General features: G+C 73.5%; 98 protein-coding genes. 48 read left to right on the top strand and 50 right to left on the bottom strand.

The window, feature by feature from the left end; translation table 11 throughout:
* Positions 1 to 42: 42 nt before the first annotated feature.
* The gene (locus ABTY56_RS19190) at positions 43 to 543 is read left to right on the top strand and encodes an NUDIX domain-containing protein (RefSeq protein WP_350630106.1); all 501 of its coding nucleotides are present in this window, start codon (positions 43 to 45) and stop codon (positions 541 to 543) included.
* A 7-nt stretch (positions 544 to 550) separates the two neighbouring features.
* On the opposite strand, the gene ABTY56_RS19195 is transcribed toward ABTY56_RS19190, so the two are convergent.
* The 3 genes from ABTY56_RS19195 to ABTY56_RS19205 form a co-directional block, all read right to left on the bottom strand.
* A complete protein-coding gene (locus tag ABTY56_RS19195) occupies positions 551 to 1201 on the bottom strand; it encodes a vitamin K epoxide reductase family protein (RefSeq protein WP_350630107.1) in 651 nt (216 codons plus the stop codon).
* A 91-nt stretch (positions 1202 to 1292) separates the two neighbouring features.
* A complete protein-coding gene (locus tag ABTY56_RS19200) occupies positions 1293 to 2108 on the bottom strand; it encodes a DsbA family protein (protein ID WP_350630108.1) in 816 nt (271 codons plus the stop codon).
* 173 nt (positions 2109 to 2281) lie between these two features.
* Positions 2282 to 2956 carry a hypothetical protein gene (locus ABTY56_RS19205; RefSeq protein WP_350630109.1) on the bottom strand — a complete coding sequence of 225 codons (675 nt, stop codon included), beginning with the start codon at positions 2954 to 2956 and terminating at the stop codon, positions 2282 to 2284.
* 175 nt (positions 2957 to 3131) lie between these two features.
* On the opposite strand from ABTY56_RS19205, the gene ABTY56_RS19210 reads away from it, so the two are divergent.
* Positions 3132 to 4010 carry a CHAD domain-containing protein gene (locus ABTY56_RS19210; RefSeq protein WP_350630110.1) on the top strand — a complete coding sequence of 293 codons (879 nt, stop codon included), beginning with the start codon at positions 3132 to 3134 and terminating at the stop codon, positions 4008 to 4010.
* Positions 4011 to 4053: 43 nt separating this feature from the next.
* On the opposite strand, the gene ABTY56_RS19215 is transcribed toward ABTY56_RS19210, so the two are convergent.
* Positions 4054 to 4842 (bottom strand): uracil-DNA glycosylase, encoded by a 789-nt coding sequence (locus ABTY56_RS19215; RefSeq protein ID WP_350630111.1) that lies wholly within the window; start codon positions 4840 to 4842, stop codon positions 4054 to 4056.
* A gap of 279 nt (positions 4843 to 5121) precedes the next feature.
* Between ABTY56_RS19215 and ABTY56_RS19220 the strand changes: the two genes are divergently transcribed.
* Together ABTY56_RS19220 and ABTY56_RS19225 are read left to right on the top strand one after the other, a co-directional pair.
* Entirely contained in the window at positions 5122 to 6114 is a 993-nt protein-coding gene (locus tag ABTY56_RS19220; RefSeq protein WP_350630112.1) for a slipin family protein, read from the top strand.
* 75 nt (positions 6115 to 6189) lie between these two features.
* Positions 6190 to 6639, top strand: coding sequence for a CBS domain-containing protein (locus tag ABTY56_RS19225; RefSeq protein ID WP_350630113.1), 450 nt, complete (start codon positions 6190 to 6192; stop codon positions 6637 to 6639).
* Between the two features lie 103 nt (positions 6640 to 6742).
* Here ABTY56_RS19225 and ABTY56_RS19230 read toward each other — a convergent pair whose 3' ends face one another.
* From ABTY56_RS19230 to ABTY56_RS19240, 3 genes are all read right to left on the bottom strand, one after another.
* Positions 6743 to 7579 (bottom strand): SDR family NAD(P)-dependent oxidoreductase, encoded by an 837-nt coding sequence (locus tag ABTY56_RS19230; protein WP_350630114.1) that lies wholly within the window; start codon positions 7577 to 7579, stop codon positions 6743 to 6745.
* Positions 7580 to 7658: 79 nt separating this feature from the next.
* Complete coding sequence (locus tag ABTY56_RS19235) at positions 7659 to 8069, bottom strand: PaaI family thioesterase (protein WP_350630115.1); 411 nt, start codon at positions 8067 to 8069, stop codon at positions 7659 to 7661.
* A 64-nt stretch (positions 8070 to 8133) separates the two neighbouring features.
* Positions 8134 to 8760, bottom strand: a complete 627-nt coding sequence (locus ABTY56_RS19240; RefSeq protein ID WP_350630116.1) for a TetR/AcrR family transcriptional regulator — start codon at positions 8758 to 8760, stop codon at positions 8134 to 8136.
* Between the two features lie 73 nt (positions 8761 to 8833).
* On the opposite strand from ABTY56_RS19240, the gene ABTY56_RS19245 reads away from it, so the two are divergent.
* Together ABTY56_RS19245 and ABTY56_RS19250 are read left to right on the top strand one after the other, a co-directional pair.
* Positions 8834 to 9322, top strand: coding sequence for a DUF1453 domain-containing protein (locus ABTY56_RS19245; RefSeq protein WP_350630117.1), 489 nt, complete (start codon positions 8834 to 8836; stop codon positions 9320 to 9322).
* A gap of 81 nt (positions 9323 to 9403) precedes the next feature.
* Positions 9404 to 9913 (top strand): hypothetical protein, encoded by a 510-nt coding sequence (locus ABTY56_RS19250; protein ID WP_350630118.1) that lies wholly within the window; start codon positions 9404 to 9406, stop codon positions 9911 to 9913.
* Here ABTY56_RS19250 and ABTY56_RS19255 read toward each other — a convergent pair.
* Complete coding sequence (locus ABTY56_RS19255; RefSeq protein ID WP_350630119.1) at positions 9905 to 12826, bottom strand: FAD-binding and (Fe-S)-binding domain-containing protein; 2922 nt, start codon at positions 12824 to 12826, stop codon at positions 9905 to 9907. The genes ABTY56_RS19250 and ABTY56_RS19255 overlap by 9 nt on opposite strands.
* A 122-nt stretch (positions 12827 to 12948) precedes the next feature.
* Between ABTY56_RS19255 and ABTY56_RS19260 the strand changes: the two genes are divergently transcribed.
* Positions 12949 to 13308, top strand: coding sequence for a hypothetical protein (locus tag ABTY56_RS19260; RefSeq protein WP_350630120.1), 360 nt, complete (start codon positions 12949 to 12951; stop codon positions 13306 to 13308).
* Here ABTY56_RS19260 and ABTY56_RS19265 read toward each other — a convergent pair.
* The 3 genes from ABTY56_RS19265 to ABTY56_RS19275 all read right to left on the bottom strand — a co-directional run bounded on the left by ABTY56_RS19265 (position 13292) and on the right by ABTY56_RS19275 (position 16577).
* Positions 13292 to 14296, bottom strand: a complete 1005-nt coding sequence (locus tag ABTY56_RS19265; RefSeq protein WP_350630121.1) for a glycosyltransferase family 2 protein — start codon at positions 14294 to 14296, stop codon at positions 13292 to 13294. The genes ABTY56_RS19260 and ABTY56_RS19265 overlap by 17 nt on opposite strands.
* A 246-nt stretch (positions 14297 to 14542) precedes the next feature.
* Positions 14543 to 15205 (bottom strand): aggregation-promoting factor C-terminal-like domain-containing protein, encoded by a 663-nt coding sequence (locus ABTY56_RS19270; RefSeq protein WP_350630122.1) that lies wholly within the window; start codon positions 15203 to 15205, stop codon positions 14543 to 14545.
* A 541-nt stretch (positions 15206 to 15746) separates the two neighbouring features.
* Positions 15747 to 16577 carry an EI24 domain-containing protein gene (locus ABTY56_RS19275; protein WP_350630123.1) on the bottom strand — a complete coding sequence of 277 codons (831 nt, stop codon included), beginning with the start codon at positions 16575 to 16577 and terminating at the stop codon, positions 15747 to 15749.
* Between the two features lie 163 nt (positions 16578 to 16740).
* Between ABTY56_RS19275 and ABTY56_RS19280 the strand changes: the two genes are divergently transcribed.
* Positions 16741 to 17529 (top strand): S1 family peptidase, encoded by a 789-nt coding sequence (locus tag ABTY56_RS19280; protein ID WP_350630124.1) that lies wholly within the window; start codon positions 16741 to 16743, stop codon positions 17527 to 17529.
* Between the two features lie 209 nt (positions 17530 to 17738).
* On the opposite strand, the gene ABTY56_RS19285 is transcribed toward ABTY56_RS19280, so the two are convergent.
* The 3 genes from ABTY56_RS19285 to ABTY56_RS19295 all read right to left on the bottom strand — a co-directional run bounded on the left by ABTY56_RS19285 (position 17739) and on the right by ABTY56_RS19295 (position 21111).
* Positions 17739 to 18962, bottom strand: coding sequence for an NsdA family TPR-like regulatory protein (locus ABTY56_RS19285; RefSeq protein WP_350630125.1), 1224 nt, complete (start codon positions 18960 to 18962; stop codon positions 17739 to 17741).
* A gap of 201 nt (positions 18963 to 19163) precedes the next feature.
* Entirely contained in the window at positions 19164 to 20603 is a 1440-nt protein-coding gene (locus tag ABTY56_RS19290; RefSeq protein WP_350630126.1) for an amino acid permease, read from the bottom strand.
* Positions 20604 to 20835: 232 nt separating this feature from the next.
* Positions 20836 to 21111 (bottom strand): hypothetical protein, encoded by a 276-nt coding sequence (locus ABTY56_RS19295; RefSeq protein ID WP_350630127.1) that lies wholly within the window; start codon positions 21109 to 21111, stop codon positions 20836 to 20838.
* A 147-nt stretch (positions 21112 to 21258) separates the two neighbouring features.
* Between ABTY56_RS19295 and ku the strand changes: the two genes are divergently transcribed.
* Entirely contained in the window at positions 21259 to 22311 is a 1053-nt protein-coding gene (gene ku / locus ABTY56_RS19300) for a non-homologous end joining protein Ku (protein ID WP_350630128.1), read from the top strand.
* 49 nt (positions 22312 to 22360) lie between these two features.
* The gene (locus tag ABTY56_RS19305; RefSeq protein WP_350630129.1) at positions 22361 to 22642 is read left to right on the top strand and encodes a hypothetical protein; all 282 of its coding nucleotides are present in this window, start codon (positions 22361 to 22363) and stop codon (positions 22640 to 22642) included.
* A gap of 31 nt (positions 22643 to 22673) precedes the next feature.
* On the opposite strand, the gene ABTY56_RS19310 is transcribed toward ABTY56_RS19305, so the two are convergent.
* Both ABTY56_RS19310 and ABTY56_RS19315 read right to left on the bottom strand, forming a co-directional pair.
* Positions 22674 to 24062, bottom strand: a complete 1389-nt coding sequence (locus ABTY56_RS19310) for an NADP-dependent succinic semialdehyde dehydrogenase (protein WP_350630130.1) — start codon at positions 24060 to 24062, stop codon at positions 22674 to 22676.
* Between the two features lie 121 nt (positions 24063 to 24183).
* A complete protein-coding gene (locus ABTY56_RS19315; RefSeq protein ID WP_350630131.1) occupies positions 24184 to 24465 on the bottom strand; it encodes a DUF6158 family protein in 282 nt (93 codons plus the stop codon).
* A gap of 159 nt (positions 24466 to 24624) precedes the next feature.
* Here ABTY56_RS19315 and ABTY56_RS19320 point away from each other — a divergent pair, with 159 nt between their 5' ends.
* From ABTY56_RS19320 to ABTY56_RS19330, 3 genes are read left to right on the top strand one after another with little or no spacing between them, the layout of a single operon-like run.
* The gene (locus ABTY56_RS19320; protein WP_350630132.1) at positions 24625 to 25218 is read left to right on the top strand and encodes an ArsR/SmtB family transcription factor; all 594 of its coding nucleotides are present in this window, start codon (positions 24625 to 24627) and stop codon (positions 25216 to 25218) included.
* Complete coding sequence (locus ABTY56_RS19325; RefSeq protein WP_350630133.1) at positions 25215 to 26522, top strand: MFS transporter; 1308 nt, start codon at positions 25215 to 25217, stop codon at positions 26520 to 26522. Before ABTY56_RS19320 ends, ABTY56_RS19325 begins: the two co-directional genes overlap by 4 nt.
* Positions 26523 to 26577: 55 nt before the next feature.
* On the top strand, positions 26578 to 27561 hold the full coding sequence (locus tag ABTY56_RS19330) for an adenosine deaminase (protein WP_350630134.1): 984 nt from the start codon (positions 26578 to 26580) through the stop codon (positions 27559 to 27561).
* A 31-nt stretch (positions 27562 to 27592) separates the two neighbouring features.
* Here ABTY56_RS19330 and ABTY56_RS19335 read toward each other — a convergent pair whose 3' ends face one another.
* From ABTY56_RS19335 to ABTY56_RS19355, 5 genes are all read right to left on the bottom strand, one after another.
* On the bottom strand, positions 27593 to 28177 hold the full coding sequence (locus ABTY56_RS19335) for a dihydrofolate reductase family protein (protein WP_350630135.1): 585 nt from the start codon (positions 28175 to 28177) through the stop codon (positions 27593 to 27595).
* Positions 28178 to 28255: 78 nt separating this feature from the next.
* Complete coding sequence (locus tag ABTY56_RS19340; RefSeq protein ID WP_350630136.1) at positions 28256 to 28891, bottom strand: vitamin K epoxide reductase family protein; 636 nt, start codon at positions 28889 to 28891, stop codon at positions 28256 to 28258.
* Positions 28888 to 29682, bottom strand: coding sequence for a DsbA family protein (locus tag ABTY56_RS19345; RefSeq protein ID WP_350630137.1), 795 nt, complete (start codon positions 29680 to 29682; stop codon positions 28888 to 28890). Before ABTY56_RS19345 ends, ABTY56_RS19340 begins: the two co-directional genes overlap by 4 nt.
* Positions 29683 to 29848: 166 nt before the next feature.
* Positions 29849 to 30508: a hypothetical protein gene (locus tag ABTY56_RS19350; RefSeq protein ID WP_350630138.1), complete on the bottom strand. Its 660-nt coding sequence runs from the start codon at positions 30506 to 30508 to the stop codon at positions 29849 to 29851.
* 98 nt (positions 30509 to 30606) lie between these two features.
* Positions 30607 to 31068, bottom strand: a complete 462-nt coding sequence (locus tag ABTY56_RS19355) for an SRPBCC family protein (RefSeq protein WP_350630139.1) — start codon at positions 31066 to 31068, stop codon at positions 30607 to 30609.
* Between the two features lie 122 nt (positions 31069 to 31190).
* Between ABTY56_RS19355 and ABTY56_RS19360 the strand changes: the two genes are divergently transcribed.
* The gene (locus ABTY56_RS19360; RefSeq protein ID WP_350630140.1) at positions 31191 to 32060 is read left to right on the top strand and encodes an Fpg/Nei family DNA glycosylase; all 870 of its coding nucleotides are present in this window, start codon (positions 31191 to 31193) and stop codon (positions 32058 to 32060) included.
* Positions 32061 to 32144: 84 nt separating this feature from the next.
* Here ABTY56_RS19360 and ABTY56_RS19365 read toward each other — a convergent pair whose 3' ends face one another.
* Positions 32145 to 33002, bottom strand: a complete 858-nt coding sequence (locus ABTY56_RS19365; RefSeq protein ID WP_350630141.1) for an SAM-dependent methyltransferase — start codon at positions 33000 to 33002, stop codon at positions 32145 to 32147.
* A gap of 209 nt (positions 33003 to 33211) precedes the next feature.
* Here ABTY56_RS19365 and ABTY56_RS19370 point away from each other — a divergent pair, with 209 nt between their 5' ends.
* The 5 genes from ABTY56_RS19370 to ABTY56_RS19390 all read left to right on the top strand — a co-directional run bounded on the left by ABTY56_RS19370 (position 33212) and on the right by ABTY56_RS19390 (position 38671).
* The gene (locus ABTY56_RS19370) at positions 33212 to 34096 is read left to right on the top strand and encodes a polysaccharide deacetylase family protein (RefSeq protein WP_350630142.1); all 885 of its coding nucleotides are present in this window, start codon (positions 33212 to 33214) and stop codon (positions 34094 to 34096) included.
* 153 nt (positions 34097 to 34249) lie between these two features.
* Positions 34250 to 34576 carry a hypothetical protein gene (locus tag ABTY56_RS19375; protein WP_350630143.1) on the top strand — a complete coding sequence of 109 codons (327 nt, stop codon included), beginning with the start codon at positions 34250 to 34252 and terminating at the stop codon, positions 34574 to 34576.
* 168 nt (positions 34577 to 34744) lie between these two features.
* On the top strand, positions 34745 to 35827 hold the full coding sequence (locus ABTY56_RS19380; protein WP_350630144.1) for a class I SAM-dependent methyltransferase: 1083 nt from the start codon (positions 34745 to 34747) through the stop codon (positions 35825 to 35827).
* 238 nt (positions 35828 to 36065) lie between these two features.
* Positions 36066 to 36938 (top strand): sulfurtransferase, encoded by an 873-nt coding sequence (locus ABTY56_RS19385; RefSeq protein ID WP_350630145.1) that lies wholly within the window; start codon positions 36066 to 36068, stop codon positions 36936 to 36938.
* 200 nt (positions 36939 to 37138) lie between these two features.
* Positions 37139 to 38671 carry a M1 family metallopeptidase gene (locus tag ABTY56_RS19390; protein WP_350630146.1) on the top strand — a complete coding sequence of 511 codons (1533 nt, stop codon included), beginning with the start codon at positions 37139 to 37141 and terminating at the stop codon, positions 38669 to 38671.
* 261 nt (positions 38672 to 38932) lie between these two features.
* On the opposite strand, the gene ABTY56_RS19395 is transcribed toward ABTY56_RS19390, so the two are convergent.
* The 3 genes from ABTY56_RS19395 to ABTY56_RS19405 are packed head-to-tail and all read right to left on the bottom strand — an operon-like array spanning position 38933 to position 42567.
* Positions 38933 to 39901, bottom strand: coding sequence for an NAD-dependent epimerase/dehydratase family protein (locus ABTY56_RS19395; RefSeq protein WP_350630147.1), 969 nt, complete (start codon positions 39899 to 39901; stop codon positions 38933 to 38935).
* Between the two features lie 49 nt (positions 39902 to 39950).
* A complete protein-coding gene (locus tag ABTY56_RS19400; RefSeq protein ID WP_350630148.1) occupies positions 39951 to 41078 on the bottom strand; it encodes an alkene reductase in 1128 nt (375 codons plus the stop codon).
* 34 nt (positions 41079 to 41112) lie between these two features.
* Positions 41113 to 42567 carry a condensation domain-containing protein gene (locus tag ABTY56_RS19405; protein ID WP_350630149.1) on the bottom strand — a complete coding sequence of 485 codons (1455 nt, stop codon included), beginning with the start codon at positions 42565 to 42567 and terminating at the stop codon, positions 41113 to 41115.
* 215 nt (positions 42568 to 42782) lie between these two features.
* Between ABTY56_RS19405 and ABTY56_RS19410 the strand changes: the two genes are divergently transcribed.
* Entirely contained in the window at positions 42783 to 44093 is a 1311-nt protein-coding gene (locus tag ABTY56_RS19410; protein ID WP_350630150.1) for an MFS transporter, read from the top strand.
* 22 nt (positions 44094 to 44115) lie between these two features.
* Here ABTY56_RS19410 and ABTY56_RS19415 read toward each other — a convergent pair whose 3' ends face one another.
* Positions 44116 to 46032 (bottom strand): FtsX-like permease family protein, encoded by a 1917-nt coding sequence (locus tag ABTY56_RS19415; protein WP_350630151.1) that lies wholly within the window; start codon positions 46030 to 46032, stop codon positions 44116 to 44118.
* Positions 46033 to 46324: 292 nt separating this feature from the next.
* On the opposite strand from ABTY56_RS19415, the gene ABTY56_RS19420 reads away from it, so the two are divergent.
* The 3 genes from ABTY56_RS19420 to ABTY56_RS19430 all read left to right on the top strand — a co-directional run bounded on the left by ABTY56_RS19420 (position 46325) and on the right by ABTY56_RS19430 (position 48954).
* Positions 46325 to 47626 (top strand): sensor histidine kinase, encoded by a 1302-nt coding sequence (locus ABTY56_RS19420; RefSeq protein WP_350630152.1) that lies wholly within the window; start codon positions 46325 to 46327, stop codon positions 47624 to 47626.
* A gap of 50 nt (positions 47627 to 47676) precedes the next feature.
* Positions 47677 to 48309, top strand: a complete 633-nt coding sequence (locus ABTY56_RS19425; protein WP_350630202.1) for a response regulator — start codon at positions 47677 to 47679, stop codon at positions 48307 to 48309.
* 225 nt (positions 48310 to 48534) lie between these two features.
* The gene (locus ABTY56_RS19430; protein WP_350630153.1) at positions 48535 to 48954 is read left to right on the top strand and encodes a TOBE domain-containing protein; all 420 of its coding nucleotides are present in this window, start codon (positions 48535 to 48537) and stop codon (positions 48952 to 48954) included.
* Between the two features lie 144 nt (positions 48955 to 49098).
* Here ABTY56_RS19430 and ABTY56_RS19435 read toward each other — a convergent pair whose 3' ends face one another.
* Entirely contained in the window at positions 49099 to 51873 is a 2775-nt protein-coding gene (locus tag ABTY56_RS19435; RefSeq protein WP_350630154.1) for an AfsR/SARP family transcriptional regulator, read from the bottom strand.
* Between the two features lie 328 nt (positions 51874 to 52201).
* On the opposite strand from ABTY56_RS19435, the gene ABTY56_RS19440 reads away from it, so the two are divergent.
* From ABTY56_RS19440 to ABTY56_RS19450, 3 genes are all read left to right on the top strand, one after another.
* Positions 52202 to 53599, top strand: coding sequence for a hypothetical protein (locus ABTY56_RS19440; protein WP_350630155.1), 1398 nt, complete (start codon positions 52202 to 52204; stop codon positions 53597 to 53599).
* 165 nt (positions 53600 to 53764) lie between these two features.
* On the top strand, positions 53765 to 55801 hold the full coding sequence (locus ABTY56_RS19445) for a glycoside hydrolase domain-containing protein (RefSeq protein ID WP_350630156.1): 2037 nt from the start codon (positions 53765 to 53767) through the stop codon (positions 55799 to 55801).
* A gap of 29 nt (positions 55802 to 55830) precedes the next feature.
* Positions 55831 to 57033: a transglycosylase family protein gene (locus tag ABTY56_RS19450; RefSeq protein WP_350630157.1), complete on the top strand. Its 1203-nt coding sequence runs from the start codon at positions 55831 to 55833 to the stop codon at positions 57031 to 57033.
* Between the two features lie 66 nt (positions 57034 to 57099).
* Here ABTY56_RS19450 and ABTY56_RS19455 read toward each other — a convergent pair whose 3' ends face one another.
* The 3 genes from ABTY56_RS19455 to ABTY56_RS19465 form a co-directional block, all read right to left on the bottom strand.
* Positions 57100 to 57975, bottom strand: coding sequence for a class I SAM-dependent methyltransferase (locus tag ABTY56_RS19455; protein WP_350630158.1), 876 nt, complete (start codon positions 57973 to 57975; stop codon positions 57100 to 57102).
* Positions 57976 to 58117: 142 nt separating this feature from the next.
* Complete coding sequence (locus ABTY56_RS19460) at positions 58118 to 58996, bottom strand: RNA polymerase sigma-70 factor (protein WP_350630159.1); 879 nt, start codon at positions 58994 to 58996, stop codon at positions 58118 to 58120.
* Positions 58993 to 59565 (bottom strand): carboxymuconolactone decarboxylase family protein, encoded by a 573-nt coding sequence (locus tag ABTY56_RS19465; protein ID WP_350630160.1) that lies wholly within the window; start codon positions 59563 to 59565, stop codon positions 58993 to 58995. Before ABTY56_RS19465 ends, ABTY56_RS19460 begins: the two co-directional genes overlap by 4 nt.
* Positions 59566 to 59791: 226 nt before the next feature.
* Between ABTY56_RS19465 and ABTY56_RS19470 the strand changes: the two genes are divergently transcribed.
* Complete coding sequence (locus tag ABTY56_RS19470) at positions 59792 to 60250, top strand: DinB family protein (protein ID WP_350630203.1); 459 nt, start codon at positions 59792 to 59794, stop codon at positions 60248 to 60250.
* Positions 60251 to 60279: 29 nt separating this feature from the next.
* Here the strand turns inward: ABTY56_RS19470 and ABTY56_RS19475 are convergent, their stop codons facing one another.
* Positions 60280 to 60774, bottom strand: coding sequence for a hypothetical protein (locus ABTY56_RS19475; RefSeq protein WP_350630161.1), 495 nt, complete (start codon positions 60772 to 60774; stop codon positions 60280 to 60282).
* 244 nt (positions 60775 to 61018) lie between these two features.
* Complete coding sequence (locus ABTY56_RS19480; protein ID WP_350630162.1) at positions 61019 to 62605, bottom strand: CehA/McbA family metallohydrolase; 1587 nt, start codon at positions 62603 to 62605, stop codon at positions 61019 to 61021.
* Positions 62606 to 63059: 454 nt separating this feature from the next.
* Here ABTY56_RS19480 and ABTY56_RS19485 point away from each other — a divergent pair, with 454 nt between their 5' ends.
* Positions 63060 to 63800 carry a polysaccharide deacetylase family protein gene (locus ABTY56_RS19485; protein WP_350630163.1) on the top strand — a complete coding sequence of 247 codons (741 nt, stop codon included), beginning with the start codon at positions 63060 to 63062 and terminating at the stop codon, positions 63798 to 63800.
* A gap of 128 nt (positions 63801 to 63928) precedes the next feature.
* On the opposite strand, the gene ABTY56_RS19490 is transcribed toward ABTY56_RS19485, so the two are convergent.
* The 3 genes from ABTY56_RS19490 to ABTY56_RS19500 all read right to left on the bottom strand — a co-directional run bounded on the left by ABTY56_RS19490 (position 63929) and on the right by ABTY56_RS19500 (position 65380).
* Positions 63929 to 64312 carry a barstar family protein gene (locus ABTY56_RS19490; protein ID WP_350630164.1) on the bottom strand — a complete coding sequence of 128 codons (384 nt, stop codon included), beginning with the start codon at positions 64310 to 64312 and terminating at the stop codon, positions 63929 to 63931.
* Positions 64313 to 64393: 81 nt separating this feature from the next.
* Positions 64394 to 65047, bottom strand: a complete 654-nt coding sequence (locus ABTY56_RS19495; RefSeq protein WP_350630165.1) for a 4'-phosphopantetheinyl transferase family protein — start codon at positions 65045 to 65047, stop codon at positions 64394 to 64396.
* A 102-nt stretch (positions 65048 to 65149) separates the two neighbouring features.
* Positions 65150 to 65380, bottom strand: a complete 231-nt coding sequence (locus ABTY56_RS19500; protein ID WP_350630166.1) for a hypothetical protein — start codon at positions 65378 to 65380, stop codon at positions 65150 to 65152.
* 306 nt (positions 65381 to 65686) lie between these two features.
* Between ABTY56_RS19500 and ABTY56_RS19505 the strand changes: the two genes are divergently transcribed.
* The gene (locus tag ABTY56_RS19505) at positions 65687 to 66172 is read left to right on the top strand and encodes a cysteine/serine endopeptidase inhibitor (RefSeq protein ID WP_350630167.1); all 486 of its coding nucleotides are present in this window, start codon (positions 65687 to 65689) and stop codon (positions 66170 to 66172) included.
* A 357-nt stretch (positions 66173 to 66529) separates the two neighbouring features.
* Positions 66530 to 67267 carry a hypothetical protein gene (locus ABTY56_RS19510; protein ID WP_350630168.1) on the top strand — a complete coding sequence of 246 codons (738 nt, stop codon included), beginning with the start codon at positions 66530 to 66532 and terminating at the stop codon, positions 67265 to 67267.
* A 169-nt stretch (positions 67268 to 67436) separates the two neighbouring features.
* Here the strand turns inward: ABTY56_RS19510 and ABTY56_RS19515 are convergent, their stop codons facing one another.
* A complete protein-coding gene (locus ABTY56_RS19515) occupies positions 67437 to 67985 on the bottom strand; it encodes a TIGR03086 family metal-binding protein (RefSeq protein ID WP_350630169.1) in 549 nt (182 codons plus the stop codon).
* A 146-nt stretch (positions 67986 to 68131) separates the two neighbouring features.
* Between ABTY56_RS19515 and ABTY56_RS19520 the strand changes: the two genes are divergently transcribed.
* Positions 68132 to 68503 carry an ArsR/SmtB family transcription factor gene (locus ABTY56_RS19520; protein ID WP_350630170.1) on the top strand — a complete coding sequence of 124 codons (372 nt, stop codon included), beginning with the start codon at positions 68132 to 68134 and terminating at the stop codon, positions 68501 to 68503.
* Positions 68500 to 68940: an SRPBCC family protein gene (locus ABTY56_RS19525; protein WP_350630171.1), complete on the top strand. Its 441-nt coding sequence runs from the start codon at positions 68500 to 68502 to the stop codon at positions 68938 to 68940. The genes ABTY56_RS19520 and ABTY56_RS19525 overlap by 4 nt, the downstream gene beginning before the upstream one ends.
* 73 nt (positions 68941 to 69013) lie before the next feature.
* Here ABTY56_RS19525 and ABTY56_RS19530 read toward each other — a convergent pair whose 3' ends face one another.
* A complete protein-coding gene (locus tag ABTY56_RS19530; RefSeq protein ID WP_350630172.1) occupies positions 69014 to 70222 on the bottom strand; it encodes a GNAT family N-acetyltransferase in 1209 nt (402 codons plus the stop codon).
* Between the two features lie 239 nt (positions 70223 to 70461).
* Between ABTY56_RS19530 and ABTY56_RS19535 the strand changes: the two genes are divergently transcribed.
* Positions 70462 to 72669: an FUSC family protein gene (locus tag ABTY56_RS19535; protein WP_350630173.1), complete on the top strand. Its 2208-nt coding sequence runs from the start codon at positions 70462 to 70464 to the stop codon at positions 72667 to 72669.
* A gap of 126 nt (positions 72670 to 72795) precedes the next feature.
* Here the strand turns inward: ABTY56_RS19535 and ABTY56_RS19540 are convergent, their stop codons facing one another.
* Positions 72796 to 73152 (bottom strand): hypothetical protein, encoded by a 357-nt coding sequence (locus tag ABTY56_RS19540; RefSeq protein WP_350630174.1) that lies wholly within the window; start codon positions 73150 to 73152, stop codon positions 72796 to 72798.
* Positions 73153 to 73291: 139 nt separating this feature from the next.
* A complete protein-coding gene (locus ABTY56_RS19545; protein ID WP_350630175.1) occupies positions 73292 to 73810 on the bottom strand; it encodes an NUDIX domain-containing protein in 519 nt (172 codons plus the stop codon).
* Between the two features lie 369 nt (positions 73811 to 74179).
* Between ABTY56_RS19545 and ABTY56_RS19550 the strand changes: the two genes are divergently transcribed.
* The 7 genes from ABTY56_RS19550 to ABTY56_RS19580 all read left to right on the top strand — a co-directional run bounded on the left by ABTY56_RS19550 (position 74180) and on the right by ABTY56_RS19580 (position 79561).
* Positions 74180 to 74650 carry an ATP-binding protein gene (locus ABTY56_RS19550; protein WP_350630176.1) on the top strand — a complete coding sequence of 157 codons (471 nt, stop codon included), beginning with the start codon at positions 74180 to 74182 and terminating at the stop codon, positions 74648 to 74650.
* Positions 74651 to 74667: 17 nt separating this feature from the next.
* Complete coding sequence (locus ABTY56_RS19555) at positions 74668 to 75159, top strand: flavoprotein (RefSeq protein WP_350630177.1); 492 nt, start codon at positions 74668 to 74670, stop codon at positions 75157 to 75159.
* A gap of 106 nt (positions 75160 to 75265) precedes the next feature.
* A complete protein-coding gene (locus tag ABTY56_RS19560; RefSeq protein ID WP_350630178.1) occupies positions 75266 to 76657 on the top strand; it encodes an NAD(P)/FAD-dependent oxidoreductase in 1392 nt (463 codons plus the stop codon).
* 141 nt (positions 76658 to 76798) lie between these two features.
* Positions 76799 to 77776 carry a DUF6528 family protein gene (locus ABTY56_RS19565; protein ID WP_350630179.1) on the top strand — a complete coding sequence of 326 codons (978 nt, stop codon included), beginning with the start codon at positions 76799 to 76801 and terminating at the stop codon, positions 77774 to 77776.
* A gap of 253 nt (positions 77777 to 78029) precedes the next feature.
* Positions 78030 to 78341, top strand: a complete 312-nt coding sequence (locus tag ABTY56_RS19570; protein ID WP_350630180.1) for a hypothetical protein — start codon at positions 78030 to 78032, stop codon at positions 78339 to 78341.
* On the top strand, positions 78338 to 78889 hold the full coding sequence (locus ABTY56_RS19575) for an acyl-CoA thioesterase (RefSeq protein ID WP_350630181.1): 552 nt from the start codon (positions 78338 to 78340) through the stop codon (positions 78887 to 78889). Before ABTY56_RS19570 ends, ABTY56_RS19575 begins: the two co-directional genes overlap by 4 nt.
* Positions 78890 to 79165: 276 nt before the next feature.
* The gene (locus ABTY56_RS19580; protein ID WP_350630182.1) at positions 79166 to 79561 is read left to right on the top strand and encodes a DUF2267 domain-containing protein; all 396 of its coding nucleotides are present in this window, start codon (positions 79166 to 79168) and stop codon (positions 79559 to 79561) included.
* Positions 79562 to 79619: 58 nt separating this feature from the next.
* Here ABTY56_RS19580 and ABTY56_RS19585 read toward each other — a convergent pair whose 3' ends face one another.
* The 6 genes from ABTY56_RS19585 to ABTY56_RS19610 all read right to left on the bottom strand — a co-directional run bounded on the left by ABTY56_RS19585 (position 79620) and on the right by ABTY56_RS19610 (position 88337).
* Positions 79620 to 80552 carry an ROK family protein gene (locus ABTY56_RS19585; RefSeq protein ID WP_350630183.1) on the bottom strand — a complete coding sequence of 311 codons (933 nt, stop codon included), beginning with the start codon at positions 80550 to 80552 and terminating at the stop codon, positions 79620 to 79622.
* 74 nt (positions 80553 to 80626) lie between these two features.
* A complete protein-coding gene (locus tag ABTY56_RS19590; RefSeq protein WP_350630184.1) occupies positions 80627 to 83668 on the bottom strand; it encodes an alpha-mannosidase in 3042 nt (1013 codons plus the stop codon).
* An 84-nt stretch (positions 83669 to 83752) separates the two neighbouring features.
* Positions 83753 to 85009 (bottom strand): glycoside hydrolase 5 family protein, encoded by a 1257-nt coding sequence (locus ABTY56_RS19595; RefSeq protein WP_350630185.1) that lies wholly within the window; start codon positions 85007 to 85009, stop codon positions 83753 to 83755.
* Between the two features lie 43 nt (positions 85010 to 85052).
* Positions 85053 to 86000 (bottom strand): carbohydrate ABC transporter permease, encoded by a 948-nt coding sequence (locus tag ABTY56_RS19600; RefSeq protein ID WP_350630186.1) that lies wholly within the window; start codon positions 85998 to 86000, stop codon positions 85053 to 85055.
* A gap of 4 nt (positions 86001 to 86004) precedes the next feature.
* The gene (locus tag ABTY56_RS19605) at positions 86005 to 86877 is read right to left on the bottom strand and encodes a carbohydrate ABC transporter permease (protein ID WP_350630187.1); all 873 of its coding nucleotides are present in this window, start codon (positions 86875 to 86877) and stop codon (positions 86005 to 86007) included.
* Between the two features lie 170 nt (positions 86878 to 87047).
* Positions 87048 to 88337: an ABC transporter substrate-binding protein gene (locus tag ABTY56_RS19610; protein ID WP_350630188.1), complete on the bottom strand. Its 1290-nt coding sequence runs from the start codon at positions 88335 to 88337 to the stop codon at positions 87048 to 87050.
* A gap of 157 nt (positions 88338 to 88494) precedes the next feature.
* Between ABTY56_RS19610 and ABTY56_RS19615 the strand changes: the two genes are divergently transcribed.
* From ABTY56_RS19615 to ABTY56_RS19630, 4 genes are all read left to right on the top strand, one after another.
* On the top strand, positions 88495 to 89577 hold the full coding sequence (locus tag ABTY56_RS19615; RefSeq protein WP_350630189.1) for a LacI family DNA-binding transcriptional regulator: 1083 nt from the start codon (positions 88495 to 88497) through the stop codon (positions 89575 to 89577).
* Between the two features lie 228 nt (positions 89578 to 89805).
* Positions 89806 to 92271: an endo-beta-N-acetylglucosaminidase gene (locus ABTY56_RS19620; protein WP_350630190.1), complete on the top strand. Its 2466-nt coding sequence runs from the start codon at positions 89806 to 89808 to the stop codon at positions 92269 to 92271.
* Positions 92272 to 92329: 58 nt separating this feature from the next.
* Positions 92330 to 96592: a glycoside hydrolase family 38 N-terminal domain-containing protein gene (locus tag ABTY56_RS19625; protein ID WP_350630191.1), complete on the top strand. Its 4263-nt coding sequence runs from the start codon at positions 92330 to 92332 to the stop codon at positions 96590 to 96592.
* Positions 96589 to 97284, top strand: coding sequence for a DUF7158 domain-containing protein (locus ABTY56_RS19630; protein WP_350630192.1), 696 nt, complete (start codon positions 96589 to 96591; stop codon positions 97282 to 97284). The genes ABTY56_RS19625 and ABTY56_RS19630 overlap by 4 nt, the downstream gene beginning before the upstream one ends.
* A gap of 107 nt (positions 97285 to 97391) precedes the next feature.
* Here ABTY56_RS19630 and ABTY56_RS19635 read toward each other — a convergent pair whose 3' ends face one another.
* Together ABTY56_RS19635 and ABTY56_RS19640 are read right to left on the bottom strand one after the other, a co-directional pair.
* A complete protein-coding gene (locus ABTY56_RS19635) occupies positions 97392 to 97904 on the bottom strand; it encodes a GNAT family N-acetyltransferase (protein WP_350630193.1) in 513 nt (170 codons plus the stop codon).
* A complete protein-coding gene (locus tag ABTY56_RS19640; RefSeq protein ID WP_350630194.1) occupies positions 97901 to 99154 on the bottom strand; it encodes an NsdA family TPR-like regulatory protein in 1254 nt (417 codons plus the stop codon). The genes ABTY56_RS19635 and ABTY56_RS19640 overlap by 4 nt, the downstream gene beginning before the upstream one ends.
* A gap of 190 nt (positions 99155 to 99344) precedes the next feature.
* Here ABTY56_RS19640 and ABTY56_RS19645 point away from each other — a divergent pair, with 190 nt between their 5' ends.
* Positions 99345 to 99836, top strand: a complete 492-nt coding sequence (locus ABTY56_RS19645; protein ID WP_350630195.1) for an ATP-binding protein — start codon at positions 99345 to 99347, stop codon at positions 99834 to 99836.
* Positions 99837 to 99883: 47 nt separating this feature from the next.
* Here ABTY56_RS19645 and ABTY56_RS19650 read toward each other — a convergent pair whose 3' ends face one another.
* Both ABTY56_RS19650 and ABTY56_RS19655 read right to left on the bottom strand, forming a co-directional pair.
* Positions 99884 to 100408: a DUF6879 family protein gene (locus tag ABTY56_RS19650; RefSeq protein ID WP_350630196.1), complete on the bottom strand. Its 525-nt coding sequence runs from the start codon at positions 100406 to 100408 to the stop codon at positions 99884 to 99886.
* 70 nt (positions 100409 to 100478) lie between these two features.
* A complete protein-coding gene (locus ABTY56_RS19655) occupies positions 100479 to 101120 on the bottom strand; it encodes a DUF6368 family protein (protein WP_350630197.1) in 642 nt (213 codons plus the stop codon).
* Positions 101121 to 101255: 135 nt separating this feature from the next.
* On the opposite strand from ABTY56_RS19655, the gene ABTY56_RS19660 reads away from it, so the two are divergent.
* Both ABTY56_RS19660 and ABTY56_RS19665 read left to right on the top strand, forming a co-directional pair.
* Positions 101256 to 101864: a DJ-1/PfpI family protein gene (locus ABTY56_RS19660; RefSeq protein ID WP_350630198.1), complete on the top strand. Its 609-nt coding sequence runs from the start codon at positions 101256 to 101258 to the stop codon at positions 101862 to 101864.
* Positions 101865 to 101907: 43 nt separating this feature from the next.
* Positions 101908 to 103317, top strand: coding sequence for a tetratricopeptide repeat protein (locus ABTY56_RS19665; protein WP_350630199.1), 1410 nt, complete (start codon positions 101908 to 101910; stop codon positions 103315 to 103317).
* A gap of 59 nt (positions 103318 to 103376) precedes the next feature.
* Here the strand turns inward: ABTY56_RS19665 and ABTY56_RS19670 are convergent, their stop codons facing one another.
* Positions 103377 to 105041, bottom strand: a complete 1665-nt coding sequence (locus ABTY56_RS19670) for an FAD-dependent monooxygenase (protein WP_350630200.1) — start codon at positions 105039 to 105041, stop codon at positions 103377 to 103379.
* Between the two features lie 87 nt (positions 105042 to 105128).
* Between ABTY56_RS19670 and ABTY56_RS19675 the strand changes: the two genes are divergently transcribed.
* Positions 105129 to 105719, top strand: a complete 591-nt coding sequence (locus tag ABTY56_RS19675) for a CGNR zinc finger domain-containing protein (RefSeq protein WP_350630201.1) — start codon at positions 105129 to 105131, stop codon at positions 105717 to 105719.
* The last annotated feature ends 236 nt before the right edge of the window (positions 105720 to 105955 follow it).

Genomic DNA, 105955 nt, shown 5'->3' on the forward strand with positions numbered 1-105955 from the left:
GGCAGATTCTCCCCGAGGACGGCACCCGGCGGAGGAGGCGCGATGACGGACACCTTGGCACTCTCGGAGGAGGAGTGGCTCGCCCGGTTGGTGCGCGCCTACGTCGGGTGCAGCGTGCTGCTCACCGACGTGGCGGGCAGGGTCCTGCTGTTGAAGGCCGGTTACCGCGACCAGTGGCAGTTCCCCGGCGGTGGGATGGATCCGGGGGAGGGGCCCGCCGAGTGCGCGGCACGCGAGTTGCGGGAGGAGACGGGGCTCGCGGCGGGCGACCTGCGGCTGCTCGTGGTGGAGTGGCGCGACGCGATCCCCGAACAGGGCGAACACGCCCACCCCGCCGTGCAGTTCATGTTCGACGGCGGGGCGGTCGAGGTGGGCACGGCGGTCCGGTTGCAGGCCGAGGAGATCGCCGACCACGGCTGGTTCACCCCCGCGCAGGCGGCCGCCCTGCTGCAACCCGGTGCGGCGCGCCGGCTCACCGCGGCCCTGGAGGCCCGGCGGACCGGCGCCGCCGCGCTGCTGCACTCGGCGGGGTACGTGGGGTGACGAACGGTCAGAGCAGCGTGCTCCAGTAGTACCAGAACCGGTTGAGCACCAGCAGTGCGATCACCGCGGCCCACAGCACCGGCAGCGCCCAGTGGTAGCGGGCCGCCTCCCGCACGACCACCCGCAGCCGCGGGCCGACCGGGATCACGCCGGTGCGCAGGTTGTGCAGCGTGGTGTACCAGAACAGCACCACCACCGTCGCCCACACCACCATGCAGTACGGGCACAGCGCGCCGATGTCGTACAGCGCCTGGTCGACCAGCCAGTGCACGAACACCACGCCCAGCGCGGTGCCCGCGTGCAGGCCCAGCCAGAACCAGCGCCGGTACGCGGCACCGGCGAGCAGCCCCGCTCCGATCGCCGCCAGGGCGCCGAAGGCAGCCAGGCCGAGCAGCGGGTTCGGGAAGCCGAACACCTCCGCCTGCGCGGTGCGCATCACCGAGCCGCAGCTGATCACCGGATTGATGTTGCAGCTGGGGACGTAGGAGGGGTTCTCCAGGATGCGGAGCTTGTCGAAGGTCAGGACGGCCGAGGCCGCCAGACCGATCAGCCCGGCGAGGAACAGCAGGATCGCGTAGGCCCGGCCCGCCCCGACCGGGGCCCGGCCGGCGGCATCCGGAGCAGGAGGGGAGGGGTGCACGGTGGTAGCGGCGGACATGGCAGCACACTCCGGTGGCTGGCTGGGAGGAGCCGGCCCGGCCGGGACTTCGGCCGGGCCGGTGGTGCCGTGCGGTGGGGGCGGGGCCGGCCTACTGCAGGCCGGCGGCCTGCTTGACCTGGGCGGTGAACTGCTCCGGCGGGACCACGGCGTTGCCGGCGAACAGGGTCACCGGCTTGCCGTCCACCTTGACGGTCGGAGTGCCGGTCACCCCGCTGTCGTTGAACGCGTCTGCCACCTTCGCCGCCCACGGCGCGTAGGTCCGGTCGGTGACGGCCTTCACGAAGGCGTCCGTCTTCAGCCCGGGCACCTGGCCGGCCAGGTCCAGCAGGTGGTTGACGTCGCCGAAGCCGTCCTCGCGCTCGTCCGGCTGGTTGGCGTACAGCACGTCGTGGAACTGCTTGAACTTGTCCACGCCCTCGTTCAGCGCGGCGCCGGCGGCGGCCAGCGCGGTGCGCGAGCCCTTGCCGCCGAGGTTCTTGTCCAGGAAGGCCGCCAGGTGGAACTCCACCTTGATCCGGCCGTCCTCGGTGAGCTTCTTGACGGTCTCGCCGTTCGCCGCCTCGAAGTGCTTGCAGATCGGGCAGCGGAAGTCCTCGTAGACCTCCATGGTGTGCGGCGCGTCGGCCTTGCCGTAGGTGATCACCGTGCCGTCCGCGCCGCCGGCGTTGGCCGGGACGACCAGCGGGGCGGAGGTGGCGGCCGCGGCGGCCTTGTCGTCCTTCTTCGGGGCCGAGTCGATCGCGACCGCGGCACCGCCCGCGAGGGCGAGCACGGCGACCGCGGAGACGGTCACGACGATCCGCTGACGGCGCTTGGCGGCCTGCTGCTCGCGGCGCTGCGCCTCCTGGATCCGCTCACGGACACTGGTGCGGTTGGCCTGCTGCTTGCTGGGGTCCTGAGCCATGGGAAGTCAACTCCTGTACGCGGCGCGCGGGTGCGCGCGGGGAACCGCACCGGGTGCGGCGGGGTCGGGGGAACGCGGGAGTCGTGCGCACTGCCTGCGGGCGTACCGGGGCGGTCGTCCCGGCCGGGTACGGAAGGTGATCGGCGTACGGGGAGTGCCCGGTACGGAAGCGATCAGCAGGCAGGCGCGAAGGCCGGCGGGCCGCGCCGGGGTGCCGGGCTGAGCACCACGTCCTCGCGGCGCGGCCGCGCGTGGTCCGACACCGGCAGCGGCACCCGCAGCACCGGGCGCGCCGGGGCCGGGAGCAGCAGGACGAGCAGGGCACGCAGCGGCCGGGCCACCGACTGACGCAGCGCGCGCAGCGCCCGGGCCAGGCCCGACAGGGCCGAGTCACCCAGCCGCAGCCAGGCGGCGGCCGCCAGTGCGATCACCAGGTGCACCAACAGGAGCAGCAGTTGGGTCATGACCGGCGCCAACTGCCCGGCGTGGCCCAGCGGGCCCGACAGCAGCGACCCGTCCATCGAACCGCCGCCACAGACCAGCAGGTTCACCCCGTGAGCGGGGGACTGACCGGACAGCACCGGCCCGCAGCCGGTCTGGCCCAGGTTGAACGTGGTGTTGAGCAGCAGCTCGACCGGCACCATCACGGCGGAGATGTGCAGCATCCGCCGCTCCCCGCCGGCCAGCGCGGCCGCGACCAGGAAGACGACGGCGCACGCCGAGGCCACCAGCGAAAGCGGCAGCGGGCGGCCCGTGATGACCACCTGGCCCAACGCGGCCATCGGCACGGCGAGCGCGGTGAACACCGCGGCCCGCAGGGCCCTGGTCGCATGGGTCGAGGTCGTCACGCTCCGGAGTATGCCATGGCGCTCCCACCCGGCACGAGGGCGCATGGACTCTTGCGCTTCCTCCTGACACGCCCTCAACGGGACGCGGGGTCGACAGCAGCCGCGGCCGGACTAGCCTGGAATCGTTCCCGGCGACCCCGACGAGGGACGCACCCCGACGAGGGGATGAAGGCGCATGGCGAAACCCGAGAGCACGGTGGGGCAGGTGCTGCTGGCCCGCGTCGAGGCCCAGGCGGCCGTGCTGGCCGGACTGGACGACGCCGTGCGGGCCGACGAACCGGACGCGGTGCACCGGATGCGGGTCGCCTGCCGACGGCTGCGCAGCGCCCTGCGGACCTTCCGCCGGCTGTTCACCCCCGGCGCGACGGACGAGCTGGTCGCGGAGCTGCGCTGGCTGGGAGCCGCCCTCGGCGGCGCGCGCGACCTCGAGGTGCTGGCCGAACGGCTGGCCGCCCAGGCCCGCGAGCTGCCGGCCGCGTGCGGGCCGGAGCGGGTCGCCGCCGCGCTGGAGCAGTGGGGCGAGAGCGAGTACCCGCGGGTCCGTTCCGCGGTGGTCGCCGCCCTCGACAGCCCCCGCCGCCGCGCCCTCGGCGACGCCCTCGCCACCATCCTCGCCGACCCGCCGCTGCGCCGCCGCGCCGCCCGTCCCGCCCTGCCGGAGCTGTCCCGCATCGCCGCCCGTGAACAGGAACGCACCGCCGACCGCGTCCGGACGGCCCTGGCCGCGGCCGCCGAGGAACGCGACCACGCCCTCCACGAGGCCCGGAAGGCCGCCAAGCGTGCCCGGTACGCCGGTGAGGCCGCCGCCCCGGCGGCCGGCGCGCGGGCGGAGCGCTTCACGGCGCGGATGAAGGCCGTCCAGGAGGTCCTGGGCGAGCACCAGGACGCAGTGGTCGCCGCCGCCACCCTCGCGGCCCGGCCGGTGGCCGCCGCCGAGCCCTTCGGCTACGGCGCCCTGTACGGCCGGCAGCTGGCCGCCGAGGCGGCGGCCCGCGAGCGGCTGCCGGGGGTGTGGAAGCGGGCGGGCAAGCCGAAGCTGACGCGGTTCGGGTGACGGCCACGCGGCCGGCGCGATCCCGGGGCGGGGCCGGGCCGGGCTAGTGCGGGCCGAGCCCCGCCGAGCGGGCCGCGTCGCGCAGCAGGTCCCGGAGCATCGTGGTGGTCAGACGGCCGGTGTTCGTGTTGCGCGGGCTCACGTGGTAGCAGCCGTAGAGCCGCAACGGCGGGCCGCCGTCACGGGCGGGGAGGTCGACCCGGGCGGCGTGGCCGAAGACCGGCCGCGGGCGGGGGACCTGCCACCCGGCGTCCGCGATCACCGGGAACAGGGCCTGCCAGGCGAAGCCGCCGAGGGCGACCACGGTCCGTACGGTCGGGCGCAGCAGCTGCAGTTCGCGGGTGATCCAGGGGCGACAGGTGTCGCGTTCGGCGGTGCTCGGCTTGTTGTCCGGCGGGGCGCAGCGGACCGGGTCGGTGATCCGCACGCCGTACAGCTCCAGGCCGTCGCCGTGGCGGACGGAGTGCGGGCGGTTGGCGAGCCCGAGGTCGTGCAGGGCGGCGTAGAGCAGGTCGCCGGAGGGGTCGCCGGTGAAGATCCGCCCGGTGCGGTTGGCGCCGTGGGCGGCGGGGGCGAGACCGACCAGGACGAGCGGGGCGTCGGGCGGGCCGAAGCCGGGGATCGGGCGGGCCCAGTAGTCCCAGTCCCGGTAGGCGCGGCGCTTGGTACGGGCGGTCTCCTCGCGCCACGAGACCAGGCGCGGGCAGGCCCGGCAGTCGGTGACCACGCGGTCCAGCGCGGCGAGCCCGTCGGCGCGGGCGGCGGCCTCGGCGGGGTGGCGCGGGTCGCCGGGGTCGTCGGCGGGGGACGGCGGCGGGGCCGTGATCGGCATGGCCCCGATCCTAGGGCGGGCTGCGGGCTGCGGGCTCGGGCTCGGGTTCGGGCTGCGGGCTCGGGCTCGGGTTCGGGTTCGGGTTCGGGCTCGGGCTCGGGCTCGGGCTGCGGCCCCCCGACGCTGTCGGGGGTTTGCCCGGTTCCGTCCTGGTCCGTTCCGGTTCGATCAGGCCGTGGCCGGGCACACGTAGCGTGGAAGCAGTTGCTCCGGCGCCGCTGCCGGGCGGGTACGCGGTGGCCGGAGGCGCCGGTGTGCGCAGGCCGCGAGGAGGCCGCCATGATCGTCGATGCGGTGCTGGGGGCCCTCGGGGGGCTGGCCGCCCTGGGGACGATCTGGGCCGGCCTGAGCATCAGGGTGGTGCAGCAGTTCCAGAAGGGCGTGGTGTTCCGCTTCGGGAAGGTGCGCGACGAGGTGCGCGAACCCGGGCTGGTGGCGTTGATGCCGGTCGCCGACCGGCTGCGCCGGGTGAACGTGCAGATCGTGACGATGCCGATCCCCGCGCAGGAGGGCATCACCCGGGACAACGTGACCGTGCGGGTGGACGCGGTGGTCTACTTCCGGGTGGTGGACCCGGTGAAGGCGACGGTCAACGTGCAGGACTACAACTTCGCGATCTCCCAGGTCGCGCAGACCTCGCTGCGCTCGATCATCGGCAAGAGCGAGCTGGACGACCTGCTGGCCAACCGGGAACCGATCAACCAGGGGCTGGAGTTGATGATCGACAGCCCGGCGCTGGGCTGGGGCATCGAGATCGACCGGGTGGAGATCAAGGACGTCGCGCTGCCGGAGTCGATGAAGCGCTCGATCGCCCGCCAGGCCGAGGCCGAGCGGGAGCGGCGCGCGCGGATCATCACGGCGGACGGCGAGTACCAGGCCTCGGAGCGGCTGTCGGAGGCCGCGGCGGTGATGAGCGCCACCCCGACCGCGCTCCAACTGCGGCTGCTGCAGACCGTGGTGGAGGTGGCGGCGGAGAAGAACTCGACGCTCGTGCTGCCCTTCCCGGTGGAGCTGCTGCGCTTCCTGGACAGTGCCACCGAGGTGCAGCAGCGGAACCTGCTGACGGCTGCCGCGGCGGCCGCCGGGGCGAAGGCCGCGGAGGAGGCCGTGGAGAGCGGGGAGGTCTCCGAGGACGAACTCGACCAGGAGCCGTCCCGGCACGAACTCCCGCCGCTCGAAGAAGTGTTGGAGCACTCGCCGCTGGACGACCCGATCTCGCCGGACGGGCTGGCCGAGCACGGCGCCGGCCCGCCGGCGGAACCGGAGCGCTGAGTCGCGCCCGGTGGCGTCGGCCCTGTGCCCGGACCACGATGGACAGGGGGAGGAAGCCAGGTCAGGAGGCGGACCATGACCATAGCCAGCGACATCATGCACCCGGGCGCGGAGTGCATCCGCGAGAACGAGACGCTCGCGGCCGCCGCCCGGATCATGCGGGAACGGCACGTGGGCGCCCTGCCCATCTGCGGCCCGGGCGACAAGCTGCTGGGCATCGTGACCGACCGCGACATCGTGCTGCGCTGCGTCGCCGAGGGCCGTGACCCGGCGACGGTGACGGCGGGCGAGCTGGCGCAGGGGCGGCCCATGACGGTGGAGGCCGACGAGGACTGCGAGCAGGTGCTGCGCGTGATGGAGCAGTACCAGGTGCGCCGGCTGCCGGTGATCAACCACCCGGAGCACAAGCTGGTCGGCATGATCAGTGAGGCGGACATCGCGCGCGGGATGCCGCAGGCGCGGGTGGCCGAGTTCGTGTCGGCGGTCTGCGCGGAGGAGGCGCCGACGAAGGCCGCCCTGGGCTGACACCGCAGTATGCGCGACGCCGCCGTACGCACGCGGGCTGCGGCTCCCGCCCCCGCCGGGGTGGGGGCCGCAGCAGCGGTGGCCGGACCGGTGGCCGGGCGGGTCAGGCCGTCGGCGCCGGGGCGGAGCGGCCGTGGGCCTCCAGGGAGAGGTCCTCCCAGTCCGCCCAGGTCTTGAGCCGGTCGGTGTAGACCTGCCGGAGCATCGGGTTCCCCTGGGTGCCGAAGAACACCCGCAGCGGTGGGTTCTCGGCGTCGACGAGCCTGAGGAGTGCCTGGCCGGCGGCGGCCGGGTCGCCGACGTCGAGCGACTGCGCGTCGGCGGCGAAGGCCGCGCGCAGGCCGTCGTAGAGCGGGTCGGCGTCGGCGCGGACGGCGGAGGCGATCGCGTCGGTGGCGTAGCTGCCGGGCTCGACGACGGTCACCTTGACCCCGAACCCGGCGACCTCCCGGGCGAGCGCCTCGCTCAGGCCCTCCAGCGCCCACTTGGAGGCGCAGTACCCGCCGCCGAGCGGGAACGCGGCGACGCCGGCGACCGAGGAGACCTGGACGATGTGGCCGGAGCCCTGCCTGCGCAGGTGGGGCAGCGCGGCCTGGACGACCCGGAGCGGGCCGAACAGGTTGGTGTCCAGCTGGTCGCGCAGCTGACCCTCGGAGAGCTCCTCGACGGCGCCGGACAGGCCGTATCCGGCGTTGTTCACGATCACGTCGAGCCGGCCGAAATGGGCCTGGGCCTGCCGCACGCAGCGGTGGACGGCGGCCCGGTCGGTGACGTCCAGAGGGAGCGGGAGCACCGCGTCCCCGTGGGCGGCGACCAGGCCGGCGAGATCGTCGGTGTCGCGGGCGGTCGCGGCCACCCGGTCGCCGCGGGACAGTGCCGCCTCGACGAAGGCGCGGCCGAGGCCGCGGGACGATCCGGTGACGAACCAGACCTTGCTCATGTTCGTGCTCCACTTCCGATGACCTGATGTCGGCATCAAGACACCGGTGGGCACGCGGGTGTGACACCCGGGTGGGTGGTCAGCCCAGGGCGTAGACGGCGGTGGCGTGGGCGGCGGGTTCGTCGGCGCCCTCGGCGGTGAGGGTGATGTCGAGGAAGGCGATCCGGCGGCCGAGCTTGGTGATCCGGGCGTGCACCAGGACGTCCCGGTCGACGACCGCGCGCTGGAAACTGGTGGACTGCTGGACGGTGGTCATCGGGCCGAAGCCGCCGTTCGCGGCCGAGATCGCGACCACGCACGCGGTGTCGGCGGCGGCCATCAGTGCCTGGCCGGACAACCCGCCACCCTCGCGGGCGAGCCGGTCGGACCAGGGCAGTCGCAGGACGGCGTGGCGTTCGCCGGTCTCGGCGGTCGACAGGCCGAGGGCCAGCACCCAGGGGGCGAAGTGGTCGGCCAGGAGCTTGTCCGCCTCGGCGGTGGTGAGGGTCATCGCGCCAGTGTGACGGGGGTGCCGGCACGCTGTCAGGAGATCCGCGCGGTTGCCGGCGCGGTCGTCAGGAACTCGGCGCGGCCAGGGTGTCCAGGTGGCGGTGGAGCACCGCATGCAGCTCGTCCGGGCCGACCAGGTCGGGGTGCTGGACGGCCTGCAGGGTGAGGCCGTCCAGCAGCGCGGAGAGGCGGCGGGTCTCGACGTCGAGGTCCAGGTCCGGGGCGAGGCCGCCGGTGCGTTCGGCCTCGACCAGGACGCGTCGGACCAGGGCGTCCAGTCCGGCCTGCATCTCGGCGGCGCGGGGCCGCAGTTCGGGCCGGGTGCGGGCGGCGGTGACGAAGGAGAGCCAGAGCGCGGACTCCTCCCTGCGCCCGGCGTCCAGCGGGAGGATCTCGGCGAGCAGTCGGGCGGTCCGGTCCTGCCGGTCGGTGCCGGGGGCCCCGTCCGGGTCGAGCAGGGCCCGGGCGTGGACGCGGACGCGGGCGTCGATCCGGCGGCCCAGTTCCTGCATCGCGAAGATCATCAGCTCGGAGCCGCCCGCGAAGTAGTGCCGCACCGAGCCGATCGCCAGGCCCGCCTCGTCGGCCACGTTGCGCAGCGAGGCGTGTTCCAGGCCCTCCCGGGCGGCGACGCGCAGGACGGCGTCCGCGACGGCCTGACGGCGTTCCACGGGGTCGACGATCTTCGGCATGTTGCCGTTATAGCACGGGTGAGCTAAATTGCTGATTTAGCACGGTCGAGCTATAAAAATCGGGGAGTGGGACATGGGCAACCGGGTGCATGTGGCGCTGATCGCCGCCGTCGTCGTCGTGGTGGTGGTCCGCCGGCTGCGCGGTGAACCGCTCAATGCCCGCGATCTCTTCGCGCCGCCGGTGGTGCTCACCGGCCTCGGTGCATGGGCGCTGCTGCAGCGGCACGGCCTCGGCGCGGGTGACTACGCCTGGGTGGCGGCGGGCGCCGGGCTCGGCGTCGCCCTCGGGGCGGCCCGTGGCGCCACCGTCCGGGTCTACGAGCGGGAGGGGGTGCTGTGGCAGCGCTACACCGGCCGGACCTTCCTGGTGGCGGCGCTCTCGCTGGCGGTGATGACCGGCTTCGCCGCGCTCGCCGAGCGCGGCGGCCTCGCTCCGGATGCCCGGCCGGTGCAACTGTCGATCGGCGTCGGCTTCCTGGGGGAGGCGCTGGTGGTCGGCTACCGCGGGCTCTCCTCCGGGGTCCCGTTCGCGCCCGAGCGGCGGGCCTTCGGGATCCGGTGAGGTTCGAACCGGTGCGGTTGGGTTGGATTGAGTGGGTAACTTTGGTTGTCAGGAGCGGGAATGGTAACTAATGTTGTCGGCATGAGAATCGTGGAGATCACCCCGGAGGAGCAGGCGGAGCTGGCCAAGGCCCTGCTCGACGCGCTCGACCCCCTCGCCGCCGCCGTGCGCTCGCGCGCGACCGGCCTGCCCGAGGAGCGGATGTGGAACGCGGAGCCGGTCGAGGTCACGCTCTCTGTGCTGTCCGCCTGGAAGCTGGTGGACGTCGAGGTCAAGCGGCTCACCGCGCTCGCGGCCGCCACCGCCGGCTCCTACGGCGCCAGTTACGAGCAACTCGGGGCCGCCTGGGGCATCACCCGCCAGGGTGCCCGCAAGAAGTGGCCGGACGCGGTGGGACGGCCGGTGCCCCGGCCCGGATCGCTCGAACTGTTCGGCGGTGAAGCAGAGTTGGCCGAGGCCACGGACGGCTGGCGCTGGACGGCCACCGGCGCCGACGGTGCGGCGGGGGAGGCGGCCGCCGGCTACCCGACCCGGGAGGAGGCGGCGGCGCATGCCGGGGCCTTCCTCGCCGGGCATCCGGCCTCAGCCTGAGGGCCGTAGCCGCGTGGCGATCAGCTCCGCCAGGTGCAGGGCGCGGCGGCCGTCGGCGAGTTGGGCGATCTGGGTGCGGCAGCTGAAGCCGTCGGCCAGGACCACCGTGTCCGGCCCGGCGGCCCGGAGTTCGGGCAGCAGGACGCGCTCGGCGATCGCCTCGGACACCTCGAAGTGGCCCTTCTCGAAGCCGAAGTTGCCAGCCAGGCCGCAGCAGCCGGAGTCCAGCACCCGGTTGTCCAGGCCGAGTCGGGCCTCCACCCGGCGGTCGGCGGCGCTGCCGAGCACGGCGTGCTGGTGGCAGTGGGTCTGGGTGACGGCCTCCAGCGGGATCCGGGGGAGCGGGGCGTCGGGGGCGTACTCGTCGATGAACTCGGCGAAGGTGCGGATGCGTTCGGCGAGTGGTCGGCCGTCCGCGCCGAGGAGGCGGGGCAGGTCCTCGCGCAGGGTGGCGGTGCAGCTCGGCTCCAGGCCGACCACGGGGGTGTCGGCCGGGAGCCCGTCCGCTGCCAGCGTCCGCAGGCTGCGCCGCAACACCCGGCGTGCGGTGCCCAGTTGGCCGGTTGAGTGCCAGGTGAGGCCGCAGCAGACCGGGCCCGAGGGCAGCCGGACGTCGAAGCCCAGGTGCTCCAGCACCTCGACGGCCGAGCGCGGCACGTTCGGGTGCAGGTGCTCGGAGAAGGTGTCCGGCCACAGCAGCACCGGGCGGGCGCCCGCCGGTGCGGGGTGTGTGGCGCGGTGCCGCCGGTACCAGGCGGTGAAGGTCTCCGGCGGGAACACCGGCAGCACCCGGCGCGGGTCGATCCCGCCGAGCCGCTTGAGCAGCCCGCCGAACGGTGAGCGGGTCAGCGTGTTGGCGGCCCCGGGGGCGAGTGCGACGGCCCGCAGCCACAGCGGCAGCCGGCCCATCGAGTAGTGCGAGCGCGGGCGCGGCCGGTGCCGGTAGTGCTGGTACAGGAACTCGGTCTTGTAGGTCGCCATGTCGACGTGCACCGGGCAGTCGCTCGCGCAGCCCTTGCAGCTCAGGCAGAGGTCCAGCGCCTCCCGGACCTCCTCGGACCGCCAACCGTCGGGGATCGCCCCGTCGGCCCGGCGGCCGGGAGGTGCGCCCAGTCCGCGCAGCATCTCGGCGAGCAGCCGCGCCCGCCCCCGGGTGGAGTGCCGCTCCTCGCCGGTGGCCATGTAGCTCGGGCACATCACCCCGGTGGTCGGGTCCACGCACTTGGCGACGCCCACGCAGCGGTGCACCGCCCTGGCCAGGCTGCCGCCGTCCTGCTCGTACGGCAGGGCCAGCGGCAGCGGGCGGTGCGGCGCGGTGACGAAGCGCAGGTCGGCGTCGAGCGGGCGGGGGTCGACCAGGGCGCCCGGGTTGAGCAGGTTCTCCGGGTCCCAGATCCGCTTGAACTCGCCGAACAGGTCGATGACTTCGGGCGGGTACATGCGCGGCAGCAGCTCGGCGCGGGCCTGCCCGTCGCCGTGCTCGCCGGAGAGCGACCCGCCGTACGAGACCACCAGGTCCGCCGCCTGCTCCAGGAACTCCCGGAAGACCAGCACCCCGTAGGGCTCGTCCAGCGGGAAGTCGATCCGCAGGTGCACGCAGCCCTCGCCGAAGTGCCCGTACGGGACGCCGCGCAGGCTGTGCCGGCGCAGCAGGGCGCGCAGGTCCCGCAGGTAGTCGCCGAGCCGCTCGGGCGGGACGGCGGAGTCCTCCCAGCCCGGCCAGGCCTCCCCGCCGCCGGGCAGCCGGGTGACGATCCCGGCGCCGGCCTCCCGCACGGCCCACAGCCCGCGCTGCTCCGCGGGGTCGGTGACCAGGGCGACGGCGGCCGAGCGCTCGCGGCGCACCGCGTCGGCGAGCCGGCGGGCGGCCTGGTAGGCCTCCAGCGGGGTGGCGCCGCCGGTCTCCAGGAACAGCCAGCACTCGCCGGCGGGCAGCCGGTCCAGCGCGGGCGGGCGCGGGCCGGCCGCGAGCAGCGCGGCGATCAGGTCGGCCGCCATGCCCTCGGCGGTCAGCGGGCCGAACGGCAGCAGCGCGGGGATCGCGTCGGCGGCGGCGCCCTCGTCGGGGTAGCCGGCCACCACCAGGGCGCGGGCGGGCGGGTCCTCGACGAGGCGGACGGTGGCGCCGAGCAGCAGTGCGCAGGTGCCCTCGGTGCCGGTGAGCGCCCGGGCGAGGTCGTGACCGTGCTCGGGCAGCAGCGCGTCCAGCGGGTAGCCGGAGGTGCGGCGCGGCAGCTGCGGCATCCCCTGCCGGATGGTGGCGAGGTTGCGGTCGGTGAACTCCTGGAGCTGCCGGTGGAGTTCGCCGGGCCGCCCGGTCAGGGCACGCAGCGCCGCGCGCTCCCGGGCGCCGAGCCGCCCGCCGACGGTCAGCTCGGTGCCGTCGGCGAGCAGCAGCTCCAGCCGCTCCACGTTGTCGGCGGTGCGCCCCCAGACCAGCGAGTGCGAGCCGCAGGAGTCGTTGCCGATCATGCCGCCGATGGTGCAGCGGCTGTGCGTGGACGGGTCCGGGCCGAAGCGCAGCCCGTACGGCTTGGCGGCGCGCTGGAGGTCGTCCAGCACGGTGCCGGGCCGGACGCGCGCCGTGCGGGCCTGCGGGTCGATCTCCAGCACCTCGCCGAGGTGGCGGCGGAAGTCCAGCACCACCGCGCCCGGGCCGATCGCCTGCCCGCCGATGCTGGTCCCGGCCCCGCGCGCCACCACCGGTACGCGGTACTCGCGGCACAGCGCCAGGGTCGTGCGCACGTCGTCCGGGTCGGCCGGTTTGACCACGCCGAGCGGCAACTGCCGGTAGTTCGAGGCGTCGTGGCCGTAGACGGTCCGCTCGGCGGCACCGAAGCGGACCTCTCCGCGCAGCACGGCGGCCAGCTCACGGGCCAACCCGGCCCCGGGGGCTGCGGACGGACGGCTCACCAGGGACCTCCCGGGCGGTGCGGCGACACGGCTCCGCCGATGATCGCAGCCGGCGCGCCGCCCGGGTACCGGGCACGACGGGGGTACCGCCGACGGGGTGTCATGTGGCACCCTCGGCAGTCATGATCACCGGCTCCGAGGCCGACCCCGCAGCCGGTTCCCCGGCCGGTTCCGCGGCCGGTGGGCACGCCGACGAGCAGGCCAACGACCCGGCCGGCCCCGCCGCCTACCTCGCCGGCCTCCCGATCGGCGAGCCGCTGCCCTTCCCGGCGGACGGCACGCCGGCCCGGGAGATCCTCCCGTGGCTGATCGGGCGGCCGGAGGGGATGCCGCAGCTGCGGGGCTCCACCCTGCCGCTGTGGATGGACGTGCTGCCGCCGCTGCCCGCCGGGGTGACGGCCGAGCGTGCCCGCCGGGTCGCCGCCGCGATGGCCGCGGACGGCGGCACCGCACGGCTGAGGGGGGTCACTTGCGCCCGGTGAGCGTGCCCTTCGCGATGTGGGACAGCTTGGCGACCTCGAACGCCGGGTAGGCGCCGCCGGCCAGCAGCGAGAACTTGATCCCCTCGCGGCCGCCCGGCCGACGGTGGCCCGGCGGCTGGAAGCGGCGGTGGTGCTCGGCGGCCCGGTGGAAGAACTGCGGCCGCTCGGCCCGGGAGACGCAGCCGGCGAGGTCGAAGACGAAGAGGTAGTGCCGGATCATCCGGATGAACAGCGCCTCGCGCACCGCGTACAGGTGCGGCTGGTCCTCCAGGAGCGCGAAGCTGCGCTCGTACTGGTCGAACAGGTCGAAGACGCTGCTGCCGGGGCCGCCGGCCGGGTGGACGGTCTCCCGGCGACGCAGCTGGACGCACTCGCGCGCCAGCACGGCGGCCTTCTGCGCGCCGAGCAGGGCGGCGTGCACCACCGGGACCTCCTCGTAGCGGCCGTCCGGGAAGGCGAGCCCCAGCGCTTCCCAGTGGCCGCGGCGGATCAGCCGGTCCCAGGCCAGCGGCGGGGCGCCGAACAGCGCGGGCCGGTCGAAGGGGGCGAACACCTCGGGGCCGGCCTCGGCGAGCAGCGCCTCGGCCCCGCCCGGCCAGTCCCGGTCCTGGTGCCGGCGGGAGTGGCCGAACAGCAGGACGTCCACCGGACCGGTCTGCTTGAGCCGGTCGGCGAGCGCCTGGAGTGCGTCCCGGGGCAGCAGGTGGTCGGCGTCCAGGAACAGCAGGTACTCGCCCGATGCCCGCGCCGCCCCCGCGTTCCGGCTCACCCCGACCCCGACCGCCGCGTTCAGGTGCAGCGTCGACACCCGCGGATGCCGCGCCGCGTACGCGTCGGCGAGCCCGCCCGCGGTCTCGGGGGAGCGGTCGGCGACCACGATCACCTCGACGTCCGCCAGGGACTGCGCGAGCAGCGAGTCGAGGCAGTCGGCGAGCTGTTCGTGCGGGTCGTAGGCGGGGAGTACGACGCTGATCAAGGGTGAGGGCATGACGCCGGAGCGTAAGAGGGCGCGCGAACCGTGGCAAAGCCCTGACGGTCCGTAATTCCGAGCAATTCGCGGCAAACCGTACGACCGTGCGCCATATCTTCACGTCGTCTTCCGGACGCGTCCACGTCAGGTACGGGTCCGGTGGGAGCGCGTCGTTCGTGCCGGAACGTGCCGGGGCCCGCGACGCGGCGGTGCGTCGCGGGCCCCGAGGGCGCCGAGGAGGCGGGTCGACCGAAGAGGGTCGGCCTAGTACCAGTGGTGCGCCTGCCAGAACGACCAGGCGGCGCAGGGGCTGCCGTAGCGGGTGTTCATGTAGTTGAGGCCCCACTTGATCTGGGTCGCCGGGTTGGTGCGCCAGTCGGCGCCCGCCGAGGCCATCTTGGAGCCGGGCAGGGCCTGGACCAGGCCGTAGGCGCCGGAGGAGGCGTTGACGGCCAGCGGGTTCCAGCTGCTCTCGCGGAACACGATGTTGCTGAAGCACTGCAGCTGACCGGCCGGGACGATCTGCGCGGCGATCTGCTGCGGGGTGCCGGAGTAGGTGGGGGCCAGGTTCTGGCGCTCCTGGGAGCGGGAGGCGGCGGCCTCGGCGTCGGCCTTGGCCTTGGCATCCGCCTGGGCCTTCGCGTCGGCCTGGGCCTGGGCCTGCGCCTGGGCTGCCGCCTGGGCGGCGGCGTCCGCCGCGGCCTTGGCCTGGGCGTCCTGGGCGGCCTGCTGGGCAGCGGCAGCGGTGTCAGCCTGGGCCTGGTCGGCGACCGGCTTGCCGTCCACCGAGACGGCGGCCACGGGGGCGGCGGCCTCGACGGTGTTCCCGGCCTGCGGGATGGCGAGTGCGGCGGTGGCGGCGCTCGCGACCACGAGGGTGGCGACGCCGGTGATCAGGGAGTTTCGGCGGGCATGGCTGAGCTGCAAGGCGGGCGTTCCTTCTCCGTCGGGGGCCGTGCCGGTGGTGCCGGACACGGGGCATCGCGCGGGCTCCGGGTGAGCGGGGCCCGCGCGGCCGTCCGGGACGGCCGTGACGCCCCGGCGAAAGCGGCGGGGCGGGCGGGCTGCACGGCGGATCCGGTACGGACCGGCCGGGCTGCCTGGCGACAGGCCATTCTTGGCAGGGCCCGCGACGGGCCGCAAAGGGACTCGCTACTACGCGCCGTAGTGGTCGCGATGTGGCCGCAGCGAGGCCCAGCGGTGAGTTTGACAGCATTTGTCCGAATTGCGCCCCCGAGGGTTACGCACGGGTGACATCAGGGGAACGCAAGGGCGACACTCGCGGTGGCCTGCGTTCTTCAGGTCGGACGCCGCCGGGGCCGACTCGGGCGGCGCAGGGCGCCGGAGCCCGGCCGGAGCCCGCCGGGCGCTCGTCCACTATCGGGAGTCGTAGACGCCGATCCCCCTGTGGGCGGCCTCACACGTGTGCCGGTGCGAGGTCGGCGCAGGGTGACCGGGCGGTCACGGATCAGGGAGTCGCGTACGGGTTTTCGGGCGTGGGCTGCGCGGCCGGAGCGGCGGGTCGAGTGCTCGGCTCCGCTTCCTCCGCAGCGGACTCCTCCGCCGGCGGGACGAGGTCCCGGGCCAGCAGGGTGGCGCCGGCGACGGCCCCCGGCATGGCGAGCACCGTCACCAGCGGTACCAGGAAGGCCAGCACCAGCGGCGTGCCGAAGCCCAGCGCGAGCCCGAGCCGCGCGCGCAGCAGCCGGATCCGCTCGGGCTGCGGCACCCGGCGCCGCTGCAGGGCGACGGCCGTCAGCTCGACGGTCAGGAAGAAGCCGGACACCAGGAAGCCGAGCGCCGGGACCACCGTCTGACCGAGCACCGGGATGAACCCGCAGGCGAACAGGACCACGCCGAACGCCGCCACCCGGGCGAGGACGTACACGCTGTCGCGCACCGCGATCAGCAGCTCGCGCCAGAGCGGGGTGTCCGGTGGCGCGGGCGCGCCGCCCTCGGTCTCGTCGACCTTGGCGCAGAGCGCCTCGTAGAAGGGCTGCCCGACCAGCAGGGTGACGGCGGTGAAGGTGAGCAGGGAGAGCAGCAGGCCGCCGCCGAAGACGATCGCCGCGAGCGCGTCGCGCAGCAGGCCCCGCCAGGGCGAGCCCCAGTGGTCGGCGAACGGGGTGGCCCAGTCCGCGAGGTCCCTGGACCAGGCGCCGAGGAAGGCGAGCGCGACGACGTAGCCGATCAGGGCGATCAGCGCCGGCAGCATCCCGAAGCCCCACCACCGGCCGTGCCGGCCGACCCACTTCTGGCCCTCGATCAGGTACTTCGTCCCCGCCACAAGATCCCGCATGGGCGATCACCCTATCGGGCCCCCGGGCGGGCCCCGTGCCTTCCGCACCCGGAACCCCGCGTTGCCGTGTTCCTGCCAGATTCGACCGGCAACGTCGACCCCCTCCTACCGCACCGCCCGTCGCGCCACTCTCGGTGTTCCCCCACCTGCAAGGAGGAACCTGATGAAGCGTCAACTCGGCAGAGTCTTCAGCCTGCTGGCCGGTCTGGTGCTCGGCGCCGGCGCGCTCGTGCTGCCCGCCGCCGCCTCGCCGGCGCCGTCGCCGACCGTGGTCGGCGGCACGCGCGCGGCGCAGGGCGAGTTCCCGTTCATGGTGCGGCTCTCGATGGGCTGCGGCGGCGCGCTCTACACCTCGCAGATCGTGCTCACCGCCGCCCACTGCGTCGACGGCACCGGCGCCGACAGCAGCATCACCGCCACCGTCGGCGCGGTCGACCTGCGCAGCGGCAGCGCGGTCAAGGTCCGCTCCTCGTACGTCTACCAGTCGCCGGCCTTCACCGGCGCCGAGAACGGCGACGACTGGGCGCTGATCAAGCTGGCCTCGCCGGTGAACAGCAGCCAGGTCAGCACCCTGCCGATCGCCACCTCCGCCGCCTACGACAGCGGCACCTTCACCATCATGGGCTGGGGCGCGGCACGCGAGGGCGGCGCCCAGCAGCGCTACCTGCTCAAGGCCACCGTGCCGTTCGTCGACGACGCCGCCTGCGCCGCCGCCTACCCGGGCCTGAACACGGCGGGCTCGCTCTGCGCCGGGTACGTCGCCCAGGGCGGCGTCGACACCTGTCAGGGTGACTCCGGCGGTCCGATGGTCCGCCAGGACGCGGCGGGCCGCTGGGTCCAGGTCGGCATCGTCAGCTGGGGCAACGGCTGTGCCCGCGCGGGCTACCCGGGCATCTACACCCAGGTGAGCACCTACGCGGCGGACATCGCCGCGGCGGCTGCCGGTCTCTGAGTCGGCGCGTCGGCCCGGAAGGGCCGCTCGAACCGGTCGGGCGGGGCCGGCCACCACTCCCGCAGGTGGTGGCCGGCCCCGCCCCCGTGTGCGGCGTGCGCCCGTGTGCGGCGTGCGCCCGCCCGGCGCGATGCCGGACCTGGTGGGCCGGTGGTCCTGGTGGGCCGAACCGTCGTCGGGTCCGGGCAGGGGCGGCCCTGCCCGGGCTCTCACCCGTGCAGCCACTCCTCGGCCCGCCGTTGCTCGCGGGCGATGCGCCCGGCCGTTCTCGGGGGCAGGCGGGCGAGCAGGGCGACGGCGGCATCGGGCCGGCCGGCCAGCGCGTGGGCGCCCGCCAGGCGGGCGGTGACCAGGGCGTGGTCGCGCGGTCGGGCGGCCGGGTCCAGGCTCCGCAGGGCGGCCTCCAGCCGGGCCGCCGCGCTGCGCGCGTGGACGCTGCGGCCGGTGCGGACGGCGAGGTCCCGCTGGCAGGTGCCGTGTGCGACGGCGAGGACCAGGTCGGCGCGTGCCGCCCACGGCGTCGGGTCGCCGGAGCGCAGCGCGGCCGTGGTCAGCCGCCGGGCCTCCGCCAGCGTCCGGCGCACCTGCGGTGCCTCACCCGCCAGCGCGTGGGCGTGCGCCCGGGCGACGGCGGCCCAGGCCTGCAGTCCCGGCCGCGGAGGGGCGGCGGTCCGTGCTGCCTCGGCCAGGGCGAGCGCGGCCGCTGCGTCGCCGCGCCACCAGTGCAGGGTGCTCTGCCGGACGAGCAGCGCGGTCGCGGTGGCCTGGTCCCCGGTCGCGCGCGCCCAGTCCAGCCCGGTGGCGTACCAGCTGAGCGCGCGGGCGCGGCGGTCGCCCTCGAAGTGGGCCCAGCCGGCGAGTTCGGCGTACTGGGCGGCGAGCGAGCGGACGGCGGCGTGGCCCTCGTGCGGGGCGGTGTGCTGCCGGGCCAGGGTGCGGGCGTGGTGCTCGAGCACGGCGGCCAGCTCCTCGCCGCCGATCCGGTCGGCGGCGGCGCGGTAGACGGCCAGCAGGTGGGCGAGCATGTCGACGGTGGCGGCGTCCGGTGGGGCGGTGTCGGCGGCGGCCGGTGGCCGGGTGGCGGCGGCGAGTTCGCCGAGGCGTTCGCGTTCCTGTCGGACGGTCTGCCACAGATCGGCCAACTCGCCGCAGGCGAGCAGGAGTTCGTCGGCCCGGGCGGGCATTCCCGGCGGCGGCCAGCGAAGGGCGTTCTCCACCCGGCTGATCAGTGAGTTGTGGTACCCGAGCAGCCGGCCGAGCTCGGCCTGGCTGAGGCCGCGGGCCTCGCGCCAGTGGCGCAGGCGGCGGCCGAAGCGCAGCCGTGCGGACTCGGGTTCCGCGCGGGTCGGGGGAGGCGAGAGCGGCGTGGGGGTGGGCAGGGGCGGCACGGGGTCTCCCGGGAGGGTGGGGGAGCGCTCGTGGGGGAGCGCCATGCCCAGGAATCCCCTTGACGTGCCTTGGTCAAACTGGCCCTCGGGGGGCGGGTCGGTCGCCCGGTGTCGCGCGGGGTGGGTGGTGCTCCAGTGGAGCCGGAAGGCCCGGCCGGAAGGGCTGGGGAAGCCGGAAAAGCTGACCGGGCCCGGGAGCCTCCGCAACGGCTCCCGGGCCCGGCGTTCCCGCGCGGTGCGGACGGGTCAGGAGCCCGCCGCCACCGCAGCCCGCCGCCGGCGGCCCACCACGGCCGAGGCCGCGAGCACGATCGCCGCGGCGACCAGCGACAGGTACATCTGCTTGCGCCCGTCGGCGTCGGTGAACATGTACGCCATGACGAACCCGATCATGCCCATCGCGGTCCAGGTCAGGTACGGGTACAGCCACATCCGGACGGTGTGCCGCTCGGGCATCTCCCGCTCGATGATCTTGCGCATCCGCAGCTGGGTGGCGCAGATCACCAGCCAGACGAACAGTGCGATCGCACCGGAGGAGTTGAGGAGGAAGGCGAAGACCGTGTCCGGCGAGGTGTAGTTGAAGAAGACCGCGACGAAGCCGAAGACCACCGAGGAGAGGATGGCCACCCGCGGCACGCCGCGCTCGGTCACCTTCGCGAAGGCCTTGGGGGCGTCACCGCGCTGGCCGAGCGAGAAGGCCATCCGGGAGGCCGTGTACATCCCGGAGTTGAGGCAGGAGAGCACCGCGGTCAGCACGATCACGTCCATCACCTGGCCGGCGCCGGGGATGCCGATGTGGTTCAGGACGGCCACGTACGGGCTGGCCTTGACCTCGGCCGAGTCCCACGGCAGCAGGGTGACCACGAGCAGGATCGAGCCCAGGTAGAAGATGCCGATGCGCCAGATAACGCTGTTGGTGGCCTTGGTGACCGCCTTCTGCGGGTCCTCCGACTCGCCGGCGGCCAGGGTGACGATCTCGCTGCCCATGAAGGCGAAGACCACGGTCAGCATGCCGGTGAACACCGCGCCCACGCCGTGCGGCAGGAAGCCGCCGTGGCCGGTGAGGTTGCTGGCGCCCACCGCGTGGGTGCCGGGCAGCAGGCCGAAGGCGGCGAGGGTGCCGATCACCAGGAACGCGGCGATCGCGACCACCTTGATCCCGGCGAACCAGAACTCGAACTCGCCGTAGGAGGCAACCGAGAAGAGGTTGGTGGAGGTCAGCACCGCCATCACGATCAGCGCCCAGCCCCACTGCGGCACGCCGGGCACCCACTGGTTGAGGATCTTCGCGCCGGCCGTCGCCTCTACGGCGAGCACCACGACCCAGAAGAACCAGTACAGCCAGCCGATCGAGAACCCGGCCCAGCGGCCCAGCGCGCGGTCCGCGTACGCCGAGAAGGAGCCGCTCTGCGGGTCGGCCGCGGCCATCTCGCCGAGCATCCGCATCACCAGTACGACCAGCGCGCCGGCCAGTGCGTAGGAGAGCAGGATGCCGGGGCCGGTGGACGCGATGCCCGCGCCCGAGCCGACGAACAGGCCGGCGCCGATCACACCGCCGATGGCGATCATCGACAGGTGGCGGTTCTTGAGCCCGGCCTTCAGGTGGCCGTCGCCGCCGGGGCCGTGCGGCCCCACCTGCTGGGGGGCCTCGGCGGCTGCCGTCGGCTTGGTGGTGTTCGCACTCATCTAGGGGTGCCCTGTGCCTTTCCAGCGCGGCGACCCTCGGCTCGTCGCGCCACAGGGTGGGGGGACAGACCCGCGCATTGCGGTGCAACCTAACTTCTACGCACGAGTATCGGAACAATCCTTTGATAACTGTTCGCTTACCGGACATAAAAGGCCAGGTCAGGATGGGTGTGGAGGGGGTCGGGAAAGCTCAGATCTGACGCATGGTCAGGACGGCGCGGGGCGCAGGAGATCAGATCTCCCTCAAGTCGAGCACGACGACCTCGGGCTGCTGCCCCGGCGGATGCCGGGCGGGCCGGGTCGCGGGTCGGGCGGGCCGGGCTGCGAGTCGGGCCGCGAGTCGGTCGGCCAGCCGGGCCGCGAGGATGCGCGGGATGTCGCTCTCCTGCGAGTACCCGGGCACCACCGTGACCTCGTCCTCGCGCACCTCGCCGAGAGCGCGGTAGGTCACCCGGTACGTCGTCCGGTCCGGCGGCGGGGCCCGGTCGGGCCCGTGCGTGGCGGTCATCCGCATCGACCTCCTCGGCCCATTGTCGGCGCGGTGTGGCCGATCGGGGCAAACCCGGGCAGAGTGGGACTCTCGGGGCATTCGTCGGAGCACTCCCCGAGCGTGCTCGGCGCCCGTCGGTTCCCGGCGCCGGACAGGAGCGACCCCATGCAGACCACCTGGAAGGGGACGATCAGCTTCGGGCTGGTCAGCATCCCCGTCCACCTCTACTCCGCGACGCAGGAGCACGACGTCCCGCTGCACCAGGTGCACGCCAAGGACGGCGGCCGGGTGCGGATGAAGCGCTACTGCGAGCAGGAGGAGAAGGAGGTCCCGTACGCGGAGATCGCGAAGGGTTACGAGTCCCCCGACGGGCGCACCGTCACGCTCAGCGACGACGACCTCGCCGACCTGCCGCTGCCCAGCAAGAAGATCATCGACGTGCTGGCCTTCGTCGACGAGGGCGACATCGACCCGCTGATGTTCTCCAAGGCCTACTACGTCGGCGTCGCCGACAAGGCCGCCGCCAAGCCGTACGCGCTGCTGCGCGACGCGCTCACCGAGTCCGGGCAGATCGCCGTCACCAAGATCGCGCTGCGCACCCGGGAGTCGCCCGCGGTGCTGCGGGTGCACGACAACACGCTGGTGCTGCAGACCTGCATCTGGCCCGACGAGGTCCGCCCGGCGGCGGGCATCGCGCCCGAGGACGACGTCACCGTCCGGCCGCAGGAGCTCAAGATGGCGCGGTCGCTGATGGACACCCTCTCCGAGGACTTCGACCTCTCCCAGCTGCACGACGACTACCAGCAGGCGCTCCAGCAGGTGATCACCGCGCGGCTGGAGGGGGTCGAGATCCCGCACGAGGAGGAGCCCGGCGAGGCGCCGGACAACGTGATCGACCTGATGGAGGCGCTGCGCAGCAGCCTCAAGCAGGCCAAGGGCGGGCGCGGCCCGACCGGGGAGCCGGAAACGGAACCGGAGGCGGAGGCGGCCGGGCGGAAGCCCGCTCCGCGCAAGCGCGCCGCCGCGAGGAAGAGCGCCCCCGCCACCGAGAAGACCGCCGAGAAGAGCACCGAGAAGAGCACCGAGAAGACCGCCGGGAAAGCCGCCGGGAAGGCCGCGGCGAAGACCGTGACGGCGAAGACCGCCACGGCGGCAGAGAAGACCGCCGCGGCGAAGAAGAGCGGCCGGAAGTCCACCGCGCCGCGCAAGGCCTCCTGACCCGCCGGGCCAGGCACCTCCCTCCCGTCCAGCATTGGAGGCGATCCCGATGGACCTGCTGACCTACAAGGCAGCCGAAACCGGCCCCGACGCCCCGAAGGACCCCAGCTGGGGGCACCGGGCCTGGGTCTGGCTGCTCACCCTCACCCCCACCGCCGTGACGATCATGATCGGGCTCTCGATCGGCCTCGGCATGGTCGCCGCCCAGGTGAGCCAGCTGTGGGTGCTGATCCTCATGTGCATCCCCTGGGGTCTGACGGTCATCGCCCTGGTCGGCGTGCTCGCCCGCTGGATGACGCCCGGCCCGGGCAGGCACCGGGCGACGGCCTGACCCGGCCGGGCGGGCGGGGCTCCGGGAGGGCTCAGCCGATCCACACCGTGGTGACGTTGCAGAACTCCCGGATCCCGTGCCCGGACAGCTCCCGCCCGAAGCCCGAGCGCTTGACGCCGCCGAACGGCAGGGCCGGGTGGGAGGCCGTCATCCCGTTGAAGAACACCCCGCCGGCCTGGATGTCGCGGACGAAGCGCTCCTGTTCGGCCCCGTCCGTGGTCCAGACGTTGGCGCTGAGGCCGAACGGGGTGTCGTTGGCGACCGCGACCGCCTCGTCCAGGTCGGCCACCCGGTAGACGGTGGCGACCGGGCCGAAGGTCTCCTCCAGGTGGATCCGCATCGCCGGGGTGATCCCGGTCAGCACCGTCGGCTCGTAGAACCAGCCGCTGTCCCAGCCCTCGGGGCGCCCGCCGCCGCACTCCACCCGGGCGCCGTGGGTCCGGGCGTCCTCGACCAGCTCCTCCAGGTCGTCCCGGCCCTGGCGGCTGGCCAGCGGGCCGACGTCGGTGGACTCGTCCATCGGGTCGCCGACCTTCAGCGCGCGCATCGCCCCGGTGAACCCGGCGGTGAAGCGGTCGTACACCTCGGTGTGCACGATGAAGCGCTTGGCGGCGATGCAGGACTGGCCGTTGTTCTGCACCCGGGCCCGGACGGCGGTCCGCACCGCGGCGTCCACGTCGGCGCTCGGCAGGACGACGTACGGGTCGCTGCCGCCCAGTTCCAGCACGGCCTTCTTGACCTCGTCCGCCGCGGCGGACGCGACGGCGCGCCCGGCCGGTTCGCTGCCGGTGAGGGTGACCGCGGCGACCCTCCGGTCCCGGACCACGCCCTCGACCGCGCCCGAGCCGATCAGCAGCGTCTGGAAGCAGCCCTCCGGGAAGCCGGCGCGTCGGAACAGCTCCTCGATCGCGACCGCCGTGCGCGGCACGTTGGACGCGTGCTTGAGCAGGCCCACGTTGCCCGCCATCAGGGCCGGTGCGGCGAACCGGATCACCTGCCAGAACGGGAAGTTCCACGGCATCACGGCCAGCACCGGGCCGATCGGGCGGTAGCGGACGTAGGCGCGGGCGGCGCCGGAGTCGGTGACGTCGGCCGGGGCCGGGTGCTCGTCGGCCAGCAGCGCCTCGGCGTTGTCCGCGTACCAGCGCATCGCCTTGGCGCACTTGGCGGCCTCGGCGCGGGCGGCGGCGAGCGGCTTGCCCATCTCCTCGGTCATGGTGCGGGCGACCGCCTCCAGGTCTTGGTCCAGCAGGTCGGCGGCGCGGTGCATCAGCTCGGCGCGGGCGGCGAACGGGGTGGTGCGGTAGGCGTGGAAGGTGGACTCGGCGAGGGCCAGCCGCCGCTCGATGCCGGCCGCGTCGAGCGGTTCGAAGGTCTCCAGGGTCTCGCCGGTCGCGGGGTTGACGCTGGCGATGGGCATGCGGGGCTCCCATGGGGGTTCGGGTCCGGTGCGTCTGCCCTCACACCCTCCCCGACAGCCCGGCTCCGGGCACGCCACGGCGCGCCCGGCGTGTCCCGCCGTGCGGCCCGGGTCCGTCCCGTCACTCCGGCAGCGACTCCACCCGGGCCGCGGCCTCCCTGGCTCGCGCGCCGGCCCTGGTCCGCCCGGCGGTCACCTGCCGGTCGGGGAAGCGGTGCAGGTACTCGGCCTCCAGCTGGCCGGTGCGCAGCGTGTGCCGCTTCAGCGCCTCCTCCGAGCCGTACAGGAAGGTCTCGTGGCGCGTGCGGTGCAGCTGTTCCAGCTCGTGCAGGAGCGTGTCGTTGCCCAGAGCGTGCGGGGAGATGCCCGCGGGCCGGATGTGCGTGGCGTCGGCGTGCCGCATCTCGGTACCTCCTCGGCGGAAGTCCCCTCCTACGGGGTGCCCGGTGGCCGCCACCGGTACACCCGTTCGATCGGAGCGTCCGGGCGGGGCCTGACCGGTCATACAAGAGGAGTTGTAAAAGGACTGTCGTACAAGAGTTCTCGTGGATATCCTCCCGGCATGACCGACCCCACGGACGAACCGCGCGGCGCCCGGGAGATCTCCGACTCCCGGGTGCTCGCCGCCCTCACCCACCCGCTGCGCCGCCGCCTGCTCGACCTGCTCAAGGTGGACGGCCCGGCCACGGTCGGGAAGCTGGCCGACCGCACCGAGCAGGCGGTCGGCAACGTCAGCCACCACCTGAAGGTGCTCGCCGAGAGCGGGCTGATCGAAGAGGCGCCCGAGCTCGCCCGGGACCGGCGCGAGCGCTGGTGGCGGCTCGCCGACCGTGAACTCAGCTGGACCAGGGCCGACTTCGACGGGGACCCGGTCACCGAGGCCGTCGCCGACGCGGCCGGCTCGATCCTCCTGGAACGCCAGGTCGAGCTGGTCCGCGAATGGTCGGTGCGACGCGGCGGTTACGCGCCCGAATGGCGCGACGGCTGCTCGGTGGCCACCCAGAGCTGGCTGCGGCTCACCCCGGAGGAGGCCCGGGACCTCGCGGCGGACCTGCACGCGGTCATCCAGAAGTGGGCGGACCGCCCGGTGCCCGAGGACGGACGGGAGCGGGAGACCGTGCTCGCCTTCGCCCACAGCGTCCCGGCCAGGCCGTGAGCGCGCTCCTCGCCCCCGAGCGGGCAGCCGGGTCCGCCCGCGCGCGCTGGGGCCTGCTCGCCGAGCGCGACTTCCGACTGCTCTGGGCCGGCGAGACCGTCAGCCGCCTCGGCAGCAGCATCACCTCCGTCGCGCTGCCGCTGGTCGCGGTACTGGCGCTGGACGCCGGGCCGCTCGCGGCGGGCGTGCTGACCGCCGCGGTCTGGCTGCCCTGGCTGGTCCTCGGCCTGCCCGCCGGGGTCTGGGTCGGCCGGATGCCCCGACGGGCCGTGATGATCGTTTGCAACCTGGGCTCCGCCGTACTGTTCGCCAGCGTGCCGGTGGCCGGCTGGCTCGGGGTGCTCACCCTCGCGCACCTGCTCGCCGTCGCGCTGCTCACCGGGGCCACGACGGTGTTCTTCGACGCCGCCCACCAGGCGTACCTGCCCGAACTCGTCGCGCCCGAGGACCTGATCGAGGGCAACGCCAAGCTGCAGGGCAGCGCCTCGGCCGCCGACGTCGCAGGGCGCGGCCTGGCAGGCCTGACCGTCCAGGTGCTCGGCGCCACCACCGGGCTGCTCGCCGACGCCGTGAGCTTCCTGATCGCGACCGTCACCCTGCTGCGGATCCGGACCGTGCCCCGCCCCGCGGCAGCCGAGCCCGCGACCGAGGGGCTGCTCCGGCAGGCCCGGGAGGGGCTCGCCCACCTGCTGCGCGACCCCTACCTGCGCTCCTTCGCCCTGTACGGCGCGGCCGCCAACTTCGCGCTCCAGGGCTACCAGTCGATCACCGCGCTGTTCCTGGTCCGGGAGGCCGGGGTCGCCCCCGGCTGGGTCGGCGGACTCGCCTCGGCCGGCGCGGTCGGCGGCGTGCTCGGCGCGCTGGCCGCCCGGCCGCTCTGCCGACGCCTGGGCACCGCCCGCGCGGTCCGGATCGTGCTGCTCACGCTGGCGCCCTTCGGCATGCTGATGGCCCTGGCCGACCCGGGCCTCGGCATGGTGCTCTACGTGGTGGGCGCACTCGTGGTGGTCGCGGCGGTGGTGCTCTGCAACGTCGTGCTCGGCAGCTTCCGGCAGTCCTACCTCCCGCCCGCACTGCTCAGCCGGGTCACGGCCGCCTCGATGTGCGCCAACCACGCCACCATCCCGCTCGGCGCCCTGGCCGGCGGCGCGCTGGGCGCGACGATCGGGCTGCGTGCCACCATGTGGGTGATGACCGGCCTGCTGGCGCTGTGCTCGGTGCTGCCGCTGCTGTCGCCGCTGCGCACCGTCCGGGACCTGCCCGGCGGAGCGGCGGAACCGGTGCGCAGATCCCCAAGATCGTAGGATGAATCCTCGCCATACCTTCGGGTTCCTCCGCCGACGCTCGGACAGATCGCTCATGCCACTTCCCAAGGCCGAACTCCACCTGCACATCGAAGGCACCCTGGAGCCCGAACTCGCCTTCGAGCTCGCCGCCCGCAACGGGGTCCACCTGCCGTACGCCGACACCGAGGAGCTGCGCACCGCGTACTCCTTCAGCGACCTGCAGTCCTTCCTGGACCTCTACTACGCGCTGATGGCCGTGCTCCGCACCGAGGACGACTTCGCCGACCTCGCCGACGCCTACCTGGCGCGGGCCGCCGAGCAGGGCGTCCGGCACGCGGAGATCTTCTTCGACCCGCAGGCGCACACCGCGCGCGGGGTGCCGCTGGGCGTCGTGGTGGACGGGCTGACCCTGGCGCTGTCGCGCAGCGAGGAGCGGTACGGGATCAGCACCCGGCTGATCATGTGCTTCCTGCGGGACGAGTCCGCCGAGTCCGCGCTGGAGACCTTCGAGGCCGCCCGCCCCTACTTCGACCGGATCGCGGGCATCGGCCTGGACTCGGCCGAGGTCGGCAACCCGCCGGCGAAGTTCCGCGAGGTGTACCGCCGGGCCGCCGAGGCCGGACTGCGGCGCGTCGCCCACGCCGGCGAGGAGGGCCCGGCCTCGTACGTCACCGAGGCGCTGGACGTCCTCGGCGTCGAGCGGATCGACCACGGGCTGCGCTGCCTGGAGGACGGCGAACTGGTCGCCCGGCTGGTCCGCGAGCAGATCCCGCTGACCCTCTGCCCGCTCTCCAACGTGCGCCTGCGCTGCATCGACACGCTCGCCGACCACCCGCTGCGCGAGATGCTGGAGGCCGGCCTGCTGGTCACCGTCAACTCCGACGACCCGGCGTACTTCGGCGGCTACGTCGGGGACAACTTCCGCGCCGTCCGCGAGGCCCTCGGTCTGGACCAGGAGACCCTGCGCCACCTGGCCGCCAACTCCTTCCGCGCCTCCTTCCTCGACGACCGGCGCCGGGCCGAACTCCTCGCGGAGGTCGAGGAGTTCGTCTTCTGAGCTGCCCGGACCCGGCTGCCGCAGCGGCCCGTCACCCGTCCAGTGGTGACGGGCCGCTGCGTGCGTAGTGGAGCAGCGTGACGCCGTTGGTGAAGCGGTGGGTGTCCTTCAGGGTGAGCGGGGTGGGGTGGTCGGTCGGCCGGAAGAACAGGGTGCCGCGGCCGAGGACGACGGGGTGGACGTAGAGGCGGAACTCGTCGATCAGGTCCTGGGCGAGGAAGGACTCGGCCAGCTTCGCGCCGCCGAGGCAGAGGTCGCCGCCCGGGCCGGCGGTGAGGGCGGCGATCGACTCGGGGGTGACCTCGCGGACGACCGTGGTGTTCCAGTCGGCACGGTCGAGGGTGCGGGAGAAGACGACCTTCGGCATCGCGCGCCAGATGCCCGCGAACTCGACCATCGGGGCGTCGGCGGCCGGGTCCTGGTCGGCGGTCGGCCAGACCGAGGCCATCAGCTCGTACGTCACCCGGCCGGAGAGGAACGCACCCATCCGGGCGAGTTCCCGGTTGAAGTGGGTGTGCACCTCGTCGTCCACGAGGTTCCAGGTGAGGTCGTGGTCCGGGCCCTCGAAGTAGCCGTCGACCGAGACGGAGACGAAGAGGACGATCCTGCGTCGCATGGCGCCCCCACGGGGAGGAGTGGTCCGCCGCCCCTCCCGTCCCGCCCCGGAGGGGAACGGGAGGACGGCGGACGGGGATCAGATCAGGGTGCTCCAGTAGTACCAGAACCGGTTGAGGACCAGCAGCGCGATCACCGCGTACCACAGGGCCGGGACGACCCAGTGGTAGCGGGCCGCCTCCCGGACGACCACCCGCAGGCGCGGGCCGACCGGGATCACGCCCGAGCGCAGGTTGTGCAGCGTGGTGTACCAGAACAGCGGGATCACCGCGGCCCACACCACCATGCAGTACGGGCAGAGCGCGCCGATCCGGTAGAGCGCCTGGTACATCAGCCAGGTCACGAAGCCGATCCCGAAGACCGTCCCGGCCTGCAGGCCGAGCCAGAACCACCGCCGGTACGTCGCCCCCGCCAGCAGTCCGGCGCCGACCGCGATCACGACACCGAAGGCCACCAGCCCGATCAGCGAGTTGGGGAAGCCGAAGGCCTCGGCCTGCTCGCTGCGCATGATCGAGCCGCAGCTGATGATCGGATTGATGTTGCAGTTGGGGACGTACGACGGGTCCTTCAGCAGCCGGATCTTGTCCAGGGTGAGGACCGCGGAGGCGAACAGGCCGACCGCGCCGCCGATCAGCAGCAGCCAGGCGAACGGGCGGCCGGCGCCGTAGGCCGTCCGGGTGGCGGCGGCCGTGGCAGTGGGCGCGGGGGCGGTCACCCGGTCACCTGCTTGACCATCGCGGTGAACTGCTCGGGGGAGACGGCCTTGCCGTTGGTGAGGACGTCCAGCTTCCGGCCGTCCAGCTTGACGGTCGGGGTGCCGGTGACGTCGCTCTTGTCGAACTCCTCGTTGACCTTGGCCGCCCACGGCGCGTAGGTGCCGTCCTGGACGGCCTTCACGAAGGCGTCGGTCTTCAGCCCGGGCACCTGGCCGGCCAGGTCCAGCAGGTGGTTGACGTCGCCGAAGGCGTCGCTGCGCTCGTCCGGCTGGTTGGCGTACAGCACGTCGTGGAACTGCTTGAACTTGTCCACGCCCTCGTTCAGCGCGGCGCCGGCGGCGGCCAGCGCGGTGCGTGAGCCCTTGCCGCCGAGGTTCTTGTCCAGGAACGTCGCCAGGTGGTACTCGACCTTGTACGTGCCGGCGTCGGCGAGCTGCTGGACGGTCCCGCCGGTGGTGGTCTCCAGCTGCTCGCAGTACGGGCAGCGGAAGTCCTCGTAGATCTCCAGGGTGTGCGGGGCGTCGGCCTTGCCGTAGGTGATCACCGTGCCGCCGGCGCCGGTCGCGTTGGCCGGGACGACCAGCGGGCCGTTCGCGGCGGCGTCCGAACCCGAGCCGGAGGAGCCGCCGACGGCGAAGGCCACGCCCGCCGCGAGCGCGAGCACGGCCGCGGAGGCGGCGCCGACCACCACCCGGCGGCGGATGCGGTCGGAGCGCTCGGCCTGGGCGCGGGCGGTGCGCATGCGCTCGGTGGCGGAGGTCTTCCGGTCGGTCTTGCGGGCGTTGCTCATGGGGTGTCGTCCTGTGCTCTCGGGAGTGCGGAGGTGCGGGCGCGGCCGGTCGGGGCCTGCGCGGGGGAGAGACGGCCGGGTGAGCGGGGGCGCGCCGGTCGAGCGGGGGGCTCGGGTCGGGCGAAGGGGCCCGGGGTCGGGCGGGAGGCCCGGGTCGGGCGAAAGCTCAGACGGCCAGGGCGAACACCGGCGGACCGCGCCGGACGGCCGGACGGACGACGACGTCCTCGGCGGGGACCAGCGCGCGACTGGCCGGGGGCAACGGCACCCGCGCCACCGGGCGGGCCGGGACGGGCGCGGCGAGCAGCAGCAGCCGGCGGGCGGCGGCCGGCAGGTGCCGGTGCAGGAACTCGCCCAGCATCCGCATCGTCCGCGCGAGACCCGCCAGCGCGGCGTCCGCGCGGCGCAGCCAGTACGCGCCGGCCAGCGCGATCACCGTGTGCAGCAGCAGGAGCAGCAACACGCCGGTCTGCTGGGAGACGCCGTGGCCGAGGAGGAAGCCACCCAGGGAACCGCCGCCGCACAGCAGCGGCTGCAGGCCGTGCCCGGAGCCGGGCGGCAGGGAGGGACAGGTGGTCTGGGCGATGTCGAACAGCGCGCCGGCGCCCAGCTCCAGCGGCAGGAACACCGCGGCGATCGCCGGGTAGCCGCGCTCGCGGCCGGCCAGTGCGAAGGCCACCGTGAAGACGGCGACCGAGGCGAGGAGCATCGGTCCGACCGGCAGCGCGCGGCCGGTGACCAGCACCTGGCCGAGCCCGGCGAGCAGCACGACCAGCGCGGCGAAGACCGCCGCGCGGAGCGTCCTGGTGACCGGGCCGATGTCCATGGGACCCGAGTCTGCCACAGGTCGACAGCAGACCGGCCGGTCCGGCCGGGTCCTGTGAAGAGCCTCACCACCCGCGCTGAGCTGGGCTTATGTGCTTCTTACGGCTCCTGCGGCGGATCGTCGGCGGCACTCACCCGGTCCTCGACCAGCTCCCGGAAGTGCTGCAGGTCCTCACGGACCGTCCGCTCGATCGCCCCGGCCTGGGCGAAGCCGCGCGGCCCGCCGAACGCCCGGTGCACCGCCTCCGGGTCGTACTCCACCCGGATCTGCACCCGGGTGTGCCCGGCGTCGAGCGGCAGCAGGGCGAACGCACCGCTGAGCCGGACCGGTTCCAGCGTCCGCCAGGCCATCACCCGGCCCTTGCCGCGGTCGGTGATCTCGGTGTCGACCGAGCGCTCGGCGCCGCCGATCTCCACCCCGAGGTGTGCGAGGTTGCGCCCGTGCGGATGGGCGCTGCGCACGCCGTCGACGAACCGCGGGTAGTCGTGCACCCGGTGCAGCTGCTCCCAGGCGGCGAGCACGGGGGCGGCGATGTCGATCTGTTCCTCAAGGGTGCTCATGGTGGCGGGGCACCTCCCTCCGTTCCAGCCTGCGCTTCGGGGTGGGGGCGGGCAATGGGTGGGGGCGGGGCGTCCGGTGGGCAGGGCGCGCGGCGGGCGGTGGCGTGCGGGAGACTGGGCGCATGCCGGAGCTGCCCGAGGTCGAGGCGCTGAGCGCCTTCCTGTCCGAGCGGCTGACCGGGCGTGTGATCGCCCGGGTGCAGCCGGTGGCGATCAGCGCGCTGAAGACGTACGACCCGCCGGTGACGGCGTTGGAGGGGCGGACGGTCGGCCCGGTGACCCGGCACGGCAAGTTCCTCGACATCGAGGCCGGCGGGCTGCACCTGGTCGTCCACCTGGCCCGGGCGGGCTGGCTGCGCTGGAAGGACAGCCTGCCCGTCGAGCCGCCGCGGCCGAGCCCGAAGAACCCGTTGGCGCTGCGGCTGCGCCTGGCGGGCGAGGCCGGGGACGGGTTCGACCTCACCGAGGCCGGCACGAAGAAGGGCCTCGCGGTCTACGTGGTGAAGGACCCGGCCGAGGTGCCGGGCGTGGCCAGGCTCGGTCCGGACCCGCTGGACCCGGACTTCACCCTGGATGCCTTCGCCGCGCTGCTGCGGGCCGACCGGCGCCGGATCAAGGGCGTGCTGCGGGACCAGACCGTACTGGCGGGGGTGGGCAACGCCTACTCGGACGAGGTGCTGCACGCGGCGCGGATGTCGCCGTACAAACTGGCGGCCGGCCTGACCGAGGAGGAGACGGCGCGGTTGTACGAGGCGCTCGGCGGCACGCTGCGCGAGGCGGTGGAGCGCTCGCACGGGCTGGCGGCGGGGGAGCTGAAGGCGGAGAAGAAGCTCGGGCTGCGGGTGCACGGCCGGACCGGCCTGCCGTGCCCGGTCTGCGGGGACACCGTGCGGGAGGTGTCCTTCGCGGACTCCTCGCTGCAGTACTGCCCGACCTGCCAGACCGGGGGCAAGCCACTGGCGGACCGGCGGATGTCGCGGCTGCTCAAGTGAGCCCGGCCTTGGTGTCCCCGGCCGGGCTCACCTCGGCCGGATGGTCGGGCGGGACGGCACGGGGCCGTCCCGCCCGGTGCCGGTTCAGCGCTTGATCGCGACGCCGCCCCAGTAGTACGCGGCCTTCGGGTCGGCCGGCGGCTCGCCGTCGGGACGCCAGGCCAGGACGGGGGCGACGCCCGGCTCGACCAGCTCCCAGCCGTCGAAGAAGCGGACCACGTCGTCGTAGGAACGCGGCACCAGGGTCATCCCGCCGGCCCGGGCGGCCTCGGCGACCTTGCCGACGGCCTCCGGGTCGAAGTCCGGGGTGGGGGTGGTGAGGGCGATGCAGCTGCCGGCGGGCAGGGCGTCGCGCAGGGCGGCGACCCGGCCCCACGGGTCGTCCTCGTCGGCGATCAGCATCAGCACGGCGATCATCAGCAGGCCGACCGGCCGGCTGAGGTCGAGGGTGGAGGTGAGCGCCGGGTCGGCGAACAGTTCCTCGGGCTTGCGCAGGTCGGCGTGGATGTAGGTGGTGCGGCTGGCCGGGCTGGAGACCATCAGCGCGCGGGCGTGGGCGAGCACGATCGGGTCGTTGTCGACGTAGACCACCCGGGTGCCGGGGCTGACGGACTCGGCGATCTCGTGGGTGTTGGGCGAGGTGGGGATGCCGGTGCCGAGGTCGAGGAACTGGCGGATGCCGTGTTCCCGGGCCAGGTGGCGGACGGCCCGGCCCTGGAAGGCACGGTTCGCCTTGGCCATCTCCTTGACGCTCGGCACGGCCTGCTCGATGGCCTGCCCCATGGCGCGGTCCGGCGGGAAGTTGGTCTTGCCGCCCAGCCAGTAGTCGTAGACGCGGGCCGAGTGCGGAGTGGTGGTGTCGACGCCGAAACGTTCCCACTGGCTCAGCTCGGCGGCGTCGTCCTGCGGACCCTGCTGGGGGAAGTCCTGACTTGTCGTCATGGCCACGTCCTCTGATGGCAGATCATCACACTGGAGAAGGCACAGCGTAGCGGTCCGGCCGGGAAGCCGGGCGCCCGGCCGGGAAGAGCGGCGGAAGAGCCCGGGGGCCGGGGTCGACGCGCGGTCGCCGTTGGGCCGGAAGAGTGGTGATCGGGTCCGTAGGAGTTGCCTCCGGGGAGCGGCGGCGTCGCTCGGGGGAAGCATTCAGAATGCTGTCAGATCGTCAGATTACTTCGCGAAGATTGCTGCTGGTCGCGGCCGGGATGTCCCTGCTGGGGACGGCCGCCGGTTGCCGGGCTCCCTGGAACGACGGGGAGGGCAGGGTCGAGGCGGGCGTGGACGAGATCGCCCTTCCGGTGATGCCGGCCGGGGCCGAGGGGGCACCCGGTGCCGCGCCGGCCGCCTCCGCCTCGGCGGCGCCCCCGGTCGCGGCATCCGCCGCTCCCTCGGCCACCGCTGCGCCGAGCGTGGTGCCCGTGCGCAAGGTGCTCACCGAGGCCGAGACCAAGCCGGTGTACGAGCTGGACGCGGCGCGGAAGGTGGTCGCGCTCACCATCGACGACGGGCCCGACCCCCGGCACACGCCCACCGTGCTGGCGCTGCTCCAGCAGTACGGGATCCGGGCGACCTTCTTCCTGATCGGCGAGAGCGCCGTCGAGCACCCGGCGCTGGTGCGGGAGATCGCGGATCACGGCCACCACATCGCCAATCACACCTGGACCCATCCGGACCTGCGGAGCCTGTCCGCCACCAAGGTGCGGGACGAACTGGTGCGCACCTCCGACCTGCTGCAGAAGACCACCGGCCGGCAGCCCACCTGGTTCCGCGCGCCGGGCGGGGACTGGTCCCCGGAGTCGCTCAAGGTGGCCGCCGACCTCGGGATGCGGAACATGGCCTGGTCGGTGGACCCGCGGGACTGGTCGCGCCCGGGTACGTCGGCGATCATCGACACCGTTCTCAAGGACGTCCGGCCCGGGTCGATCGTGCTCAACCACGACGGCGGGGGCGACCGCTCGCAGACGGTGGCGGCACTGAAGGCGTACCTGCCGGTGCTCGTCGACTCGGGGTACCTCTTCACGGCTCCGCCCAACTGAGGACATCCCTACGGGTCGCGGGTAGCGGCTTTGCCGCGTAAACCACTCGAACGGGTGGATTGGAAGAACCGTTTCTGCGGATTTTGGGCCTCTAGGGTGATATTGCACCAATGAACCAGGTACCGCCGCGTACCACCTGAAAGGCCCTCACCCATGCGTCTCCGCAACACCGTTCTCGCCGTCGCCAGCGCCGTCGCCCTCGTCTTCGCCGTCCCCACCTCGGCCAACGCCGCCGCCGGCGACTTCCTCTACAAGGTCGGCCCCGGGGTCCCCGCCGGACTGGCCGACCCGGAGAGCCGGGTGTGCCACAACCTCTTCGGCGCCACCGAGGACCACCCGGCCTTCGCGCCGGAGAACTTCACCGACTCGACGGCCACGGTGTTCCTCGACTCCGACTGCGGCGGCGACGTCTTCTACGTCATGAACCCGGGCAAGAGGCTCGGGGACCGGCTGAAGCTGCGCTCCGTCATCTTCTCCTGAGGCGGACCGCACGGGCGACGTCACGGGCGGCCCGGTGACCGGCGGTGACCGGGCGCCGGGCCGCCCGTTCGTTCGGGGCGGTCGTCCGTTCGGGGCGGTCGCGCCGGCGGTGGCGGCGTAGCGTGAGGACGGGAGGGTTTCGCTGGTCCCGCCGACGGAGGAGGAACGATGTCCGTACGGGAACTGGACGCGGAGAAGCAGGAGGCCTTCGCCGGACGCGTGCTGGACGTCCTGAACGACGCCTGCCTGGGGCTGATGACCAGCCTCGGCCACCAGAGCGGGCTCTTCGACGTGATGGCGGGTCTCGCCCCGTCCGGCAGCGAGGAGGTCGCGCGGGCCGCCGGACTGAACGAGCGCTACGTGCGCGAATGGCTGGGCGGCATGGTCGTCGCCGGCTTCGTCGAGTACGACCCGGAGCGGCGCACCTACGCGCTGCCGCCCGAGCACGCGGTGTCACTGACCCGGGCGGCCGGGCCGGACAACCTGGCGGCCATGATGCCGTTCCTGGCGATGATGGGCGAGGTCGAGCAGGAACTGCTCGGCCACTTCCGCGCCGGCGGCGGGATGCCGTACTCGGCGTACCCGCGCTTCCAGCAGCTGCAGGCCGAGGAGAGCGCCCGGGTGTACGACCTGGCGCTGGTGGACGCGATCGTGCCGCTGGTGCCCGGACTGGCCGAGCGGCTGCGGGCCGGGATCGACGTGCTGGACGTCGGTACCGGGGAGGGGCACGCCGTCACGGTGCTGGCGAAGGCCTTTCCGGCCAGCCGGGTCACCGGGATCGACATCGCCGAGAACGGCATCGCCGCCGCCCGCGCCTCGGCGGCCGAACTCGGTCTGGACAACGCCCGGTTCGAGGTGGCGGACTCGGCCGCGATCGGCGGATCGTACGACCTGGTCACGGCGTTCGACGTGATCCACGACCTCGCCCGGCCGACCCGCACGCTCGCCGCCATCGCCGGTGCGCTGCGGCCCGACGGGGTCTTCCTGATGGGCGACGTCGCCGCCAGCAGCAGGCTGGAGGAGAACGTCGAGCATCCGCTCGCCCCCGCGCTCTACACCTTCTCGACCTTCTACTGCATGACGGTCTCGCTCGGCGAGGGCGGGGAGGGGCTCGGGACGGTCTGGGGCGAGCAGACCGCCCGGCGGATGCTGACCGAGGCCGGGTTCGGACCGGTCGAGGTGGAACGGGTCGAGGGGGACATCCTGAACCTGTACTACGTGGCGCGGCCGGACGGCGCGGCGAGGGGCTGAGCGGCGGGGCGGGGTCCGCGGGACGACGGCTGAGCGGCGAGGGGCCGAGCGGCAGGGGGCGGGGTCTGCGGGGCGTCTGAGGGGCTGAGCGGCAGGGGTGGCCCGGGCCGGGCGGTCGGCGTACGTTCGAACTGTCCGGTCCGGTCGCCGGTGCCCGACGTGCACGGCCGAGCGTACGTTCGCCGAGCGCACGTTCACGGCGACGCGGCACGCCCACGGCACGCAAGGAGGGCCCGGGATGACCGGCAACGGTTACGCACACCCCGAGGCACTGGTCCGCACCGAGTGGCTGGCCCACCACCTGGACGACGGGACGATCCGGGTCGTCGAGGTGGACGAGGACACCACCGCGTACGACCGGGACCACATCCCCGGCGCGGTGGGCTGGAACTGGACCACCGACCTGCACAGCAGGGTCGGCCGCGACTACGTCGACCGCGACGGCGTCCAGCACCTGCTGCGGGCGGCCGGGGTCGAGGACGACACCACCGTGGTGCTGTACGGCGGCAACAACAACTGGTTCGCCGCGTACGCCTACTGGCTGCTGCGGCTGCGCGGCTTCGGGCCGGTGCGGCTGCTGGACGGCGGGCGCAAGAAGTGGGAGCTGGAGGGCCGCGAACTGACCCGCGAGGTGATGGACTACCAGCACACCGGCTACCGGCTGACCGGGCCCGAGCGGCCGGAGCTGCGGGCGCTGCGGGACGAGGTGCTGGCCAAGGCCGAGGTGTTCGCCAAGCCCGGGGCGGACGCCGTCCTGGTGGACGTCCGTTCGCCGGCCGAGTTCCGGGGCGAGCTGATCGCGCCGCCGCACCTGCCGCAGGAGCAGGCGCAGGTGCCCGGGCACATCCCGGGCGCGATCAACATCCCCTGGTCGCAGGCGGCCAACGACGACGGCTCGTTCCGGTCGGCGGAGGAGCTGCGGGCGCTGTACGCGGGCAAGGGCGTGGAGACGGAGCGCGAGGTGATCGCGTACTGCCGGATCGGGGAGCGGTCCGCGCACACCTGGTTCGCGCTCACCGAACTGCTCGGGTACCCGCACGTGAAGAACTACGACGGCTCGTGGACGGAGTACGGCTCGCTGGTCCGGGCGCCGGTGACGCTCGGGGCCTGAGCGGCGGGTGACACCTGCGGTCCGGGCGGGGTCGAGGGCGGGGGTTCGGTGGGGTGAGGTGACGGCGTCGCGGCGTTGCTGCGACGGCGTCATTTCGGCGCGTTTCTTTTCATGAACATCTCACAATTGGGGAGTGGAGCGGGGATCACCGGGACATGGATCGATCCGACCCATCGTTCCGGTGATCCCTGGAGGACCACGTGCGCAAGAGGCTGATCGTCTCTGCTGCCAGCGCCCTGAGCCTGTTCCTGGCCGTTCCCGCCTCGGCATCCGACTTCCAACCCGGCGCGGCCGGGGCGGGCGACTCCTACTACCCGACCTACGGCAACGGCGGATACCGCGTCTCGCACTACGACATCCGGCTGAAGTACCAGCCCGCCACCGACGAACTCGAAGGCACCACCACCATCCTGGCCACCGCCACCCAGGACCTCTCCCGGTTCAACCTCGACTTCGCGCTGAACGTCTCGGAGGTCCGGGTCAACGGGCGGCCCGCGGCCTTCACCACCAGCGGCGAGCAGGAGCTTGAGGTCACGCCCGCCCGGCCGCTCGCCAAGGGCAGCCAGGCCACCGTGGTGGTCCGCTACAAGGGCGTGCCGTCCACCGTGAAGAAGTACGGCTTCACCGCCTGGCTGCGCACACCGGACGGCGCCGTGGCGGCCGGCGAGCCGGAGTCGGCCTGGTGGTGGTTCCCGAGCAACGACCACCCGAGCGACAAGGCCACCTTCGACGTCTCGGTGCTGGTGCCCGACGGCAACCAGGTGATCAGCAACGGCACCCTGACCGGCACCTCCTCCCAGGCGGGTTGGACCCGCTACAGCTGGCGCGAGACCAAGCCCCAGGCGACGTATCTGGCCACGATCGCGGTCGGCAAGTTCGACGTCACGACGGACACCACGCCGAGCGGGCTGCCGGTCTACAACGCGTACAGCAAGGACCTCGGTGACAACGCGGACGCGGCCAGGGCGAGCGTCGAACGCACCGGCGAGCTGGTCGACTGGCTGAGCGGCTACTTCGGCGACTACCCGTTCAGCTCGGTCGGCGGCTACGTCCCCAACGTCCCGACCGGCTTCGCGCTGGAGACCCAGACCCGGGTCTTCTACAGCCCCCGGCAGTTCGCGCGCGGCGCCAACACCTCGGTGGTCGTCCACGAGCTGGCCCACCAGTGGTACGGCGACAGCGTCTCGCTCTCGCGCTGGAGCGACATCTGGCTGAACGAGGGCTTCGCCCGGTACTCGCAGTTCCTCTGGTCGGAGCACGAGAACGAGGGCACCGCGCAGGAGCTGGCCGACTACGTCTACGCCTCGCATCCGGCCGGCGACCCGTTCTGGACCGTCAAGCCGGGCGACCCGGGCCCCGACGACCAGTTCTCCGGTGCCGTGTACGACCGGGGCGCGGTGGCCGTCCAGGCGCTGCGCAACGCCGTCGGGGACGAGAAGTTCTTCCGGATCCTCAAGGGCTGGCCCACCGAGCGCCGCTACGGCAACGCCACCATCCCGGAGTTCCAGGCGTACGCGGAGAAGGTCTCCGGGACGGATCTCGGCGACCTCTTCCGGACCTGGCTGTTCACTGCCGCGAAGCCCGCGACCGGGCCCGTCCCGGCGGCGGCCGCTGCCTCCGCGGCCGCCTCGTTGGCGCCGGGCGCGGGCACGGCGGACGGGCAGCTGCCGGCGGAGCCGAAGTCCTGGAAGAAGATCCAGGAGACCAACTCCCTGCACGACGCGGGGCACTGACGCCCGGCCGTGCGATGAGGCGTGGTGTGGCCACGTGAGGTGAGGTGACGGGCGTGGCCCGGGCGGCCGTTCGCGCGAGAACGGGCGGTCGGGCCACGCCGCTCCGGAGCCGTCCGCCGCCGGCAGCTGGGTGAGGCGGCGGACGGCGAAGGGTATGAGCTCCCGGACCGTCAGTTCACGGACGGGCTGCGGCGTTCGAGCAGGTCGACGTCGCGCCGGCGGGCGTCCGGTCGTCCCGGGTGGCGTCGCCGGGGGCGGGAGTCATCGCGGGTCCGCCTTGGTGAGGGCCCGGGCCTCCTGCTCGGGGGTGAAGCCGTGGCCGAGCGGCGGTTCGCCGCGGCCGCGGTCCCAGGCGAGCACGTCGGCGACGGTGACGGCGAGCGGGGTCGCGGGCAGCCCGGCGGCGCGGGCCCGGGCCGGGTCGCGCTGCTGGCCGGGCCAGAGCGGCTCCGCCCGGACCAGCGGGAAGAACGGCCCGGGGGCCGTCTCCGGCGGCACCGGGACGATGTCCGCCTCGGTGCCCGCGACTTCGGCGCAGGTGGCGATCAGCCCGCCCAGGGTGGTCGGCTCGGCCGGGCCCACGGCGTGGAACGCCCCCGGCCGGTCGTCCCGGAGCAGCCGGAGCACCAGTCGGGCGAGGTCGCGCACGTCGACCAGCTGGACCGGCTGCTCCGGGCGGCCGGGCAGCGCGATCCGCCCGCCGCGCGCCGCCCGGCGCGCCCAGTAGGTGAGTCCGCGGTGCTCGTCGTGCGGCCCGGCCACCTTGCCGGGCCGCACGATGGTCGCCCGGCCGCCGTAGCGGGCGGTGACGCGCTCCTCGCAGGCGACCTTGAGCCGACCGTAGGTCTCCGCGGTGAGGTGCTCGGCGTCGAGCAGCGGGGCCCGGAGCGGCGCGGACTCGTCCGAGCCGGGGGCGAGGCCTGCGCGCCGGTACACCGCGTGGCTGGAGACGTAGAGGTAGCGGCCGACCCGGTCGCCGAGGGTGGCCACGGCCTGGTCGACCTGGCGCGGGCGGTAGCCGCTGACGTCCACCACGGCGTCCCACCGGCCGTCGCCCAGGGCGTCGAGGTCGCCGGTGTCGCGGTCGCCGATCAGGTGGCGGGCGGTGGGGAAGAGGCCGGGGTTGGTCCGGCCGCGGTTGAACAGGCTGACCTCGGCGCCGCTGTGCAGGGCGTCGTCGACGATCGCGCGACCGACGAAGGAGGTACCGCCGAGGACGAGGATCCGCATGGCGACAGGCTAGGGCCCGGTGTCGACCGGATCGCGCGGGTTCGGTCGGTCAGCGGGTCCGGTCGGTGGGTGCCGGGTGGTCCGCGGACCGGTCGGTGAGCCCGGGGTAGTCGGTGAGGCCGGTGGCCGTCTGGCCGTAGAGGTGGGTGTGGTCGACGGGGGTGAGCGGGGCGTGGGCGGCGAACCGTTCCGGCAGGTCGGGGTTGGCGATGAACGCGCGGCCGTAGGAGACCAGGTCGGCGAGTCCGGCGGCGAGTACCGCCTCGCCGCGTTCGCGGTCGGTGGCGGCACGGTTCTCGCCGACGTTGCCGATCAGCGGGCCGGACCAGCGGGGGCGCAGGTCGGCCAGGGCCGGGTAGTCGTCGTTGTCGGTGAGGTGGAGGTAGGCCAGGCCGAGGCCGTCGAGTTCGGCGAGCAGCGCCCGGTAGACCGGTGCCGGGTCGGTCTCGACCATGCCGAACTGCGGGTTGCCGGGCGACAGCCGCAGGCCGAGGCGGTGGGGGCCGATGGCGTCGGCGACGGCGGTGACCAGTTCGATCGGGAAGCGCAGGCGGTCGGTGAGCGTGCGGGGTCCGTACTCGTCGGTGCGCAGGTTGGTGTTGTCGGCCAGGAACTGGTGGATCAGGTAGGAGTTGGCGCCGTGCAGTTCGACGGCGTCGAAGCCGGCGGCGAGCGCGTTGCGGGCGGCGTCGACGTGGTCGGTGATCGCCTGACGGATCTCCTCGCGGGTCAACTCGCGCGGGGTGACGGCCTCGGCCTTGCCGCCGTCCCTGACGTGCACCGGGCCCGGCGCCATGACGGCGGACGGGCCGGCCGGCAGGTCGCCCAGCAGCCGGTTGAGCGGGTGGCCCTGGCGGCCGCCGTGCATCAGCTGGGCGACGATCCGCCCGCCGGCCGCGTGCACGGCCTCGGTGACCGCGCGCCAGCCGGCCACGTGCGCGGGCGTCTCCAGGCCCGGCAGGTGCCAGCCGGACTGGCCGCGGCTGCTGGGCCAGATGCCCTCCGTGACGATCAGGCCGGCGCTCGCGCGCTGGGCGTAGTACTCGGCGACGACGGGCAGCGGCGTACCGTCCTCGGCTGCCCGGTACCGCGTCATCGGGGCCATGACGAGGCGGTTGGGGAGGTCGAGCGAGCCGAGGCGGTACGGGCTGAGCAGGGATTCCGTGGTGGTGGTCATGCCGGAACGGTAGAACCTGACACCGGTGTCAGGTTCAAGCGTCGGCGGCCTCCCCGGCGGTGGCCGCGGCCGGGGTCGGGGCGGGGGCCGCGTTCGCGGCCGGGTTCGGGGTGGGCCGTGCGGTCGTGGTGCCGCCCGATCCGGTGGCGCTCGCTTCGGTGAGGATCAACTCCTCCATGCCGTGGAGGAATTGTTCCATCGCGGGGCGCGGGAGCACGGAGGGGTTCGCCGTCATCGCGAGGCTCAGCGCATCGGCGGACTGGAGGGCGTCCAGGGCGTAGGTCAGGCCGGGACGCGGCTCGAACTCCACCGGCCAGGTGAGGGTGGTCCGGTCGGGGTCGGGGTCGGGGTCGGAGGTGGCGGGGAGCAGTTCGCGGGTGTCGTTGAAGACGCAGGAGCGGTCGCCGAGTTCGACGCCGTCGGCGGTCAACCGCCCGATCTCGCCGGCCAGGGCGAGCTTGTCGTAGTAGGCGTGCCGGTAGGTGCCGATCGCGGCGGCGTGGGTGCGGCGCACGAGCTCGCCGAACTCGCCGGTGGCGTCCGGGAGATGGAACAGGCCGTCACCCGCGACCACGCTCACCGCGTTGGTCAGCTCGGGCAGGAAGCGGTTGTTGACGACCACGTTCAGTACGGCCTCGGTCCGCCCGGCGAGCTCGGCGGTCATTGCGGCGGCCGCGGCGAGCAGGACGGAGGAGGTGCTGACCCGGTGGGCCGCCGCCACCTGTTCGACCGCCCGGGGCAGGGCGGGTGAGCGGAGCACCGCGTTCGGGAACGGGGCCGGGCCTTCGGTGGCGGGGGCTTCCGGGGTCGGTGGGAACAGCCGGGGCGGGCCCAGCCGCAGCTTGCGGACGAACTGCTTGCGGGCGGCGGTGTCGCGCCGGATGCCCCGCTCCGAACGCTGGAACTCGGCTTCCTCCAGCGGCTGTCGGGCGGGCTCGCGCAGCTCTGCCAGCCGCTCGGGCGAGTGGCCGAGGCTGAGTGCGGTGAGGTCGGCGACCAGTCGGCTCATCCCGGAGCCGTCGACCGCCGTGTGGGAGAGCACCAGGCTGAGGTACCGGGCCGGCCCGTCCGCCGTCACCACGCCGACCCGGATCGGCCACTGCGCGGCGGTGTCGAAGGGGCGCGCCGCAAGCTCCTCGTGCAGTCGGGCGCCGAGCTGTGCCGGGTCCTCGCCCTCGGCGGCGGACTGCACCTCGACGCCCAACGTGCCTGTTGGGTCGACGACTTGGCGCAGGGTGCCGTCCTCGCCGGGGAGCAGTCGGGTGTGCAGCGAGTCGTGCAGGCGCAGCAGCTGCTCCAGTGCGCCGAGGACGACGGGCAGCGGCAGCCCCGGGTCCAGCGGCGCGGCGGTGGTGATGTTGTAGCGCGGCGCGTCGGCGGGGGTCAGGCGGCGTACGGCGTCCCAGATGGCCTGTTGGCCCCAGGTGGCCGGGCCGGATCCGGACCGGCCGGACGAGAGGACGATCTCCAGCAGTTGACGAGTACTCACCGTGAGGCTCTCCGTTGGGCGGTGGTCGTGACGTCGGTGCCGGTGCGTTGGGAGCGCGGGTGCTGCTGGGGAGAGTGTGGCGCACCGCCCGCCGTGCGTCGAGGGTCCGGTCGGTCGGGGAGGGGGGTTCCATGGTTGTCTTGATGTGAAGTATCTTGATGTCGAGATTGATGTCGATCACGCAACGGGGGCCTGCCATGCGGGGGAACGGACTGATGGCGCAGCTGCGGAAGCCTCCGGGCGGCCGGGACGCGCGCATCATGCTGCTGGCGCAGTGCGTCGACCGGACCGGGACCGGGGTGTGGGCAGCGGCCTCGGTGCTCTACTTCACCTACGTTTGCGGGATGGACGCCCGGCAGCTCGGCCTGCTGCTGGGGGTGGGCGCGGTGGCGGGGATCGCCGGATCGCCGCTGGCCGGGCGGGCCGCCGAGCGGGTGCCGGTGCGGTGGCTGCTGATCGGGTGCCACCTGCTGCGGCTGGGGACGATGGGCCTGCTGCTGGTGGTCGACGACTTCGGCGCGCTGCTCCCCGTGGTCGCCCTGACCTGCCTGGCCGAGCGGGCCGCCAAGACCCTGGAGATGCTGTTCGCCACCCGGGTCGCGGGCGAGCGGCGCGCCACGTACCAGGCGCTGTTCCGCAGCGTGGCCAACGCCGGGTACGCGCTCGGCGCGGGCGTCGCGGCGATCGGCCTCGCGGTGGGCACCACGGCTGCCTACCGCGCGCTGATCCTGGCCAACGGGCTCTCCTTCGTCCTGGCCGCCGTCCTGGTCTGGCGCACCCGGGAGCCGGCCGGGCGCGGCCTGGTCGCGGCGGACTCCGGGGCGGAGCCGGCCGCGGTCCCGTCCGTCGCGCCGAGCCCCTGGCGCGACCGCGGCTACCTGCTGTTCGTCCTGCTGGACATGCCGCTGAACCTGGACGACTCGATCCTCAACGTCGGCCTGCCGCTCTGGCTCGTCCACCACACCGGTGCGCTGCACGCCGTCGTCCCGGTCTTCCTGGTCCTCAACACGGTGCTCGTGGTGCTGCTGCAACTGCGCGTCTCGGCGCTGGCGGAAGGCCCGCGCGGGGCGGCCGCGGCGGTGGGCTGGTACGGGGCGACGCTGTTCGGCAGCTGCCTGCTGATCGTGCTCGCCACCGGCGGCGGGCCCTGGACCGCCTCGATCGCGTTGCTGGCCGCGGCGATGCTGGTCACCCTGGCGGAGCTGATGCGGTCGGTGAGCTCCTGGGAGCTGGCGGTCGTGCTGGCGCCGCCGGGGGCCCAGGCCTCCTATCTCGGGGTGGCCGGGATGTCCCAGTCGGTGCAGAAGTCGGTGGGCCCGCTGCTGCTGACCGGCGTGGTGATGGCGGCCGGCCCGGTCGGCTGGCTGGGCCTCGGCGCCGCGACCGTCGGCCTCGGCGCGCTCCAGCGCCGGGCCAGCCTGCGCCGGCTGGCGGCGCCGGCCGGACCGGCGGCGTCCCGCGGGGCTTCTGCGGCCGCTGCCCCTGCGGGCGAGCCGTCGAAGCGGGCCGGGGCCGGGGTCGGCTGAGCTGGCGGGCGCCGCGCGGCGGTCAGCGGGCGGCGGCGGTGACCGGGCGGGTGCGGAGGGTCCAGGCTGCGGCGGGGGCGGTGCAGAGCGCTGCGAGGAGGAGGGCGCCGGCGGTCACGACTCCGACCGGGCGCCAGGGCAGCGGCCAGCCGGCGGGGACGCCGAGCACCGTCAACGCGGCGTGCATGGTGGCGAGTTGGGTGGCGGCCACGGCGCAGCCGAGTGCCGCGCCGACCGCCACGACCAGCACCGATTCGGTGGTCACCAGGCGCACCACCTGGGCCCGGGTGGCGCCCGCCAGCCGGAGCAGGGCGAGTTCGCGGCGGCGGTCCGCCGTCGTGGTGAGGAGCGTGTTGGCGAGCGCGATCCCGGTGTAGACGAGCGCCAGGCCGAGGACCAGGACGGTCCGCAGCCGGACGATCCGGCCGGTCGGGGGTGCGGTGACGGCGAGCCAGTCGGCCCGGGCGAGCACCGTCGCTCCGTACGGCCGGGCGGCGGCGCGGGCGTCGGCGAGGGCGGCCGTGCGGTCGGTGCCGGGGGCCAGCCGGAGCTCGATCCGGTCCACGCGGGCGCCGGGGGCGTTGGCGGCGGTGACGTACAGGCCGTTGTCGCCGAGGCCGTCGCGCAGCACCGCGGCGACCCGCAGGGACGTCCGGCTGCCGTCGGCCCGGACCACCGGCACCTGCTCGCCGACCGTACGGCCCCACTCGGCGGGCAGCACCAGGGAGTCGTCGGCGAGGGCAGCGGGGGTGCCGGCGAGCAGGGGGAGCCGGGCGAGTGCCGTCAGGCCGGCCGGGTCGGCGGCGCGGGCCTCGGTGCGGACCGTGACGCCGTCCGGCTCGACGAGGGCCAGCGGAGTGGGCGCCGTCGCGGAGGCGGCCGCCACGCCCGGGACGGCGCGCAGGGCCGTCACCAGGCCCGTCGCCGGGCGGGCGGGGACGGCGGCCAGGGTGGGGACGGCGACCAGATCGGCGGCGGTGCGGGCGTCGGCCTCGGCGGCGCGGGCGGCGCCGACGGTGTCCAGCGCACCCGCCAGCGAGCCGGTCAGCGCCACCGCCACCAGCACCGGCGCCGCCACGGCACCCGTCCGGCGCAACGCGGAGCCGGCGTTGGCGCGCACCAGCCGGCCCGCGTACCCGGTGATCCGGGCGGGCAGCAGCCGGCCGAGCACCCGGATCAGCGGCGGCGCGAGCAGCGGCGACAGCAGGCCGCACGCGCAGATCAGCCACATCGGCTGGGTGGTGTAGGTCTTGCGGTGCAGCAGGTCGGCCGGGTCGGTGGCGAGGGCGGTGCCGGCCAGCGCCGCCGCGGTGAGCAACAGGCCGATGCCGAGCACCAGGCGGCCGGGGGTCAGCACTCCGGCGTCGAGGTCGGCGGCGCTCAGCGCGTCCAGCGGGCCGACCCGGCCCGCCCGCCGGGCGGCCACCGCGACCCCGCCGAGGGCGACCAGCAGGCCGGTCCAGAACGCGGCGTGCAGCGGCCAGGCGGACCCGCTCGGGGCGAAGCCCGGCGGGGCCATGCCGACCTCGGCCAGCCACCGCAGCAGCGCCGGCGCGCCCAGTCGGCCGAGCCCGCAGCCGGCGGCGGACGCGGCGGCGCCGAGCAGCAGTGCCTCGGCGAGCACCGTCCGGCGGACCTGCGCGCGGGTGGCGCCGGCCACCCGGAGCAGACCGAGCTCACGGCGGCGCCGGACCACGGCGTAGGAGTAGGTGGAGGCGACCACGAACGCCGAGACGAAGGCGCTCACCCCGCCGGCGGTGCCCAGCACGGCGACCAGCGAGACCAACTCCCCGCCGCCGGAGGGTGCGTCGACCGCGGCGGCGAGGCCGAGCAGCATCACGGCGGTCATCGCGACGCCGAGTGCGAGGGCGAGGAAGGCGCCGAGCAGGGAGGGCCAGCGCGTGGTCAGTGAGGTCAGCGCGATCCGCAGCATTCTCATGGCGTCCAGCGAACCGGTCGGGGCGCACGCGGTCAGCGGGCCAGGACCTACTCCGGACGGTAGGGGAGGCCCTACCCGTACGGCACGGCCCTGGGACGGCCCCGGGGGCGTCCTGGGGCGTCCCGGGGTGGAAGGTAGGCCAGGCCCTACCGACGGGGCGCCGGCGCACTGCCTAGGGTGGGCGGCGGGCACGCGGCAGGTGCGCGGCAGGTGCGGGTGGGTCGCCCGGGACTGGAGGGGCACGGTGGGCGGGGGCACGGCGGTCGGGACGGTCGCGGGGCGCGGGCGGGGCGTGGGAGACGGGCAGGGCGCGGGGAGCGTCTGGGGGCCGGTGGCCCGCGCGGGCTTCGTGCGCTCCGCCGCCCCCTGGCGGGCAGCCGGGTACCTGCTGGCCACCGGGGTGAGCGGGCTGCTGCTCTGCGTCGGGCTGCTGCTGTCGGGGCTGGTCGCCGGAGTCCTGGCAGTGCTGCTGGTCGGACTGCCCCTGGCGGCGGCGCTGGCCCTGGCCGGGTTGCCGGTCGCGGCCTGGGAGCGCCGGCTGGTCCGCTTCCTGGACGGCGGGCGCGTCCCGGATCCGCACCTCGTCCCCGAACGCCCCGGCCTGGCGGCGTGGTTGCGGCTGCGCTACCGCGAGCAGGCGACCTGGCGGGATCTGGGCTTCACCCTGCTCGCCGCGTTCGTCCTGTGGCCGGTCGACCTGGCGGTGGTCGGCTGCGTGCTCGCCGTGCCCGGCTACCTGATCGCCGCGCTGCCGCTGCTCCTGCTGGACGGTGAGCAGGTGAACGTGCTCAAGGTGGCCGAGGTGCACTCGCCACCGCTGGCCGCCCTGCTCGGGCTGGCCGGACTGCTGCTGCTCCCGTTGGTCGCCTACCCGCTGGCGGTGGTGGCCGCAGCCCGGGCGGCGCTGGTCCGGCTGGTGCTGGCACCGGGTGCGCAGGAGCAGCGGATCGGCGAACTGGTGCGTTCCCGGGCCCGGTTGGTGGACGCCTTCGAGGCGGAGCGGCGCCGGATCGAGCGCGACCTGCACGACGGCGCCCAACAGCGGCTGGTGGCCCTGACGATGGTGCTCGGGCTGGCCCGGCTGGACGCGCCGGCGGACGGCCCGCTGGCCGGGCGGCTGGCCGAGGCCCAGCGGGAGGCGGGCGAAGTACTCGCCGAACTACGGGAGTTGATCAACGGCATCCATCCGCAGGTGCTCGCCGACCACGGCCTCCCGGAGGCCTGCGCGGACGCCGCGGACCGCTCGCCGATCCCCGTCACCACCCGCTTCGACCTGCCCGGACGGCTCCCGGCACCGGTCGAGTCGGCCGGCTACTTCGCCGTCACCGAGGCGCTCGCCAACCTCGCCAAGCACAGCGGCGCGAGCACCGCGACGGTCGAGGGGCGGTACGTCGGCGGGCGGCTGACGGTCGAGGTCCGGGACGACGGCTGCGGCGGCGCCGACCCGGAGCGCGGAACCGGACTGACCGGGCTGGCCGACCGCATCGCCGTCGTGGACGGCACACTGACGGTCAGTAGTCCGCCCGGCGGACCGACCCTGGTGCGGGTGGAGATCCCCTGCGCCCCGACCGACCGAGGAGCGGCGCGAGGATGAGCGGATCGACGGCGGTGGGCCCGGAGGGCACGGTTGAGGGCCTGCGGGTGGTGGTCGCCGAGGACGGCGTGCTGCTGCGCGAGGGGCTGGTCGGTCTGCTGGCGCGGTTCGGGCACCGGGTGGTCGCGGCCGTCGGCGACGCCGGGGCGCTGGTCGCGGCCGTCGGGGAGCACCGGCCGGACCTCGTCGTCACGGACGTCCGGATGCCGCCCGGCCAGACCGACGAGGGCCTGCGGGCGGCCCTGGAGCTGCGCGAGCGGATCCCGGGGCTGCCGGTCCTGGTGCTCAGTCAGTACGTCCAGCGCGCTTACGCGGCACGGCTGTTGGACGCCGGGGACGGCCGCGGCGTCGGCTACCTGCTGAAGGACCGGATCGGGCAGATCGAGGAGTTCGTGGCGGCGGTCGCCGCGGTGGCCGGCGGCGGCACGGTGGTGGACCCGGAGGTGGTGCGGCAACTGCTGCGCCGCCGCCGGGACCCGCTGGAACGGCTCACCCCGCGCGAGCGCGAGGTGCTGGCGCTGATGGCGGAGGGCCGGTCGAACGCGGCGATCTGCCGGGAGCTGGTGGTGTCGGAGGCGGCGGTGAGCAAGCACATCGGCAACATCCTGCTGAAGCTGGACCTGCCGCCGGCCGAGGAGACGCACCGCCGGGTGCTGGCCGTGCTGGAGTTCCTCCGGGCGTGACGCCTGCGGGACCCCGGCGGGACCCCGGCGGGACCTCGGCGGGACCTCGACGCGTTCCCGGCGGCGCCGGGGGCCGCACGCAGCTGCGAGGGTGTCCGGCGAATTGTCCTGGCAGCTGCCCGGCGCCACGCCGAAGGCTGTGACCTGCGGTTTTCCCCGACTACGGTGGAGGTGCGCGACCGGAGCCCGTGAACAGCACGACGACCCGAGATCGAGGTACCCGTCATGAGTCTGAGCATCCGCAACCAGCTGTCCGGCACGGTCACGTCCGTGGCCGAGGGCGAGGTCATGGCCACCGTCAAGCTCCGGCTGGACGGCGGCCGCGACCTCACCGCGGCGGTCACCCGGGACGCGGTCAAGGACCTCGGCCTGCACGAGGGCAGCCGGGTGCGGGCCCTGGTGAAGTCCACCGAGGTCGCCCTGGCCACCGGCCCCGTCGAGGGCCTGAGCATCCGTAACCAGCTCCCCGGCACCGTCTCCGCCGTCACGAGCGGAGCCGCGATGGCCGGCGTGAAGGTCGCCGTGGACGGCGGCGAGCTGACCGCGGCCATCACCGCCGACGCCTGCGCCGATCTCGCCCTGGCGCAGGGCAGCGCCGTCGTGGCCCTGATCAAGTCGACCGAGGTCTCGCTCGCCACCGTCTGAGCCCGGGCACGCCGCGGCCCGTGCGGGGGTGACACTGCCGGACTGCCCGCCGGGGTGGACGCCCCGGCGGGTTACCGCTGCGATGAAGGCGGCGCGGCGCGGTGCCGTCGCTGCTGTGGCCGACGGCGCCGTGGCCGGCGGCGCTCAGACAAGGGCAGCGAGCGATTCCAGCCCCTTGAGGCTGTCGGTCGTCACACGGGTGATGCCGGCCTGTCGGGCGAGTGAGAGGGCACGGGTCCAGCTGTCCCGGGCCGCCACCGGATTCCCGAAGTGAGCGTGGACCCTGGCAGTCTGCTCAAGGGCATCGGCCATGCCGGCGTGGGCCTCGATGCTCTCGGCGATGGCGAGCGCCTCCTCCAGAGCCACCAGGGCTTCCCGTTGCTGCCCGAGGGCTCGCAGCGTGTCGCCCAGTCTGAGGAGGGCGGCGGCGATCGGCCCGGGCAGATTGTCCCGGCGGAACTCCTGGAGCACCCGGCGGTAGATCGGCTCCGCCTCCTCGTGGGCCCCGCTCTTCACGTACAGGCCTGCCAGGTTGTAGAGCGCGAGCATGCTGTCCCGGCCCTCGGCCTGCCGGTGCAGCTCGTTGGCCCGGTGTGCGGCCTCGAAGGCTTCTTCGAGGCGCCCGAGTTCGTTGAGGAGCAGCGACTTGTTGCTCAGGACGGCGGCGAGTCCGCGCTTGTCGCCGTCGGCGGTGTAGAGGTCTTGAGCGGCGTTCAGGTGCCTGAGGCACTGGTCGTGCCGTCCGGCCTGGCGGTGGGTGACCGCCAGCGTGCCGTGGAGGTCGGCCACGGTCTTCCGGTCCGTGCAGGAGGGTGCGACGGAGAGGGCGTCGTCGACGATGGCGTGCCAGTGGCCGTCCCACCAGTAGCTGTTCCCGTAGCCGTGGAGTCTGATCGCGATGCCGACGGCACGGTGTGGATTGCCGGTGGCGATGGAACGCCGGACGACCTCGCGGATGGCGGGCATCTCGCGGCGCAGCCATTCCAGTGCGTGCTCGGCGGACCGGATGTCGGGCAGCGGCGCGGAAGCGGCCGGTGCTTCGTCCTCGTCGCAGTAGGGCCAGCAGAGTGCGCCGATCCGGTGGACGGCGGCGGCGTACCACGTGAGGAGACGGTCGGTCGCAGCGGTACGGGTGTGCTCGGTCTCGTGGGTGTGCGCGAGTTCTGCGGCGTAGGTGGCGACGAGGTCGTGGAAGCCGAAGGCCTGTTCGGACGGGGACTGGAGGATCTGCGCGTCCACGAGGACGTCGAGCAGCTCGAAGGCGACATCGAGGGGCTCGCCGAGGAGGGCCGCGGCGGCTTCGAGGGACAGGGGGTGGCCGGGCCACGTTCCCAGAAGGCGGAAGGCGCCCGCTGCGCCGGCCTCGCCGGCCCTGTTGCTGTCCAGGAGCGCCTGGTAGCTCGTCGAGAAGACGGTGCGCACCGTGGTGTCGTGTACGGCCAGTACGTCGAGTCGGCGGGAGGATTCGGCCAGCCGGTCCGCGAGGGCGCTGAGCGGCCAGTTGGGCCGGTTGGCGATCCGGGCGGCAGCCAGGTGCAGCGCCAGCGGAAGGCCTCCGCAGGCAGCGATGATGCGTCCGGCCGCGTCGGGCTCGGCGGCCATGCGGTCCTGGCTGCAGACGGCCGTCAGTAGATCCCGGCTCTCGGGGCCGAGCGGCTCCAGGGGGATGTGAACGCCGTCGATGCGGCCGGCCAGAGCCCGACGGCTGGTGATGATCACACCGGACTGTCCGGAACCGGGGAGGAGCGGGGCGATCTGGGCGCCGTCGCGGGCGTTGTCGAGCACCAGGAGCATACGGCGCTCGGCGAGGGTGGCACGGAACAGGGCGGCCCGGTCGTCGGGGCATTCGGGCAGGTCCCGGTTGTCGATGCCGAGGTCGGTCAGGAACCGGGCGAGCAGTTCGTGGGGCTCACGCGCGGGAACGGCGGAGAAGCCGTTGAGGTCGGCGTAGAGGCCGCCGTCGGAGTAGTGGCAGCGCAGGGCGTGGGCTGCGTGCAGGGCGAGGGCGGTCTTCCCGACGCCCCCCATGCCCGAGATGAGCACGGCTGGAACGAGCCCGTCGGCGTCGGCTGAGCCTGCTCCGTGTGGCCTGGCCAGGGTGGAGGTGAGCAGTCCGAGCTCGTGTCGGCGGCCGACGAAGGTGGCGACGGGGCGGGGGAGCTGGGACAGCGCTCGGGCGGGCGTGTTCCCGGCAGCGGGCCGATGGGTGGCGTGGTCGGCAGCCAGGATGACTTGGTGGGCCTCCTGTACGGACCGCCCCGGATCGAGGCCGAGCTCCTCGGCGAGGGCAGCGCGCAGCCTCCGGTGGACCTCCACGGCCGCGGCGGTGCGGCCGCTGCCGTGCAGGGCCAGCATGAGTTGGGCGTGGAAGGCCTCGCGCAGCGGGTGTTCGGCGGCCAGGGCGGTCAGGTCGGCCACCAGGTCGCGGTGGCGGCCGGTGGCCAGCCCGGCGGCGAACAGCCCTTCCAGCAGGTTCAGGCGCGTCTCGCGGAGCCGGGCCGCCTCGGGCGACTCGGCGAGTGCGGGGAACTCGGCGAACGGCTCGCCGCCCCAGGCCGCGAGGGCCGCTTCGGCTTCCGTGGTGACGGACGGCCAGTCCTGGCGGGCGTGGTGCGCGCGGACCCGTTTCGCCGCCGCGGTCAGCGCCACGGTGTCGAGCTCTCCGTCTTCGAGCACCAGCCGGTAGCCGGCACTCGTCGAGACCAGCCGGGCACCGTAGGGGCCGAGCCCCTTCCTGAGATTGTTCACGTGATTGTGGAGCGAGGACACCGCGGTGCGGGGAGGGTGTCCCTCCCACAGCAGCTCCACGAGACGGTCGGTCCGTACGGTCTCGCCCCCGGCGGCGAGGAGAAGGGCCAGCAGGTGGCGCACCTTCGGGCCTCTCACGCTCCGCGGGGTGCCGTCCACTTCGATGCTCAAGAGGCCTAGCAGCCCGAAGCGAATCCCCACGTCAGCCCCCCGGGCAGGTCTTTCCTCAGTTTCTGTGATCAGAACATTAGTCAACTATGACGCCCCGGCGAAACGATCACAGGGTGGCGATCAGCGGTCCGGAGGACGGCCGCTGACAACGCGGGTCCCGTCCGGGAAGCGAGGCCGGCCGAGCGCCGCCGAGCGCCGCCGAGCGCGAGCAGGGCAGCGAGCCGCCCGCCCGGATCCGTCTCCGTACCATCACTCATCAAGGAGTTCGATGCCCAAGCACAAGTCCGCCCGCATGCTGTCCCGTTCGGCTGTCGCAGGGATCGTTCCGATGGCGATCGGTGTAGCCCTCCTGGCCACGACCCCCGCTGCGGCTGACACGGTCGTGTCGCCCGGCGAACCGGTCACGTCCACCGGGTCCCTCGGCAACTGGGCGGCGCCCGGTGGCACCGTGACACGACAGCAGGTGATCAACCGTGCTCAGGACTGGGTCGACCAGAAGGTGCCGTACAGCGCCAACGGGCTCAGCTCCCCCTACGGCTGGTGGGCCGACGACGCGACGGGCGGTCGGTACCGCGAGGACTGCTCGGGGTTCATCTCCATGGCCTGGCAGCTCACCAGCAGCCTGACGACGGACAGCCTGCCGGGCGTGTCCGCCGGGATCACCAAGTCCGAACTCCAGCCCGGTGACGCCCTGAATGACATATCCGACGGACACGTGGTGCTGTTCGCCGGATGGACGGACCAGTCCGCGGGGACGTTCAAGTACTACGCCGAGCACCGTCGGGGCGTGCCGACCTCGTTGGAACAGGCCAATGTCTACAGCGGCTCGATCGACGGCCACCCTGCCGCCAACTATCAGTCGCTCAGGTACAAGAAGATCAGCGGTTCCGCCACCAGCGTGATGCGGGTGGACACGGTGTCCGGGGGGAACGTCTTCGACAATCAGCGCAATCCTGACGGTTCGTGGGACGGTGCCGCACTGTTGGACGGCAGTGGTGCTGTGACCCAGGTGGCCACGGCGGCGCTCGCTGACGGCACGTTCCATGTGCAGACGCTGGCGGGCGGGAAGGTGTTCGACAACCAGCGGAACCGGGACGGTTCCTGGACGGGTGCGGCGCTGTTGGACGGTAGTGGCAGTGTGACGGCGATCGCGTCCACGGCTCTGCCGGACGGGACCATGCACGTGCAGACCGTGGCTGACGGGAAGGTGTTCGACAACCAGCGCAACACCAACGGTTCCTGGACGGGCGCCGCGCTGCTGGACGGCAACGGGAGCATCACCGCCGTGTCGGCTGCCGGGCTGGCGGACGGGACCATGCACGTGCAGACGCTGGCGTCCGGGAAGGTGTTCGACAACCAGCGCAACCCGGACGGCTCCTGGAACGGCGCTGCGCTGCTGGACGGGAACGGCAACATCACCGCCGTGTCGGCTGCCGGTCTCGCGGACGGGACCATGCACGTCCAGACGCTGGCGTCCGGGAAGGTGTTCGACAACCAGCGCAATCGGGACGGCTCCTGGAACGGCGCTGCGCTGCTGGACGGCAACGGGAGCATCACCGCCGTGTCGGCTGCCGGGCTGGCGGACGGGACCATGCACGTCCAGACGCTGGCGTCCGGGAAGGTGTTCGACAACCAGCGCAATCGGGACGGCTCCTGGAACGGCGCCGCGCTGCTGGACGGCAACGGCAACATCACCGCCGTCTCCGCCGCCGGATCCGTCGCATGAACGACGGTGGCAGGTGGCGGGTGACCGGAACGCCGCCACAGAGCGGCTCCCGGCCGGAAACGTCCACCCGCCACCGGTACTGAGCTCTTCCACTCCTTGACGATCGGCCGGCCGGCCACGGGGCGACCGGCCGATCGTCGCCATGCCCAGAAAGCGAAATCGACTGTGCTGAACCGTTCGCACTCTCTGCGCGCGAAGGCGCTGCTGACCTTCGGCATCGCCGCGGTGATGACCACCACGGCAGTCGGGGCGGCCGCTGCCGCATCCGGCGACGGGCCCACGAAGTCGGTGTCCTACCAGGGACATCGGTTCCAGGTGCCCCGCGACTGGCCCGTCGTCAACCTCGACGAGAACCCCTCCGATTGTGTGCGGTTCGACCGTCACGCGGTCTACCTGGGCGTCCCCGGGACGGCCCAGAACTGCCCGAGTCACCTCACCGGTCGGACCGAGGCTCTGCTGATCGAACCGCAGGCCGCGGCCGACACCGCCGCAGCCGCCACGGACAACCCTTCGGCTGGTGAACTCGACGCGACCGCACCGGGTATCAAGGTCACCGCCACCTATGCCACCGACCGCGCCCTGGTGCAGGACATCCTGCAGCGGGCGGGGCTGCTCTCGGCCGGAACGGGCAAGGCCCGGAGCCTCGCCGCCGCGCCGGCGGCCGCCCCCCACCTCGCTGCGGCAGCTCTCCCGAGCACGACCACCGACTACACCGGCTACGGGTTCGAAGCGTGTTCCGCACCGAGTTCGAGCGCGATGAACGCCTGGGTCAACGCCTCTCCCTATCGGGCGGTGGGCATCTACATCGGGGGCGGCCGGTCCTGTGCCCAGCCGAACCTGACGGCCGGCTGGGTCCAGCAACAGGCCTCCGCAGGCTGGCACTTCATGCCGATCTATGCGGGCGCCCAGGCCGGAAGCATCAGCAACCCGAGCAGCCAGGGAACGGCGGCGGCGGATGACGCCATCAGCCAGGCCGCCGCACTCGGGTTCGGCCCCGGCTCGACGCTCTACGACGACATGGAGAACTACGACTCCTCCCGTTACAGCGCTACCGTCCTGAGCTACCTCTCGGCCTGGACCAAGGAACTCCACGCGCGCGGCTATCTCTCCGGCGTGTACTCCAGCGCCTCCTCCGGCATCGCCGACCTCGCGAAGCACGCCACCGAATACACCATGCCGGACGTGATCTGGACCGCCAGGTGGAACGGGAACCCCACCACCGACGAGCCGGCGGTCCCCTCATCGCTCTGGGCCGGCCACCAGCGGATCCACCAGTTCAGGGGCGACGTCACGGAGACCTACGGCGGCGTGTCGATAAGCATCGACTCCGACTTCCTCGATGTCGCGGTCTCACCCGGCCTGAAGCCCACCAGCGTGATGCGGGTGGACACGGTGTCCGGGGGGAACGTCTTCGACAATCAGCGCAATCCTGACGGTTCGTGGGACGGTGCCGCGCTGTTGGACGGCAATGGTGCTGTGACCCAGGTGGCCACGGCGGCGCTCGCTGACGGCACGTTCCATGTGCAGACGCTGGCGGGCGGGAAGGTGTTCGACAACCAGCGGAACCGGGACGGTTCCTGGACGGGTGCGGCGCTGTTGGACGGCAGTGGCAGTGTGACGGCGATCGCGTCCACGGCTCTGGCGGACGGGACCATGCACGTGCAGACCGTGGCTGACGGCAAGGTGTTCGACAACCAGCGCAACACCAACGGTTCCTGGACGGGCGCCGCGCTGCTGGACGGCAACGGGAGCATCACCGCCGTGTCAGCTGCCGGGCTGGCGGACGGGACCATGCACGTCCAGACCGTGGCTGACGGCAAGGTGTTCGACAACCAGCGCAACACCAACGGTTCCTGGACGGGCGCCGCGCTGCTGGACGGCAACGGCAACATCACCGCCGTGTCGGCTGCCGGGCTGGCGGACGGGACCATGCACGTCCAGACGCTGGCGTCCGGGAAGGTGTTCGACAACCAGCGCAACCGGGACGGCTCCTGGAACGGCGCCGCGCTGCTGGACGGCAACGGCAACATCACCGCCGTGTCGGCTGCCGGGCTGGCGGACGGGACCATGCACGTGCAGACCCTGGCGTCCGGGAAGGTGTTCGACAACCAGCGCAACCGGGACGGCTCCTGGAACGGCGCCGCGCTGCTGGACGGCAACGGCAACATCACCGCCGTCTCCGCCGCCGGATCCGTCGCATGAACCGAGTGACCCCATATCGGAACCGGGCCGTGCGGCTTTCACGTGGGATCCGCATCATCCTCATCGGCCTCACCGCGACATCCGTCCCCTTCTTCCAGACCGTGGCAGCGGACACGGCGTGGGCAGCGTCGGCCAGTACCTGGGCGAAGGTCGCGGCCTGCGAGAGCGGAAACAACTGGAGCATCGTCCACTCGGCCGGAGGTGACACCTTCTACGGCGGCCTCCAGTTCACGGCAAGCACGTGGAACGCCTATGGCGGACAGCAGTACGCGACCTTCGCCAACCAGGCCACCATGCAACAACAGATCGTCATCGGGGAAAAGGTGCTGGCAGGTCAGGGCCCGGGAGCCTGGCCCAGCTGCGGGCGCTCGAACGGCCTCGGCAGCGACAAGGCCGATCCCTACCCGGTGCGGGTGGACACGGTGTCCGCGGGGAACGTCTACGACAACCAGCGCCGGACGACCGGTACATGGGACGGTGCCGGCCTGCTGGACGGCAACGGCTCCGTGACCCAGGTCGCCACGGCGGCGCTCACCGACGGCACGTTCCACGTGCAGACGCTGGCCGGCGGGAAGGTGTTCGACAACCAGCGCAACACCAACGGTTCCTGGACGGGTGCCGCGCTGTTGGACGGCGGTGGCAGCGTGACCGCCGTCTCGGTCGCCGGGCTGGCGGACGGGACCATGCACGTGCAGACGCTGGCGGGTGGGATGGTGTTCGACAACCAGCGCAACCGGGACGGTTCCTGGACGGGTGCGGCGCTCTTGGACGGTAGTGGCGGTGTGACGGCGATCGCGTCCACGGCTCTGCCGGACGGGACCATGCACGTGCAGACTCTGGTGGACGGGAAGGTGTTCGACAACCAGCGCAACCGGGACGGCTCCTGGAACGGCACCGCCCTGCTGGACGGGAACGGCAACATCACCGCCGTCTCGGCTGCCGGGCTCGCGGACGGGACCATGCACGTGCAGACCGTGGCCGGCGGGAAGGTGTTCGACAACCAGCGCAACCGGGACGGTTCCTGGACGGGTGCCGCGCTGCTGGACGGCAACGGGAGCATCACCGGTGTCTCGTCCGCCGGACTTGCCGACGGGACCATGCACGTGCAGACCCTGACGTCCGGGAAGGTGTTCGACAACCAGCGCAACACCAACGGCTCCTGGACGGGTGCGGCGCTGTTGGACGGTAACGGCAACATCACCGCCGTCTCCGCCGCTGCCGTGCAACGCTGATCACTGCCGTTGCCGGGCCTCCCGCACAGTCGGAGGCCCGGCAGCGGCGTCGTTCAAGGGTGCGGTTCAGGAGCGGACGGCGGTGACGACGTGGTAGTCGAGGAGGCCGTTGCGCCAGGCGGGGAGGAAGTTGCGGGTCCAGTGGCCGGACGGGACGGTGTCGGTGAGGTAGCGGTCGAGGCCGGGCCAGACGTCCGGGCCGATGGACTCGGTGCGGACGGTGGTGAAGCCGGCCTTGGCGAGGTCGGCGGTGAAGCCGGCGAGGGTGTGCGGGACGTCGAGGCCGTCGGCGAAGCTGGCGAGCAGGATGCTGAGCCGTTCGGCGATCTCGGGGCCGTCGGTGGCGAAGAAGGTGGTGACGGCGAGGCGGCCGCCGGGGCGCAGGACGCGGGCGGCCTCGTGGGCGAAGCCGGTGAGTTCGCGGAAGTGCTGGGCGGCCTCGACGGAGTACAGGCCGTCCAAGGAGGCGTCGGCGAAGGGGAGTTCGTCGGCCGCGCCGATGGTGTAGCCGAGCCGGTCGGGGTAGGTGGCCAGGGCTTTGGCGTTGACGGCGCGGGCGCGTTCGACCTGGTCGGGGTGGATGTCGACGCCGGTGACGGCGGCGAAGCGGAACTCGCGCAGGGCGAGGGCCGCGCCCAGGCCGCGACCGCAGCCGACCTCCGCCAGGCGCAGCTGTTCGTGCGGTTCCGGGAAGGCCCGCAACACCCGCCGGTAGAGCTGCTCCTGGCTGTGTACCCGGTCCTCGGGGGTGAGGGCGGTGAGGTCGATGCCGTGCCAGTCGCCGAAGTTGATGAACCCTCCTGCGAAGCTGGCTGCTTTGGACAGATCGCCGGCACCGTAGGTCTGCCGTACGGTCGGGGGGATGCGGTTGTGGTCCATGGGCCGCTGGGTCTCCTGCTCGGTGGGCGTCCGGCCGTCGGACGCGCCGAGGTACGTACCCAAACCGGTGGTTGTCCGAACACGGTACGTGATGGACGGGTGTGCCCGGTGGGAAAGGGGCGCGGCGGTGTTCCGAGGGGGCTCGGAACACCGCCGCGCGACCGGGGGCGGCTACCGGGTCGGGCCGGTTGCCGCGAGGGGGTGGTCAGCGGGTGAGGGCGGCCGGCTCGTCCAGCCGGGTCAGCTTCTGCGGGTTGCGCACGATGTAGACCCGGGTCACCCGGCCGTCCTCCACGGTCACGCTGATCACCGACAGTTCGCCGCCGAGGTCGATCCGGCCGGCCGGCGCGCCGTTCAGCCACACCGTCTCGGTGTCGAACCCGACCGGCGCCCGGTGGGCGCGCGCGAGCAGGGCCGCCACCGCGTCGGCGCCGTGCAGCGGGGCGAGCAGGGCGGCCGCGATCCCGCCGCCGTCGGCGATCAGGACCACGTCCGGCGCCAGGACCTCCATCAGGTCCTGCAGCCGTCCGGTGCGCAGCGTCTCCAGGAACCGTTCCACCACCCGCTCCTGCTCGGTGCGGCTCACCCGTACCCGGGGCCGGCGGGCCGCCACGTGGCCGCGGGCCCGCCGGGCGACCTGCCGCACCGCCGCCGAGGTCTTGCCCAGGGCCTCGGCGATCTCCTCGTACGGCAGCTCGAAGACCTCGCGCAGCACGAAGACCGCCCGCTCGGTGGGCGCGAGCGTCTCCAGCACGGTCAGCATCGCGAAGGAGACGCTCTCCGCGAGTTCGACGTCCTCGGCGACGTCGGGGCTGGTGAGCAGCGGCTCCGGCAGCCACTCGCCGACGTACTGCTCGCGGCGGCGGGAGAGCGTCCGCAGCCGGTTGAGCGACTGGCGGCTGACGATCCGGACCAGGTACGCCCGCGGGTCCTGCACCTGCGACGGGTCGATCTCGGCCCAGCGCAGCCAGGACTCCTGCAGCACGTCCTCCGCGTCGGCGGCCGAGCCGAGCAGCTCGTAGGCGACAGTGAAGAGCAGGCTGCGGTGGGTGACGAACGGGTCGTCGCTCGGGGCCGCGGTCATGCCTTGCGCTCTCCGGTGGCGGGGCGCCCGGCGAGCGGGACCTCGCAGGAGTCGGAGAAGCCCTGGGAGGAGACGCCGTTGGCGACGTTGTTGCGGGCGGCCATGTTGACGAAGGCGACGTAGGCGGTGAGTTCGACCATCGCCGCCGGGCCGAGCACGTCGAGCAGATCCCCGTACTGCTCGTCGGTGACGGTCGGCGGCGTGACGGACATCGCCTCGGCGTACGCCATCACGTCCTGCTCCAGCGGCGTGAACACGTCCGAGGCCCGCCAGTCGGGCACCTGGCTGGCCTTGGCGAGGTCAAGGCCCTGGTTCTGCGCCTGGAAGTAGTTGATGTCCAGGCACCAGCTGCAGCCGACCAGCGAGGCCACGGCCATGTGGGCGAAGGACTTGAGGCTCTCGTCGAGCGCGTCCCACGCCGCGATCCTCCCCGCGAGCTCCTGGTTCGAGACGGCGACCTTCGGGTTGTGCCAGAGGACCTCGGTGGGCTCGAAGACGGCGCCGAACGCCTTGACCATGTTCTCGCCGAGCTCGGCGGGCAGCTGGGCCTTCGGCAGGCGGAGTGCCATGGGGTTCCTCCCTGTGTGGTGGCTCGTTCGGGCATGAAGACACCGCAGGGCGGGCGGATGTGACAGGCGGCGGGAAAAAATCCCCGTCGGGCGGGGCGGCCGGTTCGCTACAGTCCGCGAGGATTCCCGCGACCTTGACGAGATCCCGACCGGACTTGAGGAGAACGACACCGTGAACGTCCCCGACGAACGCCCCGCACCGCCGCTGACCGGCGGCGAACGCGAGATGCTGCGCGGCTTCCTGGACTTCCACCGGGCGACCCTCGCCATGAAGTGCGAGGGCCTGGACGACGAGCAGCTGCGGCAGCGCTCCAGCCCGCCGTCCACCCTGACCCTGCTCGGGCTGGTGCGGCACATGGCCGAGGTCGAGCGCACCTGGTTCCGCCGGGTGATCGACGGCGAGGACGTCCCGCTGGTCTGGTCCGCCGAGGGCGACTACCAGGCGGCGTACGACGCCACCGGTGCCACCCGGGCCGAGGCCTTCGCCGCCTGGCAGGCCGAGGTCGAGCACTCCCGCCGCATCGAGCTCGCCGCCGAGAGCCTCGACGTCACCGGCTACCAGGCCCGGTGGGACGCCGAGGTGTCACTGCGGCTGGTGATGCTGCACCTGATCCACGAGTACGCCCGGCACAACGGGCACGCCGACTTCCTGCGCGAGGGGATCGACGGCGTGGTGGGGGCGTAGCCCCCCGCGGGCGCCGCCACGGCCCCCCGCTACCAGCCGAGGAGGTGGGTGCGGCGGGTGAGGGCGGCGAGGACGGACTTGGCGACGGTCTCGTGGGTCAGGTCGGCGGTGTCGAGGGTGTGCGAGGAGCCGTCCCGGGCCGGGCCCTCGTGGAGGACGACGTAGTGCAGCGCGGTGCCGGTGGCGCGGCTCTCGCGGCGGAAGGTGTCCAGCGCGGCCGGGACGGCCGGGCACTCCACGACGACCTGGTAGCCGCGGGTCGCGTACGCGAAGGCGGCCTGTGCGGCGGCGGCCAGGGCGGTGGCGTTCTGGCGGCCGGCCTCCGGCAGGTGGGGCGGGAGCAGGCCGCTGCGGATGACCCGCAGGAAGTCGTCCGTCCGCAGGTGGACGTTCGGGTGCAGCTCCTGCGCGAGCAGCTCCGCGACCGGGCTGTTCCCGGCCCCGGACGGGTCGACGAGGACCAGGACGCCCCCGGCGCCCCGGCCGCCCCCGAGCTCCGGCCCACCTACGGTCGTACGGTTCACAGCTGCTGATCCCTTCGCGGGCCGGGGACGGTCGGGTAGCCGGGGCGAGGCGGTCGGAGTGCGAAGGGGCTGGTCGGCACATATCCGGACAGCCGACCGCCTCGTCCCTACGACTGATGCGTCTCGGGGATCAACCTAGTCCAAACGGGTGCCCCGAGTCGTCCCCCACCCGGCCTACGGGCGGGTCGCCGAGACCGGTCGGTGACCGCCCGGTGAGCGCGTGGTGACCGCCCGGTGTCCGCTTCTAGTGCTCCTCGGCGCGCAGGACGATCGGGTTGGTGAGCGCCGCCATCGGGCCCCAGGGCAGGTCCGGGCCCATCGCGTTGCCCTTGCCCGGGGTGCCGTCCGGCTTCGGGTGGCGCACCTCGGCCCGGACGTACGCGGCGAGCGAGGCCGTGGTGCGCCACACCACCGTGCCCGAGCCGCCGGCCGGCAGCGACTCCTGGTGCATCTGCCCCTCGTCGGTGATCAGCCGGACCGTCCCGCCGGGCACCCCGGAGACGGTGAGCGTGACGTCCACGGGCGCGTCGGCCGGAACGGTCAGCTCCGCGCCGATGCCCGCCTGCCGGCCGTGCCCGGTGACGGTCAACTCCAGCCCGACGGCCTGGGATTCGGCGATCCAGCTGCGCCCGTCGCGCAGCCCGTCGAGGATCGCGTCCCGAGTGAGGTCCTCCGCCAGTACGACGTTGTGCGGGGAGCCGATCACCTGCGGCTCGCTGTGCGCGTCGCTGTTGCCCAGGGCGGGCAGCCAGGAGCGGCCCTCGCGCAGGGCGACGGCGAGCCGGCCGTCCCAGGTGTCCACCGCGGACTCGTCGTCGTACGTCCAGGGGCCGTTCCACACCTCGACGGCGTCGGCCTGCTCGTAGCCGAACTTCCACTGGCAGGCGACGTACGGGCAGTACGGGTGCGCGGGCACCACCAGGCCGCCGGAACGGTGGACCTGGCGGACGAAGCGCGGGAACTCCTCGTCGCGCGAGCGGTAGCGCCAGTCGACGAACTGGCCGGCCTCCAGGCCGAGGGCCAGCCAGTGGCCGTTGCGGGTGGTGATCTCCTCGCCCGGGACGATCAGCAGGTCCGGGCCGGCCAGCGGGCCCCAGACGGCGTGCGAGGAGCTGGTGTTGTGGTCGGTGGAGACGATGAAGTCCAGGCCGGCCGCGCGGGCCCCGGCCGCGACCTCCTCGGGGAGGCGCCGTCCGTCGGAGTGGACGGTGTGCAGGTGACAGTCGCCCCGGTACCAGGCGCGGCCGCGGCCGCGGGCCCGCTCGGCCGGGTAGTGCGGGGTGAACTGCGGGCCGGGCGCCCCGAACCGGAGGGTGACCTCGACGTGGTAGTCCAGCCCCTGCGGGGCGACCTGGTACGGGCCGAGGACGACCTGCCAGGTGCCGGGGTTGACCGGGCCGGGGAGGTAGCCGGGGGTCGCGCCGGAGCGGGAGAGGCTGAACCCGGTGCGGAAGCCGCCGGACCAGCCGCGGAAGCCGGGGCCGCCGAGGTCGGTGCCGCGTTCGTCGAAGATGCCGATGTCGCAGGAGTTGCCGGGGGTGCCGGCCGGGACCGGGGGCTTGTCGTAGCCGTAGGAGACGGCGATCTCCCGGACGCCCTGGGGGACTTCGACCGGGAGGTAGACGAAGTCGGGGGCGCCGGTGGGGAGATGGCCGGTGAGGGTGAGGGTGCGGTCGGGGGGTGTGGCGGGGGGTGCGCCCGGCGTGGCGGGGGTGGCGGTGGCCTCGCCGGTGGTGGCGGCGAGGCCGAGGGCGGTGGCGGCGCCGGTGGCCAGGCCGGTGCGGAGCAGGTCGCGGCGGGCGGGGTGGGGGGTGCTGGGTCCGTTCGGCATGGAGGTCTCCGGATCGGGGCGGGGCGGGTCGCTCGCGTGCCTACCCGGGTGAGTGAACCGGGGGTGATTCGGGGGTGAGTCGGGGACCACGGGGGCGGGGCGGGTCGGTGAAGAGGGGCCGGGCGGGGGTGGGGGGCGAGTTGCGGGGAGTGACGAATGGTCGGTTCATAGTCATGTAATCGGTTGATATCCGGATGGAATGGACAGGGAGGCTGGCGTGGCGCTGAGTCGGCGGACGCTGCTCGTGGTAGTGGCCGGAGGCGTACTGGCGGGGTGCCGGGCCAAGCCGGCGCCGACGTCGCGCGCCGGAGCGGCCCCGTCGTCAGTCTCCGCTCCGGGGGCGGCGGACGCCACGATAGGCGGCATATCCCCGGCGGCGGGCGCCGCACCGACCCCGGATCCGGCGACTGCCGCGCCTGCGACCACCGCCACGGCGACCGCCACGGCCACTCCCGTGCCGACCCCGACCCCGACCCCGGCTCCGGCGAAGGAGCCGACCCGGGCGGAGACGGTGGAGCGGTACGCCGCCGTGGCCCCGACGGACTGGGGGCTGGAGGTCGCCGGGGTGATCACCGAGCTGCCCGACGGCGAGCGCGCGACGGCCCTCACCTTCGACGCCTGCGGCGGCCCCGGCAGCAACGGCTACGACGCCGAGCTGATCGACTTCCTGCGGGCCCACGCCGTCCCGGCCACGCTCTTCCTGAACGCCCGCTGGATCGACGCCAACCCGGACGAGTTCGAGCAGCTCGCCGCCGACCCGCTGTTCGAGATCGGCAACCACGGCACCGTCCACCGCCCGCTCTCGGTCACCGGCCGCTCCGCATACGGGATCGCCGGAACCGGCGACGTCGGCGAGGTCTACGACGAGGTCGCGGGCAACGCGCACAAACTCACCGGGTTGCTCGGGCACCCGCCCCGGTTCTTCCGCTCCGGCACCGCGCACTACGACGACGTCGCCACCCGGGTGGTCGCCGACCTGGGCCAGTACGTCGCCGGCTTCACCGTGAACGGGGACGGCGGTGCGACGCTCAGCGCCGCCCAGGTGCGGCAGGAGGTCGGGTCGGCCCCGCCGGGCGCGATCGTGATCGGCCACATGAACCACCCGGGCGGCGGGACCGCCCCCGGGGTGGCGGCGGCGCTGCCGGGGATGCTGGCGGCGGGGCGGCGCTTCGTCCGGCTCTCGGACGTGCTGTAGGCGGGGGCCGGACGTGCTGTGGGCGAGGCCCGGACGTGCCGTAGGCCGGGGGCCGGACGTGCTGCAGCCCGGGCCCGGACGTGCTGTGGGCGAGGCCCGGACGTGCGCGGCCTTCGGGCGCGGCGGCGCTACGCCAGCCGGAGGCCGCCCGGGTGCTCCTCCTCGATGATCCGCACCAGCCAGTCGAAGACCGTCGGCCCCTTGCCCGCCCGGGCGGCGGCCAGCTCGGCGCCGACGTGCTCACGGTTGGTGGGGTGGCAGCGGCCCAGCCGCAGCTCCAGTTGGCGGACCGTCTCCGGGTACCCGAGCCGGCGGCGGGAGGCCTCGTGGTCGCGCCACTCGATGACCCAGTCGCCGTCCTCGGGCGTGCCGTAGCCGCCGCGCAGGCAGTCGGCGAAGGCGTCGAGGTTGCGGCCGAAGTAGCCGTCCACGCCGATCTCCTGCCCGACGACGTCCCAGAAGTCCTCCAGGGAGCCGATCCTGCCGCCGTCGATCACGTAAGTCACCGTCACGGGGTCGAGGATAGGCCCGGGCGGTGAACGGTGGGTGCGCTGATCGGCTGCCGCCGCTGCCGCTGCCGCTGCGGCTTGCTGCTACGGCTCCACGGCGATGGCGGTGGCGATCAGGCCGTCCCGGACGGTCCAGCGGCCGTCGAAGCCCGGCAGCCGGCGCCCGCCGACCACCGGGCCGGGGACGAGCAGGCGGGCGGTGAAGGTGCCGTCGGGGGAGAGGTCCAGCTCGGCCTCGCTGAACTCCAGGAAGAGCCCGGTCAGCGGGAACCACGCCTTGTACACCGACTCCTTGGCGCTGAACAGCAGGCGTTCCCACGGGGTGCCCGGGTCGGTGGCGGCCAGGTCGGCGAGCCGCTGCTGTTCGACGGGCAGTGCGACGACGTCCAGGACGCCCTCCGGCAGCGGCAGCGCGGGCTCGGCGTCGATGCCGACGGAGGCGAGGGTGCCGGCCCGGGCCACGGCCGCCGCGCGGAAGCCGTCGCAGTGGGTGAGGCTGCCGATCACGCCGTCCGGCCAGCTCGGCGCGCCGCGCAGGCCCGGGACGAGCGGGCGGTAGGGGACGCCGAGCCGGGCGAGGGCGGTCCGGGCGCAGTGCCGGACTGTGGTGAACTCGCGGCGCCGCTTGTCGACGGCGTTGGCGATGACCGCCGTCTCCTCCGGCTCCAGCCGGGCCTCCGGGGGGTCGTCGTACGCCACCTCGGTCACCACCACGTCCGGCAGCAGGTCCCCGATCACCCGTTCCCCCTCGGTCGGTCGCGCGGGGTCGTCACCGCGCGGCACGAGGGTAACCCGGGCGGGGGATCTCCGGGGGCGGAACGGGGACTGCCGGAGCGCGGGTCACTGCCCGAGGAGTCGGGCGAAGTCCAGTCCGAGGCTGCCGAGGACGGGCAGTGCGCCGAGGTCGGTCACGCCGCCGACCGGGATGCTGTAGCCCTGGTTCACCACGCGGAGCGTGGAGTCGACGACGGGGGTGACGGCGGGGGTGACGGCGGGGGCGGCAGCTGAGGGTGTGGCGGCGGCCGGGACCAGGACGGCGCCGAGGAGCAGGGCGGCGAGTGCGGTGCGCATGTGAGGGGACCTCCGGGACAGAGCTGCGGATGACGGCCTGTCAACACCCGCTGTGGCGGCGCGGTCACGCATCTTCGCCCCTTCGGCGGCATTCGTAAAGATCCTTGCCTTGTGTTCATGCCAACATCATGGAGGTCTGGACCATGTCGAGGACGAGCGCATACGTTCCCTTCACAAGGGCAGGCACCGGGTCGCCGAACTGCCGTGCAGTGTCGGTGACTTATTGCTGTCATGTCCATGCCTAGCTCTATATCCGGACATCGGATCAGCACGCCCTGCCAGCACTGCAACCGGAGGGAACGAACCATGCGCGCCATCGGCAAGAACCTCAGGATCCTCGCGGGCGCCCCGCTCGCCGCAGCCGCTCTCATCGCCTTCACGGCGGGCACCGCCAGTGCCGCCATTCCGATCAACAAGCCCATGAACGGCAAGGCCACCTACTACACCGACTCGGGCTTCGGCGCGTGCGGCACCCAGATCAATGCCTCGTCGCAGATGCTGGTGGCCGTCTCGCACACCTGGTGGACCACCGCGAACCCGAACAACGACCCGGTCTGCAAGGGCATTTCGGTCAAGGTGACCTACCAGGGCAAGACCGTCACCGTCCCGGTGAAGGACCAGTGCCCCTCCTGCGATTCCACCCACATCGACCTCAGCAAGCCGGCCTTCGCCAAGCTGGCCCCGCTGGACAAGGGTGTCATCAGCGGCCTCACCTGGCAGTTCGTCAAGACCGGCCTGAAGGGCGAGACCGTCGAACTCTCCGCCCCGATCACCGGCTCCACCATCGGCTGAGTCCGGCGGTCCTGACGCGGCGATACCCGCCCCCGCGGCCGTGTCCGCCTCCGCGGCGGTGCCCGCCTCCGCAGCCGTGCCCGCCCCCGCATTGTGACGGGGGCGGGCACGGCGGGCTGCCCGCACGGCGGGGCTGCTGCCGACAACTCCTCGGGCCGGGTCGGGGCTTGTCGGTGTGGCGCGTGATCGGTACGGCGCCGAACGGGCGTTGCAGTTCAGTGACACGGAACGCGTCATTCCGTCAACTGTTCGGACTAGTTTCGATCGTGCACACCCGCTCCGACGCCGGGGCCTCCCGCACCGGTCGGAACTGGCGGCGACCGCGTCCCCACCCGTACTTCGTTCAGGAGAACCGGCATGTCCCTTTCGACGACCCGTCGCGCGACCACCGTCCGCACGCTGGCCGGAACCGTCCTGACGGTCGCACTGCTGGTACCCGCCGCAACCGCGTGCAGCAGCACCTCGGGCGCCCAGGGCGCGGCGTCCCCGGCCGCCACCGCCGCCACGGCCGGTACGCCCGGTGCCAGTGCCCCGGCTGCCACGGGCACGACGTCCGCGCCGAACGCGACGTCCACGGCGTCCGGGACGTCCACGGGGCCCGCCAAGCCCAGCGCCGGCGCCACGGCTACCAAGTCCGACGCGCACCCCAGTGCCACCCCGGCGCCCCCGGGCAAGCCGGCGGCCGGTGGCCGCACCCAGACCTTGCCGGACGGCAGCACCGCCGAGATCCGGGAAGTCGGTCCCCAGCACTACGTCGCCAAGATCGTCCACGGCGGTGACGTCCTCGCCACGCTGGAGGCGAAGGACACCGACGCCGGACTCGACGCCAACGACATGTTCATCGTGCTGTCGTTGGACGGCACGGTCCACGCCTGGATGGGCGGCGGACACCAGGGCCCCGGGACGTTCAAGGTCGCGGGCGACTGGACGGTCAAGGTCACCAAGACCGGCGAGCTGAAGTACCGCGCGGAGATCCTCGGCCTCGACAATGCGGTGAACGGCACGCTGGAGACGGACGGGCACGACGTCGGGGTCAACGCCAACGGCATCTACATCGTGCTCTCGGCCGGCGGCCAGATCAGCGCCCACGCGTGACCGTGCGCCCGGCATGACCGCGCCTCCGGCATGACCGCTTCCCCTGAGCCCCCCGGACCGGCCCCGGGCCGCCGTCGCGCAGCAGGCCCGAGGCCGTGGGAGCGGATCGCGCGTCCCCTGCTCGCGCGATCCGCTCCCACCTGCGGGGGAAGGGTCGACGGCCGGCGGGTCAGGCGGTCCAGCCCGGGTTGCGGCCGCTGAGGGCGAGTGCACGCTCGAAGGTCGAGGCGTCGGCCGGGGTGGTGACGGCCGGGCCGTAGACGCCGCCGGTGCGGGCCTGGTCGGCGAGCTGCTCGACCACGCCGAGCAGGACGGCGGCGGCCTCCTCGCCGACCGGGAAGGGCAGGTCGGCGGCCCGGGCCAGGTCCCAGCCGTGCAGGGCGAACTCCTGCAGGGTGATGGCGGCGGCCGCGCTCGCGGGGAGGTCGTTGGGGCCGAACTCGGTGTCGCCGGTCATCGCGTCCGGCCGCATCCAGGCGGCAGCGGCACGCTCGGCACTGGCGGCCACGGCCCGGGGTTCGGTGACGGACGCGGGTTCGGTGCTGCGGGGCAGCTTGGCGGCGGCGCGCTCGGAGTCGGCGAGCACGCCGCCGAGGTGGGTGAACAGGTCGGCGACGGTGAACTGCGCGCACGGGGTGGCGGCGGTCAACCGGTCGGCCGGGACGGCCTGGGCGGTGCGGGCGAACAGGGCGGCGAACTCGGTCAGTGCGGTCTGCATCGTCGGTCCTCGATCTTCAATCTTCGGTGCTCGGTGCTCGGTGCTCGGCGCCCCGAGGCCCGGTCGGTGCCGGGCTCATTGCTTAAGTCGAGACTAAAATGACGCGCCGTGGAGCGCAAGCTGCAGCCTCGACTAAAATGACGGCCATGGAAGCGGTGCAAGTGATAGCCGAACCCCGCCGCCGCGAGATCCTGCGGCTGGTCTGGGAGGACGAGCTGTGCGCGGGTGACATCGCCGAACGGTTCGACGTCACGTTCGGCGCGGTGTCCCAGCACCTGAAGGTGCTGCGCGAGGCGGGGCTGGTCACGCTGCGCCAGGAGGGCCGCAAGCGCTACTACCGGGCCGACCGGGACGCACTCGGACCACTGGCCGCCTACCTGCAGTCGATGTGGGCCGAGAAGCTGGACGTACTGGCCGGGCTGGCGGAAGCGGCCGAGGCGGCCGAGAGAGCCGAGGCGGCGGGGAGGACGGCGGAGGTCGCCGGGCACGCCGGGGAGACGAAGGGGGGCGGCCGATGACGACCGACCAGGTGCTGGTGGAGCGGCGGATCGCCGCCCGCCCGGAGACGGTGTTCTCGTTCTTCACCGACCGGGAGAGGTGGCTCTCCTGGATGGGCCGGGACGGCGAGTTCTCCTTCACCCCGGGCGGGAAGTACCGCACCAACGTCAACGCCGACCACCACGCCGCCGGGGCCTTCCTGACCCTGGACCCGTACCACCGGGTCGTCTTCACCTGGGGCCTCGAAGACGGCGACATGGGCGTCCCGCCCGGCGCCAGCGTCGTCGAGGTCACCCTCACCCCCGACGGGGAGGGCACCCTGCTCACCCTCGTCCACCGCGACCTGCCCCCCGACGCCCGCGCCCCGCACCTCGAAGGCTGGACCCACTACCTCGACCGTCTGGTCGCGCGCGCCGAAGGCCGCGACCCCGGGCCGGACCCGTGGCTCCAGCCGTAGGCGCCCCGGGAGACGCCAACTCGTCGGCCCCGCCCATCTGTTGGGCGGGGCCGACGAGTCTGTGCGAGGTCGGTCAGAACCAGTGCAGGCAGTGCGGGGGCCGCTCGGCGCGGAAGAGGGCGTCGGCGCGGGCGGCCGCGTCCGGGCGGTGGGCCCGGATGTGGCCGGCGCGCACGAGCGTGCTCGGAGCCGTACCGCCGAGGTAGACCGCGCCCAGGTCGCGCACGTCCAGGGAGAGGTCGGGCTCGCGGTCCGTCGGGACGCAGTCGGCCTTGCCGTCCCGGACGGTCAGCAGGTAGCGGCCGTGCTCGCCGAGGAACGGGTCGTCGACGTCGAGGACGAGCTCCCCGTCGCCGAACCAGCCGCGCGACGTGAGCGCGCGCGGGACGTCCAGGATGCGCACCCAGAGCCACTCGGTGTGCCTGGTCAGCTGGCCGGCGCTGAAGTCCACCAGCTGCCAACGCAGCGGGTGCTCCGGCGGGAAGTGCTTGAACACGACCTCCGAGACCAGGTCGTGGTCGAGCAGGAGCCGGGCCAGGGCGGTGTACACGGTGTCGTCGGCGGCGATGATCTCGTCGACCACCAAGGAGTCGGGCTCGTCGAGCGAGTAGCTGGCGTACCCGTCCGGGACGCCGTCCGCGTCCCGGTGCACGGCGACGTAGCGCGGCGCCGGAGCGATCGGCGGCTGCCCCGCACCCAGGCTCCACCAGCGCGGCGGCCGGGACAACGCGCCGGGCTGCGCACGGCGGTACCGGTCGTAGACCGCCTCCAGGACCTCGCCGCACTCCGCACGCCGCAGCACCTCGACCGAGCCGGTGTCCGTGCCGCCCGCCCGGGGAGCCGTGAGCGCACCCCGGTGGCGCGGCACCGTCAGCCGCTGCGTGTACGTCGCCGGCCCGTAGCCGAACCTGCCGTAGATCGTGGCCTCGGACGCCAACAGCACGGACAGGAACTCCCCGCGCTCCCGCGCCTTGGCGAACTGGTGCCGCTTCATCGCGGTGAGCGCACCGCGGCGCCGGTGCGACGGCAGGACACCCACAGCGCTGACCCCGCCGACGGGGACGAGGCCCCCACCGGGCAGGGTCAGCTCGAACGAGTACATGGCGGCCGTCCCGACGGGCCGCCCGTCCGGCGCGACGGCGAGCAGGGCGCGGTCCATCTCCAACGCCGACCACACCCCGCCGCCGCTGTCGGCCGGGGCGTCCGGGAAGCGTGCGAACGCGGCGAAGAGCGTGTCGATGAAGACCCCGCGGTCCTGCTCGGTCGTGGAACGGATCTCCATCGCTGTGCTGCCTCCCGTGGAAACCGGCACCACCCCCTGCGGCGCCACCGCCACAGTGCATCGTCGTGACGCTCCGGAGTCAAACGAATTAACGGCGGGCCGCCCGGTCCGCGGCGGCGCTCCGGCGGCGCTCCGGCTGCGGGCCGGCCGGATGCCGTCCTACCGTGAAGGAGTCCCACCGCCCGTCCCCGGCGCAGGCTCCGCCCGCCGGGGCGGCACACCCACGGGAGCGAGGTGCGATGCACCGGTCGCGAGGACCGGCGGACCGGCCGCGTGGCGGGCGTCCCGACGCGGCGGTCGTGCACCGCGCGGTGCGCGTCACCCTGGCCGCGTGCGCGGGGTTCTACACGTTCCGCTACGGCCTGCACCGCCCGGTGACGGCCACCTACGCGCTCTTCTCGGTGGTCGCCCTCGGCGTCCTGGCCCGGGTCGAGGGAGCAGCCCGCGCCCGGGCCCGGACGATCCTGTGGACGCTGCCGTTCGCCTGCGCGCTGGTCTGCCTCGGCACCGTCCTGGCCGTACGCGACTGGGCGGCGGCCCTGGGCATGGTGGGCGTCGGCTTCGCGGTGTCCTACGGCACCGTCGGCGGTCCCCGGATGGTGGGCCTCGCCAACGGGCTACAGCTGCTCTACATCCTCCCGTGCTTCCCGCCCTACGACCCGGACACCCTCCCGCAACGCCTGCTCGGTGTGCTGACCGGCCTGCTGCTGCTCACCGGCGCCGAACTGCTGCTGTGGCCCGAGCCGGCGCCACCGGACTACCGGAGCCGGCTGTCGCGCGCCGCGTCGGCCCTGGCCGACCTGACCGACCTCGCGGCCGACGCCTGCGCCGGCCGCGCCGCCGCCGTCGGGGCCGTCACCCAGGCCGCCGAGCGGACCCGCGCCCACCTGGACGAGCTGCGCTTCAGCCGCGTCCCGCTGATGGAACGGCCCGCCTCCGCCGGCGCCGTCGACCGGGCCCTCGCCCACTGCGCGGTCGCCCTGCGCTACACCGGCCCGCAGGTGCTCGGCATCCTGCGGCTCGCCGGGGCCCGGCCCCACCCCGCCGCGGCCCGGCTCACCGCAACCACCGGACGGGCCCTGCGCGCCGCCGCCGCCGGAGTGACCCGCACCGGACCCGTCCCCGAGACCGGGCAGGTCGACCGGGACCTCACGGACTTCGACACCGCCCGAGCCGCCGACTGGGCCGCCGACCGGGAAGCCGCCGGCGGGGAAGCCGCCGACCCCGCCCGCCCGGCGCTCGGCACCGCCGCCCTGGACGCCGCCGAGGGTGCCCGCTTCGCCGTCCGGGCGGTACGGGTGAGCCGCCACGCCCCCCTGCCCCCCGACGAGACGCCCGCCGACCAACGGCCGGGGCCGTTCTGGTACGCCTACGACCCCGCCCTGCTGCTGTGGTGGCGGCGGTTCTCCGCCAACCTCACACCCCGCTCGGTCGCCTTCCAGAACGCGCTGCGCACCGCGGGCGCCCTCGGCGCGGCCCGGCTGCTGGCAGGGTCCCTCGACCTCTCGCACGGCTTCTGGGTGCTGCTCGCCACCCTCACCCTGATGCGCACCAGCGCCGCCGACACCCGGATCACGCTGCGCCCCGCGCTGGTCGGCACGACCGCCGGCGCCGCCGTCACCGCCGCGCTGCTGCTGGGGGTGGGGGAGCGCCCGCTGGTGTACGCCCTCGCGCTGCCCCCGGTGATGCTGATCGCCTTCACCGCCGGACCGGCGTTCGGGCCGGCCTGGGGCCAGGGACTGTTCACCGTCGTGGTCGCCCTCGTCTTCACCCAGCTGGCACCCGCCGACTGGCAGCTGGCGGAGACGCGACTGATCAACGTGGCCGCGGGCGCGACGATCGGCATCCTGGCGGGCCTCTGCGCCTGGCCGCGCGGCGGGGGCCAGGAACTGCGGCGGTGCACCGCCGGGATGCTGGACGACAGCGCCGAGGCGCTCCGCGAGACGGTCGCCGTGCTGACCGGCACGGGCCCGGCAGCCGGGGCCCTGCACCGGGCCCGCCGCTCCACCCTGCTCACCGAGGCGATGTACGCCCAGTACCGCTGCGAACGTCACGACCCGGCCGAGGACGGGCCGAACTGGCAGGCGGCGGTCCTCACCGGGCAGCACACCGTCCGCGGGGCCGAACCACTGCTGGCCCGCGTCCCGCCCGGCACCGCGGCGACCCACCGGGCCGGGGCACGGACGCTGCTGCGCCACGCGGACGACGTCGCGGAGGCCTTCCGCCGCCAGGCGGCGGCCCTCCGCGCCCGCGAACCGGCGGGTGCCGCACACCCGGCCCTCACCCGGGCCCGCGGCGCACTGGTCGCCGAACTCGACGGGACAGCCGTGCGGCGCGGCGACGGAGGGGTCCCACTGCACGCGGTCGACATCGCGGTCTGGCTCACCGGACTGCTCGACGACCTCCGCCAGATCCACGACGCCCGGCCGTCACCACCCCCCGGCTGACCCCCGCCCCGCAGTCGGCCGGGGCGGGGACGGGGAGGCGGTCTGCAGGCCGCTCGGAACACCGCATCGCGGAGACCGAACGTGCTCGCCTCCGCGAGTACGCGGAGGCGAGCACGGCGAACGGCCTCAGCCCTGGCGCTCGATCACCTCGAAGATGTCGGCGTCGGTCTCCTGCTGCCAAGGGGGCAGGTCGTCCCAGTCCGCGACGTAGGCGGGCTTGGGGTCGGCGATGTGCTTGTGGATCTGGGCGATCCAGCAGGTGGCGACGAAACGGCCCTTCTGCTCGCGAGTGAGCTTGGCGGTCGTGCCCGCGCTGACGGCCACGAAGTCGCGGACCTGCCCGAACACCGCCGCGGCGGAGGCCCGTTCCCAGTCGGGCGTCTCCTCCCAGGGCGTGACGTAGCCGGGCTTCGGCTCGCCCGGGAAGTGCCTGCGCACCCCGGCGATCCACGCCTCGCGGAAGATCCGGCCGTCCTCGGTCATGGTCGTCGCCCTTCGCTCGGGAGAAACATTGTCAGTGCGACCTGGCTCGGGTCGCCCGCTTGAGCATCCCCAGCTCGAGGAGATGGCCGGCGGTGCCGTACGCCTGGGTCTCGTCGTGGTTCGGTCGGTTCAGATCGGTTCAGATCTGCCATGGCTCTGCCCCGTTGTGCAGGTAGCGGGTTCGGCCGTCGGCGAGCGCTCGCAGCGCGGCGCGTAGCCGGTCGCGCTGTCGTGGGCGGAGTCGCGCGGCTGCTTCGGGGGCCGGGAGGAAGAGCGCTTCGGAGAGTTCGTCGTCGTGCGGGCGGACGGTGGCGGCGAGGGCGGGGGAGAGCGTGCCGGCGTCGAAGATGAAGGCGAGCTGGTCGTCCCAAGGCCCGTGCGGTGCAACCCAGTCCACGATGAGCAGGCGGTGGAGCGTGAGGGTGAGGCCCAGTTCCTCGCGCAGCTCGCGGACGGCGGCCTGGTCGGGCGGCTCGTTGGCCTCCGCCATGCCGCCGGGCAGGTCCCAGCCGTCCTTGTAGGTCGGGTTGACGGTGAGGATGCGGTCGTGCGCGTCGCGCAGGATGACGTCCGCCGAGACGCGCTTGCGGGCCTGCTTGGCGTTGCCCTCGGCGAGGTAGGCGTTCCAGGCTTTGGTGTCGGTGGGTGCCGGCCTCACGATGAACCTCCCCGAGACTCCGGGATGATGTCGGCGAGCAAGAGGAGTCGGGTTCTGAAACACGGCCCCCATGTCACGTGCCGAGCACGCTGACAGGAAGCGCGCATTGTCGAGGAGGCCCGCGACGATCTGGCGCGGGTCCGGATGACGGTCCACGGCTCACTCCCTTGAATGCCTGGTCCGATCGTACGGCCACGGAGAGTGTGATGACCTCGACTTGGAGTCACCGGATCGGAGTCCCTTGAGTGGCTCGGCGGCGGGTTGGGTGAGTGCCAGCCGTCCGGATCCGGGTTGCCCCTGGGACGGCGCGGATGTCAGGTGACGGCCTCGAAGCGGCGAGGCCCCGACCTCACAGAGGAGTGACCCGTGATGAGCCGGCCTGTCGAGGAGAAGGATGCGATGGACGCCTGTCGCCTTGAGGCGCGCCCGGTGGACCAACCGGATCGGGCGGCGAAGCCGGCGAGTGCGAGGTTGCCGTACCTCCCGGAGTCGGCCTCTGTGGCCCGTCGGTTGGTGCGGGAGAAGTTGAGCGAGTGGGGCTTGCCGGACCTGATCGATGCTGCGGAGTTGATCGTCAGTGAGCTGGTGGCCAATGCGGTCAAGACCGGGTGCCTGACGAGGATGACCGTGACCGTCCGCCTGGTCACCGACCGGACGGTGCGGGTGGCGGTGCGGGACGGGTCACGGGTGATGCCGACGTTGCTGGTGGCGGGGGTGGATGAGGAGAGGCATCGGGGGTTGGCGCTGATCCATGAGCTGACGCAGGGGCGTTGGGGGGCTGCGGGGGAGGCGTTTGGGAAGGTGGTGCATGCCGATCTCGTGGTGGGTCGGCGGGCATGAGAAGTGGAGTGTCGGGGATGGTGCGGAAGCCGGTGCTGTACGTGGTGGTGTGTGCGGCGGGGGTTGCGGGTGGGGTGGGGGAGTTGGTCTCGGCCGCTCAGGCGCAGGGGTGGGACGTGGGGGTGGTGGCGACTCCGCAGGCGATGGGGTTCATCGATGTCGATGCGATCACGGCGCAGACGGGGTATCCGATCCGGTCCGCCTGGCGGAAGCCGGGGGAGCCGCGGCCGCTGCCGGATCCGGAGGCGATCGTGGTCTCCCCGGCGACGTTCAACACGATCAACAAGTGGGCCCTGGGCATCTCGGACACCCTGGCGCTCGGCATTCTCTGCGAGTCGTACGGGTGGGGGATCCCGGTGGCGGTGCAGCCGTGCCTGAGCCCCGCGCAGTCAGCTCACCCGGCGTACGAGGAGAGCCTGGCGAAGCTTCGCCGGATGGGGGTGCGCATCGCGGACTTCGTCCCGGGCTCGTACGGCTGGACGCGGGCCCTGGAGCTGCTGCGGGACTGACAGGGTGGCTGATCGGGGCCGGGGATCCTGGCAGTGTGAGGGGTGGTCCGCGTCGATCCGGCCGGGGTAGCGTCCGGGCAGGTCAGCGAGGGTGTGGGAGGTTCCGGTGGCGGCGGTCAACGGCGAGGTGTCGTTCTGGTACGCGGGCGACGGGGTGCCGGAGGCGGGCCCCGGCCTGCCGGGGGGCCGGGACGTCGACGTGTGCATCGTCGGCGGCGGGTACACCGGCCTCTGGACCGCCTACTACCTGAAGAAGGCCGACCCCTCCCTCCGCGTCGCCCTGCTGGAGCAGCGCTTCTGCGGCTACGGCGCCTCCGGGCGCAACGGCGGCTGGCTGTACAACGGCTTCGCGGGCCGCGGGGCGTTCGCCGAGCGGTACGGGCAGCAGCGTGCGGCGGCGATGCAGCGGGTGATGGACGACGCCGTCGGGGAGGTCGTGGACGTCGCCGCGGCCGAGGGGATCGAGGCGGACATCGCCCGCGGCGGGGTCCTCGAAGTCGCCCGCAGCAAGCCGCAGTTGGAGCGGCTGAACGCCTTCGTCGAGGCCGAGCGGGCCTACGGTGCGAACCGCGTCGAGCTGCTGAGCGCCAAGGAAACCACCGACCGTGTCAACGTCGCCGGCACCCTCGGCGGCTCCTGGAGTCCGTACGGCGCCCGCATCCAGCCCGCGAAGCTCGTTCGCGGCCTGGCCCGGACGGTGCGCGGCCTCGGTGTCGAGGTGTACGAGGGCACGGCGGTGACCGCGATCCTCCCCGGCAGCTCCTACCGCCGGCCGCGCGCCGTCACCCCTTTCGGCACCGTCACCGCCGACCACGTGCTGCGCGCCACCGAGGGCTTCACCGCCGGGCTGCGCGGGGAGCGGCGCACCTGGCTGCCGATGAACTCCGCGATGGTCGCCACCGAGCCGCTGCCCGCCGACTTCTGGGCGGACGCGGGCTGGCAGGGCCGCGAGGTGCTGGGCGACTTCGCGCACGCCTACATGTACGCGCAGCGCACCGCCGACGACCGGATCGCGCTCGGCGGGCGGGGCGTCCCGTACCGGTTCGGCTCGCGGACGGACTCGGACGGCAGCACCCAGGTGGAGACGGTGCGCCAGCTGCGCGCCGTCCTGAACCGCTTCTTCCCGGCCGCCGCGCAGGCCCGGATCGACCACGCCTGGGCGGGGGTGCTCGGCGTCCCCCGCGACTGGTGCGCCACCGTGGAGCTGGACCGGGTGACGGGGCTCGGCTGGGCGGGCGGGTACGTCGGCAGCGGGGTGACGACGGCCAACCTGGCCGGGCGGACGCTGTGCGACCTGGTGCTGGAGCGCGACACCGAGCTGACCCGGCTGCCCTGGGTGGGCCACACGGTGCGGCGCTGGGAGCCGGAGCCGCTGCGCTGGCTGGGGGTGCACGCGATGTACGCCGCCTACCACGCCGCCGACCGGCAGGAGGCGGCCGGACGGGCCACCACCTCGCCGATCGCCCGGGTCGCGGACCTGGTCTCCGGGCGCGGCTGACGGAGCGGCGCTGACGGAGCGCGGCTGACGGTGCGGCGATGGCGGAGCGGGAGGGTCGGAGCGGGAGGGTCGGAGCGGCCCTGACGGTCCGTTCGGCCGCGCCGTCGTGCGCGACCGCCGTGCGCCGGACACCGTGGGGGCGTGACGCGGAGAACGCTGCCGGCCCTGTGCCTCGCCCTGCTGCTCTGCGCGCCCGCGGCCCGTGCGGGTGCGCGCTCGCCCGGCTGGCAGGTCGCCGTCGTGGACCAGGCCTCCCGGCGGGTGCTGGTGCTGCAGAGCGCGGAGGAGCTGATGGCCTACCGGGGGCCGGACCGGCTGCCGGTCGTCTGGGGCTGGAGCGCCGACCGGGCGCCCGGGCTGGCGGACCTCGATCCCGCCCGCAGTTGGACGAACCCGGACGAGGCGAAGAGCCGGATCCGGCAGGGCCGCCGCTACCTGCTGACGACGGCCTCGGGCGGGCTCGCCGCCGTCGTGGACACCGCCACCGGACGGGTCCGCTGGGCGGCGGACCTGGGGGCGGACGTCAATCCGCACAGCATCGAGCTGCTGCCGGACGGCAACGTCGCCGTGGTGGCGAGCTCCGGCGGGTGGGTCCGGCTGTACGCGGCCTCGCAGGGCCGGCGGGCCGCCGCGTTCGCGCAGTTCCCGCTGGCCGAGGCGCACGGCGTGTACTGGGACGGGCGGACCGGCCTGCTCTGGGCGCTCGGCGGTTCCGCGTTGACGGCGTTGCGGGTCGGCGGCACCGCGGCCGCGCCCACCCTCACGGCCGTCCGCAGCGCCCCGTTGCCCGGTCCGGGCGGCCATGACCTGGCGCCCGTGCTGGCCGCGCCCGGGCGGTTCTGGGTGAGCACGCTGACCGGTCTGTGGACGTACGACCCTTCGGCGGACGGCTTCACCCCCGTCCGCTTGGCCGATCCGGCCGGCGAGCGGGAGGTGAAGAGCGTCGGTGACGAGCCCGGCCGTACCGGCCGTCTGCTCACCGTGACCCCCGAACACGTCGGTCCGTGCGACTGGTGCACCTCGGTGATCACCCTGCACCGGCCGGAGGGCGCCCGGCGGCTGCGCGGGACGCACCTCTACAAGGCGCGGTGGTGGGGCGGCCCACTAGCAGATCTGTGACGCTGGGTAGTCGATCTTGGGCGTCGAGTCGGCGATACCACTCGAATTGCGGACAGCGTTCGGCTGATGGGGCATATTGTGTACCCCGGCAAACTACTCCAATGGAAGTCAGTTTCCCGTCGCGGTCCGAAAACGATCTGCCGACCCCCGTCGGCTGGGATAGCGTCGAAGGCGTCGGGGGGCCGACACCGATCCGGTGTATTCGAACGCTAGCTACCGGGCCGTAAAGGCCGATTGAGTCCTGGAGAAAAACATGCGGAATTTCCCGTCGGAAAACCGGCCGGACACACTGGACGATCTGCAGCTCGCGGTGGACTCGCTGGCCGCGTTTCCGTCCCGGAATGCGGCGAGCGGCTCGGACGTGACCGAGCGGCTCGCGGCCGTCGCCGACCTGTGCCGCTCGGTCGACGCGGTGCTCGACAGCCTGGTCGTCCAGGCGGCCGCGGAGGCCGCCGAGGAGGGGTGGACCGCGGCCCGGATGGCGGCCGAACACTCCGGCTACTACGCCAGGTTGCAGCGTGCGCTGCTCCCCGCCACTGCCGGCGCCGGGCTGACGCAGCAGTGAGCGCGGCGCAGCTGGGCGCGCACGTGCTGGCCTGCCCCACCCGGTGGAGCGACGTCGACGAGAACGGGCACATCAACAACGCCCGGCTGGTCGGCTACATCCAGGAGGGGATTTACGACCTGTTCTGCCACCACGCGACCGCCGTCCGGGAATCCCTGTTCCCGTCCGGATTCATTATCGCGCGGCACGAGATCGATTATCTGGAGCAGTTGCACCACCGGCCCGAGCCATTGTCGGTGCGGCTCACCGTGGAACGGCTCGGGCGGAGTTCCGCGCATGTCGAGGTGAATGTCTGCCGGGATCCGCTCACCTTTATGCGGGCGCGGACCGTCGTGGTCGCGCGGGACCGCGAATCCGGCCGCTCGCGCACCCTGAGCCCGAACGAGCGGCGCTTTCTGTCGGCGTTTATGCCGGGCACGGCGCGTGCCGAGGGCGCCCTGGCCACCGCGACGGCGACGCCGCCGGCGCAGCGGGTGTCGCCCGGGGTCGTCGGCGGGGCCGCCTCCGCGCGCCGACCGCGCAGGCGGTGCCGGGCCTCGGCGGGCTGAGGGTCGCAGAGCGTCCGAGCGGCGCTCGTTCCCCGGGGGCGGAGCCCCGGGCCGGCGGCGTGATCGACAACGGCGTCGATCCGCCGGGCCGGATTCCCGGCGCCCGGCCGGTCCCGATGGCGTCGGGCCGGTTCCCGGGGCGCCGGGCCGAGTTACGCTGAGCAGCACGGGCACCGGTACGTCCCACGGCGGTCACGGGTTGCGACGCCACCTCCCTGGCCCGGGCGCAGAGCGCCGTCGGTCCTGCCGGATGCCGCCCAGCGGAAGGAGGACGCGATGACCATCTCCTGGGAGGACTTCCTCGCCCGCGTCGTGGAGCGCGGCGAGTACCGGGGCGAGGCGGAGGCGGACCACGCCGCCCGGGTGGTGCTCGTCCTGCTCGGCGAGCACCTGGTGGGGTCCGAGCGGGGCGAACTCGCCGACGCGCTGCCCGCGATGTACGCCTCGCTGCTGCGGGACGCGAAGCCCGCGGCCGAGCCGCTGACCGCCGAGCGCTTCGTCCAGGCCGTGGTCGGGTGGATCGACGGGGCGAGCACCGCGACGGCGCAGTGGGACATCGGGGCGGTGCTCAGCACGGTGGCCGACCTGGTCCCGGGCGAGCTGATCGACCGGGTGATCGAGCAGCTCCCGGAGGGCTACGACCTGCTGTTCGGGCACCCCACGCCGGCCTGAGGGGCAGCCCGGGAGCGGACGCGCCCGAAGCGGCGGCGGTTGCCGGGACGACGGTTGCTCAGCGGCAGAGCGCGGCCGCGCCGATCAGCCCGGCGTCGGTGCCGAGTTCGGCCCGGCGCACGTCGAGGCCCTGGATGTACGAGAGGGCGGCGTAGCGCTCCAGGTGGCGGGCGAGCGGGGCGAACAGCACCTCCCCGGCGGTGGCCACGCCGCCGCCGACGACGACGCGGTCGAGGTCCACCAGGGCGGCCGTGGCGGCGATGCCGGCGGCCAGCGCCTGGGCGGCGCGGTCGAACGACGCGAGCGCGACCGGGTCGCCCGCGGCGGCGGAGGCGGCGACGGCGCGGGCCGTCCGGTCGTCCGCCGGGGGCCGCCAGCCCTCGGCGAGCGCGCGGCGGGCGATCGCGGTACCGCTGGCCAGACCCTCCAGGCAGCCGCGCGAGCCGCACGGGCAGGGCTCGCCGTCCAGGTCGACGGTGATGTGGCCGAGGTGCCCGGCGTTGCCGCTGGGGCCCGGCCGCACCGCGCCGTCGAGCACCAGGCCGGCGCCGACGCCGGTCGACACCACCAGGCAGAGCGCGTTCGCGGCGCCCCGGGCGGCGCCCGTCCAGTGCTCGGCGGCGGCCATCGCGACGCCGTCCCCGGCGAGGCGGACGGGCAGCGCGCGGGCGGCCACCGCAGGGTGCGCGGCGACCTCGGCGACCAGCGGGAAGCCGCGCCAGCCGGGGATGTTGACCGGGCTGACGGTGCCGTCGGCGAGGTCGACCGGGCCGGCGCTGCCGATCCCGACGGCCGCCACGGCGGCCCAGTCGGGCGTGCCGGCGAGCCGGTCCAGCACCTGGTGCACGACGGCGAGCACGGCCGCGCCCGGTGCGGTCGCCGGGGTCGGCAGCTGGAGCCGGTGCCGCAGCCGCCCGTCGCCGTCGACCAGCGCTCCGGCGATCTTGGTGCCGCCGATGTCGACGGCGGCGAACAGCGGGGTGAGCGGCACGGTGGGCTCCCGAGGAGGTAGGGGTCGGCGCCCCGGCCAGGGAGGGCCGGGGCGCCGCACAGCGTAGAGCAGCGCTAGCCGGCGGTCCGCAGCCGCAGGGTGACCAGCTCGAACGGGCGCAGCGCGAGGCACACCGTGCCGTCCTCCACCGTCACTTCGCCGCGGGTGCCGTCCCAGGGCCGCTCCAGCAGGTCGCAGGGGACGGCGCCGGCCAGCGGGAAGGAGGTGGTAAGCCGGCCCCGGGCGCGGCCGCCGCCCGCCTCGTAGACGCGGACGACCAGGTCGCCGCTGCGGTCGTCGGCGAGCTTGACCGCGCTCACCACGAGCGCGTCGGTGTCCGCCTCCACCAGCGGCGCGACCCGCTCGGCGCTGCCGGTGACCCGCCGCTCGGGCAGGCCGATCCGGTAGCCCTCGCGGACGGCGTCGCCGATCGTCGCGCCCGGGACGAGGGCGTGCCGGAAGCGGTGCAGCCCCTGGTCGGTCTTCGGGTCGGGGAAGCGCGGGGCGCGCAGCAGCGAGAAGCGGACCGTGGTGGTGGTGCCGCCGTCTGCGTCGCGCACGGTGCGGGTGACGTCGTGGCCGTAGGTGGAGACGGTGACCAGGGCGACGCCCCAGCCGGGCTCGTCGAGGTGGACGAAGCGGTGGTTGCAGGCCTCGAACTTGGCGGCGTCCCAGCTGGTGTTGGTGTGGGTGGGGCGGTAGAGGTGGCCGAACTGGGTCTCGGCGGCGTAGCGCTCGGTGTGGATGTCGAGCGGGAACGCGGCCTTGAGGAACTTCTCGGTCTCGTGCCAGTCGACCTCGGTGTCGATGTCGACGCGCTGTTCGCCGGCCCGCAGGGTGAGCGTCTGCACCACGGTGGAGGAGCCGAAGGAGCGGGCGACGCGTACCGAGGCCTGCCCGGTGCCGGTCTCGGCGGTGAGCGAGTCGACGCCGGTGAGGTCGGTGACGGTGTTGCGGTAGAACCGGTCGACGTCCCAGGCGTCCCACATGTTGGGGAAGTCCGGGTGGAGCTGCAGCAGGTTGGCGCGGCTGCCGGGGGCTACGGTCTCCCGGCCGCTCGCGACCTCGACCACCGAGGCGATCAGGCCGTCCGCGTCCACCACGACCTCCAACAGCCCGTTGCGCAGGGTGAATCCACCCTCGGGCCGCTCGACGGCCTCGCAGGCCGCGCCGTGGACGACGGCCACCGCGGCGCCGCCGGCCGGCACCGCCGAGCGCGGGTGCGGAGCCGCGTTGAACACCAGCTCACGCCCGCCCCCGGCCGGCCCGGCCAGTGCCTGCTGGGCCGCACCGATCAGCCCCTCCAGCTCGGCGGCCAGTGCCGCGTACGTGGCCTCGGCCTCGCGGTGCACCCAGGCGATGGACGAGCCGGGCAGGATGTCGTGGAACTGGTGCAGCAGGACGGTCTTCCAGATCCGGTCCAGCTGCTCGTACGGGTACTCCGCGCCGGTGCGCAACGTGGCGGTGGCGCACCAGAGTTCGGCCTCGCGCAGCAGGTTCTCGCTGCGCCGGTTGCCCTGCTTGGTCCGGGCCTGGCTGGTCAGCGTGGCCCGGTGCAGCTCCAGGTACAGCTCGCCGACCCAGACCGGCGGGTCCGGGTACTCGGCCTCGGCCTTGGCGAAGAACTCGGCGGGCTTCTCCCAGCGGACGGTGGCCGAGCCCTCCAGGTCCTTCAGCCGGGCCGCCTTGGCGACCATCTCGCGGGTGGTGCCGCCGCCGCCGTCGCCCCAGCCGGTCGGGGCGAGCGAGTGCCGGGCCACCCCCTTGTCCTTGAAGTTCCGTGCGGCGTGGGCGATTTCGCTGCCCTTCATGGAGCAGTTGTAGGTGTCCACGGGCGGGAAGTGGGTGAAGATCCGGGTCCCGTCGATGCCCTCCCACAGGAAGGTGTGGTGCGGGAACCTGTTCACCTGGCTCCACGAGATCTTCTGCGTCAGCAGCCACCTGGAGCCCGCGTTGCGGATGATCTGCGGCAGGCCGCCGGTGAAGCCGAAGGTGTCCGGCAGCCAGGCCTCGTGGTTCTCCACGCCGAACTCGTCGAGGAAGAACCGCTTGCCGTGCACGAACTGCCGGGCCATCGCCTCCGAGCTCGGCATGTTGGTGTCGGACTCGACCCACATGCCGCCGGCCGGGACGAACCGGCCCTCGGCCACGGCCTTGCGGACCCGCGCGTACACCTCCGGGCGGTGCTCCTTGATCCAGGCGAACTGCTGCGCCTGCGACATGGTGTAGAGGAAGTCCGGCTCGTCCTCCAGCAGCGCGGTCATGTTGGCGGTGGTGCGGGCCACCTTGCGGACGGTCTCGCGCAGCGGCCACAGCCAGGCCGAGTCGATGTGCGCGTGGCCGATCGCGCTGATCCGGTGCGCGGACGGCACGGCGGGTGCGGCCAGTACCCCTTCGAGCTGCGAACGGGCGGCTGCCGCGGTGCCGTTGACGTCCTGGAGGTCGACCGCGTCGAGCGCCCGCTCGACGGCGCGCAGCAGCTCCCAGCGGCGGGCGCCGTCCACCGGCAGCTCGGCCATCAGCTCGCCGAGTACCTCCAGGTCCATCACCAGCTGCCAGACCGTCTCGTCGAAGACGGCGAGGTCCATTCGGGCGAGCCGGTACTGCGGCCGGTCGCCGGCCGTCTCCTTGTCGCCCAACTCGGTGGGCAGGAAGGGGTGGTAGTCCAGGATGACCGGGTTGGAGGCGGCCTCGACGTGCAGCAGCACCTGCTCGCCGCCGGCCGCCGGGGCGGCGACCCGCACCCACTGGTTCTGCGGGTTGAGGCCCTTCACCGGGGTGCCGTCCGGCCGGTAGACCAGCCCCTCGCACTGGAAGCCGGGCATGTTGGCGTCGAAGCCGAGGTCGATCAGCGCCTCGACGGTGCGGCCCGCCCAGGCCTCCGGCACCGTACCGGTCACGGTGATCCAGCTGGTGCCCCAGGGCGCGCCCCAGGGGTCGCCGACGGCGATCGGGGTACGCGGCGCGGCCAGGCCCTCGGCGACCGGGACGGGCTCGCCGGGTGCCGTCCAGATGCCGACCGCCAGGGGGACGGACTCGGGGTACACGGCCGGGCGGATGCGCTCGTCCAGGACGCGCTTGAGGCGGGCCTCGACCAGGGTGCGGTCATCGTGCATGTCAGCGGTCTCCGTCGGGTGGCTGGGGGAACGGGCTGCGGGCTGCGGTGATCGGGCTGCGGTGATCGGGCTACGGGGAACGGGCTACAGGGAACGTACGTCGTCGGGGTGGACCACCTCGGTGATGCCGCGCGCGGCGAGGTGCTCGCGGTCCCCGGCGCGTTCGGCGAGGACGGCGGCCGGCCGGGCGCCCGCCTCGGCGAGGCGCATGAACGCCTCGAACACCGGGCCGCCGGGGCCGCAGACCGAGCGCCGGGGGGAGGTGGCCTCGTCCCCGGTGGCGACCACCACGGCGGTGGTGCGCGGCTTCGGCGGCTGCCAGTTCCGGCGGGCCTCGGCGGCGGCCCCGGCGAGCCGGGCGCCGGCCGGCTTGACCGTCCGCTCGGTGGTCAACAGGCCCAGGCCGTATTCGAGTTCGGGGAAGTCGGCGAGCGAGCGGGCCACGTCGTGCGAGCACCACCAGGTGACGCCCCACAGGTCCGGGCAGTCCAGCACGGCCTCGACGGTGGCGCCGGTGAAGCGGGCCGCGTCCTCGGGGGCGATGTGCGGGGCGGGCGCGCCGACCTCCTGCAGCCAGACCGGGCGGGCCGGATCGTCCGCCCAGGCCTTGGACAGCTCGACCAGGTACGCGGCGTGCTGCGCGGTGGCGGTGGAGTGGGCGCCGTAGCGCTGGGCGGTGCCGTTGAACACCCAGGAGTGCACGGCGGTGGCGGCACCGATGCGGGCCGAGTGCCGGGGCGTGAACGGGTGCCCGTCCAGGTACCAGGCGGCGTCGTACGAGGCGTGCAGGTGCAGCCGCCCGGGGGCGCCGGACTCGCAGGCGTCGAGCATCCGGCGCAGCCAGGCCTCCACCTCGGCGGGGGTGGCCCGGTCCGGGTCGGGGTGCGGGCCGCCGGAGAACTGGTTGATCTCGTTGCCGAGCGTCATCCCGAGGAAGTTGGGCCGCTCGCGCAGCGCTGCGGCGAGGGTGCGCAGGTAGGCGGCCTGGCCGTCGATGACCTCGGGGTCGGTGAAGAGGTTGCGCCGGTGCCAGGTCCGGGTCCAGGCGGGCAGGAAGTCGAAGCTCGACAGGTGGCCCTGCAGGCCGTCCACCGCGACGTCCAGCCCGCGCTCCCCGGCCGCGTCCACCAGGGCCGTCAGCTGTTCGACGGCGCGCGGGCGGATCAGGGTGCGGTTGGGCTGGAACAGCGGCCAGAGCGGGAAGACCCGGACGTGGTCCAGGCCGAGGGCCGCGACGGAGTCGAAGTCGGCGCGCACGGCGTCGAGGTCGAAGTCGAGCCAGTGGTGGAACCAGCCGACGCTGGGGGTGTAGTTGACGCCGAAGCGGGGGGCGGTGGTCATCGGGGGGCTTCCTCGACTCGGTTGGGGCGTACGGACGGTGGGGCTATCCCTTCACGGCCCCCTCCTCGACGCCCTTGAAGAAGAAGCGCTGGCAGGCTCCGAACACCACGACGATCGGCAGGAAGGCGATCATGGTGCCGGCGGCGATCAGCCGGGGATTGGCGGAGAAGGTGCCGTTGAGGTACTGCAACCCGACGGTGAGCGTGTACTTCTGCGGGTCGTTGAGCACGATCAGCGGCCAGAGGAAGTCGTCCCAGGCGCCGATGAAGGTGAAGATCACGATCACGCTGATCATGCCGCGCACGTTCGGCAGGCCGACGTGCCACAGCCGCTGCCACACGTTCGCGCCGTCGATCATGGCGGCCTGGTCGAGCTCGACCGGGACGGCGGCGAAGGCGGTGCGCATCAGCAGAACGTTGAGCATGGCGATCGAGCCCGGCAGCGCGACGCCGGCCAGGGTGTCGGCCAGGCCGAGGCTGCGCACCAGCACGTACTGGGAGACGATGGTGACCTCGCCGGGCAGCACGAGCGTGGCGAGGAACAGGCCGAGGACGAGCCTGGCGCCGCGGAAGCGCAGCCGGGCGAGCGCGTAGCCGGCCAGCGTGCAGCCGACGACGTTGCCGGTGATGCAGATCGCGGCGACGATCACCGAGTTGAGCGCGTAGGTCCACACCGGGATGGTGTCGGCGACCTTGCCGTAGTTGCCGAGGGTGGGCTGGTCGGGCAGGAAGGCCGGGGTGCGGGTGTAGACGTCCTCGGCGGGGCCCTTGAGGGAGGTGGACAGCTGCCACAGGAAGGGGCCGACGACCAGGAGCAGGACGAGCAGCAGGAGCAGGTAGCGGGCGGCGGTGTGGGCGGGGGAGGGGGTGTTGAAGCCCCGGGAGCCCTTGTGCGGCCTGCCGGTGCTGCCAGTTGTTTCGAGGGCCTCCGGCGCACCCTCGGCACGCTCGGCGGTCGTCGGACGGGTGGTGGTCGGACGGGCGGTGGTCACGGGTTCAGGCCGCCTTCCGGTTCAGGCGCATCAGGAACAGCATCGGGCCGAGGGTGACGACGAACAGCAGCAGGCTCAGCGCCGAGGCGTAGCCGAGGTGGCCGTTGAAGCCGCGGCTGTACATCTGGATCAGCATCACCACCGACATGTCCCGCCCGCCGGGGCCGCCCTGGCCGTTGGAGAGCACGTACAGCTCGGAGAAGACGCGCAGCGAACTCACCGAGATCAGCGCGGAGATCAGGATCATGGTCGGGCGCACCCCCGGCAGGGTGACGTGCCGGAACCGGCGCACCGGTCCGGCGCCGTCCACGGCCGCCGCCTCGTGCAGTTCGCGCGGGACGTTGGCGAGGGCGGACAGGTAGATGACCATGTAGTAGCCGAGGCCCTTCCACACGGTCAGGGCGATCGCGCTGAACAGCAGCAGCCAGCGGTCGGTCAGGAAGGAGACCGGGGAGCCGGTCAGACCGGTCTGCTGGAGCAGGCCGTTGACCAGGCCGCGGTCGTCCAGCACCCACCCCCAGATCAGTGCCACCACGACGGCGGAGGCGATCACCGGGGTGTAGAAGGCGGTGCGGAAGAAGGTGATGCCGGGGATCCTGCGCTGGACGAGCAGGGCGAGCAGCAGCGGCAGGACGGTCAGCAGCGGCAGGCAGACCACCATGAAGACGATGCTGTTGAGCAGGGCGTCGGCGAGCTGGTCGTCGTCCAGGAGGCGGCCGTAGTTCTCCAGACCGGTGAACCGCCCGCCGCCCAGCGGTTTGGCGTTGGTGAAGGACAGGATCACCGTGTTGACGGCCGGCCAGAGGTTGAAGACGGCCAGCCAGACCATCGCGGGCCCGGCGAGCAGCCAGGGGGTGAACCAACGCCGGTGGGTCATGCCGATGCCTTCCTGGGGCCGAGGGGTGGTGCGGCTCGTTCCCGGGGCGGCGGGTGTGGGGGCCCGCCGCGTCGCCGGTACCGGACGGGGACCGGTGCGTCGCCCGCGCCGGAGGGAGCCCGCCGCGTCGCCCGCACCGGACGGGACGATGTGCGGAGCTCCGGCGGAGGTCAGCCCTTGAGCAGCTTGTTGCACTGCTCGACGGCGGTGTCCAGTGCCTGCTTGGAGCTCGTGTCGCCGCTGATGGCGAGCGCGATCTGCTGGTTGACGACGGTGCTCATCGCGTCGTCGACCTGGACGGGCTGGATCAGCTTGGCCTTGGCGAGCGAGGCGAACGCGATCACCTTGGCGTCGCCCGCGTTGGTGCCGTCGCTCTTGCTGAAGAACGGGTCGTCCGACGAGGCCTTGGTGGACGGGAAGATGCTGGTCAGATGGGCGAAGGCGGCCTGGTTCTCGGCGCTGGTGACCCAGCGGGCGAGGGCGACCGCGGCGGCCGGGTTCTTGGTGCTCTTCGGGATGGACATGCCCTGGACGTACAGCGGCGGGGTGGCCAGCGCCGGGGAGGGGACGACCTTCGGGGCGAGCGTCGGATTGTCGGTGGCGAGGCTGGTGATGTAGTTCGCGCCGGCGGTGGTCCAGGCGGCGGTGCCGGCGTTGAACAGCTTGGTGTTGCCGGCGTAGGTGTTGGTGAGGACGTCCTTGGGGAGCAGGCCCTCCTTGAAGGCGTCGCGGTACTTGTCGAGCAGCGCGGCGGCCTCGGGGGTGTTGAAGGTGAAGGACGTGCCGTCGTCGGACATGATCTTCACACCGGCGTTGTAGAGGTCGCCGATGCCCGGTTTGCGGCTCATCAGGTAGGTCTGGCCGCCGGACTTCTCCTTCATCACCCGAGCCTGGGCGATCAGTTCGTCGAGGCTGGTCGGGGGCTTCTTCGGGTCCAGGCCGTTCTTCGTGAGGAGTTCGGAACTCCAGTAGTTCACATCGGTGTTGAGGTACCACGGGTAGCCGAAGGTGCCCGGGTGGCCGGCGAAGCGGTAGGCGTCGACGCCGCCGGCGACGTACTCGTCGGCGAGCTTCGGGTCGGCCTTGGCGATGTCCAGCAGGAGGTCCTTCCGCGCGAGCGGGAGGGCGAAGTCGGGCGGGAGGTTGACCACGTCGGGAAGGGTGCCGGCGGCGGCCTGGCTGAGCACCTTGTCGGAGTAGCCCTCGCCGGGCTGGTCGAGCCACTCGACCTCGAGGCCGGGGTACTTCTTCTTGAAGCCGTCGATCACGCCCTGCATGTAGTCGGTGAACTTCGGCTTGAGTGCCCAGGTCTGCAGCGAGACCTTGCCCTTGACCTCGCCGGTGGCGGCCGCGCTCGCCACGCTGTCGCCGCTCGTGGTGTCGCCGGAGCCGAGTCCGCAGCCGGTGAGCGCGGCGGCGGTGAGTGCCGTTGTCGTCAGTGCCGCCCAGATTCTTCGCATGAGGGTCTCCCGGTCCTGGGGTGGGTGGGGGATCGTGCTGAGCTCGGGGGTTCCGGAACCCGACCTGTCCAACCTGTCCAATAACTAAACCGGTCTAGCTATGGCAGGGACTATGCTCCCGCCTAAACTTGGCTGTCAAGAGAGGAGTTCGGGATCTGTGGGCAGACCGACGATCGCCGACATCGCCCGCCAGGCCGGTGTCTCCAAGGGCGCGGTGTCCTTCGCGCTCAACGGCCGCCCGGGCGTGAGCGAGGCGACCAGGGCCCGGATCCTGCGGGTCGCCGAGGAGATGAACTGGCGCCCGCACAGCGCCGCGCGCGCCCTCGGCGGTGCCCGCGCCGACGCCGTCGGCCTGGTGATCGCCCGGCCGGCCCGCACCATCGGGGTCGAACCGTTCTTCAGCCAGCTGCTCTCCGGCCTCCAGGCCGTGCTGTCGGCCGGCAGCGTCGCACTGCACCTCATGGTGGTCGAGGACACCGCCGCCGAGATCGAGGTCTACCGCCGCTGGGCCTCCGAGCACCGGGTCGACGGATTCATCGTGGTCGACCTGCAGGTCAAGGACGCCCGACTGCCGGTGCTGGACGAACTCGGGCTGCCCGCCGTCGTGCTGGGCGGGCCCGGCAAGGGCGGCAACCAGCTGCGGATCTGGGCCGACGACCGGGAGGCGATGCTCTCGATCGTCGACTACCTGGCCGCCATCGGGCACCGCCGGATCGCCCACCTGGCCGGGCTGCCGCACTTCCAGCACACCCAGCGGCGGATCCGCGCGCTGCGCGACGCCTCGCGCCGGCTCGGCCTGGAGGAGGCCGTGTCGGTGCCCACCGACTTCAGCGACGCCGAGGGCGCGGCCGCCACCCGTACGCTGCTGTCCCGGACCGGACGGCCGACCGCGATCGTGTACGACAGCGACGTGATGGCCGTCGCCGGGCTCGGCGTGGCGGGCGAGATGGGCGTCGCCGTGCCCGGCGAGCTCTCCATCGTCTCCTTCGACGACTCGGTGCTCGCCCGGATCGTCCACCCGCCGCTGACCGCGCTCAGCCGGGACACCTTCGCGCTCGGCGAGCAGGTCGCCCGCAGCCTGCTGGCGGCGCTGGACGAGGCCGGGCCGGGGCGCGACCTGCAGATGCCCACGCCGCGGCTGACCGTACGGGAGTCCACCTCGCCGCCGGGTGCCGCGCCCACCTCACCCGTGGGTGTGGTTGCTGCGCGAGTCGTTGACACCGGTTCTGAACCGGTTTAGCCTCGCTGCGCCGAGGGGGCCCGGTCCTGCGCACCGCCCGTTGTCATGTTCGTTGAAGTCCCCTCGACGAGCGCCATGTCCCTCGACGAGCACCGTTCCCCTCGACGAGCACCGTTCCCCTCGACGGGCACCGTTCCCCTCGATGAGCACCGCCACGCCCGCATGCACCCGGGCCTGCCGCTGCCGGTGGGCCCGGCCCCACCCACTCCGCTCGATCGGAGCCACCGCATGTCAAGACGTTTCCCCCTGCTGCTCGGCGCCGCGCTCGCGACGGCCTCGCTGGGCGTCGTGCCGGCCGCCCATGCCGCTCCTGCTCCGGCTCCTGCCCCGGCCCCTGCTTCGGCCCCGCCGGTCGCCGCGACCGGTCAGGGCGGCCAGCCCTTCGCCTCGTACTGGTACCCCGGCACCATCGTGAACTGGGACCCGGCCACCGACCCGGACGCCCGCTTCAACCGCTCCCGCGTCCCGCTGCAGCCACGCACCGGCGACCCGGCGCTCAGGGCCAACCCCAACGCCCGGACGGGCGAGGGCAAGATCGCCTCGCTGGTCTCCTTCGGGCCCACGTCCGACAACCCCTCGCAGGGCTCCGCCGACCCCAACTACTACGCCTTCGGGTACTGGCAGTACGTCGACAAGCTGGTGTTCTGGGGCGGCTCGGCCGGTGAGGGCCTGATCCTCGCCCCCAACCCGACCGTCATCGACGCCGCCCACCGCAACGGCGTCAAGGTCTACGGCACCGTCTTCTTCCCGCCCGGCGCGTACGGCGGCCAGATCCAGTGGGTCCGCGACTTCGTCCAGAAGTCCGGCAGCCGGTACCCCGTCGCCGACAAGCTCGTCCAGGCCGCCCAGTACTACGGCTTCGACGGCTGGTTCATCAACCAGGAGACCGGCGGCGGCGATTCGGCCCTCGCCGGCGAGCTGCGCAACCTGATGCAGTACACCAAGGCGCAGAGCGGCACCGAGTTCATGTGGTACGACGCGATGACCACCTCCGGCGCGGTGAACTGGCAGAACGCCCTGACCTCCGCCAACTCGCCCTTCCTGCAAGACGGTCCGAAGCGCACCTCGGACTCGATGTTCCTGAACTTCGACTGGTCCGCGAGCGGCCTGGACTCCTCGCGCACCCTCGCCCGGCAGCTCGGCCGCAGCGAGTACGACCTCTACTCCGGCATCGACACCGAGGCCAACGGCTACAACACCGGCGTGGACTGGAACACCCTCTTCCCGCCCGGCAAGCCGCACACCACCTCGCTCGGCCTCTACCGCCCCGAGTGGACCTGGAAGTCCGCGACCGACCGCGCCGACTTCTACGCCAAGGACGCGCGCTACTGGGTCGGCGCCGCCAACGACCCGTCGCGGATCGATCTCTCGTCGAGCTGGCCCGGCCTGGCCGGCTACGTCGCCGAGTCCTCGCCGATCACCGCCAAGCCCTTCGTCACCAACTTCGACACCGGGCAGGGCGACTTCTTCAACGCGGGCGGCACCCGGGTCGCCACCGGCGGCTGGAACAACCTCTCGCTCCAGGACGTGCCGCCCACCTACCGCTGGGTGGTCGACTCCGCCGGCAGCAGGCTCACCCCGTCCGTTGACTTCACCGACGCCTACCAGGGCGGCTCCTCGCTGCGGCTGACCGGCACCCTGGACGCCGCCAACACCGTCCGGCTCTACCAGACCGAGCTGCCGGTCGCGTCGAGCACCAAGCTCGACCTGGTGGTCAAGACCCCGGCCGCCGGGCCCACCAGGCTCAAGGCCGCCGTCGCCTTCACCGACGCGCCGAACAGCTTCACCACGATCGACGTCGGCGCCGACTCCGGAACCGGGTGGGAGCGCCACACCCTCGACCTCTCCCCGTACGCGGGCCGCACCATCGCCCAGATCGCGCTGCGAGTCGACGGCTCCGACCCCGCCTACGACCTCCGGGTCGGCCAAGTCGCCCTCTACGACGGGGCGGTGGAGACCCCGGCGGCACCGGGCGGCCTCACCGTGCTCGGCGCGAGCGACGTGACCCCGGGCTCCAGCCAGTCCCTGCGGCTGTCCTGGACGGCGGCGCCCGGCGGCAACGTCCACCACTACGAGGTGTACCGCCGCAACGCGGACGGCACCCGGACCTTCCTCGGCGCGACACCCAACGACGCGTACTTCGTCGGGCGGCTGGACCGGGCGGGCGGGGAGAGCGCCACGACGATCGACGTCGAGGCGGTGTCCACCACCTACGGCCGCTCCGGCGCCGCTTCCACCAGTGTGAGTTGGACCGGCACACCGCCGACCGCCCGCAACCTGGCGTTGAACCGCGCGGCCACCGCCTCCGGCCGGTGCAACGCCGACGAGGGGCCGGCCAAGGCCGTCAACGGCAGCGTCAGCGGCGGCACCGGCGACAAGTGGTGCACCCTGACCTCCGCCAAGTGGCTGGAGGTGGACCTCGGTTCGGCGAAACAGCTGTCCCGGTTCGTGGTCAAGCACGCGTCGGCCGGAGGCGAGAGCGCGTCGTACAACACCCGCGACTTCTCCATCCAGGTGCGGTCGAGCACGAGTGACCCCTGGACGACGGTCGCCGGCGTCACCGGCAACACCGCCGGCACCACGACGCATGCGGTGAACACCACCGCCCGCTACGTCCGCCTGGTGGTCACCAAGCCCACCCAGACCACCGACCCGGCCGCCCGCATCTACGAGTTCGAGGCCTGGGGCACGTAGCCCTGCCCGCCCCGCCCGCCCCGCCCGCCCCTCCGGGTTCCAGGAAAGGACGCACCCCGTGCCGGTCGCCATCACCGCCGTCGAGAGCACCGACCTGTTCGTCGGCCCCGAGGACGCCCCGCGCCAGATCCTGCGCGTGACGACCGAGGGCCCGGCCGCCCGGATCACCGTCGGCGGCCCGGGCGTCCACGGCGAGGCGACCGGCACGGGGCCGGTCGAAGTCCCGCTGGAGATCGGCTCCGACGCCCGACCGGGCGACCGGCTCCCGGTCACCGTACGGGCCGGGACGGCGGTCGTGGACGCCGTGGTGGACGTCGCCGAGCCCGGCTGGACGATGTTCCTGGTCTCGCACTTCCACTACGACCCGGTCTGGTGGAACACCCAGGCCGCCTACACCTCCCCCTGGGAACTGCTCTCCGCCGACGCCACCACCCGGCCGCTCTGGGAACGCAACGGCTTCGCGCTCGTCGACGCCCACCTGGACCTCGCCCTGCGCGACCCGGTGTACAGGTTCGTGCTCGCCGAAGTCGACTACCTGAAGCCCTACTTCGACCAGCACCCGGAGCGCCGCGCAACCCTGCGACTGCTGCTGGAGCGGGGGCAGGTCGAACTCGTCGGCGGCACCTACAACGAGCCCAACACCAACCTGACCGGCGCCGAGACCACCATCCGCAACATCGTCCACGGCATCGGTTACCAGCGCGACATCCTCGGCGGAGACCCGCGAACCGCCTGGCAGCTCGACGTGTTCGGACACGACCCGCAGTTCCCCGGCCACCTCGCCGCGGCCGGCCTCACCGGCAGCGCCTGGGCCCGCGGGCCGTTCCACCAGTGGGGCCCGATCCAGAAGAACTTCCGCGAGGCCAAGGACGACGCCCGGGTCATGCAGTTCCCGAGCGAGTTCGAATGGATCGCCCCCGGCGGCGAGGGCGTGCTCACCCACTACATGCCGCACCACTACTCGGCCGGCTGGTGGATGGACTCCTCACCCGACCTCGCCACCGCCGAGCGGGCCGTCTACGAGCTGTACCGCAAGCTCAAGCCGGTCGGGGCGACGAAGAACCTGCTGCTGCCCGTCGGGACGGACTACACCCCGCCGAACAAGTGGGTCACCGAGATCCACCGCTCCTGGGCCGCCAAGTACCTCTGGCCGCGGTTCGTCTGCGCCACCCCGCGCGACTTCCTCGACGCCGTCCGCGCCGAACTCGCCGCCACCGGGCGTCGACCCGGCCCGCAGAGCCGCGACATGAACCCGGTCTACACCGGCAAGGACGTCTCGTACATCGACACCAAGCAGGCCCAACGGGCCGGCGAGGTCGCGGCGGTGGACGCCGAGAAGCTCGCCACCGTGGCCGGTGCCTGCGGGCTGGGACGGTACCCGGCCGCGGCGCTGGACAAGGTCTGGCGCCACCTCGCCTACGGCGCACACCACGACGCGATCACCGGATCGGAGTCCGACCAGGTGTACCTGGACCTGCTGGGCGGCTGGCGGGAGGCGTACGACCTGGCCGGCGCGGTGCGGGACGCGGCGCTGGACGCCCTCGCGGGCAGGATCTCCACGGTGGAGGTCGGCTCGGCGGAGAGCGCCACGGCGGGGGGTGGCCGGGCGGCAAGTGGCTCGGCGGGGGGCGGCTCGGTGGGGGGCGGCTCGGTGGTGGTGACCAACACGCTGTCCTTCGACCGGACGGACCTGGTCTCGGTCGAACTGCCCGCCGGCGCACGGTCGGTGCGGGTGGTGGACGACACTGGTCAGGCGGTGCCGAGCACCGTCGACCGCGGGACGCTGCGGTTCCTGGCCGCCGACGTGCCCGCGCTCGGCTGGCGCACCTGGCGGCTGGTGGAGGGCGCCGCCGAGCAGCCGTGGACGGCGGCCGAGGGAGCCGTCATCGGCAACGAGCGGTACCGCGTCACCGCCGACCCGGCGCGCGGCGGCGGGCTCTCCTCGGTGTGGGACCTGTGGCACGAACGGGAGTTGATCCAGGACGGCCGGATCGGCAACGAGCTGCGCGTGTACGAGGAGTACCCGCAGCACCCCGACTTCGGCGAAGGCCCCTGGCACCTGGTGCCCAGCGGGCCGGTGGTCGGATCCGGGGCCGCGGCGGCTCCGGTCCGCCGGGAGACCGGGCCGCTCGGCGAGCGGCTGGTGATCGAGGGCATGGTCGACGGCGTCCGCTACGAGCAGACCGTCACCCTGTGGCGCGGGCTCCACCGGGTCGACTGCCGGACCAGGGTCGTGGACCACTCCGGCGTCGACCGGCTACTGCGGCTGCGCTTCCCCGTGGACGTGCCCGGCGGGCTGCCGGTCAGCGAGGTCGCGGGCGCGGTCGTCGGACGCGGCTTCGCCATGCCGGACGTGGACGCGGCGCAGGCGCCCTGGACGCTGGACAACCCGGCCAACACCTGGTTCGGGCTTGGCGCCACCGCCCGCGTCGACCTCACCGACCCGGCCGGGACGGCCGTCGGCTCCCGGGCCCTCGGTGTGGCGGAGGTCGTCGTACCGACGCTGGACGCCGCCGCCGACGCCCGATCCCTGGTGGTCGCCCTCGCCCGGGTGGGCGTCACCGCCACCACCTCGGGCGCCGACTGGGCGCGCTACGGCTGGCTGGAGGTGGACTCCAACCTGCCGGACTTCCGGGTCGTCGTCGGCTCGCCGGAAGTCAACGACGCGGCAAGGGAGTTGATCGAGCGGGCGGGCGAGGAGTACGCGGCCGTGCTGAAGGCGAACGGCGCGGTGTGGGTGCCCGCCCTCACCCCGCTCGCCGAGGTCTGGCGCCCCGACGCCGACCTGCGGGACCTGCGGGCGCTGCCGGCCCTCGTCGTCTCCGACGCGGCGGCACTGGTCGACGACCTCGCCGACGCCCGGATCACCGCCGTCTGCCCGGCGCCGGTGCCGGACCGACTCGCCGACCACAGTGTGGCGTTGCTCAGCTTCGGCCTGCCCGGCTTCGCCGTCGACCCCACGGGGGCACTGCACCTGTCGCTGATGCGCTCGTGCACCGGCTGGCCGTCGGGCGTCTGGATCGACCCGCCCCGGCGCACCCTGCCGGACGGCGCCTCCTTCCAAATCCAGCACTGGACGCACGAGTTCGGCTACGCACTGGTGGGTGGGGACGGAGACTGGCGGCAGCAGGCGCTGCCCGCCCAGGGCCAGGAGTTCAACCACCCGCTGTACGCGCGGATCGTCCCCGCCCAGGAGGGCACGCTGCCGGCCACCCTGTCCTGGCTGCGGGTCGAACCGCAGCGTGGGGTGCTGCTCGGCACGCTCAAGCCCGCCGGGAACCCGATCGCGCACGGGTCGGCGGCGTCGGACGGCGGACGCGACCTCACCGTCCGGCTGGTGGAGTCGACCGGGCTCGGGGCGACGGTGCGGCTCGGCGGCGCGCTCGGGCTCACCGACCTGCGCCGCGCCGACCTGCTGGAACGCCCCCTCGGCCCGGCCGGCCCGGACCTCGCCGGCTCGCAGATCGCCACCCTGCTCGCCGCGCCCGCCGCGCCCGCTGTCGCGGCGTCGTGCGACGGCCCCGTCCTCGGCCCGGTCGCCGAACCCGCCCAGCCCGTCCACGCCCGCTACTGGCTGCACAACCGGGGCCCGGCGCCGCTCGGCTACCTGCCGCTGTCCGTCGGCGCCTCGCCGGGCCTGCTGCGGACGGCGGGGGAGACGGTGACCCTCTCGGTCGCCCTGTCGTCGCAGCTGCGGGACACGGCGGTCGAGGGCACGGCGGTGGTGCTGCCGCCCGAGGGCTGGGCCGCGAGCCCCGGCAGCCGCCCGCATCGGCTCGCACCCGGCGGTCACCTGCGCTTCCCGGTCACCCTCACCCCGCCGGCCGACGTCGAGGCCGGGCTGCACTTCGCCGCCGTCCGGATCGAGCACGACGGCCAGCAGATCGAGGACGTGGTGACGATCGCCGTCGGCGACCTCCCCGCGCTCCTGCCCGTGGCGGGAGACACCCCCGAGGACTGGACGGCCGCCCAGGGCACCAAGGCCACCACCGGCCGCGACACCGGCCTGGACCTCGCCGTCTCCCACGAGACCCTGCACGTCACCCCCGGCGGCTGCGCCACGCTGAGCCTCACCCTCACCAACCGCACACGCGGCGAGATCCGGGGCGAACTGCAGCTGGTCTCCCCGTGGGGCACCTGGGACGCGATCGCCGACCCCGTCCGAGGCTTCACCGCCCCGGCGGGCACCCGGACAACAGTGGACTTCGCCGTCACCGCCCCCGAATCCGCCGACCCGGGTTCGTACTGGGCCCTCGCCAAGGTGATGTGGTTCGGCCGCTGCCAGTACGCCCCGACCGTCGCGCTGGTGGTGGAGGCATGACCCTCGGCCTGCTCGACGGACACCCCCTCCCGCGTACGGCGCTCGACCGCCGCCTCGCCGCCCTGCGAGACGGCCCGCGCGCCACCGCCCTGCCAAAGCCCGGCAGTTCGGAGGACCGCCAGCTGACCCGGTGGGTTGCCCAGGTGCTGCTCACCGAGGCCCTGTGCGAGGCGGTGGCCGCCGAACGCCACCTGCCCGTGGGGTCGGCCGGCCCCGCCCGGCTCGACCACCAGGCAGCGGTCGAACTCGGCTCCATCACGGCGGCCGCGTACGAGGGATGCGCGGCCGTGCGCGCCGTCTGCGAGGCAGTGACGGCCGACGTCGAGCCCTCGCCCGCCGACCTCGCCCACTACCGCACCATGACCACCCGAACACCCTCCGTCCGCTGGCGACTCGCCCTCCCCGACGGCGAGACGGAAGCCGACCCGGACACCCTGCCGACCGCCCTCGCGGACGCCCTCCGCGCTGCCCCACCCGGCGAATGGGTCACCGTGGGCCCCTGGACAGCCGCCGTGCGATCCACCCACACCGCCCCGGAGGCCCCCGACCCCACCCCCGCCCTACGAGCCGCCGCCCGCCGAGCAGCCTTCGTCCGCTGGCTCGACCACGAACGCGCCCGACGCCTCACCCTGGTCGAGGGACTGGAACACCCCGGCGACCCCGCCCAACCCGACAACCACCACCGCCACTGATCCACCCGCCCCACGCCCGCCGCGCCCGTCGCGCCCGTCGCGCTCGCCGGCACGAGCCCGGCGGGCAGGCGGAGTTCGCAGTCCGAGCGTCGGCTCAGACGTGCGGGCTACCGAAGGGTGCGGACCATGACGGCGTAGAGCGGGGCGTCCTCGAAGGGACGGTGCTCGCCGACCTTCCGGTATGCCCAGCGCTCGTACATCGCCTGGACTCGCGGATGGGTGACATCGACGTAGAGGACAGCCAGCGCCTCGCCCCGTCCGGCCAGCAGGGCATCGTGTGTCTGTTCGGCGATGCCCCGCTTCCGCCACTCGGGGCGCACCATGACCTCGGACACCGCGAACGTCGATGTGTCGGTGGGCGTCGACATGTGCTTGCGCCACCACTCGCGACCGTTCTCCAAGGGGGCGCCGTAGGAATATCCGACCGGCACGTCGCCGTCGTAGGCCACGACACAGCTGTAGCCGGGCCGGGCGGTCCAGTGCTCGGCGAACCAGGGAAAGCGCTGGACGAAGGGGTCGTCGGCTTGTTCCCGGTAGGCCTCCGTGTGGACGTCGATGAGCAGTTGCGTGTGATCAGCGGGAATGTCGCCGGCTTCGTAGCGGCGGAGGGCTATCGTCACTGGTGTTCTCCCTGGGCATGTACTCGGTCGGTCCACTCTCGCGTAACCGCCGAGGTCGGTGCCAGGGTGATCAGACCGCGATGGAAGTCGCCGAGGAGGGTGCGCAACCTGGGCGGCAGTGGGTCGGTGCCCATCAGGGCGTACACGCCGGTGGCGGTCGCGGTGGCCTGTTCGAGTTCTCCTTGTCCGAGTTGGGCCAGCGCGAGGCGGGCGGTCGCGGATGCACGATTGCGGCGGAACTGCGCGGGGATCCCGGCCAGCGCGCGGTGCGATGCGCTCTCGGACTCCGGGCTGTTGTCGAGGTGTTGATGGACGACAGCACTCAGTGCGAACAGTTCGGCCTGCCCGTAGAAGTCGGTCCACGCCGGACGTTCGCGGCTGTCGGCGCGGCCCAGCGCATCACTGGCATGCCCGAGGCAGCGCAGGGAGGCCTGCCGGTTGCCTGTGGTGGAGTGGGCAATGGCGGCGCGGGCGTGGGCGAGAGAAGCCAGGAGTGGGTCTCGGCGGGCCGCCCGGGAATCCTGGGCGGCCCGGGCGGCTGACAAGGTGACCGACGGCCTGTTGCGTTGGTAGCCCACCATGGAGAGGCAGTTGAAGACCCGCAGCGCGGTCACATGATCATCTCCGAGACCGGAAAGGCGCAGCGCCGTCCCGAAATGCCGCTCGGCGTCGTCCAATCGGCGGTCGTCGATACACGAGAACCCGGCAGTGGCGGTGTAGTCGGCGGCGAGGCTGTAGAGGCGCCGCTGGACGCCCTCGCTGATGGTTTTGTCCACCTTGCCGAGCGCCTGGTCGGCGCCGGCCAGCGCGGCTGTCTCAAGTGATCCGTGCCCGCCTCGGTGGTCATCGAGCGCCGTGAGTGTCTTGAGGCTCTCCTTGAGCCGGTCGACGTCACTGTGACCGACGGTGCGGCCTCGGAACGCGCCGGTGGACGGGACGGCGGCGGCGGCCGATGCGGCGAGGAAGTTGCGGCGGCGCACGGGCTCCTCCGGTGGTGCTTGGGGCCGGGTGGTGCGAGGTGGGATGAAACCGAGTTGCTCGGGCGTGCGGTTCAGCGCGCGTTCGAGCGCGGTACGGATTCTGCCCTGCGGCCATCGTGACTGTCCGGCGAGCCAGGTACCCACCGTCCTCACCGTGAGCGTTCCCGGGCATCCGAGGGCAACGAGCTCGCGGTTGACCAAGCGCGCGAGTGCGGCCCTGGTGAGGCCCATGTCTGCCATGACGGCGCGTAGTTCGGGATTGCCCCCCATGGACTCAGCGTATCCGGGCGGTTGCGGAGCGAGCATGGCCCGATGTAAAGGGAAGGTCAATTTTTCCCTCCGAGGGAGCCCGTGCCGGCCCGGTCTTTCACTTCCCGTAGGTGATGCGCGGGAGTTGAGTGGGAGTCGGAACAGGCCGGGCGCCGGCACACCGACGACCCGGGCATCGCGAGGAGGAGCAATGGGGTGGAACCTGATCGTCAGCCCGCTCAGGACGGCCCGGTTTCCGGTGCCGCTGGAGTGGGACGTTCTGCCGGGCGGGGAGGCGGTTCCGCCGGCCCGAAGGTTGCTGCTGGACATCGTCCGCGCCTGGGGCGTTCCGCTTGCCAAGGAATCGCTGCGGGACCTCGAACTCTGTGCGAGCGAGGTGATCGCCAATGCCATGGAGCACGCGAAGGCGCGCTGTGCGGTGACCGTTCGCCGCCTGGGCGGGCGGCTTCGTATCGAGGTCGCGGATCCTGCCCCGGCATTCGAACGCGGCGGTACGGACCCGGAGGCGACCGGCGGGCGCGGGCTGATCCTCGTCGAGGCGCTGGCCGACGCGTGGGGCTGGCATCCGGCGGGGGCGGGCAAGGTCGTCTGGTTCGAGTTCCCGGAGTCCCGCGAGCTGCCGGGCACCGTCCACGGATGGGGCACGGCGCGCGAACTCCGCCTCCTCCGGCCGGTGGCGTGACGGCCGCACGGGCCTGAGCCTGTGCCGGCAGTTCGGTGCCCGCAGGGTCAGACGGTGAACTCCTCGTGCGGGACGCCTGCCGCCCAGACGGCCTCGAAGGCCGTGGCGCACAGCGTCACCGCGGCCTCGTCCTCGGTGAAGGTGCGCCCCGCCCAGTCTCCGTCGCCGGTGAACCAGTGGAACAGCGCCAGTCGTCGGTCGATCAGCCAGAAGTCGTTGCCCGGGAGGGCGATGGCCGATGCCCGGCTTCGCGGGAGCCACCGGACCTGCTCGCCGGCCGCCAGGTTGACCGGGGTGACGGCGTGCTCGTACCTGATGTAGTCGGTGACCGGCTCCGAGACGACGCGGGCGCGGCGCATGACGACACCTCGGGAGATCGCGTCCTCCACCAGGGGGATCCAGGCCGGCCAGAACGACGCGTTCGGGTCGTTGTCGACCTCACCGGTCCTCGTGAAGCGCTCGAAGGCCTCGACCTCGTCGCCGACCGCGTAGCTGTCGCGCATCTCCAGGTGCACGGCGGAGTGCTCGGCGCCCCTCAGCAGTTCGGCGAAGTCCGGCGCGTTCTGCGTCATCACATGCCCTCCTCGATGCCTGGACGATCCCGTTGAACCGTACGGCCGTCGGCGTCTGAAGGCACCACCGTTACTTGACCAGCCGGAAGCCCGGCCGTTCGACCCAGGCCCGCAGGAACTCCGCCGTGACCAGTGCCGTGTCCCAGCCGTCGTCGGTGATCCCGAGCAGGCCGGGGAGCCCGGCGATCACCTCGTGCTGACTGTCCGCCAGTTCGGCCTTGCCGACGCCGCCGATGACGTCCAGGACGGCGGCGGTGAGCAGGGCCGTGGCCACGTGGTCGATCCGGCCGTTGCAGCCGGCGCTGATGTTGACGGCCAGTACCGGCGGCCGGCCGAGCACGGCTGCGATGGCGTCGGTGTCCTCGTCGGCGTGCTCGGACTCGAAGATGTGGTCGTCCCCGGCGCCCGCCCCCATCAGGTAGATGTAGAACGGCCGCCGCCAGTCCTCGCGCCGCGGATCGAAGCCCACCAGGGCGGCGAGCCGTTCGTCCGCAGGCTGCAGCCCACCGGGCAGCGGCGGGTACGGCGGCCGCCGGTCCGTGCCCCGGGTGTCCTCGACGCCCAGTCGCTCCGCGGGCACGTTGACGTCGTAGCGCCCAGGGCGTTTCTCCTCGAAGTGGGAGGAGAGCCCCACCACCAGCTCGCGGAACTCCCGCAGCGCAGCTGGGGAGAGGGGCGTCGCGAGGTCGATCACCAAGGTCGGTCCGGACATGCGGGGAGCTTACGAGGGCGAGCGCGATCGCGCTCGGGCATTTCGAGCCGATCATTTCGAGTCGATCGGTTCTCGACGTGCAGCGGTGCCACCGGGGAGACTGGGGCTCGACGTTCCCGTTCGTGAGGAGTTCTGATGCAGGTAGCCGTGGTCACCTTCGACGGGTTCAACGAGCTCGACAGCTTCATCGCCTCCGCCCTGATCAACCGGTGCCGTGCGGACGGCCTGGAGGCCTTCATCACGACGCCGACTCCGGTGGTCACCTCGATGAACGGCGTCGAGGTGACCGGGCAGCGCCCGATGGAGTTCGTGACCGACGCCGACGTCGTGCTGGTCGGCAGCGGGGTGAAGACGCGGGACGTCGTCGCCGACGACCGGCTGGTCTCCCGGCTGGTGCTCGATCCCGCGCGCCAGCTGATCGGGGCGCAGTGCTCCGGCGCACTGGTGCTGGCCCGGCTCGGGCTGCTGGAGGGCATGCCCGCCTGCACGGACCTCACGAGCCGGCCCTTCGTCGAAGCCCGCGGCGTCACCGTGCTGGACGCGCCGTTCCACGCCGAGGGGAACATCGCCACGGCGGGCGGCTGCCTGGCCTCCCAGTACCTCGCCACCTGGGTGATCACCCGCACGCTCGGGGAGGCGGCCGCGCGCGCCGCCATCGAGTACGTGGCTCCGGTCGGCGAGAAGCAGGCGACCGTCGAGCACGCCCTGCGTGCCGTCCACGCGGGCGAGGTCGCCTTGCCCTGACGGCCCCCGGGAGCCTGTCGGCCGTGCTCCGTAGGCTGTCGGCGTGAACATCGAGGACCTTGACTGGCAGGCCGGCTCCCGCGGCGGGATCACGCCGCTGATGGTGAAGGCGCTGCTTGAGCGCGGGCAACTGGAGCTGCTGGTGCGGGCGGCCCGCGAGCGGGGGGAGTGGTTCTGCGCGCAGGCGGCGGTGCGGGAGCTGTGCGCGGCGGGGCAGGCCGAGCGGGCCTGGGAGGTGGTGCGGCCGTTCGCGGAGACCGGGTGGCGGCGTGCAGTGGTGCTGGGCGCGGACGCCCTGGTCCGGTCGGGGCGGGTCGAGGAGGCGCTGGCGCTGGTGCATCCGGACGCGGCGCTGCGTGAGCCCGGGCAGGCGGCCGACGAGGTCCGGGGGTGGGGCGCGGATCTCAAGGCCCTGGAGCCGTACGGCGAGTACGCCGCGGTGCTGGCCGCGGCCGGGCGGGTGGACGAGGCGATCGACGTCCTGGAGCCGTACACCCGGGAGGGGCAGCTGCTGTGGGAGCTGGTGGACGTGACGGAGGGCCGGGGCCGCGACGAGCGGGTCCTGGAACTGCTCGCCCCGCACGCCGAGCGGGTCCTGAAGGCCCGGGTCCTGGAGCGCTCCGGCCGCGCCGGTGAGGCGATCGAACTGTTCGCGGCGGACGTGGCCGCGAGGCGCTGTCGCTCGCACAACGCCCTGGAGTTCTACGCCGGGCTCCTGGCCCGGCACCGGCGGGTGGAGGAACTGCGCGCCCTGGCCGGGCGGGAGGCGAGCGTCTTCCTGGGCCCCTTCGTCACGCTCATGGAGGAGCTCGGGCGGGCGTCGGAGGCCGAGGCGGTGCTGCGCGCGGGCGTCGCGGCCGCCGACGGCACGGACCCTGGCGACGGTTCGGGATCCGATACCGACCCCCACTCCCGCCACCGGTCCGGCCTGATGCGGCTGCTGGCCCGGCAGGGCCGCCTGGACGAGGCGGTGGAGGCGGCGCGGCCCACCTTCGGGAACCTGTACGGCTGCGGGAACCTGCTCGAACCGGCGATCCGCCTGCTGTTCGACCACGGGCGGCCGGAGTGGGCGCTGGAACTGCTCGACGGGTGCAGCGAGGAGCTCGCCCGGGAGGACCCGGCGTGGGTCCGCTCCAACCGGTGGTGGCTGATGGGCGAGTGCGGGCGGGCCCGCGAGGCCGTCGCGGAGATCGACGCCCTGCCGGCGGAGGACGCCGACGAGCGGGAGGACACCACGATCGCGTTCCTGCTGGAGCGTGACGGCCGGCCGGAGGAGGCGGTCGCGCTGCTGCGCGCCTCCACCGAGCACGGCGCCCCGCACGACCTGGCGCACCTCCTGATCCGGTTGGGCCGCCCGGCCGAGGCCGTCGACGGATACCCCTCCCTGGCGGCCCAGCGGGAGGCCGAGGACCGGCGGTGGAACCGTTGGAGGGAGGAACCGGCGGCGGGCTGAGCCGCGAGTCGGTCCGCGTGGAGCAAGTCCGCGCGGAGGCGTTTCGTTCGGAGGCGTGCTCACGGGTGGGCCCGGGCCATGCCTGTCGACAGGATCTGCCGCAAGGCGATGAGGAGATGCGCCCCGTCGGCAGGCCGGTGCGGCGCCCGCCAGGCGATGTGACCGTCGGGGCGGACGAGGACGGCTCCGGCCGGCGCGTCCTCCCCGAGCAGCGCGGGCGGCAGTGGGTGGACGGTGACGGGCAGGCCCGCTGCGGTGGCGGTGTCCGCCTGCGGTTGCCACACCGACTCCGTGGTGGCGGCCGCCAGCAGGGTGAAGTCGGGGCCGACGAGGTCCAGGGTGGAGGCGGGCCCGCTCGGGCCGGCGAGGCGCAGGTGGGGGAGCCGGGTGCCGGGCGCGCCGACGGGGTGGGTGTGCTCGGGGTCCAGCGCCGGCCGGGCCGGGGTGGCAGACGCGGTCGGGTCCGTCGGATCTGCCGAGTCCGCCGAGTCCGCCGGATCCGCCGGATCCGCCGGACTTGCTGGATCGGTCAGGACGGCGGTCGACCGGTAGGCCGCGGTCAGCAGCAGCTCGTCGTCGATCCGGTAGCCGCTCCGCGCCCGGGAGTTGGCGAGCGAGATGTCGATGACCTGCCGGGCCACCGGTCGGCGTTCGGCCTCGTAGCTGTCCAGCAGGGCCTCGCCCGCCGTTCCGGCGACGACCGCGGCGAGCTTCCACGCCAGGTTGTCCGCGTCGCCGAGGCCGGTGTTCATGCCGTGCCCGCCGGTCGGGGGCACCGCGTGGGCCGCGTCGCCCGCGAGCAGCACCCGGGAGCGGCGGTAGGCGGAGGCGAGGCGGGCGTCCATCCGCCAGGTGAGGGTGGAGCGGACGGCGACCGGCAGGTCCGGCAGCCCGGCGGCGTCCCGGACCAGCTCGCCCAGCCGCGGCCGGTCCGCGATCAGCCGGGCGACGTCCTCGTGTGCGGGGTCGTACGGGTACTGGTAGATCCAGTGCCGGTCGTTGTCGACGGCCAGGAAGCCGCCGCGGCCGGGCGGGGTGAGGAAGTAGGAGGCGCTGGCGCGGTCGGCGACGACCTCGCCGAGCGGGGCCTCGAAGCGGACGCTGAGGAAGTGACCGAGGCCGGTCGGCCCCTCCATCGCGATCCCGACCCCCTCGCGGACGGTGCTCGCCGCGCCGTCGCACCCGACCAGCCAGTCGGCGCGCACGGTGTGCCGCTCGCCGGTGGTGCGGTCCTCCACGGTGGCGTGCACGCCGTCACCGTGCTCGGCGTCGCGGTGCACGCCGTCACCGTGCTCGGCGAAGGCGACCAGCCGGGTGGCGAACCGGACGCCGTCCGGAGCGAGTCGGCGGGCCCGCCGCAACAGGACGGGCTCCAGGGCGTCCTGGGAGCAGATCAGCCCCGGGGAGGGGGTGCGTTCGATGCCGCCCTCCTGCCCGGCGACCCCGGTGCGGACGAAGTCCGGGTCGACCAGGTCACGGCCGCGGTAGAAGTGCACCTGCGAGGCCGGCAGCCCGGCCCGCCGGACCTCCTCCTCCAGGCCGCAGCGCCGGAAGATCTCCATCGAACGCGCGGACACTCCCCGCGCCTTGGGGTGCTGAGAGGTGCCCGGGTGTGCCTCGACCAGCAGGTGCGGCACGCCGTACCCGGACAGCAGGACCGACAGCGTGAGCCCGACCGGGCCCCCGCCGACGATCAGGACGGACGTCGTCTCCGGGAAGCGCATGCCACCCACCCCTTCGTAACGCTCATTGATTCGATTTGACGTTACCATGGTGGGCAGGTGACCACCCGAGACGAAGAAGGCGACCCCATGGCGCACAGCAGGTCCGTGGAGCAGGATCCCGGCGACGGCAACCCCCGCGGCCTCCACTTCCTCGCCGAACTCGCCAACACCGTCCGCGAGGACCCCGCCGCGAGCGCCGCCGACCTCCAGGCGCTCCTGGAGCGCCACGGCGGCCCGCCGTTCCGGCTCACCGACGCCGACGCCCGAGAACTGCGCGACGCCACCGCCCAGGTGGCCGCCATCCTCGGCACCGACGACCCCGACGAGGCCGCGGGGGCGATCAACACCCTGCTCGACCGCCACCCGGCCAGCCCCCGCCTCGTCCGCCTCCCGGGCCGACCCTGGTCCCTGCACACCCGGGCACCCGCCGACGCCGGCCTCACCCACTGGCTCCTCTCCACCGCCGCCCTCGCCCTCGGCCTCTGGCTCAGCGAACGCGGTGCCTGCGCCTGGGGCCGGTGCGCCGCCCCCGGCTGCGGCCGCTTCTTCATCGACACCGGCCGCCGCACCCCCCAGCGCTACTGCAGCCCGCGCTGCGCCACCCGCGTCCGCGTCGCCACCCACCGCGCCCAACGGGCGGCAGGGTCTGACGGGGCGCCAGGGGGCGCGTCCCGGTAGGTCCGGACCTCGGATGTGCCCAGTCATGGCACGGATCTCCTTCCGGGCCGCTCCCTCGGCGGCTTCCGATGTCCCTCAGCCTCCCGCATCGACACCGTCGCCCGGCAGTTGCCGATCGGCACATTTCCGCAGTCCGTAGGCCCGCGGGCCCCGGCCCTCGGCCGGGGGGCCGGGGGGGGGGGGCGGGGCCGGGGGCGGCGGGCGGGGTGGGACGCGGGGGCGGGGGGGGGCGTGGG

This window comes from Kitasatospora sp. NPDC097691, from assembly GCF_040302665.1.
In the GTDB taxonomy this organism is placed as follows: domain Bacteria; phylum Actinomycetota; class Actinomycetes; order Streptomycetales; family Streptomycetaceae; genus Kitasatospora.

What these genes read in the sequence shown, in the direction of transcription:
- ABTY56_RS19630 (WP_350630192.1), top strand. Translation starts at nt 96,589, where the DNA reads ATGACCCTCGGCCTGCTCGACGGACACCCCCTCCCGCGTACGGCGCTC.
- ABTY56_RS19460 (WP_350630159.1), bottom strand. Translation starts at nt 58,996, where the DNA reads ATGACCGCGGCCCCGAGCGACGACCCGTTCGTCACCCACCGCAGCCTG.
- ABTY56_RS19220 (WP_350630112.1), top strand. Translation starts at nt 5,122, where the DNA reads ATGATCGTCGATGCGGTGCTGGGGGCCCTCGGGGGGCTGGCCGCCCTG.
- ABTY56_RS19395 (WP_350630147.1), bottom strand. Translation starts at nt 39,901, where the DNA reads ATGCGGATCCTCGTCCTCGGCGGTACCTCCTTCGTCGGTCGCGCGATC.
- ABTY56_RS19365 (WP_350630141.1), bottom strand. Translation starts at nt 33,002, where the DNA reads ATGACGACAAGTCAGGACTTCCCCCAGCAGGGTCCGCAGGACGACGCC.
- ABTY56_RS19190 (WP_350630106.1), top strand. Translation starts at nt 43, where the DNA reads ATGACGGACACCTTGGCACTCTCGGAGGAGGAGTGGCTCGCCCGGTTG.
- ABTY56_RS19465 (WP_350630160.1), bottom strand. Translation starts at nt 59,565, where the DNA reads ATGGCACTCCGCCTGCCGAAGGCCCAGCTGCCCGCCGAGCTCGGCGAG.
- ABTY56_RS19360 (WP_350630140.1), top strand. Translation starts at nt 31,191, where the DNA reads ATGCCGGAGCTGCCCGAGGTCGAGGCGCTGAGCGCCTTCCTGTCCGAG.
- ABTY56_RS19345 (WP_350630137.1), bottom strand. Translation starts at nt 29,682, where the DNA reads ATGAGCAACGCCCGCAAGACCGACCGGAAGACCTCCGCCACCGAGCGC.
- ABTY56_RS19260 (WP_350630120.1), top strand. Translation starts at nt 12,949, where the DNA reads ATGATCACCGGCTCCGAGGCCGACCCCGCAGCCGGTTCCCCGGCCGGT.
- ABTY56_RS19230 (WP_350630114.1), bottom strand. Translation starts at nt 7,579, where the DNA reads ATGAGCAAGGTCTGGTTCGTCACCGGATCGTCCCGCGGCCTCGGCCGC.
- ABTY56_RS19595 (WP_350630185.1), bottom strand. Translation starts at nt 85,009, where the DNA reads ATGACCACCGCCCCCCGCTTCGGCGTCAACTACACCCCCAGCGTCGGC.
- ABTY56_RS19570 (WP_350630180.1), top strand. Translation starts at nt 78,030, where the DNA reads ATGCGGAATTTCCCGTCGGAAAACCGGCCGGACACACTGGACGATCTG.
- ABTY56_RS19200 (WP_350630108.1), bottom strand. Translation starts at nt 2,108, where the DNA reads ATGGCTCAGGACCCCAGCAAGCAGCAGGCCAACCGCACCAGTGTCCGT.
- ku (WP_350630128.1), top strand. Translation starts at nt 21,259, where the DNA reads ATGCAGACCACCTGGAAGGGGACGATCAGCTTCGGGCTGGTCAGCATC.
- ABTY56_RS19535 (WP_350630173.1), top strand. Translation starts at nt 70,462, where the DNA reads ATGCACCGGTCGCGAGGACCGGCGGACCGGCCGCGTGGCGGGCGTCCC.
- ABTY56_RS19295 (WP_350630127.1), bottom strand. Translation starts at nt 21,111, where the DNA reads ATGACCGCCACGCACGGGCCCGACCGGGCCCCGCCGCCGGACCGGACG.
- ABTY56_RS19515 (WP_350630169.1), bottom strand. Translation starts at nt 67,985, where the DNA reads ATGCAGACCGCACTGACCGAGTTCGCCGCCCTGTTCGCCCGCACCGCC.
- ABTY56_RS19520 (WP_350630170.1), top strand. Translation starts at nt 68,132, where the DNA reads ATGGAAGCGGTGCAAGTGATAGCCGAACCCCGCCGCCGCGAGATCCTG.
- ABTY56_RS19320 (WP_350630132.1), top strand. Translation starts at nt 24,625, where the DNA reads ATGACCGACCCCACGGACGAACCGCGCGGCGCCCGGGAGATCTCCGAC.
- ABTY56_RS19305 (WP_350630129.1), top strand. Translation starts at nt 22,361, where the DNA reads ATGGACCTGCTGACCTACAAGGCAGCCGAAACCGGCCCCGACGCCCCG.
- ABTY56_RS19225 (WP_350630113.1), top strand. Translation starts at nt 6,190, where the DNA reads ATGACCATAGCCAGCGACATCATGCACCCGGGCGCGGAGTGCATCCGC.
- ABTY56_RS19510 (WP_350630168.1), top strand. Translation starts at nt 66,530, where the DNA reads ATGTCCCTTTCGACGACCCGTCGCGCGACCACCGTCCGCACGCTGGCC.
- ABTY56_RS19275 (WP_350630123.1), bottom strand. Translation starts at nt 16,577, where the DNA reads ATGCGGGATCTTGTGGCGGGGACGAAGTACCTGATCGAGGGCCAGAAG.
- ABTY56_RS19335 (WP_350630135.1), bottom strand. Translation starts at nt 28,177, where the DNA reads ATGCGACGCAGGATCGTCCTCTTCGTCTCCGTCTCGGTCGACGGCTAC.
- ABTY56_RS19430 (WP_350630153.1), top strand. Translation starts at nt 48,535, where the DNA reads ATGAGTCTGAGCATCCGCAACCAGCTGTCCGGCACGGTCACGTCCGTG.
- ABTY56_RS19380 (WP_350630144.1), top strand. Translation starts at nt 34,745, where the DNA reads ATGTCCGTACGGGAACTGGACGCGGAGAAGCAGGAGGCCTTCGCCGGA.
- ABTY56_RS19400 (WP_350630148.1), bottom strand. Translation starts at nt 41,078, where the DNA reads ATGACCACCACCACGGAATCCCTGCTCAGCCCGTACCGCCTCGGCTCG.
- ABTY56_RS19210 (WP_350630110.1), top strand. Translation starts at nt 3,132, where the DNA reads ATGGCGAAACCCGAGAGCACGGTGGGGCAGGTGCTGCTGGCCCGCGTC.
- ABTY56_RS19650 (WP_350630196.1), bottom strand. Translation starts at nt 100,408, where the DNA reads ATGACGCAGAACGCGCCGGACTTCGCCGAACTGCTGAGGGGCGCCGAG.
- ABTY56_RS19655 (WP_350630197.1), bottom strand. Translation starts at nt 101,120, where the DNA reads ATGTCCGGACCGACCTTGGTGATCGACCTCGCGACGCCCCTCTCCCCA.
- ABTY56_RS19415 (WP_350630151.1), bottom strand. Translation starts at nt 46,032, where the DNA reads ATGAGAATGCTGCGGATCGCGCTGACCTCACTGACCACGCGCTGGCCC.
- ABTY56_RS19530 (WP_350630172.1), bottom strand. Translation starts at nt 70,222, where the DNA reads ATGGAGATCCGTTCCACGACCGAGCAGGACCGCGGGGTCTTCATCGAC.
- ABTY56_RS19240 (WP_350630116.1), bottom strand. Translation starts at nt 8,760, where the DNA reads ATGCCGAAGATCGTCGACCCCGTGGAACGCCGTCAGGCCGTCGCGGAC.
- ABTY56_RS19470 (WP_350630203.1), top strand. Translation starts at nt 59,792, where the DNA reads ATGCTGCGCGGCTTCCTGGACTTCCACCGGGCGACCCTCGCCATGAAG.
- ABTY56_RS19410 (WP_350630150.1), top strand. Translation starts at nt 42,783, where the DNA reads ATGGCGCAGCTGCGGAAGCCTCCGGGCGGCCGGGACGCGCGCATCATG.
- ABTY56_RS19550 (WP_350630176.1), top strand. Translation starts at nt 74,180, where the DNA reads ATGAGCCGGCCTGTCGAGGAGAAGGATGCGATGGACGCCTGTCGCCTT.
- ABTY56_RS19675 (WP_350630201.1), top strand. Translation starts at nt 105,129, where the DNA reads ATGGCGCACAGCAGGTCCGTGGAGCAGGATCCCGGCGACGGCAACCCC.
- ABTY56_RS19590 (WP_350630184.1), bottom strand. Translation starts at nt 83,668, where the DNA reads ATGCACGATGACCGCACCCTGGTCGAGGCCCGCCTCAAGCGCGTCCTG.
- ABTY56_RS19645 (WP_350630195.1), top strand. Translation starts at nt 99,345, where the DNA reads ATGGGGTGGAACCTGATCGTCAGCCCGCTCAGGACGGCCCGGTTTCCG.
- ABTY56_RS19330 (WP_350630134.1), top strand. Translation starts at nt 26,578, where the DNA reads ATGCCACTTCCCAAGGCCGAACTCCACCTGCACATCGAAGGCACCCTG.
- ABTY56_RS19245 (WP_350630117.1), top strand. Translation starts at nt 8,834, where the DNA reads ATGGGCAACCGGGTGCATGTGGCGCTGATCGCCGCCGTCGTCGTCGTG.
- ABTY56_RS19640 (WP_350630194.1), bottom strand. Translation starts at nt 99,154, where the DNA reads ATGGGGGGCAATCCCGAACTACGCGCCGTCATGGCAGACATGGGCCTC.
- ABTY56_RS19250 (WP_350630118.1), top strand. Translation starts at nt 9,404, where the DNA reads ATGAGAATCGTGGAGATCACCCCGGAGGAGCAGGCGGAGCTGGCCAAG.
- ABTY56_RS19385 (WP_350630145.1), top strand. Translation starts at nt 36,066, where the DNA reads ATGACCGGCAACGGTTACGCACACCCCGAGGCACTGGTCCGCACCGAG.
- ABTY56_RS19280 (WP_350630124.1), top strand. Translation starts at nt 16,741, where the DNA reads ATGAAGCGTCAACTCGGCAGAGTCTTCAGCCTGCTGGCCGGTCTGGTG.
- ABTY56_RS19480 (WP_350630162.1), bottom strand. Translation starts at nt 62,605, where the DNA reads ATGCCGAACGGACCCAGCACCCCCCACCCCGCCCGCCGCGACCTGCTC.
- ABTY56_RS19215 (WP_350630111.1), bottom strand. Translation starts at nt 4,842, where the DNA reads ATGCCGATCACGGCCCCGCCGCCGTCCCCCGCCGACGACCCCGGCGAC.
- ABTY56_RS19285 (WP_350630125.1), bottom strand. Translation starts at nt 18,962, where the DNA reads ATGGCGCTCCCCCACGAGCGCTCCCCCACCCTCCCGGGAGACCCCGTG.
- ABTY56_RS19195 (WP_350630107.1), bottom strand. Translation starts at nt 1,201, where the DNA reads ATGTCCGCCGCTACCACCGTGCACCCCTCCCCTCCTGCTCCGGATGCC.
- ABTY56_RS19290 (WP_350630126.1), bottom strand. Translation starts at nt 20,603, where the DNA reads ATGAGTGCGAACACCACCAAGCCGACGGCAGCCGCCGAGGCCCCCCAG.
- ABTY56_RS19580 (WP_350630182.1), top strand. Translation starts at nt 79,166, where the DNA reads ATGACCATCTCCTGGGAGGACTTCCTCGCCCGCGTCGTGGAGCGCGGC.
- ABTY56_RS19670 (WP_350630200.1), bottom strand. Translation starts at nt 105,041, where the DNA reads ATGCGCTTCCCGGAGACGACGTCCGTCCTGATCGTCGGCGGGGGCCCG.
- ABTY56_RS19555 (WP_350630177.1), top strand. Translation starts at nt 74,668, where the DNA reads ATGGTGCGGAAGCCGGTGCTGTACGTGGTGGTGTGTGCGGCGGGGGTT.
- ABTY56_RS19375 (WP_350630143.1), top strand. Translation starts at nt 34,250, where the DNA reads ATGCGTCTCCGCAACACCGTTCTCGCCGTCGCCAGCGCCGTCGCCCTC.
- ABTY56_RS19265 (WP_350630121.1), bottom strand. Translation starts at nt 14,296, where the DNA reads ATGCCCTCACCCTTGATCAGCGTCGTACTCCCCGCCTACGACCCGCAC.
- ABTY56_RS19500 (WP_350630166.1), bottom strand. Translation starts at nt 65,380, where the DNA reads ATGCGCACCGCACTCGCCGCCCTGCTCCTCGGCGCCGTCCTGGTCCCG.
- ABTY56_RS19620 (WP_350630190.1), top strand. Translation starts at nt 89,806, where the DNA reads ATGTCAAGACGTTTCCCCCTGCTGCTCGGCGCCGCGCTCGCGACGGCC.
- ABTY56_RS19235 (WP_350630115.1), bottom strand. Translation starts at nt 8,069, where the DNA reads ATGACCCTCACCACCGCCGAGGCGGACAAGCTCCTGGCCGACCACTTC.
- ABTY56_RS19660 (WP_350630198.1), top strand. Translation starts at nt 101,256, where the DNA reads ATGCAGGTAGCCGTGGTCACCTTCGACGGGTTCAACGAGCTCGACAGC.
- ABTY56_RS19355 (WP_350630139.1), bottom strand. Translation starts at nt 31,068, where the DNA reads ATGAGCACCCTTGAGGAACAGATCGACATCGCCGCCCCCGTGCTCGCC.
- ABTY56_RS19525 (WP_350630171.1), top strand. Translation starts at nt 68,500, where the DNA reads ATGACGACCGACCAGGTGCTGGTGGAGCGGCGGATCGCCGCCCGCCCG.
- ABTY56_RS19610 (WP_350630188.1), bottom strand. Translation starts at nt 88,337, where the DNA reads ATGCGAAGAATCTGGGCGGCACTGACGACAACGGCACTCACCGCCGCC.
- ABTY56_RS19540 (WP_350630174.1), bottom strand. Translation starts at nt 73,152, where the DNA reads ATGACCGAGGACGGCCGGATCTTCCGCGAGGCGTGGATCGCCGGGGTG.
- ABTY56_RS19605 (WP_350630187.1), bottom strand. Translation starts at nt 86,877, where the DNA reads ATGACCCACCGGCGTTGGTTCACCCCCTGGCTGCTCGCCGGGCCCGCG.
- ABTY56_RS19440 (WP_350630155.1), top strand. Translation starts at nt 52,202, where the DNA reads ATGGCGATCGGTGTAGCCCTCCTGGCCACGACCCCCGCTGCGGCTGAC.
- ABTY56_RS19505 (WP_350630167.1), top strand. Translation starts at nt 65,687, where the DNA reads ATGCGCGCCATCGGCAAGAACCTCAGGATCCTCGCGGGCGCCCCGCTC.
- ABTY56_RS19350 (WP_350630138.1), bottom strand. Translation starts at nt 30,508, where the DNA reads ATGGACATCGGCCCGGTCACCAGGACGCTCCGCGCGGCGGTCTTCGCC.
- ABTY56_RS19370 (WP_350630142.1), top strand. Translation starts at nt 33,212, where the DNA reads ATGCTGTCAGATCGTCAGATTACTTCGCGAAGATTGCTGCTGGTCGCG.
- ABTY56_RS19315 (WP_350630131.1), bottom strand. Translation starts at nt 24,465, where the DNA reads ATGCGGCACGCCGACGCCACGCACATCCGGCCCGCGGGCATCTCCCCG.
- ABTY56_RS19310 (WP_350630130.1), bottom strand. Translation starts at nt 24,062, where the DNA reads ATGCCCATCGCCAGCGTCAACCCCGCGACCGGCGAGACCCTGGAGACC.